Raw genomic sequence first — 115343 nt, forward strand, 5'->3', positions numbered from 1 at the left:
GGAACTCCGGCAGGCCCCAGGTCGTCGGCAGCCCGGCGACGTTGTACGACTCCTTGACGGTGAGCGGGATGCCCAGCAGCGGCCGGTCCTCCCCGCGCGCCCGGGCCAGGTCGGCCTGCCGCGCGGCCGCCCGGGCCCGCTCGAAGTCCGGCGCGCAGATCGCGTTGACCGCCCCGTCCTCCCGCTCGATCCGGGCGATCGCGCCCTCGGTCAGTTCCGCCGAGGTGACGTCCCCGGAGCGCAGGGCTGCGGTGAGTTCCTCGGCCGTCGCATAGGTCCACTTGTCCATGTGCAGGACCGTACGGCCCCCTCGGGAAGGGCACGAAACACCGCCCGGGGCAACCGGTTCGCCCACAACGACAGTGCGGTGACAGCGGGTTGAGAGCGATCTGACGGTACGGGCGGGCAGCGTGGTGGTCGACGGAGCACCACCGGTGGGAGAGGACGGGAACCATGGACGAGACGCTGGTCGCACGGATGCGGGAGTACCTGGCCGCGGGCGCGGCGATGGACGTGGAGGCGCTGGACGCGCTCTACGACGAGGAGTTCGAGAACCTGCGGATCGACGAGGCGGGCCAGGTGGTGCGGCTGACCAAGGCGCACTTCATGGCCCGGTTCCGGGCCCTGGCCGCGCAGGGGCAGGCGGTCGGCGGCGGCACCGACGACATCCGCTTCCTGGCCACCACCCGGCACGGCGACCAGGGCACCGTCGTCGTGTACCGCTGCGAGCAGGGCGTCCCCGCCCGCTACGCCTTCGTCTGGCGCCGGGTGGACGGCCGGTGGGCCACCGTGCTGCAGGAGCTCACCTTCGAACGGGACGTCACCTACCTGCTGCAGCTCATGGCCGCCGCGTCCGCTCCCGCGGCCGGGTGAGGTTCAGAGGCTGGTCTGCCCCTTGCGCAGCGGCAGCAGCCGCTCCTGCGGGCCGTTGCCGTCCTGCCAGCGCAGCCGGACGGTGAAGCGCCGCCCGCCGCGCTGCCCGTCCCCGACGGGCAGCCACGGCAGCGGGTAGCGGCCGTCGCGGTCGATCCGGGAGAGCGGGAACTCGTCCGCCCCGAGGTCGGCGAGCTGCACCGACTCCCCGTCCGCGGCGGTGAGTTCGAGCTGCACGGCGGTCGCGGGCGCGGGCCCGCGGTTCCACACCACCAGGTGGTACCCGGCCTCCCGGACCGTCCCGTCCGGGAGCTTCACCCGCGCGTACTCCGCCGTCCGGTGGAAGTACGCGGTGACCTCGGCGGCCCGCCCCTCCCGACGGCGGTTGCGGTGCTGCTGGTACGCGGTGGCGGCCGACAGGGCCAGCGCGGCCAGGGCGATCGCGGTGCCCAACCAGGCGTTCACGGTGCTCGGTTCCCCCTCCACTGCACCGCCCGACGGGCCGGGCGGTCGACCCACCCAGGGTGGGGGCCACCGGTGGCGGGCGGGGGAGCGGGTCAGCCGCTCCTGAGGCCCTCCGCGTCGAGGTCGGGCAGGCGGTCCATCCAGCGCGGGGTCCACCAGGCGGCGCCGCCGAGCAGGGTCATCGCGGCGGGGACCATCAGCAGGCGCACCACGGTGGCGTCGATCAGGACGCTGACGGCCAGGCCCAGGCCCATCATCTTGACCACCACGTCGTCGCTGACGACGAACGCCGCGAACACGCTGACCATGATCAGGGCCGCGCAACCGATCACCCGCGCGGTGGTCTCCAGCGCGTGCGCGACCGCGCCGCGGCTGTCGCCGGTCAGGCGCCAGCGCTCGTGGACGCGGGAGAGCAGGAACACCTCGTAGTCCATGCTGAGGCCGAAGACGATCGCGAACATCATCATCGGGACGTAGCTCTCGATCGGCACCTTGCCCGACACCCCGAGCGCGGGCCCGCCCCAGCCCCACTGGAACACCGCGACCAGCACCCCGTACGAGGCGGCGATCGAGACCAGGTTGAGCACGGCCGCCTTCAGCGCGACCAGCGGCGCCCGGAACACCAGCAGGATGATCAGGAACGCCAGCGCCACCACCACCGCGATGATCGGCAGCAGGCGGCCGGCGACGAGGTCCAGGAAGTCGACCTGGGCGGCGGTGGTGCCGGTGACGTACGTGGCGGCGGGCGTGCCCCTCACCGCGTCCGGCAGCACGGTGTCGGCGAGGTGGCCGACCAGGTCGGTGGTCGCCTGCTCCTGCGGGGCCTGCGCGGGCGTGACGGTGGTGAACAGCACGTCGCCGTCCGCACTGGTCTGCAGCGGCGGCACGGTGCCGGTGGTGTCCGGCACGCCGGTCAGCGCCTGCTGGACGGCGGAGGCCAGCGCCGGACGGTCGGCCACGGCGACCGCGCTCTGGTCGACCACCACCGTCAGCGGGCCGTTGGAGCCCGGGCCGAACGCCGCCGACATCAGATCGAACGCCCGCCGGTCGGTGAACGAGGTCGGGTCCGCGCCGTCCCCGATGTGCCCGAGCCGGATCGACGGCAGCGGCACCGCCAGCACCAGCACCGTCACCAGCCCCGCCGCCAGGTACCACCACGGGCGCTGCTCGACCCGCCGCGCGTACCGGTGCCACATGCCGCTCGACGACGCCCCGTCCGCCCCGTCCGCCCCCGCGCCCCCCTCGGCGACCGGCGTGCGGACGGTGTAGCGGTCCATCCGGCGGCCGATCAGGCCCATCAGCGCGGGCAGCAGCGTCAGCGCGCCGCACACCGCCGTCACCACCGTGACGCCCGCCGCCAGGCCCAGCTTCGCCATGAACGAGATGCCCGACACCGACAGGCCCGCCAGCGCGATCACCACCGTGGTGCCGGAGATCAGCACCGCCCGGCCGCTGGTCGCCACCGCGTGCCCGGCCGCCGCCCGCGGGTCCAGGCCGTCCATCAGGTCCTGCCGATGCCGGGTCAGCAGGAACAGCGCGTAGTCGATCCCGACGCCCAGCCCGATCATCGTCGCCAGCGTCGGCGCGACCGTCGCGAAGGTGGTCAGCGCCGCCAGCAGGCCCAGCAGCCCCAGGCCCACCACCACCGCCAGCAGCGCGCTCACCAGCGGCAGCCCCGCCGCGATCACACTGCCGAACCCGACCAGCAGCACCACCACCGCGACCCCGAACCCGATCAGCTCGCTCACCCGGTCGCTCGGCGCCGGCCGCGCCAACTCGCCCAGCGGGCCCCCGTACTCGACCTGCACACCCGCCTGCCGCAGCGGCGCCACCGCCGCGTCCACCTGGTCCAGGTAGTCGTCGCCGAAGGTGGCCGGCGCCCCGTCGAAACGCACCGTCACGTACGCCGTCTGCCCGTCCGCGGACAGCGGGCCGCCCGGCTGCGGCGCCTGGCCCGGCGGCGGCAGCGGGTCCTGCGCCGACAGCACGTGCGGCAGGTGCTGCAGGGAGGTCACCGCCTGGTCGACCTGCGCCTGGAACTGCGTCAGCGGCTGCCCGTCGTGCAGCACCACCTGCGCGCTCGTCCCGCCGACCGCGGGCTCGTGCGCGGCCAGCACGTCCGCGCCGTCCTGCGCCTGCGTGCCCGGCAGCGAGAAGTCGTCCGAGTACGCACCGCCGACGGCCCGGTCCGCGACCTGCACCCCCACCAGCACCACCAGCCAGCCGACGACCACCACCACCGGGTGCCGGGCGCACCACCCGCCCAACCGCCACAACCACCCGCGGCGCGGCGGCGGTCCGGACACTGACGCGGCGTCGGACGAGGACATCGACCCTCCCAGGGGCACAGCGCCACCCGTGCACGGTGACGGGACTCCGACGGTAGGCACGCCCCCGCCAGCCGCCCGTCCACCCGCCCCGCGACACGGCCGAACCCACCCGTACGCCACTGCCCGGCCGGGCCCCGGCGCCCGCCCCGGGCGCTGCTAGCATCGGCGCGTCGCGACTGGCGAGAGGTGGAGCACCACCGGGGAGCGGCGCAGCACAGCACGGGACCGGCACCGTCCGCCTGGGTGTCCTCCGAAGCCGTCACGTCGACTTCACGGAGGGGGCCACCACGATGGACCTTCGGTACGGGATCAACCCGCAGAACACCAACGCCCGCGTCGAGCCGCTGCCCGGCGCGGAGCTGCCGCTGGAACTGCTGCAGGGGCAGCCCTCGTACGTCAACCTGCTGGACGCGCTCAACGCCTGGCAGCTCGTCAGCGAGGCCGCCGCGCTCCTCGGCCGGCCCGCCGCCGCCTCGTTCAAGCACGTCTCCCCGGCCGGCGCCGCCCTCGCCGGGCCGGTCGACCCGGTCACCGCCGAGCTGTACGCCGTGGACCCGGCCGCCGTCGGCCCGCTCACCTCCGCCTACCTGCGGGCCCGCGACGCCGACCCGAAGTCCTCCTACGGCGACTTCGTCGCGGTCTCGCACGAGGTCGACCTCGAACTCGCCGACCTGCTGGCCCGGGTGGTCTCCGACGGCATCGTCGCCCCCGGCTACGCGCCCGGCGTGCTCGGCGTGCTGGCCCGCAAGAAGAACGGCCGCTACCTCGTCCTGGAGGCCCGCCCCGGGCACCGCCCGCCCGCCGTCGAGCGCCGCGAGGTGCACGGACTGCGCCTGGTCCAGGACACCGACACCGCCCCGCTCGGCGCCGACCTGCTCACCGACGTCCGGGTCGGCACCCTCGCCCTCGGCGCCGCCGAGGACCTGCTGCTCGGCCTGGCCGTGCTGCGCCGCACCCAGTCCAACTCGGTCTGCTACCTGCGCGACGGCGCCGCCCTCGGCATCGGCGCGGGCCAGCAGTCCCGGGTCGACTGCACCCGGCTGGCGGGCGCCAAGACCGACACCTGGTGGCTGCGCCGCCACCCCGCCGTCCGGGCCCTGGACTTCCGGCCCGAGGTGCGCCGACAGGACCGGGTCAACTGGCAGATCCGCTACCTGGAGGGCGACTTGACGCCCGACGAGCGCACCCGGTTCGCCGCCGCCCTGCGCGGCGGCGACGTGCCGGACGAACTCGGCCCGGCCGAGCGGGCCGCCTGGACGGCCCGCCTGGACGGCGTCGCGTTCGTCTCCGACGGCTACCTGCCGTTCCGCGACAACGTGGACCACGCCCGCCGCCACGGGGTCCGCGCGATCGCCGAACCCGGCGGCTCGGTGCGCTCCGCCGAGGTCGAGGCCGCCTGCGCCGAGCACGGCATCGCGCTGGTGCACACCGGGCTGCGGCTGTTCCACCACTGACGGCCCGGCGCCGGGACGCCCGGCGCCGGGAGGCCCGTCGGCGACCCGGCGGCCGGGGTGCCGTCACCGCGGCCGGGGCAGCAGGTCGGTCCAGGCGCGCTGTTCGGGGGTGTCCGGGACGGCCAGGCCGCGGGCCCGGGCGATCCGCTCCCAGGCGTCGTCCGGGTCGGCGCCGGAGCGGACCAGGACGGCGGCCGCCAGGAGCGAGGAGCGGCCGATCCCGGCCCGGCAGTGCACCACCAGGTGGTCGCCCGCGGCCAGCCGCCGCGCCAACCCGTCCAGCACCGGCAGGACTTCGGGCAGGGCGGGGACGGTGCGGTCCGGGATCGGCACGGCGGTGAAGCGCAGCCCGGCGGCCCGGGCGAGGGACGCCTCCGCCTCCAGCCCGAGTTCGGCCGACTCCGCCGGGGTGAGCGCGCTGACCAGTTCGCTCACCCCGAGGGCGGTCAGTGCCGCGGTCTCGTCCGCCAGCCAGTCGCCGCCGCGCGGTCGGGCCATGGTGCTGAGCCGGCCGGGGCCGGACCGGTCGACGGTGAACAGGGTGGGGCGCATGACGGGGGTCGACCTCCGGTCGGGACAGGGGTGTTCGGTCGGGCGGGGGCACCGGCCGGCGAGCGGTGAGCGGTGAGGCGCACGGCGTGGCGCGGCGCACGGGACGGCGTGGCGCGGTGCGCGGGACGGCCCGGCGGTCGGCAGGACGGCGGACCGGGGCGTCGGCGGCGGGGGAACGGCCGGACGGGCGCGCGGAGGGGCGGGCACGCGGAGGGACGGGTGCGGCGCGGCGGCGGGCGGTGTGCCGAGGTTAGCACCGCCCGCCGGGGGCGGGGGAGGCGGGTTCGACCGGACCCGGTCCGTTCAGGCCTGGGACGTGCCGAGGAAGCGCAGCACGGCCAGGACGCGGCGGTGGCCGGTGTCGGCGACCGGGAGGTCGAGCTTGGCGAAGATGTTGTTGATGTGCTTGGCGACCGCGCTCTCACCGATCGTCAGGCTCTCCGCGATACCGGTGTTGGAGTGCCCCTCCGCCATCAGGGCCAGGACGTCCCGTTCGCGCGGGGTCAGCCGTTCCAGCGGGTCGCTGCTGCGGCGCAGCAGCAGTTGGGCGACGACCTGCGGGTCCAGCGCGGTGCCGCCCGCGGCGACCCGGCGGACCGTCTCGACGAACTCCGTGACGTCGGCGACGCGCTGTTTGAGCAGGTAGCCGACGCCGCTGGTGTCGGCGGACAGCAGGTCGGCCGCGTAGCGCTCCTCGACGTACTGGGAGAGCAGGACCACTGCCGTCCCCGGTCGGCTGCGGCGGATCTCCAGGGCGGCGCGCACCCCCTCGTCGGTGAAGGCGGGCGGCATCCGGACGTCGACCAGGGCGAGTTCGGGCCGGTGCTGCTCGACCGCCGCCAGCAGGGACGGGGCGTCGCCGACCTCGGCGACGACCTGGAAGCCGCCCATCTCCAGCACCTTGACCAGGCCGACCCGGAGCAGCACCGAGTCCTCGGCGATCACCGCGCGCACGGCAGCTCCGCGGTCACGGTGGTGGGCCCGCCCACGGGGCTGGTGACGTGGAAGGAGCCGTCGACCGAGCCGACCCGTCTGGCCAGCCCGCTCAGCCCCGTCCCGGCGGAGGGGTCGGCGCCGCCGAGCCCGTTGTCCGTGACGTTCACCCGCAGCACCGGACCGACCTGCTCCACCGTCACCTCGGTGCGGGTCGCCCCGGCGTGCTTGGTCACGTTGGTCAGCGCCTCGGAGACCACGAAGTAGGCCACCGACTCCACGCCGGGCGGCACCCGCTCGTCGAGGTCGACCCGCAGGCGCACCGGCACGGGGAGCCGGGCGGCCAGGCCGGACAGCGCCGCGTCCAGCCCGCGGTCCTCCAGCACGGCGGGGTGCAGCCCCCGCACCAGGTCGTTGAGTTCGGCGATGGCGTCCTTGGCCTCCAGGTGGGCTTCGGCGAGGGCCGTGCGGGCCCCGGCGGGCAGGTCGGGGGTGGTGGCCAGGACCAGGCCGAGGTTGACGGCGAGCGAGACCAGCCGCTGCTGGGTGCCGTCGTGCAGGTCCCGTTCTATGCGGCGGCGTTCGGCGTCGACCGCCTCGATCAGGCCGGTGCGGCTCTCCGCCAGGTGCTCGACCCGCCGCTGGAGCCGCTGGGAGCGGCTGGGGCCGAGCAGGGCCGCGGCCGCGCGCGACTCGCCCCGGGCGGTCGCGCCCGCCAGCCAGGGCAGGGCGGCCAGCAGGAGCAGCCCGGCCAGCGTGTAGCACGGCAGTTGCGTCGCGTACCCGAGCCAGCCCCGGCGGCCCGGCGCGGGCACCGCCCAGGCCCAGCCGTAGGCGGTGGCGCCGGCCAGGCCCGCGACGGCGGCGGCCAGCACCAGCAGCTCCGCGGCGGCCAGCAGCGGGCCCAGCAGCAGGTGGTAGCCGACCTGGCGCCAGGTCTGCGCCGAGGACAGCCAGCGGGACACCTGCCGGGCCGCCACCGCCCACGACCACGGCCCGGGGTCGGGCTCCGGGGGTGCCACGTCCACCCCGAGGAAGGCGCGGTGGCGGACCCGCTGGACGGCCGTCAGCAGCGGGGCGCCGAGCACGACCAGGACGGCCGCCACCTGGAAGGCCGGTTTCCAGTGCCCGGTCCTGGCGGTGAACGTCGCGGCCCAGCTCCACACCGGCACCAGGGCCAGGTGCAGCGGGACGCCGACGGCCAGGAAGCCGGCGTCGCGCCGCAGCCGCCGGGCTCGGAGTGCCGGGCGCCGCGGCCCGGGTCGAATCATCACGCCTCGACGGTAGGGCACCGCCGCGCGGGCGCACCATGAAGCCCGCACCCGACTTCGTGGTGAACCCAGCACCACCCCGCCCGCTGGTTCAGGGGGCGTGCGGGGGGCGGCCGGCCAGGCCGTTCAGGAGGAGGTCGGTGAGGGTGTCGACGACCTCGGCGTCGTCGTGGGCGGGGTGGTCGGCGGTGAGCAGGGCGTAGGAGAGCAGGGAGAGCATCGCGCCCATCGCGGGGGCGAGCAGGGCGGGGTCGCCGGGCAGCGGGTGGCCCTGTTCGCGCAGGTGGTCGAGGTGGTCGCGCAGGACGTCGGTGTCCGCGGTGAGGCGCTGCCAGGCGCGGCCGGAGCGGGGCCCCTCGGCGACCATCGACTCGAAGACGGCGACGGTGACCGGCAGGTGGTCGCGCATCGCCCGCCAGGACGCGCCGACGTGCGCGTGCAGCTGGGCCCGGTCGCTGAGGTCGTGGTCGCGCGGGTGGACCTCGGCGACGACCTGCCCGCGGGCCTGGGCGCGGACGTCCTCGAGCAGGGCGCGCAGCAGCTCGTCCTTGTCGGCGAAGTGCGCGTAGAACGAGCCGGTGGCCCGGCCGGCGGCCGCGGTGATGTCGGTGATCTTGGTGTTGAGGTAGCCCCGCTCGACGAACTGCCGCCGGGCGGCCTCCAGCAGCGCCGCCCTGGTCTCCGCCGCCTGCGCCTTGCGCACGCCCATCGCGTCCGGCCTCCCTCTCCCGTTCCGGTCGGGCCTTGACCCGCCGCTCGTGCGGACATCATACTGACGGCCGGTTCAGTGAATACAGATTCATTGAATGTTGATTCAGTGAGGGGTGGGGCACATGGAGACCGTGGTGATCGGCGCGGGAGTGGCCGGTGCGGCGAGCGCGATCGCGCTGCGCCGGATCGGCGCCGAGGTGACGGTGTACGAGGCGTACCCGGACCCGGCGGGCAAGATCGGCGCCTTCCTGAGCCTGGCCGTCAACGGCCTGCGTGCGCTGGAGTCGCTGGGCTGCCTGGACGCCGTCCGGGCAGCGGGCTTCGAGGTCGACCGGCAGCGGATGTGGTCGGGCCGCGGCAAGCTGCTCGGCGACGTCCCGCGCGGCCGGAGGGCGGACGACCCGCTGCGCAGCGTGACGCTGATGCGGGCCGACCTGGTGGCCGCCCTGCGCGCCGAGGCGGTGCGGCTGGGCGCGCGGATCGTGCTCGGCGAACGGCTGACGGGCGCGGGTGCGGGGGAGGGGGCGGGCGCGGCGGCGGACGAGGCGGCGGCCCGGGCCGACCTGGTGGTCGGCGCGGACGGGCTGCGCTCGGCCGTCCGCCGGATGCTCGACCCGGACGGGCCCGAGCCCGCGTACGCCGGTCTGTACGGGCTCGCGGGCACCGCGCCGCACGTGCCGGAGGCGGGCCCGGGGCGGACGTTCAACATGACCTTCGGGCGGCGCGGCGCGTTCGCGCACCTGCCCGCGCCGGACGGCACCGTCTGGTGGTCCGCCCAGATCGCCGACCCGGTCGCACCGGCCGGGATCGGGCTCGGCGTCGAGGAGCTGGCCGACCTGTTCGCGGCCGAGCAGGTGCCCCGGCGGATCCTGGCGGGCGCGCGGATCGAGGCCACCACCCTGTTCCACGCCCTGCCGCCGGTGCCGCGCCGCCAGGACGGGCGGCGGGTGCTGGTCGGCGACGCGGCGCACCCGGTCGGTGCGGGGCAGGGCGCCTCCGTGGCGCTGGAGGACGCGGTGGCCCTGGCCCGGGCGCTGCACGGCGAACCCGACCGGGCCGCCGCGCTGGCCGCCTTCGAGCGCGGCCGGGCGGACCGCGCCGGGAGGCTCGCCCGCTCCGCCGCCGCCAACCGGGGCGCCAAGACCGCGGGTCCGTTCGCCGCCCGGGTGCGGGACGCGGTGATGCCGCTGGTGTTCGCCCGCACGTACGCCCGGAGCACGGACTGGCTGTACGACCACCGGCCGGGCGCGCTGCCGGGGTGAGACGGCCCGCGAGGGCACAAAAAGAACGGTGGTTCTGCTAGTGTCCTGAACAAGCAGAACCACCGTTCTTTTTGAAGGAGGGCGCAGTGCCCCGGCTCACCGACGCGCGCAAGGAACTGCGGCGCACGCAGATCGCCGAGGCGGCCGTCCGCTGCTTCAGCCGCAACGGACTGGAACGGACCTCGATCGCCGACATCAGCGCCGAATCGGGCCTCTCGACCGGCTCGATCTACGCGCACTACCGGAACAAGGCCGACCTGGTCCGGGGCGCCGCCCGCGAGATGCTCCACCGCCGCGGCGACACCATCGGCGAGTACGCCGCCGCCGACGTCCCGCCCGACCCCGAGGAACTGCTCGCCCGGCTGACCGCCGCGATCGACCCCGTCCACGCCCGGGTCGGCGTGCAGACCTGGAGCGAGGCGACCACCGACCCGGCCGTCCGCGCCGTCGTCGTCGACGCGACCGACCGGATGCGCGCCATGCTGCACGACTGCGTCACGGCCTGGCTGGTGAAGGTCCAGCACCACGAACCGGCCCCGGCCCGGGAGCTCGCCGCCCCGATCGCCCACCGGATCATGGCGCGCTACCAGGCCGAACTGCTCTACACCGCCCTGCGGACCCCGACCGAGGAGACCACCGCACCGTGACCGCCCTCCCGCCCGCGCCGCCCGCACCGACCGCCCCGCTGGGCGCCCGCACCGTCCGCCGCACCGGGTACGGCGCCCTGCAGCTCGAACGCCTGCACGGCCGCCGCGACGAGGCGCTCGCCCTGCTGCGCCGCGCCGTCGAACTGGGCGTCGACCACGTAGACACCGCCCAGTTCTACGGCGACGGGTTCGCCAACGACGTGATCCGCGAGGCGCTGCGCCCCGAGGACGGCGTCCTGGTCGTCACCAAGGTCGGGGCCGACCCCGCCCCCGGCGGACACCCGCCGCTGCGGCTGGCGCAACGCCCCGAACAACTGCGCGCCAGCGTCGAGGCCAACCTGCGCAGCCTGGGCACCGACCGGCTCGACGTCGTCAACCTGCGCCGCCTCGACACCGGGCCCGGACTGCGCGTCGAGGGCGACCAGGTGGTCGACCTCGACGACCAGCTCGCCGTGCTGACCGCCCTGCGCGACGAGGGCAGCATCGGCGCGATCGGCCTGAGCAGCGTCAGCCACGACGTCCTGCGGCGCGCCCTGCCGGCCGGCGTCGTCTGCGTCCAGAACGCCTACAGCCTGGTCGCCCGGGACGACGAGGAGATGCTGCGGCTGTGCGCGGCCGAGGGCATCGCCTGGGTGCCGTTCTTCCCGCTCGGCGGCGCCTTCCCCGGCCTGCCCAAGGCGACCGACGAACCCGCGGTGCGCGTCGCGGCGACCGCCCTGGGCGTCACGCCCGCCCAGATCGGCCTGGCCTGGCTGCTGCACCGCGCCCCGAACGTGCTGCTCATCCCCGGCACCGCCGACGCCACCCACCTGGAGGCCAACGTCGCAGTCGGCGAGATCGCCCTCGACCCCGCGACCCTCGCCACCCTCGACGCCGTCGAGTCCCGCCCCAACGACGCCACGCTCGACTGACCGGCCCACCCCGGGAGGCTCTGGCCGACGGGAGCCCCTCCCTCACCGAGGCCCCGTCCTGCCGCCGGCTCCCGCTTCGTCGGAAGGCCCTGTCCGGTCGGAGGGTCCGTCCCGCCGGGAGGGTTCCGCCTTGCCGGACGGTTCTGCCGTGAGGCTCCGGGCTTCTGCTCCGCCGGGAGGCTTTGGCCGGTGGGAGACCTTGTCCCGCCGGGGGTCCTGTCCTGCCGGGGGCTCCTGCCGCGCCGGGAAGCGCCATCCCGCCGGGGCCCTGTCTCGCCGGGAGTCCTGTCCTGCCGGGGGTTTGCCCCGCCGGAGGCTTCCGCTTCGCAGGGAGGTCCTGTTCCGCCGGGAGGGCCTTGCCCTGCCGGCGGCTCCGTCCCATCCGGGGGCCCGTCCCCCCGTACCGAGGAGGATCATGAAAGCCATCGTCCACCACGACCACGGCACCCCCGACGTCCTCCGGCTCGTCGACCGCGATCCGCCCGAGCCCGGGCCGGGCGAGGTGCGGGTCCGGATCGCGGTGTCGGGCGTCAATCCGACCGACTGGCAGGCGCGTTCCGGTGCGGGGCATCCCCGGCCGTTTCCCGAGGTCGTGCCGCACCACGACGGCGCCGGTACGGTCGACGCCGTCGGGGAGGGGGTCGAGCGGAGCCGGGTCGGTGAGCGCGTCTGGGTGTTCATGGCCGCGGCCGGGCGCCCCACCGGCACCGCCGCCGAGTACACCGTGGTGCCCGCCGACCAGGCCGTGCCGCTGCCCGACGCGGCCGGGTTCGACCTCGGCGCCTCGCTCGGCGTCCCCGCGCTGACCGCGCACCGGGCGCTCACCGTCGCCGAGGACGGGCCGCGCCGACTGCACCCCGGCGCGCTCGACGGGAGGACGGTGCTCGCCGCGGGCGGGGCCGGAGCCGTCGGGCACGCGGTGGTCCAGCTCGCCCGCTGGGCCGGCGCCACCGTGATCAGCACGGTCAGCGGCCCGGAGAAGGCCCGGCTGGCCACCGCCGCCGGGGCCCACCACGTGGTCGACTACCGCCGCGGCGACCCGGCCGCCGCGATCCGCGCGCTGGCCCCGGAAGGGGTGGACCTGGTCGCCGAGGTCGCCCTCGGCGCGAACCTCGCCCTGGACCTCGCCGTCCTGCGCACCCGCGGCACGATCTCGACCTACGCCAACGACGGCGGCGCCCCGGTCGAACTGGACGTGCTGCGGAGCATGGTGCTCAACGCGCGCTTCCAGTTCCTGGTCCTCTACCTGGCCGGTCCGGAGGCGCGCGCCGCGGCCGTCCACGACGTCGCCGCCGCGGTGCGCGCCGGGGCGCTGCCGGTCGGCGAGGAGCACGGCCTGCCGCTGCACCGCTTCCCCCTCGACCGCACCGCCGACGCGCACCGCGCGGTCGAGGGCCGCGCGGTCGGCAAGGTCCTGGTGGACGTCACGGCCTGAGGCCCCCGGCAGGCCCCGGCAGGCGGTCGGGCAATCGAGCGGTCGGGCAGCCGGGCCGGTCGGGCAACCGCGCGGGCGGCGCCGGACGCGGCACCGGCCGGCCCCCTGTGCGGGGGCCGGCCGGTGGGCGTGGCGGATGCGGGTCAGCGGGCGCCGAGCAGGTGCTCGATGGCCAGCTGGTCGAGGCGCTCGAAGGCCATGCCGCGCTCGGCGGCGGCGGTGACGTCGAAGTCCTCGAACGCGGAGCGGTCGGCGAGCAGCGCGGCCAGGCCGTCGGCGGCGGTCGGCTGGGCGAGCTGGTCGAGGCGGGCGGCGCGCAGCGCGTCCTGGACCTCGGCGTCGGCGCGGAAGGCCAGCGCACGCTCCTTGAGCAGCAGGTAGTTGCGCATGTTCCCGGCCGCGGACTCCCAGACGCCGTCGAAGTCCTCGGTGCGCGGCGGCTTGAAGTCGAAGTGGCGCGGGCCCTGGTAGTCGGAGGACTCCAGCAGGTCGACCAGCCAGAACGCCTGCCGCAGGTCGCCCGCGCCGAAGCGGAAGTCCTGGTCGTACTTGATGCCGGACTGGCCGTTCAGGTCGATGTGGAACAGTTTGCCCGACCACAGCGCCTGGGCGATGCCGTGCGGGAAGTTCAGGCCCGCCATCTGCTCGTGGCCGACCTCCGGGTTGAGGCCGACCAGCTCCGGGCGCTCCAGGCGGTCGATGAACGCCAGCGCGTGGCCGATGGTCGGCAGCAGGATGTCGCCGCGGGGCTCGTTCGGCTTCGGCTCGATCGCGAAGCGCAGGTCGTAGCCCTGCTCCGTGACGTAGTCGCCGAGCAGGTCGAAGGCCTCCTTCAGGCGGTCGAGGGCGACCCGGACGTCCTTGGAGGCGCCGTGCTCGGCGCCCTCGCGGCCGCCCCAGGCCACGTACACGCTCGCGCCCAGCTCGACCGCCAGGTCGATGTTGCGGATGGTCTTGCGCAGCGCGTAGCGGCGCACGTCACGGTCGTTGGCGGTGAACGCGCCGTCCTTGAACACCGGGTGGGTGAACAGGTTGGTGGTGGCCATCGGCACCTTCAGACCGGTGGCCTCCAGGGCCCCGCGGAAGCGCTTGACGATCGCCTCGCGCTCCGCGTCCGAGGAGCCGAACGGGACGAGGTCGTCGTCGTGGAAGGTCACGCCGTACGCGCCGAGGGCGGCGAGCTTCTCCACGGTCTCGACCGGGTCCAGGGCCGGGCGGGTGGCGTCGCCGAACGGGTCGCGGCCCTGCCAGCCGACCGTCCACAGGCCGAAGGTGAACTTGTCGGCAGGGGTGGGGCTGAGCTGGCTCATCAGGTACTCCAAAGGCTGGTGATCGACCGGGTGGATCGACCGAGGGATCGACCGGTGACCCGACACGGGTCGGGGCCGGAACCGACGGTAACCCAGACCGGGGGCTATTCGTCAGGCCGGAAGACAAATTAATATGAGCCAGCCCGCGAGGGAAGCCCCCGCGCGGAACAGACCGCATCCACCCTTCCGGAGAGCGCTTCCCGCAGGGCCCGGACGACCGCAGACAGGAGCTCCCATGGCACACCCGCAGGTGGTGATCGGCGTCGACAGCTCGACCCAGTCCACCAAGGCACTGGCCGTCGACGCCGACACCGGCCGCATCCTCGGCGAGGGCCGCGCCCCCCACCGGGTCGACTCCCGGCACGGCCAGGAGAGCGACCCGAACCAGTGGTGGGACGCCCTCACCACCGCCGTCGCCGCCACCGGCTGGGCCGACCGCGCCCAGGCGCTGGCCATCGGCGGCCAGCAGCACGGACTCGTCACCCTCGACGCCGACGGCGCCCCCGTCCGCCCCGCCCTGCTCTGGAACGACGTCCGCTCCGCGCCCCAAGCCGCGGACCTGGTCCGGAAGTTCGGCGCCGACTGGTGGGCCGCCGAACTCGGCAGCGTCCCCGGCGCCTCCTTCACCGCCGCCAAGTGGGCCTGGCTGCGCGCCACCGAACCCGAGAACGCCGACCGCACCGCCGCCGTCCGCCTCCCGCACGACTACCTCACCGGGCGCCTCACCGGCACCGCCACCACCGACCGCGGCGACGCCTCCGGCACCGGCTGGTGGACCCCCGAGGGCTACCACGCCACCGTCCTCGACCACATCGGGCTCGACCCCGCCCTGCTCCCCGCCGTCGCCCCCGCCGGAACCGCCGCCGGACACGCCCTCCCCGGCGGCCCGCTGCGCCCCGGCACCCCGATCGCCACCGGCACCGGCGACAACATGGCCGCCGCCCTCGGCCTCGGCCTCGCCCCCGGCACCCCCGTGCTCAGCCTCGGCACCTCCGGCACCGTCTACACCGTCACCCGCAACCGCCCCGCCGACCCCACCGGCACCGTCGCGGGCTTCGCCGACGCCCTCGACGGCTGGCTCCCGCTCGCCTGCACCCTCAACTGCACCCTCGCCGTCGACCGGATCGCCACCCTGCTCGGCCGCGACCGACAGGACGTCGAACCCGGCGGCAGCGCCGTCCTGCTGCCCTACCTCGACGGCGAGCGCACCCCCGCCCTCCCGCACGCCAGCGGCCTGCTGCACGGCCTGCGCCACGACACCACCCCCGGCCAGCTCCTCCAGGCTGCCTACGACGGCGCCGCGTACTCGCTGCTCGCCGCCCTCGACGACGTCCTCTCCGCCGACGGCCCCGGCGCCGTCGACCCCGCGCAGCCGATCCTGCTGATCGGCGGCGGCGCCCAGGGCCGGGCCTGGCAGGACACCGTCCGCCGCCTCTCCGGCCGCCCCGTCCAGCTGCCCGCCGCCCGCGAACTGGTCGCCCTCGGCGCCGCCGCCCAGGCCGCCGCGCTGCTCACCGGCGAGCGCGCCGACGCCGTCGCCCGCCGCTGGGGCACCGCCGACGGCCCCGTGCTGCCCGCCCTCACCCGGGACGACGCCGCACTCGAACGGATCGCGACTACCATTTCGCAGACGGCCGCCCTGCAGGGGGACGGCACGCACTGACGCCGCACCGGGCCGCCCCGCACCCAGGGGCGGCCCGGACGGGCACTCGGCGGCAGACGGACCGGACGGGACCACGCGGACCGGACGGGTCGGACGGACCAGAGCGACGGACAGCCGGACAGCGGCACGGAGGGACGGGGCAGACGTGACAGAGGACGGGCAGCAGCCGCCCGACGGCGACCTCGCCACCAGGCGCGGCCCCGCCTCCCAGCAGGACATGCGGCGGCAGAACCTCGCCCTGGTGATGCGCACCGTCGCCGCCGCCCACCCGCTCTCCCGCGCCGACGTGGCCGGCCGCACCGGGCTGACCCGCACCGCCGTCTCCAGCCTGGTCGACGAACTCATCGGCGGCGGCCTCCTGCTGGAGGGCGAACTCGAACGCAGCGGCCGGGTCGGCCGCCCCGGCCGGGCCCTCGTCCTGAACGGCAACGGGCCCGCCGGGCTGGGCCTGGAGATCGGCGTCGAACACCTCAGCGCCTGCGTCCTCGACCTGCGCGGCGAGGTCCGGGTCGAACTGCACCGCCCCGCCGCCAACGCGGGCCGCCCCGCCGGGCAGACCCTCGCCGAACTCGCCGAACTCGCCGAACAGGCCGAGCAGGAGGCCGTCGCGCTCGGCCTGCGAGTGGTCGGCCGGGTGCTCGCCGTTCCCGGCAGCGTCCCGCTCGGCAGCCCCGGCGGCCGGATCGAGCACGCCCCCAACCTCGGCTGGCACCAGGTCGACGTCGCCGCCTCCTGGCCCGGCCCCGGCACCGCCCCCGCCGTCGACAACGAGGCCAACCTCGGCGCCCTCGCCGAACTCTGGCAGGGCACCGCCAGCGGCACCTTCGTGCACGTCTCGGCCGGTGAGGGCATCGGCGCCGCGCTCGTCCTGGACGGCCGCCTGTTCCGGGGCGTCCAGGGCTTCTCCGGCGAGCTCGGCCACCTCACCGTCCGCCCCGACGGACGCACCTGCTCCTGCGGCGCCCGCGGCTGCCTCGAACCGTACGCGGCCCTGGCCGCCGTGCTCCGCTCCGCCGGGCTCGCCGAGGAACTGGACGAACTCGGCCGGGAGAACGGCTCGGCGTACCTGGCGGACCGTCAAGAGGCCGACCCCATCGCGGAGTTGGTGCGCCGGGCGGAGGCCGGGCACGCCGGGACCCGGCGTGCGCTGCAGCACGCGGGCACCGCGCTCGGCACCGCACTGGCCGCCGCGGTCAACCTGGTCGACCCCGCCACGCTCGTCCTCGGCGGCGCCTACGCCGACCTCGCGCAGTGGCTGCTGCCCGCGATGCGGGCCGAGCTGACCGCCCTGGTCCGGGTCCGCCCCTGGCCCGAAGAGGCCCTGCGCGCCTCGATGTTGGGCCGCCGCGGTCCCGTCCTGGGCGCGGCCCTGGTCACCGTCCGCAGCCTGCACACCGACCCGGCCGGCCTCTGGCTGCCCGAGGCCGCCTGACCGGTCGCCGACGCGCAACGGCGGGGTCCCGTACGGGGCCCCGCCGTCTTCGTGCACCGCTGTCGGGAGCCGTCAACCCGCCCGGCGTTCAGGGGAGTCGGCGGACCGCCCGGTTCAGCGGTGGGCGCCCTTGCGGCGGCGCGCCACCAGCACGCCACCCACGCCGAGCAGGGCGAGGCCCGCCACGGTGGTGCCGATCACGCTGGCGCCGGTGAACGCCAGGCTGTCGCCCGCCGGACCGGTCGAGGCCGAGGCGCTCGGCGAGACCGCCGCACCGGAGGTGCTCGACGAGGCGCTCGGCGACGGCGACCCGGAGGTGCCCGCCGACGGGCTCGGCGACGCGGAGCCCCGCGGGCTGCCGGACGGGCTGCCGGACGGGGACGCGGAGACCGACGCGGAGGCCGAGGCGGAGGGCTTGGGGCTCTCCAGCGGCGACTCCGAGGGCTTCGGCGACGGGCTGGTCTCCGTCGCGCCGGCCGGGCAGGTGTGCGACAGGTTGAACTTGGTCTGGTTGCCGCCCTGGACCTCGGCGACGGCCGAGACGAGCGTGGCCCCCTTCTCCGAGGCCACGTAGGCGTGCTTGCCGGCCGGATTGCCGGGGAAGCTGGTGACGACCTGCTGGCCGCCCGGCTGGAAGGTCACGGTGAGCTTGACGAAGTCGGCGTCGTTGCCCGGGAGGACGAAGTGCCAGCCGTCCTGGGAGGCCGGGACGCCGGTGCAGGTCTTCTCCTGCTCCCCGTACGCGGCGGCGGTGATCGGGACCGACTGGCGCAGTTGCGAGGTGTACGTGCTGCTGCTGGCGAACGCCGAACCGACGACCGGCGCGGACATCAGCCCGGCGGCGACCACGACGGTGGTCGCGCGGAGGGCTATGGATCGGTGCATGTGCTACCTGTCCACTCTTCGATGCTGGGATGGTTTTCAGCCGCGGGGGGACCCGGGCGGCTCAAATCTCTCCACCGGTCGAGGCCTGGTCAAGCCCTCGGGCGGAGACCGGTGACGGAAGAACGCCAGGCTACGGCGCCGGAACCGGGAGCGAGCCGCGGGGGTCCGGGCGGCTCACACTGTCCCCGCAAGGTAATGGATCGGTCAAGTCCGTTGACGGCGCATCTGGTGCGCGATGCGGCGTATGTCCGCATGTGGCGGTGGCAACGATCGGATCAACCCGGGCGGGAGCGCGGCGGACGAGGGGGGCGTGGTGGGACGCGGCGGGGCGTGGTTCCACCGGTGGCCGGACGCGTGGTGCTGGGCGGGTGCGTCCGGCCACCGGGGTCTGGGGGAGGGGGCGGAGGTCAGTGGGGGAGGGCGGCCGAGCGCAGCCCGCGGGCGGTGAGCGCGGCGAGGACGGCGGGCAGCGCGGTGACGGTGTTGCGGTTCCCGTGGTCGTGCAGCAGGACGGTGTCGCCCGGGCGCGCCGTCGCGAGGACGGCGACGATCTCGGCGGGCGCGGTGCCGTCCCAGTCCCGGGGGTCGACGTCCCAGAGCGTCTCGGTCAGGCCGGCCTCCGCGGCGACCCGGGCGACGGTCGGGTCGGTGGCGCCGTACGGCGGGCGGAACAGCACCGGCGGGCGGCCGGTGAGTTCGGTCAGGACGCGGTTGGTGCGGTGGATCTCGTCGTGCACGGCGGGGAGCGGCATGCCCGGCAGCGAGGGGTGCGACCAGCTGTGGTTGGCGATCGCCATGCCGGCCCGGTCCAGGGCGCGGACCAGGTCGGGGTGGCGTTCGGCCTGGGCGCCGCAGAGGAAGAAGGTCGCACGGTGGCCGGCGGCGGTGAGGGCGTCGAGCAGCTCGGGCGTGGAGTCGGGGTGCGGGCCGTCGTCGAAGGTCAGGGCGACGGTGGCGGAGACGGGCGCGGGGGTGGGGGCGAGCTCGTGATCGGCCATGGTGCGGGTGCTTTCCTCCGTGATCGACCGGGTCGGTCCGGACGGTGGGGCGGCCGGGACGAGCGGTGCGAAAGTTTCGAATCCTGGCCGAATGTTACGGCGTGACCCGGACGACGGTAAGGGAGCCCGCCGGGGGCGTCAACCACTCTGCGCGGCCCGGAACGTCCGGACCGCGCAGGAGAGTTGGCGGGTGGTGTGCGGTTGTGGTTCAGCCGTCGGTCGGCGGAGGGGCGGTGCTGGCCCGGACGACCAGGCTGGTGGCGAGGTCGACCCTGGTCGCGGTGGGCTGCTCGCCGCGACCGAGCCCGATGGCCAGCCGGGCCGCCGTCTCGGCCATCTCCACCAGCGGCTGGCGGACGGTGGTGAGCGGCGGGCCGACCCAGCGGGCCAGCGGCAGGTCGTCGAAGCCGACCACCGAGAGGTCCTCCGGCACCCGCAGGCCGAGTTCGCGGGCGGCCTCGTACACGCCCAGGGCCTGCAGGTCGTTGCCCGCGAAGATCGCGGTCGGCCGGTTGGGGCGGGTGAGCAGGGTGCGGGCGGCCGCGTACCCGACCTCGTGGTGGAAGTTGCCCTCGATGATCAGCTCGGGGTCGACCGGCAGCCGGGCCGTGCCCAGCGCGGTGCGGTAGCCGTCCACCCGGGCGCGGCTGCACATCATCCCGGACGGGCCGGAGATCATCCCGATCCGGCGGTGGCCGAGGTCGAGCAGGTGGCGGGTGGCGGCCAGGCCGCCCTGCCAGTTGCCGGTGCCGACGGCCGGCACCCCCTCGGCCGGGTCGCCCGCCGGGTCGAGCACCACGAACGGGATGTCGCGGCTGGTGAGTTGGTCGCGCTGGGCGGCGTCCAGCTCGGACAGCACCAGGACCACGCCGGCCGGGCGGCGGGCCAGCACCCCGTCCACCCAGGTCTGCCCGGGGGTCAGCCGCCCGGCGGACTCGGAGAGCACCACGCTCAGGTCCTCGGCCCGGGCGACGTTCTCCACCCCGCGGATCACCTCCATCGCCCAGGCGCTGTCGAGCTGGTGGAACACCAGGTCGAGCAGCCGGGACGGCGGTGCGGCGGTGCGGCGGCGCTGGTAGCCCGTGCGGCGCAGGATCTCCTCGACCTTGGCGCGGGTCGCGGGCGCGACGTCGGCCCGGCCGTTCAGCACCTTCGAAACTGTCGGCGCCGAGACGCCGGCCGCCCGGGCGATCTCCGACAGGGTCGGTGCGGGGTCGGGTTCGAGTTCTGCAGCGCTCATGGCTCGGATAGTAGCGCCCCCGGCCATCGCGGGTGGGCCGGTGGACGGCCTTGTTCCACGCGGATGCCGATCTTGACGTCGCAGAAACATTCGTCGATCATTCGAAATGTTCGGCCCGGGCGGCGAGTTGGCCGATCGGGCGGACGGCCACCGGGCGGTCGCCGGACGGCCACCGGGCGGTCGTCGAGCGGTCAGGCGGCCGGGAAGCCGTACGCCGCCCAGTCGTTCAGCACCCGCTGTTGCAGCTCCGCCGGGAACGAGCCGGTGAAGGACGCCGTGCGGCCCCGGAAGTCCTGCGGCAGCAGGCAGTTGGTGACCGACTTGCCGCCGCGGCCCGCCTTCGCCTCGGCGGCGGTCAGGTACGGGACCATCGGGATGCCCGGGGTGTCCGGGTGGAGCCGGGTGCCGGTCTGCGGGTGGTGGCGGGTGGCCAGCGCCCAGACCACCTGGGAGACGTCGGTGACGTCGATGTCGTCGTCCACCACGATCACCTTCGGTACCAGCCACCCCGCGTGCGAGGCAAACAGCGTCTCGGCGATCAGCTCCGCCAATTTGTGGTCCGACATTGCGAATTCGCTCCGCCGGGCGCGCTCCACCGACACCACGATCCAGCAGGTCGCCGCCTCGTACGAGCACCACGCGAAGTCCACCGGCAGGCCCGCCCGGCGCAGCACGTCCAGCGCCGCCGCCGAGATCATCGTCCCCCAGACCGTGTGGTTCTCCTCCGGCGGCAGACCGGCCGCGCACACCGGGAGGATCGGCTCGTCCCGGAAGGTCACCGCCTCGACGTGGAAGACCGGCTGCAACCTGCCCTCCGGGAAGGCGTACCCGTGGTACTCGCCCATCGGGCCCTCCGGGGCGAGCTCCCCGGCCTCCACCCAGCCCTCCAGCACGATCTCCGAGTCGGCGGGCACCAGCAGGTCGTTGGTCTCCGCCCGCACCACCTCCACCGGCACCCCGGTCAGCGCCCCCACGTACCCGTCCTCGCTCACCCCCTCCGGCAGCGGCATCCCCGCCGCGGCCAGTGCGGCGGGCGGCGCGCCCAGCACCATCGCCCACGGCATCCGCTCCCCGCGCCGCAGCCACTGCTCGCGGACCACGCCGAGGTGCTGCTGCGGCATGGCCGGGCCGACCAGGCTGGTGGCGTCCCGCAGCATCGTCCGGGCCACCGACCAACTGGTCCAACTGCCGTCCGGGGTGCGGACGACGTGGAAGCCGTAGGTGCCGAAGTAGCGACCGCCGTCCTCCTGGTGCAGCAGCGGCACCGGGAAGCGCTCCAGGTCGACCCGGGCGCCCGTCAGCACGTTCTGCTTGCACGGCCCCGTCGCCACCACCCGCGGTGGCACCGGCTCCGCGTGCATCGCCGACACCAGCCGCTCCACGATCTCCCGCGCCCCCGCCCGGCGGCCCAGGCCGACGTGCGCGGCGAGCCGCCCGTAGCGGCCCGCGGCGTCGCGGTTCAGGCCCGCGGGCGCGCCGAGGATCCGGCAGCCCGGCGCGCCGGAGGTCAGCGAGGTGAACAGCGGTGCGGGCGCGGCGGTTTCGTACACCCGGCGGGTGACGGCGCCGACCTCCAGGTGCGGGTCGACCGGGCGGTCGACGGCGATCGCGTCGCCGTCGGCGAGCAGGCGGGCGACGAAGGCCCGGAAGTCGAGGGCGGGGGAGGGGGAGGCGGGGACAGGGACGGGGACGGACATCAGGTCTCCAAGGGGTGGGAAACAAGGGGAAAGGGGTCGAGGGCGCTGCTGCTCCTGCTCCTGCTCCTGCTCCTGCTCCTGCTCCTGTTCCTGCTGCTGCGCGGTGCGGGCCGCACGCATGCCCGACCAGCGGCGGGCGTCCGGGGCGGGCAGGTCGAGCTGGTCGAGGATGCGGGCCACCAGGTGGTCGACCAACTCCGCGACGGTGGAGGGGCGGTGGTAGAACGCGGGCATCGGCGGAACGATCCGGACGCCCATCCGGGCCAGCGCCAGCATGTTCTCCAGGTGGATCTCGCTGAGCGGCGTCTCCCGCGGCACCAGCACCAGCGGACGGCGCTCCTTCAGCACCACGTCCGCGGCCCGTCCGACCAGGCCCTCCGCCCAGCCCGCGCGGATGCCCGCCAGGGTCTTCATGCTGCACGGCACCACCACCATGCCGTCCGTCCGGAACGAGCCGGAGGAGATCGCCGCCCCCTGGTCGTCCGGCCCGTGCACCACCTCGGCCAGCGCGGACAGTTCGCGCACCGTCCGGCCGGTCTCCAGCTCGACGGTGGCCCGGGCCCAGCGGCTCAGCACCAGGTGGGTCTCCACCTCCGGGTTCGCCGCCAGGTGCTCCAGCAGTCGCACCCCGAGGACGGCGCCGGTCGCGCCGGTCATCCCGACGATCAATCGCATGGGGCAGCCTCTCGCTGTGCAGTTTCGGTCAGCACCGGCGCCGGGGGTCGGCGACCGGTGGCGACCACGCTAGGTGCCGGAAGACCGGTCGGGGTGGCTAGACTCGGGCAGGAGATGAGCAGAAACGGACAGCTTGGCGGCCGCGCGCCCCTGGTCACCGACTTCCCGTTCCCCACCACCCCCGGCGGCCCGCCCGGCGTCGAGGTCACCGACCCGCCCGGCTGGGCCGCCCGGCTGGCCCGCCTCGGCGTCCCGACCGCCGACACCCCCGTCCGCCCGTCCTTCCACCTGCTGATCACCGTCCGGGACGGCGCCCTCCGCTGCGTCGTCGACCTCACGGAGTGCCGGATCGACCCCGGCCACTGGCTCTGGGTCCGCCCCGGTCAGGTCCTGCGCCTCCTGGACGGGCCCTGCTCCGGGGCGGTGTTCGTGCTGTTCCAGGCGAGCTTCCTCGATCCGGCGACGGTCGCCGCCGCCCGCCTCGACCGCCGGGCCTGGCGCCTGCCGCTGCTGCCCGCCCCCTCGGCCCGCCCCGCGGTCGAACGGACGCTGGAGCTGCTGGTGGACGAGTACCGCCGACTCCGCGACCTCCCCTTGGAGGTGCACGTGGAAGTGGTCCGCCACCTGCTCGCCGTCCTGGTCCTGCGGCTCTCCCACCTCCCCGGCGGCGAACGCCGACGGACCGCCGGTGACGACGCCTTCCGCCGCTTCCAGCAGGCCGTCGAGACCGACCACCCCCGCACCCACCGCGTCGAGGACTACGCCACCCGCCTCGGCTACAGCGTCCGCACCCTCACCCGCGCCACCCGTGCGGCCACCGGCCAGGGCGCGAAGACCTTCATCGACGAACGCCTCGTCCTGGAGGCCAAACGCCTCCTCCTGCACAGCGACTCGACCACCGCCGCCATCGGCGACCGTCTCGGCTTCCCGTCCACCACCGTCTTCGCCCGCTTCTTCCGCCACCGCACCGGCGAGACCCCGACCGGCTTCCGCGCCCGGGCCCGGATCACCCCGGAGGCGGGGTAGGCCCGGAGGCGGGGGGCAGGCCCGGGGCGGGGCAGGCCCCGGCGGAACGGCAAAGCGTCGGCAATGCCCGGGCGAACTCCCGGCCCCGCGGAAACGGGAGCCGTGTCCGGCCCGGAAAGCGGCCCGCATTAACAAGGGAGAACTTCGCGGCGAACAGCGGCGCCGTGGAGGGGAATCCGCTTCCGTGCTTCCTCCGTGCACACATAGCGTTCGCCGCGTGACGATGTGCGTCCGGTTCGCGGTCCACGCGGGTCGGCAGGTGTCCGGTGGCGCGGCCGGGGAACGGGCGCGCCACCGGCGGACAATCCGGGGGTAGGGGCGGTGCGCGGGGAGGGCCTGTTCACGGAGCGGGCGCCGAACGGGCGGTTCCAGTGGCAGCTCAAAGCGATGAACGGGCGGGTGGTGGCGGTGTCCTCCTCCGTCCACGAGTCGTCCGGTGACGCCGAGCGGGCGTTCGCCGAGCTGGTCGCCCTGGGGCCTGCGCTGGTGGCGCGGATCACCCACGTCCGCGACGGACTGGGCTGGACCTGGGTGGTGCCCGGGCCGCGGGGCAATCCGCTGGTCAAGTCGAGCCGGGCGTACGAGCGTTACGCGACCTGTCAGAACGCGTTCCGGCGGTTCATGGCGCTGCTGGCCCGGATGTCCGAGGCGAAGGAGGCGGCGGAGACGGTGGAGACGGTGGCTGCGGCGGCGGCCACGGTGGCCGGTGGCGCCGGTGGCGGCGGCCGGTCCGGGGCCGGGTCGTGAGCACGGTGGAGACCGGCCGCGGCCCCCGGCTGGTGCCGGTGCGCGGGGCGGACGGGCGGGTCGGCTGGTCGCTGGTGGCCGCGAACGGCAGGCGGCTCGCCTCGGCCGTCCGCGCCTACCGCAGCGACCGCGAACTGGCCGCGGGAATAGGGGAGTTGCTGGCGGAACGGGCCGTCCTGCGGTTCGTCCTCAGTCAGCGCGAGGACCGCCTCTGGGTCTGGACGGCGCACCTCCCCGCCCGCACCACCCGGGCCGGGGCGGGCGGCGGCGAGGCGGTCGCCCGCAGCGCCCGCGGCTACCTGCGCCGCGACCAGTGCCGCCAGAGCGTCACCGCCTTCCTGCAGGGCGCCGACCACGTCCAGCGACTGCGCCGCCTGGGCGGCGGCCCCGCCCTGCCGCCCGCCTGGTAGCCCGGACCCCCGCTCCGACGGGCGCCCGGGCCCGTACGCGCCCCGCCGAGTCGTTGCGGCGGGGCGCTTCGGCGTTGGGCGGGGTGAGGAGCGAGGGTGCGGGTTGCGCGGGAACGGTGCAGCAGGAGTGAAGCGGAGGTGGCCGGGGTGACCCCGTGGGCCCACCTGGAGAAGAACGCACCACGGCCGGGTCGGCCGGGCGGTGAGCGGTCGACTCCTGTACTGACCAGGGGAATCGAAGGGGCGGACGGACCGGTGCAGCCGGGGCGGGGGAGGCGGCCGGTGCTTCCGGGGGACAGGTGGACGCGGCGAGGATCGCACCGCCGGGAAGCCGCGGAGCTCTCCGGTACCGGGCCCCGCCAGGCTCCGGTCCAGCTAGGACTTTCCCCTACGGAGGAACAGGACCATGCGTCACACCGCCGCCAAGGCGTTCGCCGCCGTTGCGATGACCGCCGCCCTCACCGCCGTCGCCGTCCCCGCGATGGCGGACCCGGCCACCGGCACCGTCCCGGCGAGCACGGACATCGTCGGTGCGGGTTCGGACACCACGCAGGCTCTGCTCAACCAGTTCTCCACCGACTACAACGCCACCGTGTCCGGCACCCCGAAGCTGTACAGCTGGGACGCGACCGGCTCGGCCACCATCGTCCCGAAGAGCGGCGCGGCCTCGATCACCCGCCCGAACGGCTCCGGCGCCGGCATCGCCGCCCTGAACGCGGCCGGCAGCTCCCTGGACTTCGCGCGCTCCTCCCGGGGCCCGCAGACCGGTGACCCGGCCTCCGACCTGTTCGTCGCGTTCGCCAAGGACGCGGTGACCTGGTCGGCGAAGTCCGGCGGCCACGCCCCGGCCAACCTGACCACCCAGGACCTGTTCGACATCTACTCCTGCACCGCGGGCAAGACCGACTGGTCGAACTTCGGCGGCACCGCGGGCACCATCAAGCCGTACCTGCCGCAGATCAACTCCGGCACCCGCTCCTTCTTCCTGAAGGCGATCGGCAACCCGGTCCTGGGCTCCTGCGTGGTCACCGGCCCCGAGGAGAACGAGGGCACCGACCCGGCGCTGCAGAACGACGACAACCTGATCTTCCCGTACTCGGTGGGCCACTGGGTCGGGCAGGCCAACGGCCACACCACCGCCACCGACGACAAGGGCAACCTGACCCTGCGCAGCATCAACGGCGTCGCGCCGCTGACCGCCTCCGGCACCCTGAACCCGACCTTCGCCAACCCGACCTACGGCCGGGTGCTCTACAACGTGGTCCGGGACAGCGACTGGAACGCCAGCCCGGCCACCACCAAGAGCACCGCGCTGCGCGCGATCTTCGGCCCCTCCGGCTACCTCTGCTCCACCGCGGGCAAGGCGTCCACCACCAGCTACGGCTACCTGACCCTGGCGGCCGCCGCCTGCGGTTCCACCACCCACATCTGACGGTCCCGCCCCGCGGCACCACTCAGCACCCGCCGCCCGTCCCGCGCCCCGGCCGGGACGGGCGGCGGCCCGTGACGCCACCGCCCGCAGCGCTCGCAGCGAGCAGCGCGAGCGAGCAGCAGGCAGCACGGGCGCGCACCGGTCAGCACGGGTGCGCAGAGCGCAGCACGAGCAAGCAGCACACCACCCACGCGCCGCCACGCATCACGCGCCGGGTGCCGCCGGGCACCCCGTCCGAAGGAGCCACGATGTCCCGTCACGCCGTCCGGATCGCCGCCGCGGTCGCCGGTCTCGCCCTCGCCGCCACCGCCGCGTCCGCCACCTCCGCCTCCGCCGCCCCGGCGACCGGCAGCGCGGTGATCCACGAGAGCAACGACTTCTTCCAGAAGGCCGCCCAGGCCGGCATCGTGGCCGTTCCGCTGCCCACCGCCACCGCGGGCTACGACCCGGCCAGCGGACTGTCGGCGAGCTTCCCGGTGACCGGCGGCGAGGGCAGGATGAACAACTTCTTCGGCGGGGTCGACCTCGGCGGCGGCCTGCTGTTCGTCGACGCGCGGACCGGCAGCGCGGTCTCCTTCCACCAGCTGGGCTTCGCCTTCGACACCTGGGCCGTCACCGCCGTCCCGGACGGCTCCACCACCCCGGTCGCGCTGTTCGACCCGGCGGGCAACAACTCGATCACCAGCAGCGGCAGCACGCAGAACCTGACCGCCGACGCACTGGTCCTGGACGCCGAGGGCGCCCAGTACCTGGACGGCAGGCTGCACACCACCTTCTTCACCGCGGGCCAGACCGTCGGCTCCTTCACGCTCTCCTACACGCCCGCCGCCTGACCGGCACCCGCGCCCGCACCGCCCGTACCGCCCGACCGGCCACCGGTCGGGCGGTACGCGTACACGGGGTGTCCACGGGGTGCCCGGGGCCGGGCGGTGTCGGTTGCTGATCCTGCGTCAGTTCCCTTGATTCGAGCACCAATTGGGGCCTCGTACACCTGGAGGACAGTGGGCGGCCAGACGCGACTGGCCGAATACCGTCGGAGCCGCCGAACGGCTGCTCCGCTCCCTGTCATCCGTGCGTGCCCGGTTCGGCGCGCCGTCGCCCGGAGGTGCTGCACCGATGAGAACCCGCCCGTGGGGGCCGAGAGCCGGATCGCCTCCGTCGAAGGCGTACCTGGCGGCCGTGCTGGCCTGGACGGTGGCCGCCGCCGTCGTGTTCCTGCCGCTCGGCGGCCTGGGCGTCCAGCCCGCCTCGGCGGCCTCCGGGACGACGGTGGAGGGCCCGGCCCGGTTCGACCCCGGCACCTGGACGGACGGGCCGAAGGGCACCGTCACGGTCTCGCAGGTCAACGACCTCAGGAACCAGGTGGTGCACGTCAGTTGGACGGGCTTCACGCCGACCGTCGACGTCATGGGCAACCCCGTCGACGTGGTCGAGGTGCACGACGGCGCCGCCAACTACGCGGTGCGGATCTACCAGTGCCGCGGCGAGAACCCCGACGTCACCGACTGCTACGGCTCCACCCTGTACGGCGGGGACGCCTCCAAGGGCTTCCTGCAGCCCACGCCGGCGGCCGGGACGTCCCCGGAGTTCCCGTCGAACATGGTCATCGCGGCGACCCGCCCCGACGGCACGGGCGAGGCGGACATCGAGCTGTGGACCGCGCAGCAGAGCCAGGGCCTCAACTGCGACCCGACCCACAAGTGCTCCCTGGTGGTGGAGCCGAACTACGGCGGGGACTCGCTCGGCGCCAACAGCTACCCGGACGTGGTGATCAACTGCGACGACCACTCGCTGGACCTGGACGACTTCTTCCACACCGCCACCGACGGCTCGTTCCTGCGCAACCCGAGCGACACCACCTGGAGCTCCGGTGAGTCGTGCGCCTGGAAGCGGCACGTCACCATCCCGCTGAACTTCGCCCAGACCCCCGACTCCTGCGCCGCCGGGAACACCGACTTCTCCGTGATCGGCCTGGAGATGGCCGACCGCGCCGTCCAGCAGTGGCGCACCGGCAGCTGCCTGGAGAGCGAGCCGCTGCGGGTGCAGTACTCCGTCGGCAACGGCGAGCCGCAGGCCCGCTCGGCCTTCCTGCGCCGCTCCGGTGCGGACGTCGCCCTGACCTCCGTCCCGGACCGCAACGCGCCGACCCGGCCCTACGTGTACGCGCCGCTCGCCAACGGCGCGGTCTCGGTGGTCTTCGTCGTCGACGACGGCGCCACCCGCCGGCAGGTCCACCGGCTCCGGCTCAACCAGCGGCTGCTGGCGAAGATGCTCACCCAGACGTACCGCTACTACAACACGGACGACACCGAGACCGTCCGGGGCAACCCGCTCTGCCTGTTCGACGACCCGGAGTTCCGCCGGCTCAACGCCGACACCGCCACCGGCGTGACCTGGCCCAGCTGCGGCAACACCGCGAACACCGCGCCGGTGGTCGTCGGCGGCACCACCGACCTGGTGTACCGGCTGACCGAGTGGATCGCCGCCGACCCGGACGCCGCCCAGTTCCTCCAGGGCGCCCCCGACCCGTGGGGCACCCACGTCAACGCCGAGTTCCTGCCGTCGACGTACGGCGGCTACCCGACCGACGTGTTCCGGACGCTGGACTACTCCGGCCTCAACAACCACAAGCAGTACGAGTGGAACCCCGTGCTGGGCGGCCTCGGCCAGGTGCTGCGGATGACGCTGCAGAACCAGCTGTCCTGCCAGTTCCCCTACCCCAACGCCGCCGGCCAGCACGACAAGTGCCTCGCCATGGTGCCCGGCAAGCGCTCGCTGTTCGCCGTCATGGACAGCGGAGACGCCCAGGCGATGAGCCTGCCCGAGGCCGAACTCCCGAACCCGGCAGGTGAGTTCACCACGCCGACGATCACCTCGATGCAGGCCGCCGCGAAGGACATGCCCTTCGACGAGGCCACCGGCACCCAGCAACTCCCGTACGACGACGAGAACTCCGCCTACGCGAAGGACCCGAAGGCGTACCCGCTGACCATGGTGCAGTACGCCATGCTGCCGACCGAGGGGCTCGGCCAGGCCAAGGCCGCCGCGGTCAGCAGGTTCGTGCGCACCGTCACCGACCCCGGCAAGGGGCAGGTCTACGGCCGGGCGCCGGGCCAACTCGCGGTCGGGTACGCGGCCCTGACCAAGGCCCAGGCCGCCCAGGCGAAGGCCGCCGCCGACCACGTCGCCGCGCAGGACGGCGGCACCCCCAGCAGGCCCGCCGACACCGGCGGCGACGGCGGCGGATCGGGCTCCGGCTCCAACGGCACCGGCAGCGGCGGGAGTTCCGGCGGCAGCGGAGGCTCCGTCGGCGGTACGGACGGCGGTACGGACGGCGGCGCCGGGACGGCCGGGGGCGGCAACGCCGTCCAGGCCGGGGCCGCGGCCTCCGGCAAGCCCAGCGGCAGCGCCTCGCCCGGCCTCGCCGCCGCCCCGGTCGGGGAGGCCGCGGCCGACCGGGCCGGGATGGCCCGGCTGCTGCTGCCGGTGATCCTCGCCACCGGCGCCGTCCTGCTGGTCGGCGGCCCCGCCGCGCTGTTCCTCGGCGGCACCCCCGCCGGGGCGAACCTCCGCCGCGGTGCCGGACGGCTCTGGTCCCGGCTGCTCCGCCGCGGCTGACGCCGCGCCCCGTCCTGTTGCGATCCGCCCCGCCGGGCGGGTGCCCAGAGCGCCCGCCCGGCCGCCACCGGCCGCCACCGGTCCGACCCGAACACCCCAGGAACCCTCACCGCGCGGAGAGTTGAGCCCATGACAGCCGCCGTCCAGCCGACGGACACCCGCGTCCCGCCGCCGACGCCCGACCCCGACCGGCCCCGCCGGATCAGCGCCCCCGCCTCGCCCGCCGACCGGGCCTTCCGCGGCGTGCTGCGCGCCGCCGGGCTGTCGGTGTTCGTGCTGATGGGGCTGATCGCCTTCTTCCTGCTGCTGCGCGGCACCGAGGCGCTGCGCGCCGTCGGCTGGTCCTTCCTCACCGAGCAGAACTGGCGCACCGCCGCCCACACCTTCGGCATCGCCGCCGTCCTGCCCAACGGCATCCTGATCGCCCTGATCGCGCTGTGCATCGCCGTCCCGGTCTCGCTCACCGCCGCGCTGTTCATCTCCGAGTACGCGCCCGTCCGGCTGCGCCCGGCGCTGGTCTCGCTGGTCGACCTGATGGCCGCGATCCCGAGCATCGTGTACGGGCTGTGGGGCCTGTTCTTCCTGCAGCCGCGCTTCGTCGGGCTGTGCCGCTGGCTGGCCAACCACCTCGGCGGGCCGCTGCCCTTCCTGCGGGTGCGCGGCGGCGACACCCCGACCTCGTACACCTCCTCGACGTTCATCGCGGGCACCGTGGTCTCGCTGATGATCATCCCGATCATCACCTCGCTCAGCCGCGAGGTGTTCTCGCAGGCCCCGGCGGGCGAGCGGGAGGGCGCCTACGCGCTCGGCTCCACCCGCTGGGGCATGGTGCGCACCGTGGTGCTGCCGTTCGGGCGCGGCGGCGTGATCGGCGCCGTGATGCTCGGCTTCGGCCGCGCGATGGGCGAGACCATCGCCGTCGCGCTGATCATCTCCCCGGTGTTCCGGGTCTCCTGGCACGTGCTGGAGAACGGCGGCGGGTCGATCTCCGCGCTGATCGCGCTGCGCTTCAGCGAGTCCGACGGCCTGTCGCTGTCCGCGCTGATGGCCGCCGGTCTGGTGCTGTTCTCCCTCACCCTGCTGGTCAACGTGGCCGCCGGGTTCGTCATCAGCCGGTCCCGGTCCGGCGCCTCGACCTCGGACTGACCGGAGGACACCGATGCACTCCACGCTCCCGCAGACCCCGCAGACCCCGCAGCGCCCCGCGGCCCCCGAGCCCCCCGACCCGCCCGAGCAGCGGCGGATCAAGCTCGGCGGCACCACCCGCGAGGAGGTCCTCACCATGCTCGGCGCGGGCGCCGGCTCGCTCGCCCTGGACTGGCTGCTGTACGAGCGGGTGCTGCCGCTCAGCGGCGCGTTCGGCTTCCTGCTCTGCTGGTACCTGCTCTTCCTGGCGCTGTACACCCTGGTCGGACGGCTCCAGTGGGACGCCCTGACCGTCCGTGAGCGGCTCGCCACCGCGCTCGCCTGGAGCTCCGGCCTGCTGGTGCTCGCCGTCATCGCCGAACAGATCGGCTACGTCGCGGTCCGCGGCCTGGACGCCGCCCGGCACTGGAACTTCTTCACCGAGACCATGCGCACCACCGCCCCGCTGTCGCCGATCACCTCCGGCGGCTGCCTGCACGCCGTGGTCGGCTCGCTCGAACAGCTCGGCCTGGCCACCCTGTTCTCGGTGCCGCTGGGCGTGGTCACCGCGGTCTTCCTGGTCGAGGCGGGCACCAGCCGGCGCAGCGCCCGCTTCGTCACCCCCGTCCGGGTGCTGGTCGAGGCGATGACCGCGCTGCCGTCCATCGTGGCGGGCCTGTTCGTGCTCGGCGTGGTCATCCTCACCCTGGGCGCCGAGAAGAGCGGCCTGGCCGCCTCGCTCGCCCTGACCGTGATGATGACGCCGATCGTCACCCGCGCCGCCGAGGTGGTCGTCCGCCTCGTCCCCGGCACCCTCAAGGAGGCCTCCTACGCGCTCGGCGCCGGCCAGTGGCGCACGGTCTGGCACGTGGTGCTGCCCACCGCCCGGCCCGGCCTGACCACCGCCGTGGTGCTCGGCATGGCCCGCGGCGTCGGCGAGACCTCCCCGGTGCTGCTCACCGCGGGCTTCACCGCCCGGATGAACCTCGACCCGCTGCACGGCAACCAGGCCAGCCTGCCGCTGTACGTCTGGAACTACGTCAAGCAGCCCTACCCCGACATGGTGGCCCGGGCGTTCGCCGGGGCGCTGACCCTGATGGCCGTGGTGCTGGTGCTGTTCGTCACCGCCCGCGTCCTGGGCCGCCACCGCGCGCCCACCGAGCGGCGGGCCCGCCGCCCGCTGCGCCGGGCCCGCACCACGGCGACCGCAGCCGTACCCGCGCCCGCCCCCACACCCGCAGCCGTACCCGCGCCCGTCCTGGCGGTGGAGAGCCGATGAACCGTCCCAGCCCCGACCGTCCCGGCCGTCCGCAGAGAAGGAAGACCCGTCCCGTGCGACTCCGCCACCTGGCCCCGGCGCTGCTGGCCGCCGCGCTGGCCCTGCCCACCGTGCTGCTCGGCGCGGCCCCCGCCCACGCGGCGACCTCGCTGAGTGCGGACGGCTCCAGCTGGGCCGGTCCGGCGATCGACCAGTGGCGGCGCGACGTCGGCCCGATGGGCATCGAGATCGACTTCAACCCGGTCGGCTCGGCGGCCGGCCGCGTGCAGTGGGCCAACGGCCAGGACGACTTCACCGCCTCCGACGTGCCGTTCCGCAGCAAGGCCGACAGCGGCGTCGACCCGAGCCAGGCGGGCAGCTACCTGGGCCACGCGGAGAACCCGCAGTACGGCTACTCGTACGTGCCGGTCACGGCGGGCGGCACCGCGCTGATGTACCACCTGGAGCTCGGCGGCAAGAAGGTCACCGACCTGCGGCTGTCCCCGGACACCATCGTCGGCATCTTCACCAACCGGATCACCTCCTGGGACGACCCGAAGATCACTGCCGACTACGGCAGGGCGCTGCCGAAGGTCCCGATCACCCCGGTGGTGCGCTCCGACGGCTCCGGCGCCACCGCCCAGTTCACCCGCTGGATGCAGCACACCCACAAGGGCGAGTGGGAGGCGTACTGCACCAAGGTCAACGGCGTCACCTGCGGCGACTACACCGAGTTCTTCCCGCCCTCCGGCCGGATGACCGCGCAGAACGGCTCCGACGTGGTCGCGGGCTACATCCAGTCGCCCACCGGCATCGGCGCGATCGGCTACGACGAGTACGCCTTCGCCAAGCGCAGCAACTGGCCCGTCGTCAAGGTGCTCAACCCGGCCGGGTACTACACCCTGCCGACCGCCTCCAACGTCGCGGTGGCGCTCACCGCCGCGAAGATCCGCGGCGTCGACGACAGCACCTCCCCGAACGACCCGGACTACCTGCAGCAGAACCTCGACGGCGTCTACACCAACAACGACCCCCGCTCCTACCCGATCTCCTCCTACAGCTACCTGATCGTGCCGCGCGCCGGGGCCGCCCTGCCCGTGCCGCCGCGCTTCAACGAGGCCAAGGGCAACGCGCTCAGCCGCTACCTCGCCTACGTGCTGTGCGCCGGGCAGGGCGAGGCCGACGACCTCGGCTACTCGCCGATCCCGCGCAACCTGGTGCGCGGCGGCCTGCTGCAGACCCAGCACATCCCCGGCAACGCCAGCCCGGTCAACCCCGACACGCTCGCCAACTGCCCCAATCCGACCTTCAACTCGGCCGGTGAGCTGACCGTGCTGAAGAACGCGCCGCAGCCCTCCCCGTGCGACAAGGCGGGCAGCCCGCTGAACTGCACCGTGCAGAACGGCCAGGCCGTCAAGGCGGGTTCCGGCTCCGGTTCCGGCGGCGGTGCCGCGGGTGGTGCCAACCCGGGTTCCGGTGGCGGGAGTTCAGGCGGCGCCAACTCCGGTTCCGGCGGCGGCGGTTCGGGGGGCTCCGACCCCGGCTCCGGTGACGGCGCGGCCGCGGCGGTGGTCGACCCGCAGACCGGCGAGCTGCTCGACTCCGGTTCCGGGGGCGGTGGTTCGGGCTCCGGCGCCGCCCCCGCCCAGGTGGTCGCGCTCGGCGGACGGCCGCAGGACTGGCTGCTGTCCTCGCTCACCGCGCTCGAACTGCTCGGCGTGGTCACCGTCCCCCCGCTGCTGGCCGCCTGGTGGCGCCGCCGCGACCGGACGGCGGGCAGCCGGTGAACCCCGCCCCGAGCGTCCCGACCCCCCCGACCGCAGGCGCCGCACCCGAGGAGAGCAGCAGATGACCGCGCCCGCCCTGGAACGGCCCCCCGCCGACCCGTCCGCCGCGTCCGCGCCGTCCGCGCCGGGGTCCGCCGCACCCGGCCCGGCCGCCGCCGGGCCGCGCCGGGGCCCGCTGCTGGTCGCCGCCCGGGCCGTGACCCTGGCCGCCGGGCTGCTGCTCGGCTTCGCCGGGTACCTGCTCGGCCTGTCCGACCTGCAGGAGGCCCACCACCAGTCCACCGCGTACGCCACCCTGCGCGACCGGCTCGCCACCGCCACCGCCCCGACCGGCCCCACCGAGGACGGCGCGCCGCTGGCCGTCCTCGACATCCCGGCGATCGGCCTGCACCGGGCCGTCGTGGTCGAGGGCACCAGCGGACGCGACCTGATGCGCGGCCCCGGCCACCGGCGCGACACCGTCCTGCCCGGACAGCCCGGCGTGGCCGTCCTGTTCGGCCGCTCCACCGCGTTCGGCGCCCCGTTCGCCGACCTCGGCAGGCTCGCGGTCGGCGACCGGATCGACGTCACCACCGGCCAGGGCACCTTCCACTACACCGTCAACACCCGCGGCGACGGGGACCACCCGATCAAGGACCCCGCCCGCAACCGGCTGGTCCTGGTCACCGGCGACTCCGACTGGATCCCCACCAGCACCGTCCTGGTCGGCGCCCGGCTCGACGGCGACCCCGAACCGGCCGGCGCGAAGCGGCCCGCCGCCACCGCCACCGACAAGGTGCTGGCCGCCGACAAGGGCGCCCTGCCCGCGCTCCAACTCTGGTCGCTGGCCCTGCTGCTGGCCGTCGCCGCGGCCGCCGTCACCGCCCGCCGCTGGCAGCGCACCGCCGCCTACCTGTGCTTCGCGCCGGTGGTCGCCGCGCTGCTCTGGTCGGTGTACGAGAACGCCGCCGCGCTGCTCCCCAACGTCTACTGAGCCCCTCCGGCACCCCGGGAAAGGACCGCCCCCCGATGACCGAGACCGCCCACCCCGCCTTCCCCGTCCAGACGTCCGGCGGGGACCGGGAGGACCCGCCCACGGTGCCGCTGCCGCCCGTCCCGGGCGGTCCGCAGGCCGACCCGGCCCCCCGCGCCCTGTCCGGGCTGGAGACCCGCGAGGTCACCGCCTGGTTCGGGCCGCGCAAGGTCCTCGAACGGGTCTCCTTCACCATGCGGGCCGGGGAGATCACCGCCCTGATCGGCCCGTCCGGCTGCGGCAAGTCCACCTACCTGCGGATCCTCAACCGGATGCACGAGATGGTCCGCGGCGCCGCCCTCGCCGGAGAGGTCCTGCTGGAGGGCGAGGACGTCTACGCCCCCGGCCGCCGCCCCGCCGAGGTGCGCCGCCGGATCGGCATGGTCTTCCAGCGCCCCAACCCGTTCCCCGCCATGTCGCTGTACGACAACGTGGTCAGCGGGCTCAAGCTCTCCGGCATCAGGGCGAGCCGCGAGGAACGCGACCACCTGGTCGAGACCAGCCTGCGCCGGGCCGGCCTGTGGGACGAGGTCAGCAACCGGCTCGGCACCCCCGGCGGCGCGCTCTCCGGCGGCCAGCAGCAGCGCCTGTGCATCGCCCGCTCGCTCGCGGTCTCCCCGGAGATCCTGCTGATGGACGAGCCCTGCTCCGCCCTCGACCCCACCTCCACCCGCCGCATCGAGGAGACCATCGCCGAACTGCGCCACCGGGTCACCATCGTCATCGTCACCCACAACATGCAGCAGGCCCAACGCGTCTCCCAGTCCTGCGCGTTCTTCCTCGCCACCCACGACACCCCCGGCCGGATCGTCGAATCCGGCCCCACCGAACGCCTCTTCACCGACCCCGCCGACCCGCGCACCGCCGACTACGTCAACGGCCGCTTCGGCTGACCCTCCGGACCGCGTGTCACGTCGGGCGCGCGGCGGCGCAGCGCCTAGCGTGTGCGGGGGAGCGGCCGCCCCGGCCCCCGCACCCGTACCGTGCCGCCACGAGGAGAGAGCGCAGACCATGACCGTCAGCCTGCCCGAGCTCACCGGGGACTACGTCCTCGACCCGACCCACACCCGGATCGGGTTCGTCGCCCGCCACGCCATGGTCACCAAGGTGCGCGGCGCCTTCCACCAGTTCGAGGGCACCGCCCACCTGGACGGTGCCGACCCGGCGAAGTCCAGCGGCCAGGTCGTCATCAAGACCGAGAGCATCGACACCGGCGTCGAGCAGCGCGACCAGCACCTGCGCACCAACGACTTCCTGGACGCGCCGAACTTCCCCGACATCACCTTCCGCACCACCGGGGTCGAGCGGAAGTCCGACACCGACTACCGGGTCACCGGCGACCTCACCATCAAGGACACCACCAAGCCCGTCAGCATCGACTTCGAGTACACCGGCAACGCCGTCGACCCCTACGGCAACCTCCGGGTCGGCCTGGAGGGCTCGGTCACCATCAGCCGCAAGGAGTTCGGCGTCACCTGGAACGCCGCCCTGGAGGGCGGCGGCGTGCTGGTCGGCGACAAGGTGGTGCTGGAGTTCGACGTCTCGGCGATCAAGCAGAGCTGAGCGCAGGCACGGAGGCCGCCCCCGACCGCATCCGGCCGGGGGCGGCCTCCGTACGGCTCAGCCTAGTTCGCTGCTACCGGCGGAGGCGGTGGGAGCGGTGCTGGAAGTGGTGGACGGGAGGGCGTCGAGCTGCGGGAAGCCCGTCTGCTCGGACGCCGTGACGAACTCCTCCTCGCTCACCACCGGCTCCGCTTCGGTGTCCCGGTAGAGCTCGAACAGTGCCACCTGGCGGCCGTCCGGGAAGACCCGGACCCCCTGCAGCGAGTACCCGTTCACGGGCGCGTCCTGCCGCACGGCCACGTTCTTGAGCGGACCCCGGACGACGACCGCCACCGAGCCGTCGGGCTGCACGGAGCGTTTGCAGGTCAGGCCCCGGAGTTCGTCCGGGGTGGGGCAGAGCAGCTGCTCGGGCCGCCCGGCGGTCTGCCCGACGTGGAGCGTGACGCTGTACGAGTCGCTCCGCCAGGTGCGGTCCTGCTGAACTCCCCGGTCCGGCGCCGCGTCGTCGGACGGCAGCGCCAACTCGAAGACGATCGCGTGCGTGGGCGTCGGGGAGCCGGGCCACTGCGCCGTCACGATGACGGAGGACCGACGCTCCGCCTCGGCCGTGGCCGGGCCGAAGTCCCCCTCCTGCACCGTCGCCGGGCCCCCCGGCCCGGACGGGAGGTGCCCGACGACCGCGCCCGTCGCGCCCAGCGCCAGCACCGTCAGCGCACCGGTCAGCGCGAGGCGGTGGCGCCGGTGGCGGCGGCCGGAGCGGCGGGCGGCGGCGGCGAGGCGGCCGTCCGTGCCGGTGGGGGCGAGTGCGGCCGCGTCGTCCAGGGCGAGGGCCAGGGCCGCGGTGAGTTCGTCGTCAGTGGGCATGGTGCAGTACCGCCTTGTCGGAATCGTGGGTGGACGGGAGGGGGGCGGACCGGCCGGTCAGGGCGTCCAGGTCGGTGCCGAGCACCGTCCGCAGCCGGACCAGCGCCCGCTTGGTGCGGGTGCGCACCGCACTGTCGCCGATCCGCAGCACACCGGCGGTCTCCTCGACGCTGCGGTCCTCCCAGAACCGCAGCACCAGCACCGCCCGGTCCGCCGGGGACAGCGCCGCCAGCGCCCGCAGCAGCGTCAGCCGCAGCGCCGGGTCCGGGTCGTCGACCCCGGTCTCCGGCAGCACGTCGGTGACCCGCTCGGTGCTGGAGCGCCGCCGCCGGTGCGACAGGAAGGTGTTGACCAGGACGGTCTGGGCGTACCCGCTCGGGTTCTCCAGCCGGGAGATCTTCCGCCACTTCAGGAAGACCCGGCCCAGCGCCTCCTGCACCAGGTCCTCCGCGAGGTGCGCGTCCCCGCCGGTCAGCAGGAACGCCGTCCGCAGCAGGTGCCGCTCCCGGAAGGCGACGAACTCCTCGAACCCCGTTGCCCGCGGCTGCCCCTGACCCTCCGGCCCGGCCCGCTTCGATGAGTGATCCATGCCCTGGTAACGCATCGGCCCCGACGCTACGTGACACCCCGCCCGGCCGGGGACCCCGGGCCGACGGCGGCCGTGCGGCAGGATGGGGGTGACGGGCCGTCACCGGGCGGCGGGGCGAACGGAGAGGGCGGTGGACGCGATGGGCGCCGAGGACGGCAGCTACGACCTGGTGGTGATCGGCGGCGGCCCCACCGGGGAGAACCTCGCCGACCGGGCGCACGCCGGTGGGCTGAGCGTGGCCCTGGTGGAGGGCGAACTCGTCGGCGGCGAGTGCTCGTACTGGGCGTGCATGCCCAGCAAGGCGCTGCTGCGCCCGGGCGCCGCGCTCGCCGCGGCCCGCCGGGTGGCGGGCAGCCGGGAGGCCGTCACCGGGACGCTGGACGCGGCCGCCGTGCTGGCGCGCCGGGACGCCTTCGCCTCGCACTGGCACGACGACGGGCAGGAGCGGTGGCTGGCCTCGGCCGGCATCGACCTGGTCCGCGGGCACGGGCGGCTGGACGGCGAGCGGAGGGTCACCGTCGACACCCCCGGCGGCGGGCGGCGCACCCTCACCGCCCGGCACGCCGTCGCCGTCTGCACCGGCACCCGCGCCGCCCTCCCCGACCTGCCCGGCCTGGCCGGGGCCCGGGTGTGGACCAGCCGCGAGGCCACCTCCGCGAAGTCCGTCCCCGGGCGGCTCGCCGTGGTCGGCGGCGGCGTCGTCGCGGTCGAGATGGCCACCGCCTGGCGGTCCCTGGGCAGCGAGGTCACCCTGCTGGTGCGCGGCGACCGACTGCTGGAGCGCACCGAGGAGTTCGCCGGACAGCTCGTCTCGGACGGCCTGCGCGCCGCCGGGGTCGACGTCCGGCTCGGGGCGTCGGTGACCGGGCTGCGGCGCGAACCGGACGGCACCGTCCTGCTCGACCTGGGCGACGGCACCCGGCTGCCCGCCGACGAGGTCCTGTTCGCCACCGGCCGGCGCCCCGCCACCGCCGACCTCGGCCTGGAGACCGTCGGACTCGAACCCGGCAGCTGGATCGAGACCGACGACACCGGCCGCGCCACCGCCGTCCCCGGCGGCTGGCTGTACGCCGCGGGCGACGTCAACCACCGCGCCCTGCTCACCCACCAGGGCAAGTACCAGGGCCGGGTCTTCGGCGCCGTCATCGCCGACCGCGCCGCCGACCGCCCCCTCGACCTCGCCCCCTGGGGCCGCTCGGTGGCCACCGCCGACCACGCCGCCGTCCCGCAGGTCGTCTTCGCCGACCCCGAGGTCGCCGCCGTCGGCCGCACCCTGCGCGAGGCCGAGGACGCCGGACTGCGGGTGCGCGCCGTCGACTACGAGCTCGGCGACGTCTCCGGCGCCGCCCTGCACGCCGACGGCCACCGCGGCCGGGCCCGCGCCGTCGTCGACCTCGACCGGGAGGTGCTGGTCGGCGTCACCTTCGTCGGGCCCGACGTCGCGGAACTGCTGCACTCCGCGACCGTCGCCGTGGTCGGCGAGGTGCCGATCGCCCGGCTCTGGCACGCCGTCCCCGCCTACCCCACCGTCAGCGAGGTCTGGCTGCGGCTGCTGGAGGCGTACCGCGGCTGAGGCGGCATCAGGAACCGGAGGGGGCGCGGGCGGGCGGGCCACTCGGTCGGCCCGGCGGCGGGCGGGTCGGCGGGGGAACGGGTCGACGGGTCGACGGGGGAACGGGCGGGCGGAAAATCCGTTGCGCGGTGATCGGGCCGGGTCCTACCCTGGCGGCGCCGGTCCGCCGACCGGCGTCCCGATCGGGTCCGCGCGGTTGCGCGCGGCCCAGCGCAGAGAGGAGGCCGCGATGTCCACCCCGCACCCGGCGCTCCCGATCACCCCTGCCCCCCAGGCCGCCCCCGCGCAGTAGGGCGGTCCGCCCGATCGGGCTGCGCCTCCGGTTCCCGTTCCGCCCCTTCCCGGAGGCACCGTGCTGTTCCGTCCCACCGTCGCGGCCGACCGCGACGGCTTCCTCCCGCTGCTCGTCACCGACCCCGCCAGCACCCTGACGGCCGACACCTACCTGGCCCGGCTCGCCACCGGCGAGTACCACCCGGGGCGGACGTGGATCGCCGAACCGGCCCCCGGCGCCGCGCCGCTGGCGGTCGCCGTCTGGTGGTCCGGCCCCGCGGACGCCGGGCCCGCCGCGCTCGACGCCGTGCTGGTCCACCCCTCCGTCCGGTCGTCGGCCGAACGCACCGCGCTGGCCGCCGAGTTGCTCACCGCCGCGCATGCGGCGTACGGGCACGCCCCCGCCTACCACCTCTTCCTGCCCGGAGACTGGCACGACCGCCCCGACGCGGTGGCCGCCACGGCCTGGCGGCAGGAGGCCGCCCGGCGGGCCGGGCTCCCGGCGAGCCTGGAGCGGCTGCGCTACGAGTGGACGGCGGGCGCGGGCCTGCCCGCCCCGAGCGGGCGGCTGCTGTTCCGCGCCGAACCGGACGACGAGGTCTTCGTCGACCTGTTCCGCCGCACCCTGACCGGCACCCGCGACGCCACCTCCCGCACCGCCGCCGCCCACCGCGGCGCCGAGGCCCAGGCCCGGGCCGACGTCGCCCTCTACCGGGACGGCATGCTCGGCGACCGCGGCTGGTGGCGCACCGCCCACACCCCCGACGGCGAGACGGTCGGCTTCGCCGTCCCCTCCCGCAACTCCGCCGCCCCCGTGGTCGGCTACCTGGGCGTCCTGCCCGAGCACCGCGGCCGCGGCCACGTCGACGACCTGCTCGCCGAGACCACCCGCCTGCTGGCCGTCGAGACCGGCGCCGCGCACGTCCGCGCCGACACCGACCTGGCCAACGCCCCGATGGCCGCCGCCTTCGAGCGCCTCGGCTACCGCACCACCGCCCGCCGCCTGGTCCTCTCCGCCGCCCTGGAGTGACACCGGACCGGGCCGCGGTGCCGGGCCGCGGCCCGGCGGCGGGCCCGTGTTGCGGGAGCATGACGCCGCGTCACAATCCCGGCCGCCGGTTGATCACCCCGCCCCCGGTGTGTGAGCGTGGCGGCGTACCACGGAACGAACGGACCGAGGAGGAACCCGGTGCCCACCCCCGACCGGCCGCTGCGCTCGCTGGGATTCCTGACCATCGGCCTGTTCGACGAACACGACCCGGCGGGCGGCCACGAGGCCACCCTGCGGCTGATCGAGCTCGGCGAGCAGCTCGGCTTCGACACCGCCTGGCTGCGCCACCGGCACCTGCAGTACGGGATCTCCTCCCCGCTGACGGTGCTCGCCGCGGCCAGCCAGCGCACCCGCCGGATCGGCCTCGGCACCGCCGTCACCCCGCTCGGCTGGGAGAACCCGCTGCGCTACGCGGAGGACCTCGCCACCGTCGACGTGCTCTCCGGCGGGCGGCTCAACCCCGGCGTCAGCGTCGGCGTGCCGATCCACTACGAGGACGTGAAGCGCGCCCTGTACCCGGACACCGCCGACCGGGAGGACTTCGGCTACGGCCGGGTCGAGCGCCTGCTCGGCCTGCTGCGCGGCCAGCGGGCCAGCAGCTTCCGGGGCACCGAGGGCATCGAGGCGTACTCCGAGCGCGTCCAGCCGCACGTGCCCGGCCTGGCCGCCCGGGTCTGGTACGGCGGCGGCAGCCTGCGTTCGGTGCGCTGGGCCGGGGAGCACGGGCTGAACCTGCTCACCAGCAGCGTGGTGCGGGCCGAGGAGAGCGAGAGCTTCGAGGCCAACCAGCTGGCCCTGATCCGGGCCTTCCGGGCCGCCCACCCCGCGGGCGAACGGGCCCGGGTCTCGCACGGACTGGTGGTCGTCCCCACCGACGGCGCCACCCCGGAGCAGCGCGCCAAGTACCAGGCGTACGCCGAGTCCCGGTACGCCCGCACGCTCGCCCCGCAGGGCCCCGGCCGACTGCTGTTCGCCCCCGACCTGGTCGGCACCAGCGAGGAGCTCGCCGAGCGGCTGTACGCGCACGCCGGGTTCCGGGAGGCCGACGAGGTGGCCTTCGCCCTCCCGTTCACCTTCGCGCCGGAGGACTACGCACAGATCCTCACCGACCTGGCCACCCGCCTCGGCCCGCTGCTCGGCTGGCGCCCCGCCGGGTGACGCCCCGGGGCCCGAGCCCCGGCCCCGGGTCCGGCCCTCCGGTCCCGCTCCTCAGTCCGCCAGGTGCTCGCGGAGCGCCTGCTGGAAGGCGACCAGGTGCGGGTCGGCCGAGTTCCGCCCCCGCCAGGTCATGGTGACGGCCGTCCGCAGCTCGCTGCCGCCGACCTCGACCAGGGCGACCTCGCCCCGGTCGACCCGGCCGCGGACCGCCACCAGCGGCAGCAGCGCGCAGCCCGTCCCGGCCGCCACGCAGGCGGCCAGGGTGTCGATGCTGTCCACCTCGGCGACCGGCTCCCCGCCGGGCAGCGACCCGAGGACGCCGTCGTACATCTCCCGGAACCCGCAGCCCCGCTGGGTGGCCAGGAAGGGCTCCGCGGCGAGCTCCGCCAGGTCGGCCCGGCCGCGGGCGGCCAGCGGGTGCCCCGGCGGTGCGATGACCACCAGCGGCTCCTCGGCCAGCGTCTCCGCGCACAGGCCCGGGTCGGCGGGCGGGGCTCCGAAGGTCAGGCAGAGGTCCAGGTCGCCGCGGAGCACCGACCGGTACAGCTCGCCGCGGTTGTGCTGCGAGACCCGCACCTTCGTCCCCGGCTGCAGCGCCCGGTAGCGGGCGAGCCCCCCGGGCAGCAGGTGGCGGCTCAGCGTCTCCAGGGCGCCGACGGCCAGCTCCGCGGCCGGCCGGGAGACCGCGGAACGGGCCTCCGCCAGCAGGCCGAGGATCCGCCCGGTGTACGAGGAGAGCACCTCGCCCTGGGCGGTCAGCCGGATCCGGCGCTGCGAGCGGTCCACCAGCTCGACGCCCAACTCCCGCTCCAGGGCCTGCACCTGGTCGCTGACGCTGGACTGCGCGTAGTGCAGCTCGCGGGCCGCCTGCGTCATGCTGAGCGTCCGGGCGACCGCCTCGAAGGTGCGCAGGTGCCGTAGCTCCACGTGCTGCCACCCCCCGGCGATCCATCGGCCAGGCCGATTGTACCCATCGGACGTTCCCGTGCCCGGCACGGCCAACTCCCGCCCCGGGCACGGGAGAATGGGATCTCCACCCCCCAGCCCGAACCGATGGCCCCCCATCGGCACGTCCGCACGTCCACATGTCCACATGTCGACGCTCGGGCGGCCCGGGAGCCGGGGGCAGCACGCCGTTTCCCGAACGAGGAGCACGCCCATGGCCACCCAGGCCGACCCCCGAGCCGCCGCCACCACCCCGGCCGGGTCCGCAGGACCCCCGCGCACCCTGCTGGTCGGGCTCTCGCTCGGCTACTTCATGGTGCTGCTGGACACGACCGTCGTCTCGGTCGCCCTCCCCGCCATCGCCGAGCACCTCGGCGTCGGCCTCAGCGGCCTGCAGTGGGTCACCAACGGCTACACCGTCACCTTCGCCGCCCTGCTGCTCACCGCGGGCTGGCTCGCGGACCGCTTCGGCGGCCGCCGGGTCTTCCTCTGCGGCCTGGTCGCGTTCGGCGCGCTGTCCGGCCTCTCCGCGCTGGCGACCACCCTGCCCGCGCTGGTCGCGCTGCGGCTGGCCCTGGGCGCGGCGGGGGCACTGCTGCTGCCCTCCTCGCTCGCGGTGGTCACCCACGCGTACCCCGAACCGGCGGCCCGGGCCCGGGCGGTGGGCTCCTGGGCGGCGATCACGGGCGCGGCCCTGGCGGCCGGGCCGGTGGTCGGCGGCGTGCTGACCGACACCGTCGGCTGGCGCGCGATCTTCCTGGTCAACGTGCCGCTGGCGGCGGCCGGCCTGCTGCTCACCGCCCGGCTGGCCCCGGAGACCGCCCGCAAGCCGCGCGGCGGGCTCGACCTGACCGGCCAGGTCAGCTCGGTGGTCGCGCTGGCCGCCCTGGTGTACGCCCTGATCGAGGGCCCGGACGCGGGCTGGGGCTCCGCCCGGGTGCTGGCCGCCGCCGCGCTCACGGTGCTCGCCGCAGCCGTCTTCGCCGCGGCCGAACTGCGGGCCGGGGACGCGGCGATGGTCCCGCTGCGGATGTTCCGCAGCCCCGGCTTCTCCGCCGCGGTCGGGGCGGGCCTGCTGGCCAACTTCGGGCTCTCCGGGCTGCTGTTCGTGCTCTCGCTGTTCTTCCAGGACGGCCGCGGCTACTCGCCCGCCGTGGCGGGCCTGGTCTTCCTGCCGCTGACCCTGCCGACCGCCTTCAACCCGATCTACACCGGCCGCCTGGTCGGCCGGATCGGGCCGCGCCGTCCCGCCACCCTCGGCTTCGTGCTGATGGGCGTCGGCGCACTGGTGCAGGCCCCGTTCACCGGCGACTCGGCGACCGCCCTGGCCGCCACCGTGCTCGGCCTGCTGGCCTTCGGCTCCGGCGTCTCCTTCGCCCTGCCCGCCCTGGTCGCCGGCATGGCCAGCACCGTCCCCGCCGAGTTCGCGGGCACCGGCGCGGGCGTCCTCAACTCGGCCCGCCAGGTCGGCGCCTCACTCGGCGTCGCCGTCCTCGGCGTCGTCCTCGGCCTGTCCCCCTCCGGCCCCGACGGCACCCGCTGGGCGCTGGCCGCGGCCGGTGCGCTCCTGCTGCTCGGCGCCGCCGTCACCGCCACCGGCCTGCCCGGCAGGACCCCCGCGGCCAGGTCCTGACCCCGGCCCGTCCGGCCCCGTCCCCGGGCGTCGGCATCCGGGCGCCGGCCCGGCCCGGCTCGGTGCCGCGTCCGGGCTCCGGTGTCCGGCCAGGGCCCCGGGGCGGTCGAGGACTGCGGCCCCCCGGTGCGGTCCGGGGCGCCGTGCCCGCCGCCGCTCCGGCCGGGCCCCGCGGAGCGGAATCGTCGCGTCCGGATATCCTGCCGCGATGGACCGACCGCCCCCACGCAGCGAGACCCGCCCGGAGCGCTGGTACCGGCAGGTGGGCCGACGCGGCTGGACGGCCTTCGCCGCCGCCTGGGGCGGCTACGTCCTGGACGGCTTCGACTTCGTCCTGATCACCCTCGTCCTCACCGAGGTCCGGGCCGAGTTCGGACTCGACGCCGTACAGGCCGCCTCGCTGGTCTCGGCCGCGTTCGTCAGCCGCTGGCTCGGCGGGATGCTGCTGGGCGCGCTCGGCGACCGCCGCGGACGGCGGGCCGCGATGACCGCCAGCATCCTGCTGTTCTCCCTCGGCACCCTGGCCTGCGGCCTCGCCCAGGGCTACGGGACGCTGTACGCCGCCCGGCTGGTGGTCGGGCTCGGCATGGCGGGGGAGTACAGCGCCAGCGCCACCTACGTGATGGAGAGCTGGCCGGAACGGGTGCGCGGGCGGGCCAGCGGCTTCCTGATCTCCGGCTACTCGATCGGCACCGTCCTCGCCGCCCAGGTCTACAGCCAGGTGGTGCCCGCGCTCGGCTGGCGCTGGATGTTCTACCTCGGCGTGCTGCCCGCCCTGTTCGCGCTGTGGATGCGCCGCGCCCTGCCCGAGGCCGAGGACTGGGAGGAGGCGATCGCCGACACCGCGACCCGCCCCAACCCGTTCCGCCCGCTGTTCACCCGGCCCGACGGCACCCCCTCGCCGCGCCGCGCCGCTCTCCACCTCACCCTCGCCGCCTGCGCCTCCGCCGCCCTGCTGGCCCTGTTCACCGGCCGCGCCCCGTCCACCGCCACCGCCTGGCTGCTCGCCCTGCTGGCCGCCACCGCCCTAGGCACCCTGGCCGTCCGGCTCGGCAGCCCCGGCCACCGGGTGCTGTACCTCGCGCTGACCGTCACCGTCTTCGCCGGGTTCCTGTACACCTGGCCCGTCCAGGCGCTGCTGCCCACCTACCTCAAGACCGAACTGCACTACGGCGCCGACCAGGTCCGCGACGTGCTGTTCTGGGCCGGGTTCGGCACCGCCGCGGGGTGCGTGCTGGCCGGGTTCACCGGTGACCGCCTCGGCCCCGCCAAGGCGTACGCGCTGACCCTCGCCGCCTCCCTCGCCTTCGTGTTCCCGGTCTTCGCCGTCCGGGACGACCTGCTGCTGCTCGGCGTCCTGCTGTTCCTGCTGCAGGCCACCAGCTTCGGCATCTCCGGACTGCTGCCCCGCTACCTCGGCGGCCACCTGCCGGTCGAACGCCGCGCCTCCGGCCTCGGCTTCGTCTACAACGTCGGCGCGCTCGGCGGCGCCGTCGCCCCGCTGCTCGGCGCCCGCCTCGCCGAGGGGCGCCCGCTCGGCCAGTCGCTGGCCGTGCTCACCTTCGGCCTCAGCCTGCTCGTCATCCTGCTGATCGGCCTGGACGTCCCCGGCCGCCTGCACCGCCTCGCCGACCGCCCCGCCCCCTGACCTTCCGCCCGCTGGTCAGACATCGGATGTCCGGGCACCGGGCTGGTACGCTGACAGCCCCCGTGGCCCGACGCCACGCGGTCGAACGCCCGGCGGGACGCGCCGGGCGGCGGAGAAGGGGACAGCACCGGTGGCCGAGACCATCCGCACCAAGGGCGCCGCGTCGCCGCGGCCACTGCGCCGGCACGAGGTGGCCGAGCGGATCAAGCGCTACATCATCGACAACCGGCTGCGCCCCGGCGACCTGCTGCCCAGCGAGGGCGAACTGTGCGAGGCGCTCGGCGCCAGCCGCTCCAGCGTCCGCGAGGCCGTCAAGACGCTCGACGCCCTGGACATCGTCGAGGTCCGGCACGGCCACGGCACCTACGTCGGACGACTCAGCATGTCCGCCCTGGTCGAGGGCCTCACCTTCCGCGGACTGCTCAGCCCCGACGACGACTTCAAGGTGCTGGAGGAACTCGTCGACGTCCGCGAGGTGCTGGAGCGCGGCATGGCCCAGCGCATCCTGGACACCCTGCACGCCGACCACATCACCGCCCTGGAGGAACTGGTCGACGAGATGGAGGCCGGACTGGCCGCCGGCCAGGAGGTCATCGCGATCGACCGCCGCTTCCACGCCCTGCTGGTCGAACCGCTCAAGAACGAGATCATCAGCCAGTTCTCCTCCGCCTGCTGGGACGTGTACGGCATCGTCGCCCCCCACCTGCACGTCATCACCAAGCAGGACGAACTCGACACCGTCAACGCCCACCGCGCCGTGGTCGCCGCCGTCCGCGCCGGAGACCCCACCGCCTTCGACCGCGCCGTCGAGGCCCACTACCGCCCGGCCCGCCGCCGGATCGCCGCCGCCCGCGAACGCAACGCCAAGGCTGCCGCGCAGAACGGCAGTTGACCGCCCGACGGGCAAGAGGTGGCAGGACGACCCGGCCACGGCCGTCCCGTTCCTGCTCCGCACCGCGGCCGACCCGAACGGTTGCCACCGCCGCCACGCGCTGCGCGTGACCGCAGGGCCGGATCTCCCTGGAGGCCCTGCTCCACCCCGGGCGTGCGCAGCCGGAACGGATCGGGACCGAGGAGCCCCCGTTCCAGCTCCCCGGTCCCACGGCTGGCGCTCCGTCAGGAGGAACTCACCCAGGCGGTGGTGAAGTCGGTGTACACGATGCCTCCGGTGCTCCCGATCTCGTACAGGTCGGCCACCGTGCCGTCGTTGAGCACCGCCGCGCTGGAGTAGCCGCTCGGGCCGGCCTTGAGCAGGGCGCGGTGCGGCCAGCTGGCGCCGTCGTCCTGGCTGATCCGGACGGTGAGGTCCCGGCGGGTGGCGTTGTCGGAGGTGGCGGCGTTGGAGAGGACCGCGGTGGAGCTGAGCAGCGGGTGCCCGGCCGGGTCGACGTCGGTGGGGCGCAGGTAGGAGATCTCGTCGCCGTTGCACCCCGGATCCAGCAGGCCGGAGTTCCACGCGGTGCCGAACGTCCCGGCGACGTCGGTGCCGCCCGTGGTGGTGGCGTACCAGCGGTTGCCGCCCGCGTTGGAGCGCATGTTCTGGACGACCTTGCCGGTGCCGCGCTGGACCGCCTTGGACTCGTTCACGCCGGTGGCCGCCGAGCCGCCGGAGTGCCAGCTCGCGCCGTGGTCGTCGGAGTAGAGGTTCGCCGCGTGGTCGCCCGCCGCGTCGTGGTAGACCATCGGCTGCACCAGGCGGCCCGAGGCGAGTTGCACGCCGTGGCCGGAGGAGGCGAACATGCCCGCCCAACTCGCGTCCCGGACGGACGGGTTGAGGTCGACGGGGGAGCTCCAGGTGGCGCCGTCGTCGTCCGAGGTGACGTACATGACGTGGGTGTTGGTGGTGGAGGCGGCCGAGGTGTCCCCGGCCGTGGAGCCGTAGTAGCCGACGCCGACCTTCGGCGCGTAGGTGAAGAAGCAGAACACCCGACCGGTGGTCCGGTCCACCAGCAGGCTGGAGTCGCCGTAGCCCTCCGCGGTGGTCGCCGGGTGCGCGATGATCCGCGGCGCCGAGAAGGTCACCCCGCCGTCGGTCGAACGGACCATCACCACCTGGATGTTGTTCGTCCCCCCGCCGAGGTCCGCCCCGCCGTCGATCCGGGCGTCCGCGGTCGCGATCACCGTGCCGGACGCGGTCTGGGCCAGCGCCGGGATCCGCACCGACTTCGCGGTGGTGGTCGTGGTGGTGTAGGAGAGCCCGTCCGCGGAGCGGGTGTTGACGCCGCTGATCGGGGTGGCGGTGGTGAGCACGGTCTGCGCGTTCATGCCCGGGGTGCCCGGCGCCAGGCCGCAGTTCGCGGTGCCGGACTCGCTGTCGGTCCAACTGCTCCCGGCCGCCGAGAGGTTGAAGGCGTACGGGGTGCCGTTCGGGACGGTCCAGTACAGCGAGGAGTCGCCGGACATCGCCGGGACGGTCACCGTCCAGGGCGAGTTGGTCCGACCCGGCCAGGCCACGGTGAAGGTCTGCGCGGCGGCGGTGCGGTTGTCCAGCGTCACCCGCAGGCGGTGGCTCGCGGGCAGCGAGCCGTCGGCGTTCCGCGGGCACTCCAGGCTGACGGTGGCGGCCAGCGCGTCCGTGCAGTCCAGGGTGCCGCTGACGGTGCTGTCGTAACCCTGCGGGGTGGTGGTGCGGAAGGTGTAGGCGGTGCCGGACGGCTTGGTGAAGTAGAAGTGGCCGGAGTCGAAGGCGGCGACGGTCGCCGTCCACGTGCCGTTGCCCGGCCAGGTCAGGGTGAAGGTGGTCGGGGCGGCGGTGTTGTTCACCACCGTCTGCTGGATCCGGCCGCCCGAGGCGCAGTCCTGGCTGACCACGGCCGACTGGCCGACGGGGGAGGCGGCCGCCGCGGTGGCGGCGCCGAGCGGGAGGGCGGTGGCGGCCAGGGAGGCCAGGGCTGTTGCGCCGAGCAGGGTGCGGGCGCGCGGGGAGGACAGGGTCACGAAGTACTCGCAATCGTCCGATGGGGGGGTGACGAGGGATCAGAGCAAGGACATCTGATGTCTGGTCAGCGACCCTAGGGAGGTCGGGAGGTGGCGGTCAAGGTATCTGACGTAAGACATCAGATGTCCTGGGAGGGATGCTGCGCGTCGAGCCCCCGAGGGTGTGCGAACATGCCGACCGAGGGGGCCGCCGCGACCGGTGGGGCCGTACCAGGAAGAGGGCGGGGACGGATCATGACGGACTTCGGGGCAGCACCACAGGGCGGCCCGCAGCACGGACCGCCCGCGGACGACTTCAGCAGGCTCGCCGACCCCGACCAGTGGATGGGCTGGCTCGGCGACGACCCCGCCCGGGCCGTCCGCGACTCCCTCACCGACTGCCTGGCCCAGCAGGCCCCCGGCGCGGTGGTGGAGTGGGTCGAGGTCACCGACCGGACCAGCAACCGGATGAGCGCCCGGCGCGACCCGGACGACGAGGAGATGGTCGTCATCACCCGGATCGGCCTGCTCGTCCCCTTCGCCCTCGCCGTCACGGCACCCGGACGCGCCCGCGAGACGCTCACCGGAATCCTCACCTGGGTGGCCGCCGGGCTCGACCGGCCCGGCGCCCGCAAGGACCAGGTCTGGATGGACCTCCGGGCCACCATGCCCTGGGCGGAGGACGAACTCGAGAAGCGGATGTTCCTGGTCGGCGACCCCGCTCTCCGGGGCTGAGCACCGGACCGTCCGTCACGCCGGAGCGTCCGTCACGCCGGACCGCCCGTCGCACCCGGCCGCCCGTCACGCCGGGGCCGCCCCGCGGTGCGCGGCGTCGAGCTCCGTCGCGAACCAGCGGGTCAGCGAGGTCGGGTGGGTGATGGCGGTGCCCACCACGACCGCGAAGGCACCGGCCTCCAGGGCGGCCCGGGCCTGGGTGGGGGTGTGGATCCGGCCCTCGGCGACCACCGGGACGTCCAGCGCCGCGGACAGGCGGGCGACCAGGTCGAGGTCCGGGCCGGGCAGGCGGGGGGAGTCGTCGGTGTAGCCGGACAGCGTGGTGCCCACCAGGTCGGCCCCCGCCCCGGCGGCGCGCAGGCCCTCCTCGAAGGTCGCGACGTCCGCCATCACCAGCGCGCCCGCCCCGTGCGCGGCAGCGAACGACTCCACCACCGGACGCCCGTCCGGCCGGGGCCGGGAGGTCGCGTCCAGGGCCACTACCTCCGCCCCGGTCGCCGCGACCTGCCGGACGTGCTCGGCGGTCGGCGTGATCACCACCCCCGACGCACCGTCCTTCCACAACCCGATCAGCGGCACGTCCGTGGCCGCCCGGATCGCCCGCAGGTCCGCCAGCCCCTGCGCCCGCACCCCCGCCGCGCCGCCCTCCACCACCGCGAGCGCCATCCGCCGCATCGCCTCCGGATCGCGCAGCGGCTCACCCGGGTACGCCTGACAGGAGACGATCAGCTGCCCGCGCAAGCGGTCGAGGACGGAGGGGAGTTGCCGGGACGTCATGGGTGTGCTCCGTTGAGGTGAAGGAGGGTGGAGGGAACTCTTCGCAGCCGAAGGGGAACGAACCAGGGGTGCGGGGAACGGCGGGCCCGTGCTGCCGGCGGCCGGAGCCCGTCGAGGGGCCCGTGCTGCTCCGGGCCGTGGGAACAGCACCCGAAGCCGACGGCACGCACCGGCAGCGAACCCGCAGCAGCCCCGGGCCCCTGGTCGCGCCTCTTCCTCAGCGCAGCCCGTGCCAGGCCAGCCCCGCCGCGCCGACGAGTGCGGCCGTGGTGCCCAGGGCACAAGGCGTGAGCGGGAGTTCGGCGAGCGGGGGGAGGAGCTCGGCGGCGAAGGCGGCGCGCAGCGGCTCCCACCAGGGCGGGCCGCAGTGGCTGACACCGCCGCCGATCAGGACCAGGTCCGGATCGAGGACGTTGGCGAGGCCGCCGACCGCCCGGCCCAGGGCGCGGGCGCCGGTGGCCAGGACGGCCGAGGCGAGCGCGTCCCCGTCCGCGGCGAGGGCGGCGACGGCCCGCAGGTCGGCGACGTCCGGGGAGCCGCCCGCGCGGCGGTACGCGGCGTGCAGGGCGGGCCCGGCGGCGACCGCCTCGACGTGGCCGGTGCCACCGCAGGTGCAGGGCAGGCCGGTGGCCTCGGGGACGGCGAGGTGGCCGAGGTGCCCCGCGACCCGCCGGGCACCGTGGTGGACGCGGCCCTCGATCAGCAGTGACCCGCCGACGCCCGTCCCGACCGCGACCAGCAGCACGCAGCGGGCGCCGCGGGCCGCACCCGTCCACGCCTCGCCCAGGGCGTGCGCGTGCACGTCGTTGTCGACGGCGACCGGCACCCCGAGCAACTGCTCCAGGCCCGAACGGAGTTCGGTGCCCGCCCAGCCCGGCATCGCCTCGGTCGCCGAGACCACGGCGCCGCGCACCGGGTCGATCACCCCCGCGCTGCCGACCCCGACCGCGGCCGGCTCGCCGCCCAGCGCCCGCACCGCCCCGGCGACCGCCGCCAGCACCGCGGCCGGGCCCCCGGAGACGGGCGTGGGCACCGTGACGACCGGCCCGACCGCACCGTCCGGCCCGACCAGCGCGGCGGAGGTCTTCGTCCCGCCGACGTCCACCCCGGCCACGAGGACCGGCCGGGGACGACCGGACCCGCCCGCGGCGAGGACCGACCGTGGGGCGTGAACCGGAGCGACCGCGGTGCGGACGAGGCCGCGGGCCGCGGGGCCGGGGTCCGCGCCGACGGCCGGGCCCGGCACCGGACCGCCGTCGGGCGGCGCGCCACCGCCCGGGCCCGCCGGGCCGTCGGACGGGCCCGCCGGGAAGCCGCTCGGCGTCGGGGCGGCACCGGCTCGGTCTGCTGCTCCGCGGTCGGCCCGGTCCGCATCGCGCGGCCTGCTGCCGGAGCCTGCCGGGCGGCCGCCCGGGCCCGTCGGGCTTGCCGGTTCGCTGTCCGGAGCCGTCGGACCGTCCGGGCTTCCTGTCCTGCTCGCCGTCCTGCTGTCTGTGCCTGCCGGACCTGCCGGGCCTGCCGTCCTGCTGTCTGTGCCTACCGGACCTGCCGGGCCTGCCGTCCTGCCGTCCGCGCCGTCCAGGCCGTCGGCCCGGTGCGGTGCGCTCCCGAGCGGTGCGGGAGTCATCGCAGTCCGGCCCGGTCGAGGAGGGCGGCGACGGCGGCGGTCTGGGCGGCGTCGTACGCGGCCATCGGGGTGCTCATCGCGTTGGTGGTGATGATGCCGCGCAGCATCAGGGCGGTCTTGAAGGCGCCCAGGCCCGCGGCGGTGCCGGAGGTGTCCCGCGCGACGGTGACGATCTCGAACAGGCGGGCCAGGCGGTCCTGCTCGGCCGCGGCGGCGGCCCAGTCGCCCGCGGCGGCGTGGTCGGCGAGGCGGCGGTAGCCGTGCGGGTCGACGTTGCCGAGGCCGGGGACGACGCCGTCGGCGCCGCCGAGCAGGGCGCCGTCGACCACCACCTCGTGACCGGTGAGGACCGCGAAGTCGGGCAACTCCCGTGCGCCCAGGCACAGGTAGCGGAAGGCGACGTCGTCGCCGGAGGAGTCCTTGACCCCGGCCAGCACCCCGTCCGCGGCCAGTCGCAGCAGCATGCCGGTGTCCAGCTTGGTGTGCACGCACACCGGGATGTCGTAGGCGAACAGCGGGAGTTCGGCGGCCGCGGCGATCTCGCGGAAGTGCCGCTCGATCTCCACGGGGTGGGTGCGGGTGTAGAAGGGCGCGGTGGCGACCACCGCGTCCGCGCCCGACTCCCGTGCGATCGTGGCTCGTTCGACGACCCGGTTGGTGGTGGTCTCGATGCATCCGGCGATCACCGGCACCTGGCCGGCGTTCGCACCGATCACGACCTCCAGGGCGCGGGTGCGCTGGGCCTCGGTGAGGTAGGCGGTCTCGCTGGAGCTGCCGAGCGCGAACAGGCCGTCCACGCCGCCCTCCAGCAGGAAGCCGACCAGGCGTTCCAGCGAGGGGGCGTCGATCTCGCCGTCGGCGGTCAGCGGGGTGACGACGGGCGGGACGACACCGGCGAAGGCGGGGCGGCGGGCGGTCATGACGTGCTCCTGGGCAGAAGGATCTCGGGGTGGACGCAGTGCCAGCGCCGCGCGTCGTCGCCGTCGGCGGCGGGGAACGCGGTGGCGCAGGCGTCGTCGGCCTTCCAGCAGCGGGTGCGGAACGGGCAGCCGGAGGGCGGGTTGGTGGCGGAGGGGACGGGCCCGTGCAGGACGATCCGCGCGGTGTCCTCCAGCAGGCTGGGGGTGGCGGAGAGCAGGGCCCGGGTGTACGGGTGGGCGGGCGCGGTGGTGACCTGTTCGGCGCGGCCCTCCTCGACCACCCGGCCGAGGTAGAGCACGGCCAGCCGGTCGGCCAGGTAGCGCACGGTCTGGATGTCGTGCGAGATGAACACCATGCCCAGGCCCAGGCGTTCGCGCAGGTCGACCAGCAGGTTGAGGACCTGGGCGCGCACCGAGACGTCCAGTGCGCTGGTCGGCTCGTCGGCGACCACGATCTCCGGTTCCAGCGCCAGCGCCCGTGCGATGGCGACGCGTTGGCGCTGTCCGCCGGAGAGCTGGCCGGGCAGGTTGCGCACCACGTGGCCGGGCAGGCCGACCAGGTCGAGCAACTCCTCGACGCGGGCCTCGCGTTCGGCGGGGGTGCCGCGTCGGTGGACGTCCAGCGGGTCGCGCAGGATCCGGCCGATCGGCAGCCGCGGGTTGAGCGCGGTGGAGGCGTCCTGGAACACCATGCCGACGCTGGAGCCGAACTCGCGGCGGCGCCGGTCGCCGGGCAGCGCCCACAGGTCCTCGCCCCGGAAGGAGACGGTGCCCTCGGTGGGCCGCTGCAGTCCGGTCAACACCCGGGCCAGGGTGGACTTCCCGCAGCCGGACTCGCCCACCAGGCCGAGGATCTCGCCCTTGCCGACCGTGAGGTCGGTGTCGGTCAGGGCGTGCACCGCGTCCCGCTTGAACAGCCCGCCGCTACGGGCCCGGTGGCGGACGTGCACACCCTCCAGGCTGAGTACCGGAGTGGTCATCGCAGGCTCCCTTCGAGCCGGGCGGCCGCCGGGTGGTGGCAGGCGAAGGCGTGGCCGGTGGCGCGGTCGACGGCCTGCGGCGGGGTGGTGCGGCACAGTTCGGTGGCGGCGGCGCAGCGGGTGGCGAACCGGCAGCCGGAGTTGAAGCGCTGCGGGGCGGGCACCACGCCGCGGATCTGGTGCAGGCGTGCGGAACCGGCCTCCAGCGAGACCACCGAGCCGAGCAGGCCGCGGGTGTAGTGGTGTGCCGGGTCGGTCAACAGGGCGTCGGTGTCGCCGAGTTCGGCGAGCTGACCGGCGTACATGACGGCCACCCGGTGGGCCAGGTCGCCGACCAGGGCGAGGTCGTGGGAGACCAGCACCATGGCGAAGCCGAGCTCCTCGCGCAGCCGGACCAGCAGTTCGACGACCTGGGCCTGCACGGTGACGTCCAGCGCGGTGGTCGGCTCGTCGGCGATCAGCAGCTTCGGGTCGCGGGAGAGCGCCATGGCGATCAGGACGCGCTGGCGCTGGCCGCCGGACAGCTCGTGCGGGTAGGAGCGCAGGGTGCGGGCGGGGGAGAGGCCGACCAGTTCGAGCAGTTCGGCGGGGGTCCTGGTCCCGCCGCGCGAGGTGAGCTGGCGCAGCTGCCTGCCGACCAGCACGGACGGGTTGAGCGAGGAGAGCGCGTCCTGGTAGACCATGGCGATCTCGGGGCCGGCCAGGGCGCGGCGTGCTCCGGCGTCCAGGGTGAGCAGGTCCTGCCCGCGGTACTCGATCCGGCCGGAGACCTCGGCGTTGCGGGCCAGCAGGCCCGTCACGGCCAGCGAGGTGATCGACTTGCCGCAGCCCGACTCGCCGACCAGGCCCAGGGTCTCGCCCTGCCGGACGGTGAAGGACAGGCCGTCGACGACGGCGACCTCGCCGTACCGGTCGGGGAAGCGGATCGACAGGTCGCGCACCGCGAGCAGGACGGGCGCGTCCGCCGGGACGGGCGTCACCGGGGCGGGCCGCGCGGCGATCCGCTCGGCGAGCACCTCCAGCGCGGCCGGAACCCGCTCGTCCTCGGGCGTCACCGCTGTGGCGGCGGGCTCCGGAGCACGGTCCGCGGCGTTCTCCCGGCCGCTGTCCGCGGCGGGCTCCGAACCGCCCTCCGCAGCAGGGGACTCGGCGGCGGAGGAGGGCGCGGCGGTGGCGTCGGTCAGGCCCTCGGCGAGCACGTTCAGCGCCAGCACGGTGACCAGGATCGCCAGGCCGGGGAAGAGCGTCGCCCACCAGCCGCCGGCCAGCAGGATCTGCTGCCCGTACGCCAGCACGTTGCCCCAGCTCGGATTGGGCTGCTGCACGCCCGCGCCCAGGAAGGACAGGCTGGCCTCGAAGATGATCGCCTCGGCGACCAGCACGGTGGCGAACACCGCGACGGGTGCGGCGCAGTTGACGGCGACGTGCCGCAGCACGATCCAGCCGCGCCGGGCGCCGATCACCTGCTCGGCGGCCACGTAGTCCTCGCCGTACTGCGACTGGACGTTGGCGCGCACCACCCGGGTCAGCATCGGCACGTACACGAAGGCGATGGTGCACACCAGGATCGGCACGCTGGTGCCGAAGATGGTCACCAGCACGGCGGCCAGCGCGATCGGCGGGAAGGCCATCACCACGTCGAGGGTGCGCATCACGCCCTCGTCCCCGGCCTTGCGGGAGGTCGCGGCGAACGCGCCCAGCACGCTGCCGAGCAGCAGCGCGACCAGGGTCGCGCCGAGGCCGATCACCAGCGAGTAGCGGGCGCCGCCGACCACCCGGGCGAACACGTCGCGCCCGGCCCGGTCTGTGCCGAACCAGTGCGCGCCGCTGGGGGGTTGGACCGGCAGACCGGTGGTCAGCGGGTCCTGGGTGAACAGCGGCCCGAGGACGGCCGCGAACAGCACCACCAGCAGCACGCCGAGCGCGATCCGGGAGGCGAGCGGCAGCCGCCGGAAGGCGATGCCGGGGCGGGCCAGCGAGCGCAGGAGTCCGATACGCATGATCACACCGTCCTGACACGGGGGTTGACGAGCAGGACGAGCAGGTCCACGAGGACGTTCACGGCCAGGAAGACCACCGCGATGGTCAGCACCGTGCCCTGCACCAGGGCCACGTCGCCGCCGGTGACGCCCTCCAGGATCAGCTTGCCCATGCCGGGGAGGTCGAAGATGGTCTCGATCACCACGGCGCCGGACAGCAGGTAGCCGACCCGCAGCCCCAGCACCGTCAGCGGGGTCACCAGCGCGTTGCGCAGCACGCCGCGGATCACCACGGCCCGCGGCAGGCCGTTGCCGGTGGCGGTGCGCACGTAGTCGCGGTCGAGTTCGGCGACCATCGAGGTGCGCACCAGCCGGGCCAGCCCGGCCGCCACCGGGACCGCCAGCGAGACCGCGGGCAGGATCATCGTCCGCAGCCAACCGCCCACCGAGTCGGCCGGGTTGACGTACCCGCCGGTCGGCAGGATCGAGCGGTTCAGGGCGAGTTCCTGGATCAGCACGATGCCGAGCCAGAACGACGGGACCGCGACGCCGGAGATCGACAGCACCCGGGTCAGCTGGTCGGGCCAGCGGTCGCGGTACAGCGCGCCGGTGATGCCGAGCACGAGGGCGAGCACGATCGCGATCGCCAGCCCCAGCAGGGTCAGTTGGAGGGTCAGCGGGAACGCGGTGGCGATCCGGTCCGCGACCGGCGCGCTGGGCGGCACGGTCAGCCCGAGGTCGCCGTGCAGCAGGTCGCCGAGGAAGCGGACGTAGCGCACCGGCAGCGGGTCGTCGAGGCCGTTGGCGGCGGCGAACGCCTGCCGGGCCTGCTCCGAGGCGCCGTCGCCGAGGGCGTTGTACGCCGGGTCGGCGGGCGAGAACTGCAGCACCACGAAGACCAGCAGGGTCACGCCGAGGACCATCACCGGCAGCATCGCGAGCCGCCGCAGCGCGAGCCGGAGGAATACGAGCATGAGGAGTCCTAGGGAGGAGGGGAGACGCCGGGGACCGGCCCGGTGCGGCGGGCCCGGCCCCCGGCGCCGGTCGAGCGGGCGCGGGCGCCCGTCGAGCGAGCGCGGGCGCCTACGCCGCGGAGACGCCGAGGAAGGACAGGCCGGTGGTGGGCAGCGGCTTGAAGCCGGCCAGCTTCCCGCCGTTCCACGCGGTGGGCAGCTTGCGGTGCACCACCGGGTACAGCACCGCCTGCTCGGCGATCAGGTCGATGGTCCGGTTCCACAGCGCCGAGCGGGCCGCTGGGTCGGCCGTCCGCGCGGCCTGGTCGAGCAGGTCGCGGACCTGCCGGTCCTCCGGCGAGCCGTCCCAGCGGAAGCGCTTGGTGGTCCACACGCCCGCGCCGTAGAACCAGCGCAGCAGCAGGTCGACGTCGTTGCCGAACACCGACGGGTCGCCGGGCGCCGCCATCACGCCGAAGTCGCCCGCGTCCACCTTCTTGTACTGGCCGGAGGAGTCGCCGATGTCCAGCGTGGTCCGCACGCCGATCGCGTCCCAGCTCTCCTTGATCAGCGGCGCGATGTCGTTCACCCACCCGGTGTTGGTGGTCAGCAGCGTCACCGACAGCCCGCTCGCCCCGGCCTCCGTCAGCAGCGCCTTCGCCTTCTCCGGATCGTGCCCGTAGACGGTGGCCGCCCGGTGGTAGTCGGGGTGGCTGGGCTGCAGGTAGCTGGTGGAGGCGGTGCCGTTGCCGTACATCGCGGTGGCGACGATCTTGTCCACGTCCAGCGCGTAGTGCAGGGCCTGCCGCACCCGCTTGTCGTCGAACGGCTTGCGGGCGAAGTTGAACATCAGGAACAGGTTGCCGAAGCTCTCCACCGACTCGGTGGTGGCCTTGCCCTTCAGCCCGGCCACGTCCACGTACGGCACGTCCTCGATCGCCCGCACCCGGCCCGACACCAGCGAGGAGACCCGCGCGGTCGGGTCCGAGGTCAGCCGCCACACCATGGAGGCGGCCCTGGCCGGGCGCGGGCCGTTGTAGGCGTCGTGCCGCCGGAAGACGATCTTGTCCTGCCGGGTCGCCTCGACCACCTGGTACGGGCCCGAGCCGGTCGGCTTGGCGTCGAACGCCTTCTGGTCGGCCTCGACGACCTTCTTCGGGACGACCTTGACCACCGAGATCCGGGTCGCGAACAGCGGGAAGGCGTACTTCAGCCTGAACTCCACGGTGCTCGCGTCCACCGCCGTGACCTGCTCCAGGAACGGCAGGAACTGCACGATCAGCGAGGAGTTGGCCGGGTCCAGGACGCGGGTGAAGGAGAACACCACGTCCTCGGCGGTGACCGGCGAACCGTCGTGGAAGGTCGCGCCGGAGCGCAGCTGCGCCCGCCAGGTGGTGTCGTCGACCTGCTGCGGCATCGCGGTGGCCAGCGCCGGGTACGGCTCGCGGGTGGCCGGGTCGAGGTCGACCAGGCCCTCGAAGACGTGCAGGTTGGCGGCGACCGGGGTGGCGCCCGAGGAGGTCATCGGGTCGAAGCCGGTGGACAGGGCGTACGAGATGCCGGCCTCGATGGTGCCGTCGCTGCCGCCCTTGGCGCCGCCGTCGGAGGCGGAGCCCGCGGCCGTGGACGACGGGCCGCCGCAGGCGGCGACCGAACCGGCGATCGCGGTGGCGGTGGTGAGGGCGCCGACCAGGCGCAGGAAGCCGCGGCGGTCGACTTCCTTGGACGTCCGTTCCAGCACGGGAGCTCCTTGTGGGGGAAGGCGGAGTGAGGGGGTGTCACCTCGGGGTCCGGCAGGGGCCGCGAGGGGGGTGCCGGGTCGGAAGCCCGGGCGGTGCGGTGCAGAAGGAGGACAGCTCCTCTGTCATCAGACATCTGATGTCTGAGCTGTTAGGGTGTGAACGTAGCCGCCGCCACAGGGGAGGGTCAAGGGATGACGACCGCCGCAGGTTCACGATTCGGCAACGGCGCGCAGGGGCGGGCCGACCCGCCGACCTGGGCGTTCCGTCCCGGGCCCGGCCCGGCGAGGCCCTCGGTGGTCGACCGGATCAAGGGCTACATCCTGCAGAGCCGGCTCAAGCCGGGCGACGCGCTGCCCAGCGAGAACGAGCTCTGCGAGCTGCTCGGCGCCGGGCGCTCCACCGTCCGCGAGGCGATCAAGGTGCTGGACGCGCTCGACATCGTCGAGGTCCGGCACGGGCACGGCACCTTCGTCGGCCGGCTCGGCCTCTCCGCCCTGGTGGAGAGCCTCAGCTTCCGCGGACTGCTCAGCCCCGACGACGACTTCCGGGTGCTCGCCGACCTGGTCGACGTCCGCGAGCTGTTCGAACGTGCCATGGCGGGGCGGATCATCGACGCCCTGCTGCCCGTCCACCTGGAGCAACTCGCCGAGCTGGTCGGCGAGATGGAGGACCGGCTGCGGAGCGGGCGGGACATCGTGGCGGCCGACCGCAGCTTCCACGCGCTGCTGCTGCAACCCCTGGCCAACGAGCTGGTCGCCCAGCTCTCCTCGGCCTGCTGGGAGGTGCACGCCGTGGTCGCCCCGCACCTGAACATCGTCACCGCGCAGGACGAGGCCGACACCGTCGAGGCGCACCGCGCCATGGTCGAGGCGCTGCGGACCGGTGACGCCCGCCGGTTCACCGAGGCCGTCCGGCGGCACTACGTCCCGGTCCGCCGCCGGATCGCCGCCGCCCGTGCGGAGGCCGCCGCCCGGGTCCGAGTCCGGCCGTCAGGTCGACAGACGTCTGATGTCTGACCTACGATCCGGGTGCTCCCAGCTCCTCCTGCCTCCGGAGACACCCGTGCCGCTCACCGACCTCACCCTCGACGAGTGCCTCGCCTACCGCCCCCAACTCCCCGAACCCGCCGACCTGGACGCCTTCTGGCAGCGCACCCTCGCCGAAGCCGGCCCGGCCGTCGAGCGCCCCGCGCTCACCCCCGCCCCCAACGGCCTCGCCCTGGTCGACAGCTACGACCTCACCGTCCCCGGCTTCGGCGGCCACCCCGTCCACGGCCGGCTGCACCTCCCCGCCGAGGCGAGCGGCCCGCTCGGCTGCGTGGTCGAGTACCTCGGCTACGGCCGCGGCGCCGGGCTCCCGCACGAGAACCTCACCTACGCCTGCGCCGGCTACGCCCACCTGATCATGGACACCCGCGGCCAGGGCTGGTCCGCCGCCCCCGGTCGCACCGACGACCCGGCCGCCCAACCCGCGGGCGCCGTCCCCGGGTTCCTCACCCGCGGCCTCGACCGTCCCGACGACTACTACTACCGCCGGGTCTACACCGACGCCGTCCGCTTCCTGGCCGCCGCCCGCACCCTCCCGCAGGTCGACCCCGACCGGATCGCCGTCACCGGCACCAGCCAGGGCGGCGGCATCTCCCTCGCGGCGGCCGCGCTCACGGACGCCCCCCTCGCCGGGGTCCTGCCCGACGTCCCCTTCCTCTGCGACTTCCCGCGCGGCGTGCGCACCGCCGCCCGACCCCCGTACACCGAGATCGCCGAGTACCTGCGCCTGCACCGCGACCGCACCACCCGCACCTTCGCCACCCTCGCCTACTTCGACGCGGCCCTGCTCGCCACCCGCATCCAGGCCCCCGCCCTGTTCTCCATCGCCATGATGGACCCGATCTGCCCGCCCTCCGGCTGCTTCGCCGCCTACCACGCCCATCCCGGCGAGAAGGCGCTGCGTGTCTACGAGTTCAACGGCCACGAGGGCGGCGGCGAGGTCCACCTGGCCGCCAAGCTCGCCTGGCTGCGCGGGCGCATCGGCTGACCCGAGGTCACTCCTCGGGGTCGCGCAGCTGCTCGGCCGCCTCCCGGTACGCCTCGGTGGCGCGGGCGAAGTAGTCGAAGAGCACCGCCCGCTGCTCGGGCGGGTAGCTGCCGAGCAGCTCTCCGAGCCGCCGCCTGGCCGGGGCCAGCACCCGGTCCAACTCCGCGGGCCTGCCCACGGGTTCGACGATCACCTTGCGGCGGTCGTCCGGCGACGGGACGCGGCGCACGTAGCCCGCGGCTTCGAGCCGGTCGACCAGCCGGGTGGTGGGCCCGGTGGTCAGCCCGGTCCGGGCGCCCAGCTCGCCCGGGGTCATCGGCCCCCCCAGGTCGAGCACGTTCAGCGCGTACAGGTCGGTGGCGCCGAGGCCGCACGCCTTGGCACCGGCGTGGCCGTGCAGCAGGACGGCGCTGAGGTAGCGGCGGTAGGTCGCACTCTCCTGCGACGGGTCGGCGTGCGGCTGCGGCTGCGCCTGCGACTGTGCGTGCGTTGACACGGGCTCCCTCACTCCCTAATCTCTTCTCTAAAGAAGAGGAATCCTCGAGGAAGGAAAATCCTGGAGGAAGCTTCTTCGTTGTCGAAGCTACCACGAGGGGGAGTCATGCACACCGACCGCACCGAGGACACCGCCGCCGTCCGCGCCCTGCTGGAGCGCAGCGCCACCGCCTGGGCGTCCGGCGACGGCGCCGCCTACGGCGCCTGCTTCACCGCCGACGCCACCGACCTCACCTACGTCGGCACCCTCTACCGGGGCGGCGCCGAGATCGGGCGGGCCCACCAGGCCCTGTTCGACAGCTTCCTGAAGGGCACCCGCCTCGACCTCGACCTGGTCGACCTGCGCTTCTACGGTCCCGACACCGCCGTCGCCGTCACCCGCGGCGACGTCCGCAAGCAGGGTGCCCGGCCCGGCCGCCTCGGCAAGCTCGCCACCTACACCCTGGTTCGCACCGACGGCGCGTGGCTGATCGCCGCCGTCCAGAAGACCCGCCACCGCCCCCTGCTGGAGTCCTTCTCCTTCCGCGCCCAGCCCGCCACCCGCCCCGCCGCGGCCTGACCGCAGGGCACCCGGCGCGCGAACGCCCGCTCCCCGGCGGCCCGTTCGGCCGGGGCCGCCCCGCTCCGGTCCGCGACCGGGTCCGCCTGACCTCCCGCGCCGCCGCGGTCCCGCCGCGCGAGCGCCTTCAGGCGCCGGACGTGCGCCGTCGCTGCCAGTGGGCCCGGTGGAAGATCGGGTCGGCGGCGACCACGCACAGGGCGTGCATCGGGTCGTCGGTGCGCTCCGGGTCGAAGAAGCCCGCCCAGTCGTCCCGGTGGCTCTCGCCGCGGCGGTGGACCTCGCGGTCGGTGGCGACGGCCTCCCCGGCGGCGGTCAGCGAGTCGCCCATCCAGAACAGGAGTTCGGGGTGGGCCAGGACGAAGGACGCCCCGGCGTGTTCGGCGAAGCGGGCCGGGTGGCGGTCGGCCAGGCGGCGGACGTCGTCCGGCCGGTCGGCGGGGCGCGGCGCCGGGGCGGTCACCGTCAGGGGGGTGCCGTCGCGGCGCAGGACGCGGCGCAGGACGGGCCAGTCGGACGGGCGCAGGCCGGTGTCCTCGCGGGCCACCAGCAGGGCGGTCCTCCGGGCGTCCACCGGGCCGGGGCCCGGCGGGGCCGGGACGTGCAGCGCGCTGTGCGGGCTGGTCGCGGCGAGCCGGAACAGGGCGCCCAGGCGCAGCAGGTCGGCGCGGCTCGCGTACAGGAACGCCACGGTGGGGTCGGGCGGGTGGAAGGAGGTGCCGCGGAGCATCGGCCCGGTGTCCAGCAGCCGGCCGAGGTGCGCCCCGGAACCGGTGGCCACCGGCCGGCCGGTCACCCGCAGCCGCATCCGCCCGCCCCCGCTGCTGTCGACCACCCGCCGAGTACAGCACGCACCCCGCCGAGCGGCCACCGGTTTTGGAGACGGACGCGACGGGGCCGGAACGCGACGGGCCGGGGTGCGACGGGGCCGGAACGCGACGGGGCCCGGGTCGCCTCCCCACGAGAACATGGGCGACCCGGGCTCCGCCGTGGTGCCGCCGCCCCGGCCCGGCCCCGGACGATCCCGGGCGGGGGCGACGTGCCTGTCACCGTGTCAGCCGGACTTCACGCTGCACGCGGTGCCGTTCAGGGTGAACGCGGTCGGAGCGGTGTTCGCGCCGCTCCAGCTGGCGTTGAAGCCGAAGGAGGTCGAACTCCCGGGCGCGATCGTCCTGTTGTAGCCCGCGTCGGTGACGGTCACCTGGGCGCCGCTCTGGCTGACGCTGCCGTTCCACAGCGAGGTGACGGTCTGTCCGCTCGGGAAGGCCCACTTCACCGTCCAGCCGTTGACCGCGGTGGTGCCCTTGTTGGCGACCGTCACGTTGGCGCCGAAGCCGCCGCCCCACTGGCTGGACACCGCGTAGGTGATCTCGCAGGAGGAGGTGCCACCGGTGGGCGAGGAGGACGCGGACGGCGAGGCCGAGGCGGAGGCCGACGGGGACGGCGAGGCCGAGGCCGAGGCGCTGGCGGAGACCGAGGCCGAGGCGGAGGGCGAGGGCGAGGACGAGGTGCCGCCCGCCGTGTCGCCGTACACGATGCCGCGGCCGTTGGTGCCGACGTAGACCCGGCCGTAGATCCGCGGGTCGCCGGTGATCGCGCCGCCGGTCCAGGCCCACTGGTGGGCGTCGTCGTTGATCCGCACCCAGCTGGCGCCCGCGTCGTCGGAGCGGTACAGGCCGCGCACCCCGCCGATCTTCGCCGAGGTGTACATCGCGGGGTAGCTCTTCCCGGGGGCGGCCTTGCCGAAGCCGATGTTGTCGGCCTGGTCGACGCCCGCCTGCTTGGTGAAGGACGCGCCGCCGTCGGTGGAGTGCCACAGGCCGTAACTGGTGGTGGCGGTGCCGCCGGCCAGCCAGACGTCGCCCTTCGCGCCCGGGACGGCCTTGAAGCGCACCGACTCGGTGGGCAGGCCGCTCGCCTTGGCGGTGAAGGTGGCGCCCGCGTCGGTGGAGACGTAGAAGGTGCCGCCGGACCAGCCGTAGAAGGTCTTCGGGTCGACCCGGTCGGCCTGGACGCCCGCGCCCGCCGGGAGGCCGGTGACGGCCGTCCAGGAGCTGCCCGTCCCGGAGGTGCGGTACACGCCGGCGCCCTTCGGGCTCCACACGGTGGTCGCGCCGTCCGCCGCGATCGCCACCTGCCCGCCGCCGGTCACGCCGCCCGGCTCGGCGGAGGCCGCGAACCAGTTGGCGCCGCCGTCCGTCGAGAAGCCGATGTGCTTCTCGGTCGAGCCGGACGCGGTGTCACCGACCCGCACCATGACCGACGGGGAGGACTCGGCGAAGTCCATCGAGGTGCCGGAGGCCAGGTTCGGCTGCGAGAACATCTTCGCCGGGGCCTTCGTCAGGTCGTCGTGCCTGAACCCGCCGAGGTCGCCCAGCGAGCTGAGCAGCGGCGCACCGGTGGGCGGCGAGACCAGGTCGTTGACCGCGGTCTCCTCCAGGCCCTTGACCACCGGGGCGATGGTCGGCTTGGTGCCCTTGTCGAAGTTGGTCAGGTTCGAGGAGCCGTACAGCGTCGCGCCGGTGCCGTACATCATCCGGTCCGAGTCGAACGGGTCGATCTCCAGCGACTCGGTCATCCAGCCGAGCTTCGGCGACTCCTCCGGCGCGGAGACGTTCGCGTTGAAGGTCAGCCACGGCGCCGAGGAGATGTCGATGGAGTACTGGTCGACCCGGGTCGGGTACCCGTTGTACGACCAGAACGGCTTCCAGGTCGCGCCCGAGTCGGTCGAGCGCCAGATCTGGGTGTCCGGCCACCACGCGCTGTAGCCCGTCACCATCAGCACGTTCGGGTGCTGGCGGTCGACGGTCAGTCCCGAGTACCCGAAGAAGTTGTTGCTGCTGTCCGAGGACGGCACCGGGCTGACGTTCGTCCAGGTGCCCGCGCCGGTCGCGTACTTCCACACGTCGCCGTGCCCGCCGTCGTACGGGCCGCCGGTGTCCGAGTAGGCGACGAACAGGTTGCCGGACGCGTCCAGCACCGCCTTGTGCGGGACGAAACCGGTGGGCTGGCCGCCGATCCTGGTCCAGGTCGTGCCGCCGTCGTTCGAGCGGTAGACGCTGTTCTGCTTGTCCGCGACGCCGACGTACATCGTCCTCGTCACGCCGTTGACGGTGCCGCTGCCCTGGTCGAAGACCTCCCACAGCACGCCCAGCGGGTCGCTCTGGTAGCCCGAGGAGTCGGACGGGTCCGGCGCGTACGTGCCGGTGACCGGGAACGCCGTCACCTGCGACCAGGTCACGCCGTAGTCGGCGCTGCGCCACAGGCCCTTGCCGCTCGGCGCGCCGAACCACAGCACCGCGCTGTTGTTGGGGTCGACGGTCAGGCGCTCGCCCATGCCGCGGCCCGGCATGTTGCCGCCGACCTTGAACGGCAGGGTGGTGCGCTGCCAGGTCCTCCCCTGGTCGGCGGAGCGCAGGATCGCGCCGTTCGCCGGGTCCCAGCTGTTGGTGTAGGTGCCCGCCGCGAGGTAGACCCGGTTCGGGTCCTTGGCGTCGGTGGCGATGCTGGCCACGCCGGTCAGGCCCCAGTCGTCCCAGCCCAGCGAGTCCAGCAGCGGGATCCACTGCTTGGTGGTCGGGTCCTGCCGGTACGCGCCGCCGATGTCGGTGCGGGCGTACACCAGGCCCTTCTGCCCCTGGTTGAAGACGATGCCCGGGATGAACCCGCCACCGCCGATCTGCACGTTGTTCCAGGTGTACGGCTGGCTCGCCGCGGTCACCGACTCGGCGGCGCTGGCCGACAGTTGGGGCAGTGCCGCGGTCGCCGCGCAGGCGGCGAGGGCGGCTGCGGCGGCCACCGTCGCCAGCACCGGCCGGCGTCCGCGCGCCGGGGGCCGCGCGGCGGCCCGGCGCTCCAGGGGCACAGGGGTCATGGGGGATCTCCTCGGTCACGGGTGGGGGACCAGAAAACCGGCCCGGTCCACCCGCCCGACAACGACCCCGATTCGGGCGGCCGTAACATCGCAGGTCAGTGACGCGCCCGCGGTGAAAGTTACGGCGCGCGAACCCTCGAGACCCCTTCGGCGCCAGCGGGTTGACGCCCCGTCGGGATCTTCCGCGGGCCCGTGTTCGACGGATATTCGACAGGTCTTTCGCCTGCGTGCGACCTCCGCGGCGGTCCGGCCCGGCACCCCGGCCGGGCGCGTTCGACAGTCGTTCGACAGTCTTGTACCAGTGCCCGCCGCCCGGTGAACAGCCGGGCGGCCCCGGCGCCGAACACGCCCGTCCGGGCGGGGCGGGCCGTCAGCAGGACTGGCGCACCACCAGGTGGGTCGGCAGCACCACCGAACGGCCCGGCGCCGGGTCCTGGAGCAGCTCCACCGCCCGGGCGCCCAGGTCCTCGACCGGCTGGCGGACGGTGGTCAGGCCCGGCCGGGCCGTCGCGGCGGCGGGGGAGTCGTCGAAGCCGATCACCGCCACGTCGTCCGGCACCCGCCGCCCGAGCCGGTGCAGCGCCCGCAGCGCGCCCATCGCCATCGCGTCCGAGGCGGCGAACACCGCGTCCACGTCCGGGTACTGGTCGAGCAGCCGGAGCATCGCGTGCTCGCCGGAGCGCGACCCGAAGTCGCCGTACGCCACCGCGGAGCGGGTCGGGTCGCCCTGGTCGGCCAGCGCCCGGCGGTAACCGGCCAACCGGTCGGCGCCCGCGGCGGTGTCCGGCGGCCCGGCGATGGTGGCGATCCGCCGCCGCCCGGCCCGGTGCAGCAGGTGGACGGCGGCGCGGGCGCCGCTCAGGTTGTCGGCGTCCACGTGCGCCAGCCGCTGCGACTGCGGCGGCCGGCCCAGCGACACCACCGGCACGCCCGCGGCCTGCAGCAGCCCCGGGAGCGCGGGGTCGCCCCACCGTCCGACCAGCAGCACGCCGTCCACGTGCCCGCCGCACAGGTAGCGCACCAGCGAGGGCCGGGCCGGGCCCGGACCCGCTGTCAGCACCACCAACTCCCGGTCCGGGACGACCCGCTGCGCTCCCGCGAGCAGCCGCACCGGGAACGGGTCGGCGTGGAAGCGCAGCACGTCCGCGAACGCCACCACGGCGATCGCCCCGGTGTCCCGGGCCGTCGCGGCGGGCGCCCGGCGGCGGACGTAGCTCAACTCGCGGGCCGCGCACTCCACGCGCGCCGCGATCTCGGCGGACACCGGCGCGGACCGGTTCAGCACCCGGGAGGCGGTGGCGCTCGACACGCCCGCCCGGGCCGCGACCTGAGCCAGCGTGGGCCCGGGCGACGAACACGTCCGGTCCGTCGCGCCCGCTGCGTCCGTCGCGCCCGCTGCGTCCGGCGCGTTCGGTGCGGGCGTCGCGCCCGGAGCGCCGTCCGGTCCGGGGGTCGGGAACGGGAGGGTGCCGCCCGGCTGGCGGGTGGCGGTGGTCGGGTGGGGGAGCGGGTGCACGCGCAACGCGGTCGCCCTTCCTTGCGCGGGGTGGGGGGAGCCGGTGGCCACCCGCCCGGGGCCATCGGTGACCGCACCGTAGGTGCCTGGTCGGTGGACCGTCAAGGCTTGTGACACGACCATCTCGCCCGCGCCGCCCCCGGCGTCACCCCGCCCCCGCCGACCATGATCGCCACCACCCCGCCGCCCGGCGGGAGTTGGCGCGTCCGCCACTTGACGCGACGTCAGCGACCTGCCCGCCGTCGGACGCCCCGCCCGCCCCGACCGGTCCGGCCCGCCCCCGACCGTCCCGCGCGCCCCGCGGCGTCAGATGCGCGCCTTCCGCACCGAGTGCACCGTCGCCCCGGCCAGGGCCAGCGTCGACCGGAGCAGCGGGAGCCGCTCGTGGCGGCGGTACAGCGCCCAGTTGTGCTTGACCAGCGACAGCTTGTTCGAGGAGAGCGAGCCCGCCCGGCCGGAGCGGTAGATCGCCAGCGGCTCCTGCAGGCCCCGGGCCGGGTGCCCGTCCCGCATGATCGACAGCCACAGCGCGTAGTCCTGCCGCTTCGGCATGTCCGGCATCAGCCTGGTGCCCAGCGCCGCGCGGTCGTACATGGCGGTCAGCGCCCCGATGTGGTCCTGCACCAGCATGTCCCGGTACGTCACGCGCGCCCGCGCCGCGACCACCCGCCCGTTCGGCACGAAGTCGCACGCCTCGCCCGCGTGGTCGCCGTCGACCTTGTAGTAGGAGGTGAACGTCAGCGGAGCGTCACCGTCGGCGGCGAACGCCAACTGCCGCTCCAGCTTCTCCGCCAGCCACATGTCGTCGCTGTCCAGGAACGCCACGTACTGCCCCCGCGCCCGGGCCATCGCCAGGTTGCGGGCCCGCGCCGCACCGCCCTGCTCGGGCGCCGCCTGCGGCAGCACCCGCCCGTCCTGCCGGGCGAGTTCCTGCAGCAGCTCCATGGAGCCGTCGGTGGAGGCGTCGTCGGTGACCAGCAGCTCCACGTCCGCGTGCGTCTGCGCGAGCACGGAGCGCACCGACGCACCCAGGGTGGCAACCGAATTGTGGACCGGCATCACCACGGAGACCAGGGGCACGGCAGTGTTCCTCACCAGGATCGAAATCGTCACGGACCCCGCCGCGGCCCGCCGCACGCGCCGCCCGGGGGCAGCCGCGTCACCGGCCGCGACGTGGAACTGCACCGTACCAAGCGATCCGCCACCGCCCCGCACGAGCCGGTCGCGCGGACCGTCCCGACCGCCCCGCGGCGGGTGAGCCGGGCGGAGCGGTAACGGGTGCCGTCGCCGACCTGCCACGCGGCGCCCTGCGGCCCGCGCCCGGCCCGGCCGTCCGGGGTCAGTCCTCGTAGTAGTTGTTGACGACCACGTCCGGCGTGTCGTCGTCGAGGGCCTCGTACAGCAGCGCGCCGCCGACCAGGCCCGCCGCGCCCGCGCCGATCATGGCGCCGGTGCCGAAGCGGCGGCCGCCGCCGTCGTGCCGGTGCTCCGGGGGGTGGGCGTCGTAGCCGTGGGGGTGGACCGGGTGGGCGGCGGGTACGGGGTCGACGTAGTACGGCGGCGGGGTGGTGCGGACGCGCTGGGCGCAGGCCGGGCAGGACGGGACCGGGCGCGCTACGCCCCACTGCGGGGACCACAGGACCTCGGCGGCCGCCGGTCCGTGCGCCGGGTCGAAGAAGCAGCCCGCCGGGGCGGCCGGCGCGGGCGCCGCGACCGGCACGGCGGCCACGGCCGGTGCGGGGAGCACGGGCGCGGCGACGACCGGCGGCGCGCTCGGCGGGGGCGGGGGCGCCACCGGCGGCGTCGTGACGGCAGCGGGGGCCGCGGGCGTCGGGGCGAGCGCGGCGACGCCGAAGTCCGCCGCGATGCCCGCCAGGCCGGAGCGGTAGCCCTGGCCGACGGCGCGGAACTTCCAGCCGCCGCCGTGCCGGTACAGCTCGCCGAAGACCACCGCGGTCTCCGCGTCCAGCTCCGGGCCCAGCTCGTAGCGGGCCAGCTCGACGCCCGCCGGGTCGGTGAGGCGCACGTACGCCCCGGCGACCGAGCCGAAGGACTGGCGGCGCTCGTCGGCCTGGTAGATCGCCACGGCGAACACGATCCGCCGCACCGCCTCCTCGACGCCGAGCAGGTCGACGGCGAGCCGTTCGCGGTCGGTGCCGTCGCCGGGGGCGCCGAGGTGGGTGACCGCGCCGTCGGGGCTGGTCAGGTTGTTGAAGAAGACGAAGTGCCGGTCGGAGAGCGCCTTGCCGTCGTCGTCGCAGAGCAGCGCGTTCGCGTCCAGGTCGTAGGCGTCCGCGGCCCGCCACCCGAGGCCGACCAGTACGCTCGCCGGACCCTTGCCGTCCCTGATCACCGGGACGTTCCCGCCCTTGGCCAAGGCCGTCGACATTGCTGCTCCTCCAGTTCGGACGATGATCGTTCCGCGTGGTCAACGGGCCGTCCGGACGGTGGGTTCCCGCTCGGACGGCCGCCGCTCACCCGTCCGGTCCGCCGGGGTCGCCACCGCCGCGGGCGGCCGGAAAAGTGGCGGAGGACCCCCGGGGAGAGGGCCGGGGGAGAGGGCCGGGCGGGAACGCCGAGCGGAGGGAGAGGGCGGCCGTGTACGGGCGACCGGAGCAGGCCGATCGGGGCGAGGCCCTGCGCCGCACCGTGCAGCGGCTGCGCCGGGAGCACCGCCGCACCCGCCCCGTCGAGCCGCCCGCGCCGCCGCTCGTCCCGGAGACCGCGCTCGACCCGGAGCTGGCCCGGCCGCCGGACCTCGACCTGCACCACCTGCTGGACGCCGTCCCGCAGGCCGCGGTGCTGGCCGAGCCGGTGTTCGACGACAGCGGCGGCGTCCGTGACCTGGCCGCGGTGATCGTCAACGAGGCCGCCGTCCGCAGCCCGCACCACCTCGGCCGGGCGCACCGGGACGCCGCCGGGGGCCCGGACGCCGCCGACGGCCGCGGCGTCTCGCTGCGCCAGGCGTACCCGGGCCTGTGGACCGCGGTGTTCGCGGAGACCGTCGCCGAGGTGCTGCGCACCGGGTGCGCGGCCCGCGGGGTGCCGGTGAGCTGGCGCGGCACGGGGCCCGACGGCAGCACCCGCACCCGCCGCGAGCAGCTGACCGCGCACCGGCTGGGACGGCGGCTGCTGCTGGTATGGCCCGAGGCCCGCGCCGAGGAGATCGCCCGCGCCGCGCAGCGCATCGCCCGGGTCGGCTGGGCCGAGTGGAGCCTGCACGAGGACCGGCTCGACGTCTCGCCCGGCCTCGCCGCCCTGCTCGGCTTCGCCCCCGGGACGGAGAGCGTCCCGCCGGGCCGGGCGCTGCGCCGGGTCACCGAGACCGCCCGCCCGGCCCTGTACCGCGAACTCGACCGGCTGCTGTCCACCGGCGAGGACATCGACGTGCTGACCGAGCTGTACGGGGTCGGCCGCCCGCGCCGGGTCCGGGTGGTCGCCGAGGTGCTGCGCGAGGACGGCGGCCCGGTCGAGGGGCTGCGGGTGGTGCTGCAGGACGTCACCGAGCTGTGGGAGAGCAGGCGGCGGCTGCGCGAGCAGGAGGAGGAGACCGAGCGGCAGGCCCGCCGCGCCGACGCCGAGCACCACGTCGTCCAGCGGCTGCAGGACGCCCTGCAGCCGCGCTCGGCCGCCCTCACCGGCCTCGGCGTCAGCACCGCCGTCGCCTACCGCCCGGCCGAGGGGCGGGTCGGCGGCGACTGGTTCAAGGTCCGCCAACTCCCGGACGGGCCACTGCTGTTCGCGGTCGGCGACGCGCGCGGGCACGGGCTGGACGCGGTCGCCCTGATGTCGATGCTGCGGCACGCGCTGGCCGGACTGGCGTTCACCGGCGCGCTGGTCGAGTCGCTCGGCGGCTGGCTCAACCGGATCGCCTGCGACGAGGGCGACGAGGCCACCGCCACCGCGGTCGTCTCCCGGTACTACCCCGACCGGCGCCTGCTGCGCTGGATCTGCGCGGGTCACCCCCCGCCGGTGCTGCTGCGCGCGGGCCGGGTCACCCTGCTGGAGCCCGAGACCGGCCCCCCGTTCGGCGTGCTGCCCGACACCGCCTACCGGGCGGTGGAGACGCCCGTCCGCCCCGGCGACACCGTGCTGCTGTACACCGACGGCCTGGTCGAGCGCCGCGACCAGGACCTCGACGTCCGCCTGGAGGCCCTGTGCGGGGCCGTCCGGACGCACGCCGTCACGGACCGCGCGACCGGCCCCGAGCTGCAGGGACTGGTGGACGCCGTGGTGCGCGAGATGTCCGGCCCGCTCTCCGAGGACGACGCCACGCTGCTGGCCCTCCGCTTCGAGGCGTGAGCCCGCAGCGGCTCCGAAGGCCGGGCCCGCGACGACCGACCGCCCCGCCCCGCCGAGGAGGCGGCGGGACGGGGCGGCCGGAACCGGGGGAGGTCAGTCGTGCGGGACGACGGCGACCGGGGACTGCGCGTGGTGGATCACCGCGTGCGCGACCGAGCCGAGCTTGCTGCCCAGACCCAGGGCGCGCCGACGGCGGCCGACCACCACCAGGTCGGCCTGCCCGGACGCCTCCACCAGCGCGGCCGCGCCGCCGCCGGTGCGCACGTCCTCCAGCACCAGGGTGCGCGGGTACTTCTCCCGCCACGGGGCGACCGCCTCGGCGACCATCCCGGCGGCCAGCGCGCCCAGCTCCTGCTGCTCGGTCTCCACCGGGATCCACCCGGCGTACCCGTACGCGGGCGGCAGCTCCCAGCCGTGCACCACCCGCACCCGGGCGCCGCGCAGCCGGGCCGCCTCGAAGGCGAACTCCAGCACCCCGGCGTCGGGTTCGAGCGCGTCCAGGCCGACCGCGACCTCCGGCTCGTGCGCGACCGGCTCCGGCCGCCCCTCGCGGACCAGCACCACCGGCGTCGCCGAACGGCCCGCCACGCCGAGGCTGACCGAGCCGACCAGCAGCCCGCGGAAGCCGCCCAGCCCGCGGGTGCCGATCACCAGCAGCTCCCCCTGCTCGGCGGCGGCCGTCAGCCCGTCGATCGCGGCGTCCGGCACCAGCTCGCCGGAGACGTCGAGGCCGGGGTAGGCGGCGGCCAGCTCCCCGGCGACGTCGTCGAGCATCGACCGGGCGCCGCCCTCCAGGTCGTCGGCCCTCACCAGGTCGTTCGCCTTCCGGCCCAGGTACGGCCAGGCGTGCAGCAGCCGCAGCGGCGCCCCCCGTCGGCCGGCCTCCTGGGCGGCCCAGTGCGCGGCGGCCCGGCTGCGGACGGACGCGTCTACGGCGGCGAGAACGGGACGAGTCATGGCAGTGCCTTCCCTGTGCGGATCCCTGCGGGCCCCCGAGGCCCGGCATCGGGTTCACCGCCCACCCTGCCCCCGCCCGCGCGGGCCCGCCAGGGCCGACGGCCCCGGCGCCCGGGGCCGTTGGTCCCGGCTCCGGCCCCGAGCGCGGGCGCGGCGCGCAGGAGAAGGGTCCAAGGCCCCTGCCGGAACGGGCCCGAGGTCGCGCACCATGAAGGCGAGACCGGACGAACCGGGAGGAACCGCCCCCGGACCGACCGGACCGCCGACCCGGGAGGTGACCGGAGTGACCACCGAACACGCCCCCGCGACCACGACCGTGATCGCCCGCCGCTTCGCCGACCGCCTCGCCGACCTCGGGCTCGGCGAGGCGCAGGCGGCGGCCAGGGCGGGCATGTCGACCACCTACCTGCGCCGCGTCCTGGAACTCGGGCCCGACTTCGACCCGCCCGCCCTGCTGCGGCTGGCCGCCGTCCTCGGCCTGGAGTACGAGGAACTGGTGGCCGGCCGACCCGCCGAGCGCGCCGCGGCCGCCCGCCCCGACGGCCCCGCCCCGGCCGGGCCGCCCGTCCTCGGCGAACTCGGCGTCGCCGAGTGCTGGCAGCGCCTGGGGGCCCACGGCCTCGGCCGGATCGCCCGCACCGGCCCGGACGGCCCCGTGGTGCGCCCCGTCGGCTACCTGGTGCACGAGCACACCGTCCTCTACCGCACCGCCGGCGACGGCGCGCTGGCCCCCGGCCCGGGCGGCGACGCCGCGTTCGAGGTGGACCGCGCCGACCGGGACCTGCGCGAGGGCTGGAGCGTGCTGATGATCGGCCCGCTGGAGTACGTCACCGAACCGGCCCTGCTGGCCGAACTGCCCGCGCCGCCCGCGCACGGGCGCTGGGTGCGGCTGACCCCGACCACCGTCACCGGACGCAGCATCCGGACCGCGCGCCGGGAGTGACCGTCCGGCGCGAGCGACCGGCCGGGGGGGCGACCGTGCGGGGCCGGCCCGGGCAGCAACTCTGGGGAAGCGCTGCCCGGGCCGGCGACCCGCTCGTGCGGGCGGAGCACGAAGGCCCGCCCGCGACACGCACCGCGCCCCGCCACCGGGTCCTCGCCCCCGCCACATCGGGAGGGACCCGCTGTCGGATCCTGCCCCCGCCACATCGGGAGGGATCCGCCGCCGGATCCTGCCCCCGCCACATCGGGAGGGACCCGGCCCCCCGCGGAGCGCGGGGTTTCCCTGAACGACGTCCACCGTAGCCGCGACCCGGCGCACCGGATCGGCACCGCGTCCACAGTCACTTGGCGCTCCGTCCACCACTGGCCCAGGCTGGGAGGAACGATCCGCCGACGGGGGCGGCACCGAAGACCGGGCGGGGGGCCGGACGGGAACGAACGGGAGGTGGCGACGTGCGCTGTCTGGTGACCGGGGCGACCGGGTACCTCGGCGGGCGACTGGTGCCCGAACTGCTGGCCGACGGGGCGAAGGTGCGCTGCCTGGTGCGCGACCCGGCCCGGCTGCGCGACCACCCGTGGCGGTCCGCCGTGGAGACCGCCACCGGCGACGTGACCCGGCCGCCCACCCTGGACGGGGCCTTCGACGGCGTCGACGTCGCCTACTACCTGGTGCACTCGCTCGGCAGCGGCCCCGACTTCGAACGCACCGACCGGGACGCCGCCCGCGCCTTCGGCCTGGCCGCCGCCCGGGCCGGCGTGCGGCGGATCGTCTACCTGGGCGGCCTCGTCCCGCCCGACCTGCCCGAGGGGCAGCTCTCCCCGCACCTGCGCTCCCGGGTCGCCACCGGCCGCGCCCTGCGCGAGGGCGGCGTACCCGTCACCGAACTGCGCGCCGCCGTGGTGATCGGCTCCGGCTCGGCCTCCTTCGAGATGCTCCGCCACCTCACCGAGCGCCTGCCCGTGATGGTCACCCCGCGCTGGGTGGACACCCGGATCCAGCCGATCGCCGTCCGCGACGTGCTGCGCCTGCTGCTGGCCGCCGCCCACCTGCCCGACGACCCGGCCACCGACCGGGCCTTCGACATCGGCGGCCCCGAGGTGCTCACCTACCGCGCGATGATGCAGCGCTACGCCCGCATCGCGGGCCTGCGGCGGCGGCTGATCGTCTCGCTGCCCGTCCTCACCCCGAGCCTGTCCTCGCACTGGGTCGGCCTGGTCACCCCCGTCCCCGGCGGCCTGGCCCGCCCGCTGGTCGAGTCGCTGCGGCACGAGGTGGTCCGCTCCGAACGGGACCTGGACCGCTGGATCCCCGACCCGCCCGGCGGCCCGATCGGCTTCGACCGCGCCGTCGAACTCGCGCTGCGCCGCATCCGCGACGACGAGGTGGACACCCGCTGGTCCTCCGCCTCGCTGCCCGGCGCCCCCAGCGACCCGCTGCCCACCGACCCCGGCTGGGCGGGCGGCAGCCTCTACCAGGACGTCCGCGAGCGGCAGGTGGCCGCGCCGCCCGAGGCGCTGTGGCGGGTGGTCGAGGGCATCGGCGGCGAGCACGGCTGGTACTCCTTCCCGCTCGCCTGGGCGGTGCGCGGCGCGCTCGACCGGCTGGCCGGCGGCGTCGGGCTGCGCCGCGGACGGCGCTCGCCCGGACGGCTGCGGGTCGGCGACTCGCTCGACTTCTGGCGGGTCGAGGAGATCGAACCCGGACGGCTGCTGCGCCTGCGCGCCGAGATGCGGCTGCCCGGCCTGGCCTGGCTGGAACTCACCGTCACCCCCGACGGGGACGGCGCCCGCTACCGCCAGCGCGCCCTGTTCCACCCGCACGGCCTGGCCGGGCAGGCCTACTGGTGGTCGGTCGCCCCGTTCCACGCCGTGGTCTTCGGCGGCATGGCCCGCAACATCGCCGCCCGCGCGGAGTCCGGCTGACCGTCCTCCGGGGGGTTGGTTGCGGAGATCCCCCCGCGACGAGATATCTTGACGTCAAGACGTTGCAGACGTGGAAGCTGGAGCTACGGTGACTGACTCGACCATCATCTACACCCACACGGACGAGGCCCCCGCCCTCGCCACGTACTCGTTCCTGCCGGTCGTCCAGGCGTACGCCGCCACCGCCGGCGTGAGCGTGGAGACCCGCGACATCTCGCTGGCCGGTCGGATCATCGCCGTCTTCCCGGAGTACCTCCAGGAGGACCAGCGCATCGCGGACGCCCTCGCCGAGCTCGGCGAGCTCGCCAAGACCCCCGGCGCCAACATCATCAAGCTGCCGAACATCTCGGCCTCCATCCCGCAGCTCAAGGCCGCCATCGCCGAGCTGCAGGCCCAGGGCTACGCCCTCCCGGACTACCCGGACGACCCGCAGACCGACGAGGAGCGCGACGTCCGCGCCCGCTACGACAAGGTCAAGGGCTCCGCCGTCAACCCGGTGCTGCGCGAGGGCAACTCCGACCGCCGCGCCCCGCTGTCGGTCAAGAACTACGCCAAGACCCACCCGCACCGGATGGGCGCCTGGTCGGCCGACTCCAAGACCAACGTCGCCACCATGGGCGCGAACGACTTCCGCTCCACCGAGAAGTCCACCGTCATCGCCGAGGACGGCACGCTGCGCATCGAGCTGGTCGCCGAGGACGGCACCGTCACCGTGCTGCGCGAGAAGGTCCCGGTGCTGGCCGGCGAGGTCGTCGACGCCTCCGTGATGCGCGCCGCCGCCCTGAACGAGTTCCTGGCCGCGCAGGTCGCCCGCGCCAAGGCCGAGGGCGTGCTGTTCTCGGTGCACCTCAAGGCCACCATGATGAAGGTCTCCGACCCGATCCTGTTCGGCCACGTCGTGCGCGCCTTCTTCCCGAAGACCTTCGCCGCGTTCGGCGCCGACCTGGCCGCCGCCGGTCTCAACCCGAACAACGGCCTCGGCGGCATCCTGGCCGGCCTGGACAAGCTCCCCAACGGCGCCGAGATCAAGGCGTCCTTCGACGCCGAGCTCGCCGACGGCCCGGCCCTGGCCATGGTCGACTCCGACAAGGGCATCACCAACCTGCACGTCCCCAGCGACGTCATCGTCGACGCCTCGATGCCGGCCATGATCCGCACCTCCGGCCACATGTGGGGCCCGGACGGCCAGGAGGCCGACACCCTCGCCGTCCTGCCGGACAGCTCCTACGCGGGCGTCTACCAGGCCACCATCGACGACTGCCGCGCCAACGGCGCCCTCGACCCGGCCACCATCGGCTCCGTCCCGAACGTCGGCCTGATGGCCCAGGCCGCCGAGGAGTACGGCAGCCACGACAAGACCTTCGAGATCGCCGCCGCGGGCACCGTCCGCCTGGTCGACGCCAACGGAGAGACCGTCCTGGAGCAGGCCGTCGCCCCCGGCGACGTCTTCCGCGCCTGCCAGACCAAGGACCTGCCGATCCAGGACTGGGTCAAGCTCGCCGTCACCCGCGCCCGCGCCACCGGCGACCCGGCCGTCTTCTGGCTGGACGAGACCCGCGCCCACGACGCCGTCCTGATCGAGAAGGTCAAGACGTACCTGCCCGAGCACGACACCGAGGGCCTGGACATCCAGATCCTCTCCCCGGTCGAGGCCACCAAGCTCTCCCTGGAGCGCATCCGCCGCGGCGAGAACACCATCTCCGTCACCGGCAACGTGCTGCGCGACTACCTGACCGACCTGTTCCCGATCCTGGAGCTGGGCACCAGCGCCAAGATGCTGTCGGTCGTCCCGCTGATGGCGGGCGGCGGCCTGTTCGAGACCGGCGCGGGCGGCTCCGCCCCCAAGCACGTCCAGCAGCTCGTCAAGGAGAACTACCTGCGCTGGGACTCCCTCGGCGAGTTCTTCGCGCTGGCCGCCTCCTTCGAGCACCTGGCCACCACCACCGGCAACGCCCGCGCCAAGGTCCTCGCCGACACCCTGGACCGCGCCACCGGCACCTTCCTCAACGAGGACAAGTCGCCCTCGCGCCGCCTCGGCGGCATCGACAACCGCGGCAGCCACTTCTACCTGGCCCTCTACTGGGCCCAGGAACTGGCCGCCCAGACCGAGGACGCCGCCCTCGCCGCCGCGTTCGCCCCGCTCGCCGCGACCCTGGCCGAGCAGGAGCAGACCATCGTCGACGAGCTGATCGCCGTCCAGGGCCAGCCCGCCGACCTCGGCGGCTACTACCAGCCCGACCCGGCCAAGGCCGCCGCCGTGATGCGCCCGTCGAAGACCCTCAACGACGCGCTCGCCTCGCTGGCCTGACGCCCCGTCACCGCCCGACGCCGCCGCGGCCGCCCCTTCCGGGGGGCGGCCGCGGTTGCGCCGGGAACGGGCGGGTGCGCACTACAGTGCACGGTATGCCCACGCCGCAATTCATCCTGGACCTGCGCGAACACATCGGCCACGACCCGCTGTGGCTGTCCGGCGTCACCGCCGTGGTGGTCGAGGACGGCCGCATCCTGCTCAACCGCCGCTCCGACAACGGCCGTTGGGCCCTGCTGCACGGGATCGTGGAGCCCGGCGAGCAGCCCGCCGACACCGTGGTCCGGGAGGTGCGGGAGGAGACCGGCGTCACCGTCCTGCCCGAGCGGATCACCAGCGTCCACACCCTGCCCGCCTTCGCCTGCACCAACGGCGACCAGGTGCAGTACCTGGACGTCGCCTTCCGCTGCCGCCCGCTGTCCGGCGAAGCCGTGGTCAACGACGAGGAGTCGCTCGCGGTCGCCTGGTTCCCGCTGGACGACCTCCCGCCGCTGGGCCGGGGCGACGCCATGCTGCTGGAGAAGGCGCTCGAGGACCGCCCCTCGCCCTGGTTCGCCCTGAGCTGACGCCCTGCCGGAACTCCCTTCCGGCGCACGGCCGTTGGAACGTCCAGGAGGCGATCATGGACTATCCACCGACCCGGCTGCCCGGGCGCGGCCCCGGCTGGTACCGCGGCGACCTGCACGTGCACTCGGTGCACTCCGACGGCGAACTCACCCCCGCCGAACTGGCCGCCGCCGCCCGCGCCGCCGGGCTCGACTTCCTCGCCACCACCGAGCACGACGCCCCCACCGCGCCCGGGAGTTGGGGCGAGGTGGGCGGCGACGACCTGCTGGTGATCCTGGGGGAGGAGGTCACCACCGGCACCGGCCACTGGCTGGCGCTCGGCCTCGCCCCCGGTCGACTCGTCGACCACCGGCACCGGGCGGGCGAGGCGGCCTTCGAGCGGGAGCTGCGCGGGGTGCGCGCGGCGGGCGGGACGTGCGTCGCCGCGCACCCCCACGCGCCGTACCCGGGAGGGGAGTTGATGTACCCGCTGGGGGCCTTCGACGCCGTCGAGGTGTGGAACGGGCAGTGGTCCGCCGACCTGCCGTGGAACGCCGACAACGAGGCCGCGCTCGCCGAGTGGGGCCGCCGCCTCGGCGCGGGCGCCCGCACCGGCCGCTGGCAGCCCGCCGTCGGCAGCAGCGACGCCCACCTGCCCGGCCAGCTCGGCACCCCGCAGACCGTGGTGCACGCCGAGGAGTTGAGCACCCCCGCGATCCTCGCCGCCGTCCGGGCCGGGCGCAGCTGGATCGCCGGATCGGCCGCCGTGCAGCTGGAGTTCACCGCCGAGGCGGCCGGGCGCACGGCCGGGATCGGCGAGCGGCTGGCCACCGCGGGCCGACCGGTCGACCTGGCGGTGCGGCTCTCCGGCCTCCCCGGGGGCTGCACGGTGCACTTCCGCACCGAACGCGGCAAGGAGCACCGGGCCCCCGCGGCGGCGGAGCTGCACTGGCGCACCGACGCCGCGGCGACAGCCTTCGTCCGGGTCGAGGTGCGCCGCCCGGACGGGTGGCCGGTGGCGCTCACCAACCCGGTCCTGCTGGCCTGAGCGTCAGCCCGGCAGGCGGACGCCGAGCCACTGCCGGGCGCCGTACTGCTCGAAGCGGGCGACCTCGGTGAAGCCGAGGCGTTCGGCGACCCGCAGCGAGGCGGCGTTGGCGGTCCGGGTGGTCAGGGCGACGGGCGTGCCGGGCCGGGCGGCGGCGAGCCACTCCAGGGCGGCGGCGCAGGCCTCGGTGGCGTAGCCGTGGCCCCAGGCGTGCGGCAGGAACAGGTAGCCGAGCTCGCGCGCCCCGCCGCCGGGGTGCAGGTGCGCCACCCGGTCGGAGTCGTGCGGGTCGAGCGTGACGACGCCGATCATCGCCCCGTCCAGCTCGACCACCAGCAGCCCCGGGCGGCCCCGCGGCACCTCGGGCAACTGCTGCTCGAACTCCTCGCGCGGGCGGGCGCCGCCGATGTACGTGCCGACCTCCGGGGAGGTGAACAGCTCGACGATCGCCGCCCGGTCGCGGGCCTCCGGCTCGCGCAGCAGCAGCCGGGCGGTCCGGATCGGGGCCGGGGGCCAGGGCAGGGGCTCGGTCGAGGAGTCGATCACGCCGTCAACGTACCGTGCACGTTCGACGGGTCGTCAAGAGGTCTCCAGGTCGCGGCACCAGGCGACCTCGTCGACCAGCGAGCCGTCCGCGAGGTACTGGCGGACCTGCGGGGCCCCGGCCAGCGCGTCGGCGGCCTCCGGGACGGGGACCTCGCGGAAGCCGAGGCGCTGCCAGAACGCGCCCGCGTCGGTGGAGAAGAGGTAGACCCGGCGGATGCCGCCCGCGGCCGCCTCGGCCAGCACGTCCTCGACCAGGCGGCGGGCGGTGCCGTTGCCGCGCTGGTCCGGCCGGACGGCGACGCTGCGCAGCAGGGCGGTCGGCCCGGCGAGCTCCAGGGCGGCGCTGGCGGTCGGGCCGCTGGCGTCCCGGGTGGTCCACAGCAGGGTGCCGGGCTCGTCCAGGCCGTGCGGGTCGAGGCCCTGGGCCTGCAGGAAGTCGGCGAGGTCGTCGGTGGTGGTGGACATCGGGCGGGCGGTCCTTCCTGGGACGGGAGCGGCAGACGGAACGGTACCCGGCAGCTGTTACGCGGGACGGCACGGCGCCGTGTCGGACGGGTGAACCGGTCGTCCCGGCCCGGCGGCCCGGCCGTCCGCACGGGCACGATCCCGCGGAGCGCCGCTCGGGCGCGCCCGCCGCCGGGGTCTTCCGGCCCGGCCACCGGCTCGCCGTCGACGTCGAGCCGGTGGCCGCGGCCAGCGGCCGGAGCAGCGCCGCCGGTCCGCGCAGTCGGTGCGGGTCACCGCCCCGCCGGTGGCGCGGAGGGCGGGTCGACCTCGGCCCACAGGCGTTCCTGCTGCCGCCTGTCGCGGTGCCCGAACCGGTCGGCCGCGCCGAGCACCCGGAGCACCGCCGTCGCCACGGCGGCGTCCGGGTGCGCCACGGTCCGGAGGGTGACCCGGTGGCTGCCGCCGGGCAGGTGTTCGAGCAGGGGCCGGCGGCCGGTCGGCTCGTGCAGGGCGTCGGCGATCCACCGGGCCCGGTCGGCGGGGCCCGGTTCGGTGCGGGTGTCGTCGTGGTCCACGGGATGGTCATCCCGTTCCGGGGCCGGGCGCGGGGGCGCACCGGGCCCGGACGGACGGCGGCGGAGGGCTTCCGCTCCGGTCCGGGTCCGTCCGGTCCGGACCGGAGCCGTCGCGTCCGGTGGCCGGAACCGACGGCGCGCCCGCACGGGGCGGTGGGGGCTCAGGACGGGCCGAGGACGATCCGCTCGGTGACCTGCCCGGGCTGGGCGGGCTCGCCGTACAGGGTCGCGGGCAGTAGGTGACCGGCCCGGTCGAGGGTGAACAGCAGGTCGTGGCCGGGCGGGAGTTCGCCGTCGGCGGGGCGGCGCAGGATGCGGGCGCCCGCGGCGTGGCGGCGGGCCAGCTCGGGGCCGGTCAGGGCGGCGGGGAGGACCATCGCCGCGGGGGCGTCGCCCACCACGCCGGGGCCGGGCGCGGCGGCGGGCAGCCGGAACACCGGCAGCTCGGACCCGTCGTGCAGCACGGCCGCCGCGAGCGCGTTGAACTCGTCCTCGGCGGTCAGCAGGTACACCGCGGTGACGCCCTCCTGCTCGGCGCCCTCGCCGCTCGCGGCGGCCAGCAGCTCCCCGTCGGCGAGTTCGAGCCCGGCCGCGGAGATCCGGGCCCGCTGCTCGTCGCGCCCGGCCCACAGCAGCACGTCCAGCCCGGCCGAGCGCAGCACGGTGGCCAGCTCGACCGTCCAGGGCTCGCCGCCGACCAGCAGCGGGCGCGAGCGGGCCGGGCGGGTGACCCGCAGCAGCCGGGCCACCGGGACGGCGGTCAGGCCGTACAGGGTGACGGTCAGGACGATCACCAGGAAGGTGGCCGGGAGGATCTTCTCCGCGCCGCCGACGCCCGCCGCGGCCAGGCCGGTGGAGAAGGTCGCGGCGGTGGACGCGGCGACGATGCCGCGCGGCGCCATCCAGCCCAGGAACGCCCGTTCGCCCTCGGCGAGGTCCGTCCCGACGGTGGACAGCGACGCCACCACCGGCCGCACCACCAGCACCAGCACCGCGACCAGCGCCAGCGAGGGCAGCAGCACCGGCCGCACCGAGGCCCAGGTGACGGTCGAGGAGATCGACACGAACAGCACGCCGACGACCAGCGACACCAGGGTCTCGAAGAAGGTCCGCCGGGCGGGCAGGTCGAACGCAGGCACCGTCGCCACCACCACGCCCATCACGATCGCGGCGATCAGCCCGGTGTCCTCGCGCAGCGCGTCGCACAGCGCCGCGACGCCCACCACCGCCGCCAACTGGGCGCTGGTGGCCAGCACTTCGCCCAGCCGCACGCGCACCAGCAGCCACCACAGCAGCGCCGCGCCGAGCAGCCCGCCCAGCAGGCCCAGGCCCATGCTCGCGGCGAACTCCAGCAGCCCGGAGCCGAACTTCCGGTGCTGCTCGCTCAGCAGCGCGTGGTAGACCAGTGCGCCGAGGATGCCGCCGACCGGATCGATCAGCGAGCCCTCCCACACCAGGATCCGCTGCACCCGCTCGGTCGGGCGGACGAAGTTCAGCAGCGGCCCCACCACCGTCGGCCCCGACACCACCAGCACCGCGCCCAGCATCGCCGCCGCCTGCCCCGAGACGCCCAGCAGCGGCGCGGCCGCCAGCGCGGCGGCCGGGGCGGTCAGCACGGTGCCGATCCACACCAGCCGCACCACCGCGTGCCGGGTGTGGCCGGTCAGCTTGCGCAGGTCCAGGCCGAGCCCGGCGTCGTACAGGATGACCGCGACGGCGAGCGAGACCAGCGGGGAGAAGGCCGGGCCGAGCAGCTGGTCCGGGTGGACGTCGTCGGTCACCGCCCCGGCGGCGAAGCCCACCGGCAGCAGCACGATGATGGCCGGGACGTGCAGCCGGGCGGCCAGCAGTTGGGAGGCGACGGCGAGCACCACCGTCAGCCCGGACCCGATCAGGATCTGCTCAGAGGTCATCCCGCCATCCCATGCCGCCCGCCCGTTCCCCCGCGCGCCACGCGCCCGGCAGGTCCCCCGTCCGGCCCAACGCGGCGGCCGGGCCCGGGAGCGGCCGCCGACGGTGCCCGGCCGCCCGCCGCGGGTCGGCCGGTCGGTCCGGGCAACTGGGGCGGTACCGGTCGGAAACGGTGAAATCCGCCTCCGGGTAGGGCAGTTGCCCGTGCAGGAACGGCGAACGGACTGCGGACTTCCGGTGACCGTACGCGCCGCATCCCTTACTGTACGGACATGAGTTCCAGGGGGAGCGCGGTCGGTGACCGCGGTACGGCAGTGGTGATCGGCGGCGGCCTGGCCGGGTGCCTGGCGGCCTGGGCGCTGCACGGCGTCGCCGAACGGGTCGTGGTGGTCGAACGCGACCGCTACCCGGACGGGACGGACTTCCGCCCCGGCGTCCCGCAGGCCAAGCACGGCCACCTGCTGCTGGAGGCGGGCCAGCGCACCCTCGACGAGCTGCTGCCCGGCGTCCTCGGCGAACTCCTCGCGGCGGGCGCCACCCGGGTCGGGCTCTCCGGCGGCCTGCGCTGGCTCACCGCCGCGGGCTGGCTCGCCCCGTACGAGAGCGACCTCGCGGTGCTCACCTGCAGCCGCCCGCTGATCGACCGGCTGGTGCTGGACCGCGTCCGCACCGCCCCGAACGTCGAGTTCCGCACCGCCACCGAGGTGACCGGGCTGCTCGGCGACGGAACCGCCGTCACCGGCGTGCGGGTCAGCGGCCGCGGGCTCGGCGGGGAGGAGGACGAGATATCCGCCGAACTGGTCGTCGACGCCGCCGGACGCGCCACCCACGCCGCCAAGTGGCTCTCGGTGATCGGCGCCCCCGCCGCCCCCCGCGAACGGGTCGACGCCGGGGTCTCCTACGCGACCCGCTTCTACCACCGGCCCGCCGACGCCGACCCCGGAGCCGCGCTCTACCTGCAGAGCCACGCCCCCGAGCAGGGCCGCTTCGGCGTCCTGCTGCCGGTGGAGGACGACCGCTGGATCGTCGGCATGGGCGGCATGCGCGGCTTCGAACCCTCGATGCAGGCCGAGGAGTTCGAGAAGCAGCTCGGCCTGCTCCGCGACCCCGGCATCGCCGAGGCGATCGCCGGGGCCAAGCCCACCGGCCCCGCCCGCGGCTTCGTCCCCGGCCCCAGCGTCTGGCGGCACTACGAACGCGCCGCCCCGCACGGCTTCCTCGCCCTCGGCGACGCCTCCTGCACCTTCAACCCGGTCTACGGCCAGGGCATGACCGTCGCCGCGCTCGGCGCCCGCGCCCTGCGCGACGCCGTCCGCAAGCACGGCGACCTCGGCCACGCCGCCGTCCGCGAGACCCGTGGCGCCATCGCGGCGGTCACCAAGAACCCCTGGCAGATGGCGGCGGGCGAGGACGTCCGCTTCCCCGGCACCATCGGCGGGCCCTCCGGCCTCCAGGTCCGCGTCCAGCAGCGGATGCTGGACCGGGTGCTGGCCCGCGCCGTCACCGACGCCCAGGTCGCCGCCGCGTTCCACCAGGTCGCCGCCATGGTGGAACCGCCCACCCTGCTGTTCCGCCCCTCGGTGCTGAAGCCGGTCCTGTTCGGCGGCTGACCGCTCCGCCCGGGTCGGGCCGGGCCGCCGGACGCGGACGGCCCGGCCCGGGGGTCGACCCCGCCCGGCGGGGTCAGATCCCGTGGGTGGGCAGCAGCAGGATCCGCTCGGGGTCGTAGCGCCGCCAGGCGGGGGCGGCGGAGGCGCCGATCAGGCGCAGGCGGCACCAGGGCGTGCCCTCGGGGGAGTTCCACCAGGCGTTGATCCGGCCCAGGGCCCAGCTCTCGGAGTCGTCGAGCAGGACCTCGACGGGCTGGTACGCGGGGCGCACGTCCTGTTCGGGCGGGGACCAGGCGGGGTCGGTCTGCAGCTGCGGAGGGAGCACTGCGGGCCTCCTTCGAGTCCGGTCGGCGGGTGTGACGGGTGCGGGGTGCCCGAACGGCCCGGCTGGTGGCGGTCGGGAACACTCTACAGAGGTGTAGAAACGGATGGCGGGCAATCCGGGCACCGTGGCGCAACGGCGCCGCCCCGGTGGCGCGTTCACGGCGGGGCGGGAGTCCTCCGGCTGCTGCTCCGGCCGGGCCCGCGGGGGTGCGGCCGGGCCGGTCATAGACTCGACGGATGACAGCTGAGGACTCCTCGATCGAGGCGCTGGGCGCCCTCGCCGACCCGGTGCGGCGGGCCCTGTACCGGCACGTGGCCGAGGCGCCGGAGGAGGTCGGCCGGGACGCGGCGGCCGAGGCCGCGGGCGTCTCCCGCTCGCTGGCGGCCTTCCACCTGGACAAGCTGGTCGACGCGGGCCTGCTGGCCGCCTCCTACCGCCGCCCGGCCGGGCGCGGCGGCCCCGGCGCCGGGCGCCCCGCCAAGGTGTACCGCCGGGCGGACGCCGAGTTCGCCGTGGCACTGCCGCCGCGGGAGTACGGCGCGGCCGGGCGGCTGCTCGCCGAGGTGGTCGAACGGGCGGGCCTGGACCGCGAGTTGCAGGCCGCGGCGCGTGCGGCGGGCGAGCAAGAGCAGGCCCCGGACCTGCCGGAGGCGCTGCGCGGGCGCGGCTACGCGCCGTTCCTGGACGGGGAGGTGCTGCGGCTGCGCAACTGCCCGTTCCACGCGCTGGCGGACGAGTTCCCGGCGCTGGTGTGCGGGATGAACCTGGCGCTGCTGGCGGGGCTGGCGGGGGAGGGGTGGACGGCCGCGATGGACCCGTGCGCGGGCGGCTGCTGCGTCTCCCTCTCTAAAAACAACAAAGATTGACGATAGAAGCCGGGACGGGCCATGCTTACCGCATGACCACCCCCCAGTTCGCCGTGCCCCCGTCCGGCCACCACCTCGCCCAGGTCAACGTCGGCCGCACCGTCGCCCCGCTGGACAGCCCCGAACTCGCCGACTTCGTCGCCCAGTTGGCCGAGGTCAACGCACTCGCCGAACGCAGCCCGGGCTTCGTCTGGCGGATGGTCGACGAGGCCGGGGCGGACGCGACCGGACTCCACCCCGACGAGGACGACCACCTGCTGCAGATCAACTGCTCGGTCTGGGAGTCCGTTGCGGCGCTCCGCGACTTCACCTACCGCAGCGGCCACCTGCGGGTGCTGGCCCGCCGCCGCGAGTGGTTCCAGCGATCCGACGGGGCGCACCAGGCGATGTGGTGGGTGCCGATCGGCCACCGGCCGAGCGTCGCCGAGGCGATGGCGCGGATCGCCGCGATCCGCGCCCACGGCCCCGGCCCCGAGGCGTTCACCTTCCGCGAGGCCGGGGCGACCGCCCTCCGCGAGGCCGGTCCGGTGCCGGGCGGGGCGGGCTGAGCGGTCCGCCCGGTGCGCCCCTGGCGCGATGACTAAGCGCTTGCTTAGACTCGGGGAGCGGGCCGCCGGTCCACCCCCCGAGCACCGGCGTCCCGCTCCCTCCCCGACCCCCGCCCGCCGCAGGAGTGCACCGTGCCGGTCGCCAACCGTCAGATCCGACTCGCCCGCCGCCCCGTCGGCCCGGTCCGCCCCGAGGACTGGGCGCTGACCGAGGAGCCGGTCGCCGCCCCGGAGGAGGGCTGGTTCCTCGGCCGCACCCGCTACCTCTCCCTCGACCCCGCGATGCGCGGCTGGCTCGACGACCGCCCCTCCTACCTGCCGCCGGTCGGCCTCGGCGAGGTGATGCGGGCCGGGTCGATCGTCGAGGTGGTCGAGTCCGCCCACCCCCGCTACCGGGTCGGCGAGTTCGTCACCGGCACCTTCGGCGTCCAGGAGTACGTCCGCTCCGACGGCAGCGGCACCCACCGGGTCGACCCGGCGCTGGCCCCGCTCCCCACCCACCTCGGCGCCCTCGGCATGCCCGGCATGACCGCCTACTTCGGCCTGCTGGAGGTCGGCGCCCTGAAGGAGGGCGAGACCGTCGTGGTCTCCGGCGCGGCGGGCGCGGTCGGCAGCCTGGTCGGCCAGATCGCGAAGGTGAAGGGCTGCCGGGTGGTCGGCATCGCCGGAGGCCCCGCCAAGTGCGCCTGGCTGACCGGGGAACTGGGCTTCGACGCGGCCGTCGACTACCAGAACGAGGACGTCCGCCGCGCGCTGCGCACCCACGCCCCCGACGGCATCGACGTCTACTTCGACAACGTCGGCGGCCCTATCCTGGACGCCGCGCTCACCCGGCTGGCGATGCACGCCCGGGTGGTGGTCTGCGGCGCGATCAGCCAGTACAACAACGAGCAGGCCGTCCAGGGCCCCGCCAACTACCTCTCCCTGCTGGTCCGCCGGGCCCGGATGGAGGGCTTCGTCGTCTTCGACCACGCCGCCCGCTACCGCGAGGCCGCCCGGGAGATCGCGGGCTGGATCGCCGACGGCCGCCTCACCGCCCGCGAACACGTGGTCAAGGGCGGCGTCGACGCCTTCCCGGAGACCTTCCAGATGCTGTTCCGCGGCGCCAACACGGGCAAACTGGTCCTCGAACTCGCCTGAGCCCGGATCCCTCCGGCCCCCGGCCGCGCGTCAGTTGATCGGGCGCAGACGGGCGCCGGAGGCGGTGACCGCCTCGACCGTGGTGGGACCGCTGCCCGGGTTGTCCAGGGCCAGGGTGCGGGTGGGCCCGGCGGGCTGGTCGAGCCGGCGGGACGGGGTGGTGACGACCAGGCGGGAGACCCGGCGGCTGGCGGCGACCAGGAGGTACGGGGTGCCGTTGGGAGCGCGCCAGCGGTACTGGGCGACGGTGTCCTGCTCGTAGCGGCTGCAGGCCCGGCCGTCCGCGTGGGCGAGGCGCTCGGCGCGGCCGCCGTTCGGCGGGAGGACCGCGGCCGCGGCGCTGCCGGAGCCGTCCCAGTGGTCGGCGCGCAGGCAGGCCCAGGCCAACTCCCCGGCGTTCTGCGGGAGTTTCTGGTCGGCGAACTCCCAGAGGTTCAACTGCCGCACCTCCGGCCCGGCTTCGGGCACCGCGCAGGCGCCCGCCGCCCACCGGTGCAGCGCCTGGGCGCCGACGGCCTCCCGCGGCGGGCGGGCCTGGGAGGCGGCGTCCGGGGGCGGCGTGTAGGTCAGGTGGGCCGGGGTGAGGCCGCCCAGGTCGGCGAGCAGGAAGGCGTGTTGCTCGGCGACCACCGGGTCCGAGCGCAGCTGCAGGACCGGCCCCGGGCACCCCTGGGCGGCGGTGCCCGGCACCGGGTCGGTCACCCCGCCCGGGAAGGGCAGCGGGCGTTCGGCCTCGTCCGGCCGGTCCAGGCGGCGGGTCGCCGCGGCGGCGACCCACGGGGCCAGCAGGTAGCGGGCGCCGCGGTCGTCCCGGTGCAGGACCACCGCCGCTCCCGCCGTCACGTCGCTGTCCCCGGCGGGGGAGAGCGCCAGGGCCGGGTCCGCGTCCGGGGCCTCGGTGTAGCGGGCCAGGCTGCGGCCGTCCGTCAGCAGCACCACCGTAGTGCCGTCCAGCCGCCCCGCGTACAGGAGTTGGGGGACGGCGGCGGGCGGGGCGGCCCGCTGCCAGGCGGTGGTGGCGCGGCCGATCAGGGCGCTGTCGTCGAGCAGGTCGCCGCGGGCGGGCCAGACGGTGAGGCCCGGTTTCGCGGTGTGCCGCCACAGGTCGTCGGCGCGGCGCTCGGGGGCGGCGGACGGGGCGGCGGCCGAACTGCCGCCGCCCGACGGGGAGGAGACCAGGACCGGCACGACCGCGGCGGTCAGCGCCACCGCCACCGCCGGGGCCAGCACGGCCAGTCGGCGGCGGCGCAGCAGGTCGCCCGGCTGGAGGTGGACGGTGCAGGCGTCGTAGCCGGGCGGCAGCTCGGACCAGCGCGGGCTGCCCAGCGAGCGCAGCAACTCGGCGCCCGCACGGGCCGATTCGGCGGGCTCCTCCACCCCGGCCCAGGCCAGCACCTCGGCGGCCTCGGCCCGGTCCAGGCCGTCCAGCGCCTGCAGGGCGAAACCGGCCCGGGCCGGGGGCGGCAACTCGGCCAGCCGGGCGTCCAGTTCGGCGTCCGCGTCGTCCGGCGGGGTGAACAGCCGCACGCCCCACACCCGGGGGAACCCGGCCGACGCCCAGCGCCGCCGACGCAGCGCCCCCCGCAGCACCCGGACCCGGGCCGCCGGGTACCCGTCCGCCCCGCACGTCCGTCCGCCCACCACCGGCAGGGCCCGCTGCACCACCGCGTGCGCCGCCACCACCCGCGCGTGCCGCCCCCGGTCGGCGGGCAGCGTCACGTACGCCAGGCACACCAGCCGCCGGTAGTGCCGCACCAACACGGCCTCCGCGGAACCGAGTTGCCCGCCGGGGGCGGCCACCCCGGGCCGCGGCAGCGTCTTGAGATCCATCGGCCCTCCGAGGTGTCGGGGCAGCAGCCCGGTGACGTCGGACGGACCAACGAGTGGATCATCGGATAGTTGCGCCAGGGCCCGCCGTGCCCGGCTCCGGTGCGCCGCCGACCGGGTGAACGCGGATGCGCTGAGTAGTCATCCGGTTACTGCTTGCTGCTATCAATGGCGGTGCACTCGACTCCGAGTCGTACACCCCAACCGTCGTCCGTGGGCGAATCATGTCAGCGCGCCCGCCGGACGGCCGCCAGCAGAACGGAACCCCGCCCATGGCCACCGCACTCCGCCGCACACTCACCCTGGCCGCCCTCGCCCTGACGGCCTCCTTCCTGCCCGCCGGGCAGGCGGGCGCGGCCGACCCGGCCCCGCACCCCGGCGTCTACTGCCTCGCCAACGCCTGGGGCACCGCGGGCATCGGGACGAAGCCCTGCGACGCCAACGACCAGGGGCAGCACTTCACCGTCTCGGGACAGCGGATCTCCCTCAGCAAGGCGCCCGCGTACTGCCTCGCCGACGCCTGGGGCACCCCGAACGTGTCCACCAAGCCGTGCGACCCGCAGGACCTCGGCCAGTACTGGACCGTCTCCGGCCAGCAGATCTCGCTGACCTACGCTCCCGCGTACTGCCTCGCCGACGCCTGGGGCACCCCGAACGTGTCCACCAAGCCGTGCGACCCGAAGGACCCCGGCCAGCACTGGGTGGTCTTCGGCGAGCAGGTCAGCCTGGCGTACGTCTGATCCGCGACGTCCGCCGGGGCAGGTCGGGCCCCGGCGGACCGCCCGTCAGACCGGCCCGTCGTGGCGGGCGCTGGAGCGCCAGTCGGCGGTGCGCACCAGGCACTCCAGGTGGGCGAGGCGGAACGGGCCCAGCGCGGGGTCGGCCAGCAGGGCGGCGACCAGGGCGGGCCAGCGGCCGTCCGGGCGGAACGGGGCGGCCGGGGAGAGCCGGCGGGCCGGGAAGTGCTCGCCGGACGAGACGGCCACCGACGGGGTGCGGTCGCCCTCGCGCACGCCCAGCAGGGTGCCCGCCTCCTCGCCGGGCTCGGGGCGGACCGAGACCCGGACCTGCCCGTGGTGCGTCGCGACCAGGTAGGTGACCAGCGACGGGTCGAGGCCGGGCCGGTGCCAGTGGTCGCCGTCCAGCAGCAGCAGCGCGCTGACCAGCTCGTGCCGGAAGTGCGGGCGGGCCGAGACCCCGTTGTTCCAGGGGGCCCTGGACTTGGCGAGCAGCCCCTCGGGCGGGTCGCCGCCGCCGTCGCGCAGCTTGGCCTGGAACACCCCGTGGCACTTGCCGAGGTCGTGCAGCCGGGCGGCCACCGCCACCGCCTCCTGCTGCGCCCCGCGCGGGCCGGGCAGGACGGCGGTGAGCGCCCGGGCCTCCTCCTCGGTCTCCCGCAGGTGCTGGTCCAGGCCCACCCAGGCGGGTGCACCCGGTGGCGTGGGGCGTGCGCCCGGTGAACAGCGAGGGCACCGGGGTCCGGCTGCCGGGGGACCAGCCCGCCCCCGGGAGGTGGCCGCCGCGGGCGGAGTCGAGGAGCAGCACGGTGCCGGAGCGCAGGTCCCCGGCCGCGGCCCGCCGCCACCGCCCGTCGACGCGGTCCCGCAGCCACGCCCCGCCGCTCGCCCCGCCGTCGGCCCCGCCGCCCCCGCCCCGGTCGGCCCGCAGCAGGGCCCGGACCTCGGCGAGCGGCGCCTCGCACAGCTCGACCGGCCCGGGCTCCGGTTCGTCCGGCGCCGGTTCGCCCGCCGCCCCCCAGTCGCGCCAGGCGACCAGGACCGTCCGCTCCGCCTCCGCGCACACCCACGGGCTCGCGTCCGCCGGTTCGGCCTCCCGCCCGGTGTCGAACAGCGCCGCCAGCTCGGCCGCGCCCAACGCGGGGGAGCGCGGCGCGCCGGGCCCGGCGACCCGGGCGCGGAACAGGTCGGCGGTGGTGACGGCCGCCCCCTCGTGCGCCGCCAGCCACTGCCCCGCCCCCGCCACCGATCCGTCCGGCCCGTCCGGCCCGTCCGGCGGGACGCACCACAGCAGGTCGCCGCCCTCCGGGTGCTCGCCGTGCCGGTTGCAGCGCCCGGCCCGCTGGACGAGGGCGCTCCACGGGGCGAGCTCGACCAGCACCGTGCGGCCGGACAGGTCGGACCCGGCGTCCAGCGCCCGGCTCGCCACCACGAAGCCGTCCGTCGGCGTCTCGGCCGACTCCCGCACCAGGGACCGCCGTTCGGCGGAGCGCAGGTACGGGTGCAGCAGCACCGCGGGCAGGTCGGGGCGGGCGGCGCGCAGCGCGGCGTGCAGGTCGCGGGCCCGCTGCGGGGAGGCCAGCAGGGCGAGGGTGCGGGTGCCGGGCCGGTGCGCGGCGCCCAGGGCCGCGGCCAGCTCGGCCACGTACCGGTCGGGGTGCGGGCGCAGTCGGCGGATCCGGCGCAGCGGGGCGGAGCCGGACGCGAGGTCGGGATCGGGCCCGGTCGGGGGAGCGGTGCCGTCGCCGACCGCGGACATCCAGGTGCTGCCGGTCGGCGCCGTGGTGCCCAACTCCTCGCGCAGCGCCTGCAGCCGCTCGCCGGTGGCCAGGCCGGGGCCCAGCAGCGGCGCCTCGTCGAACACCCAGTGGGTGTCGTTGTTGAGCAGCGCGAAGGACACCGGCGCCATCGTCCGGCTGTCGGCGAACCCGCGCATCAGCGCCCGGCTCAGCAGCACGTCGTGGGTGCCGACCACGACCGCGGTCCGCTCCGGGTGGCGCCGCCAGGCGCCGTGCTGCCCGTCCGGGCCGGTCAGCAGGTGCAGGTCGACCTGCTGCGCGAGGCCCAGGCGCGCCAGCCACTCGCCGATCCGGGCGTGCGTCCAGTCCGCGAGGCTGCCCTGCGGCAGCACGTACACCAGCCGCCGCGGGGTCGCCCCCGGCGCCGACACCGTCCGCCGGTACAGCCAGGCCAGCACCGCGCCCGCGGTCTTCCCGCCCCCCGACGGCACCCGCACCCACCGCGGCAACCCGCCCGCCGCGAGCGCCCGCTGGTGGGCGTACGGCCGGTGGCCGGTCGCCGCGCGGAAGAACTCCCCGTACCCCGGCGGCTCCTCGAACTCCTGCGCCATCCACGCCCCTCCGTCACTGTGGCCCCCGACTCTAGGGCGCGGCACGGACGGCCGGGGAGGGCCGACGCGTCGTCAGATCCGCGCGAGGACGGCCCGCAGGGCCCGCTCGGTCGGGTCGCCCCGTTGCAGCCGGTGCGCGGTGGTGCGGCGCAGACCCGTTCCCGGCGCGGCGGGGCGGTGGAGGCCGACGGTGCCGCCGTCCGGGAGGACGAGTTCCGCGTACGCGTCCTCCCGTCCGGTCCGGGGCAGGTGCGGGGCGGTCGGCTCCGGGATGCGCGCGGCGTCGGGTTCCGCGGCCGCGCCGTCCGCGAACCGCGGCAGGTGGGGGCCGCAGCTCACGCGTCCGGCCCGGTCAGGGTGCCGGGGTCGGTGTTGGCGCCGCACAGCACGACGCACACCCGCTCGTCCGGCTCCGGGCGGTAGGCGCCGGTGGCCAGGGCGGCCAGGGCGGTGGACGCGGCGTGCTCGACGGCGATCCGGTGCTCCTCCCACAGGGCGCGGCGGGCCCGGACGATCGCCGCGTCCGGGACGAGCACGGTGCGCACGCCCGCGTCGCGGGCCGCCGCCAGGGCGGTCGCGGAGGCGCGGCGGGCACCCAGCGAGTCCGCGGCGACCGAGTCGACGGGGACGTCCACCGGCTCGCCCGCCGCCAGCGCGGCGTGCAGCGCCCGGCAGTTCTCCGGCTCCACCGCGACGGTGCGCACCCCGTGCGCGCGGGCCGCGGCGGCCACGCCCGCGAACAGGCCGCCCCCGCCGACCGACACCACCACCGTGTCCAGGCCCGGCACCTGGCGGCGGACCTCCTCCAGCAGGGTGCCCGCCCCGGCCGCCACCAGCGGGTGGTCGTACGCGTGCGAGGCCAGCGCGCCGCTGGCCGCCGCGAACTCCTCGCAGGCGGCCAGCGCCTGCGCGTACTCGCGGCCCACCAGCCGGACGTCCGCGCCGTAGCCGCGCAGCCGCTCCACCTTCACCGCGGGCGCGTTCTCCGGCAGGAACACCGTCGCCCGCACGCCCTCCCGCCGCGCCGCCCACGCGCAGGCCAGCCCGGCGTTGCCGCCCGAGGCGATGGTCACGCCCGCCTCCGGCAGGGCGCCCGCCTCCCGGTGCGCCCGCAGGAAGTTGACCGCGCCGCGGGCCTTGAACGAGCCGGTGTGCTGCATGTACTCCAGCGCCAGCCACGTCCCGTCCGGCCCGCCCGGGCTGACCGCGACGGGGCGGACCAGCCCGGCGATCCGCTCGGCGGCGGCCCGGACGTCGGAGTGGTCGAGCTGGTGCACGGTGCGGCTCCCGGGGTCGGTGGGACGAGGGGGACGCGGCCGACACTACTCCGTCCGGGGGCCGGGCCCGTCCGTTCCGGCGACCGCTCCGAAGAAACGGCGGGGGACACCCGTCCCCCGGGCGTCGGCCGGCCGTCCGTCGGAACATCGACAGGTCGCCGTGTCGACACCGCCAGGCACCCGTACGGAAACCAGCGCCCATGACACTCGCCGTCGTCCTGTTCACCCAGGACCTGCGCCTGCACGACAACCCCGCCCTGCACGCTGCCTGCGCCGGGGCCGACCGGGTCGTCCCGCTGTTCGTCAGCGACCCGGCCGTCACCGCCGCCGGGTTCGCCGCCCCCAACCGGGCCGCGTTCCTGGCCGGCTGCCTCGCCGACCTCGACGCCGGGCTGCGCCGGACCGGCGGACGGCTGCTGGTGCGCGAGGGCGACACCGCCGAGCAGACCGCGCGGCTCGCCGCCGAGACCGGTGCGACGAGCGTCCACCTTGCCGCCGGGGTCAGCGGCTACGCCCGGCGCCGCGAGCAGCGGCTGCGCCGGGCGCTGGGCGACCGGCTCCGGGTGCACGAGGGCTCGCTGACGGTCGTCCCGCCCGGCGCCGTGCTGCCCACCGGGCGCGACCACTACGCCGTGTTCACCCCGTACCACCGGGCCTGGCAGCGGGCCGCCCGCCGCACCCCGCTGCCCCCGCCGCGCGACCTGGGCACCCCCGAGGATCTCACCGGCGCGCCCCTGCCCACCGCGACGCCCACCGCCCGCAGCCTGCCCGAGCCCGGCGAGAGCGCGGCCCGCCGCGCCTGGCAGCACTGGCGCACCGAGCACTACGCCGACCTGCACGACGACCTCGCCGCCGACGGCACCTCCCACCTCTCCCCGTACCTGCACTTCGGCTGCCTGTCCGCCAACGAACTCGTCCACCGCGCCGAACGCCGCGGCGGCCCCGGCGCCGAGGCCTTCGTCCGGCAGCTCGTCTGGCGCGACTTCCACCACCAGGTGCTGGCCGCCCGGCCCGACGCCGCCCGCGCCGACTACCGCCCGCGCGAGGACCGCTGGCGCACCGACCCGGAGGAGTTCGCGGCCTGGTGCGAGGGCCGCACCGGCTTCCCGATCGTCGACGCGGGCCTGCGGCAGCTCGCCGAGACCGGCTGGATGCACAACCGGGCCCGGCTGCTGACCGCCAGCTTCCTCGCCAAGTCGCTCTACCACGACTGGCGGACCGGCGCCGCGCACTTCCTGCACCACCTCGTCGACGGCGACCTCGCCAACAACCAGCTCAACTGGCAGTGGGTCGCCGGGACGGGCACCGACACCCGCCCCAACCGGGTCCTCAACCCGCTCACCCAGGCCGACCGCTACGACCCCGACGGCGCCTACGTCCGCCGCTGGGTGCCCGAACTCGCCCACCTCCCCGGCCGCGAGGTCCACCGCCCCTGGCAGTCCCGCCGCCGCCCCGCCGACTACCCCGCCCCGCTGATCGCCCCCGACACCACCGGCCACCGCCTGCGCACCGCCCGGATCGACCAGGACCCGCTCCCGGGCGTCTAGCGCTCCGTGCGACTTCGTGATCCGTCCGGTCCCGGGGACGGTCGGGTCGGTCGGGTCGGTGGTGCGACCCGGCCCGCCGGTTCAGTCCGCCCAGCCCCGCCGGTGCGCCTGCCAGCCGAGCTGGATCCGGGTGTCGGCGCGGGCCAGTGACATCAGTCGGCTGATCCGGCGCTGCACGGTGCGCAGTCCGAGGCCGAGCTGCTTGGCGACGGCCGGGTCGGTGGCACCGGAGAGCAGCAGGGCGAGGATGCGCCGGTCGGTCTCGTCGGGCTCCCCGGCCGGGACGGGCCCGACGGCCAGGTCCGGGCCGGTGCGGCCGAGCGGGTGCGCCCACTCCCAGGTCTGTTCGAACAGCACGGTGAGCACGGTGACCAGGGCGGGGGCCCGGATCACCAGCGCCACCGGGTCGGTGGTGGAGGCGGTGAGCGGGACCAGAGCCAGCGAGCGGTCCGCGACGATCAGCTTGGTCGGCACGTTCTCCACCACCCGGACCTGCTGCTGCCGGTCCAGTGCCTCGAACAGCGGCCGGGCCGCGCCGGGTTCGTCCAACGAACGGCGCTCCAGCACCACCCGGTAGGTGACGCCGCGGGCCACCGCCGCGGTCTCCGCGCCGGTCTCGTCGGCGGCCACCACCTGGTGACGCCCGGTCACGAGGGCCAGCAGTTCGTGTTCGGCGCCCGCCTGGAGCTGGGCGACCCGGTGGCTGATCGCGGCCCGCCCGGCCACCACCTCGATCAGGTCCCGGTGGGCCCGGTCGTTCCCGGCGGCCGCGCTGCGGTACGCCTCGGTGAGTTTGGAGGCGGTCAACTCGGCCTCCTGGAGGGCGTGTCGCTGCCCGGTGAGCAGCGCCTCCAGGGCGACGGCCGGGGGAGCGGCGGTGAAGCGGCGGGCGGCGTCGGGGGCGACCAGGCCGCTGGCCTGGAGGAGTTCGAGCGCGCCGGTGGGCAACGGGCCGCAGCGGGCGGCCAGTTCGGCCCGGGTCGCCGGGCCGTGGGCCACCAGGTGGGTGTAGACCCGCTCGGCGTGCTCGTCCAGTCCTATCGCCGCCAGCACCCGCACTCCGTTCGCCGTACCGAGAGCCACCCTTGCCCGGCCGCGGCCTCCCACCGCCCCTCCCGGCGCCCGTGGCGCCCCGTCGGCCGGACCCGAACCCCCGTCAGGGGCCCGTCCCGCAGCGTCGGTTCGCACCGGGCGCACCCGGTGGCGGGTTGCCGCCGGGCGGTGATCCGCCAGCGCCCATCATGACCGGTCAGCCGGGTTTTCTGCCAGGCTCACCGGCCATAAACCGACTCCTGGAGGCGTTCATGACACTGCCTGCGCGCATACGCGGCGCGATGGCACTGGCGGTGGCGGGCATCCTCGCCACCGGCGCGCTCAGCACCACCGGTCAGGCGCACGCGGCTGCCCCCGCCGGACCGGCGGCCCCCGCGAGCACCCTGACCGGCCGCCAGTCCACCGCCCCGCGCACCGTCACCCTGGTCACCGGCGACCGGGTGCAGGTCGCCACCACCCCCGACGGCCGCACCAGTGTCACCGTCCTGCCCGACGAGCACGGCAACGTCCCGCTCACCTTCACCCAGCAGGAGAACGGCGACCAGTACGTCCTCCCGCAGCGCGCCTCCGCCGCCCTTGCCGCCGGCACCGTCGACCGCGCCCTGTTCAACGTCAGCTCGCTGCTGCGTCAGGGCTACGACGACCAGGGCACCGGGACCCTCCCGCTGATCGCCGTCTACCGGGACGCCCGGGCTGCCGACGCCAGCCCGCAACTGCGCGCCCGCACCGCCGGGACCAAGCAGCTCAAGGCCGTCGACGGCGTCGCCTTCGCCCCCGCCAAGGACAGCGCCGCCCGCACCTGGGACCAGCTCGTCGGCCCGGACGGCAAGGGCCGCGACGGCCTGTCCAAGCTCTGGCTGGACCGCAAGGTCAAGACCGCGGGCGACACCGAGACCCGGCAGATCGGCGCTCCCGCCGCCTGGGCGGCCGGCCTCGGCGGCGACGGCGTCAAGGTCGCCGTCCTGGACACCGGCATCGACGACCAGCACCCCGACCTGGCCGGACAGGTCGACGCCCGCCGCAACTTCACCGCCGAGACACCCGACGAGGACGTGCACGACGCCGTCGGCCACGGCACCTTCGTCGCCTCCGAGATCGCCGGCACTGGCGCCGCCTCCGGCGGCAAGGAGCGCGGTGTCGCCGACCGGGCCCGGCTGCTGGTCGGCAAGGTCCTCGACGACGGCGGCTCCGGCACGGACTCGCAGATCATCGCCGGCATGCAGTGGGCCGCCGACTCCGGCGCCGACGTCGTCTCGATGTCGCTGGGCAGCCAGGAGCCCAGCGACTGCACCGACCCGATGTCGGTGGCCGCCCAGAAGATCGCCCAGCAGTCCAGGGCGCTGTTCGTGGTCGCCGCCGGAAACCTCGGCAGCTACCAGTCCGTCAGCTCCCCGGGCTGCGCGCCCGCCGTGCTCACCGTCGGCGCCGTCGACGGCAAGGACGCCACCGCGAACTTCTCCAGCCACGGCTCGGTCACCGGCACCCACACCCTCAAGCCCGAGATCGCCGCCCCCGGCGTCGACGTCAGGGGCGCCGCCGCCGGCGGCCGCGGCGTGTACGCCTACACCGCGATGTCCGGCACCTCGATGGCCACCCCGCTGGTCGCCGGTGCCGCAGCCCTGGTCAAGCAGCGCCACCCCGACTGGGACGCCGCCCGGATCAAGGCCGCCCTGGTCTCCGCCGCGCTCGCCATCGTCCCCGGCGACGTCCAGCAGGTCGGCGCGGGCCGGCTGCGCGCCGACGCCGCCACCACCCAGCGCGTGCTCGGCGCCCCCGCCGTCGGCTTCGGCGACTTCGCCCACCCGCAGCAGAAGTCCGACACCCGCACCGTCCGCCTCCCCTACACCAACACCGGCGACCGGCCCGTCACGCTCCGGCTCGCCGTCCAGCGCACCGACGGCGACGACGACTCCCCGGTCAGGGCCAAGGCCGTCAAGCTCGGCACCGACAAGGTCACCGTCCCCGCCGGCGCCACCGTCGAGGTACCGCTGACCCTCGACCCGAGCGCCGAACTGGCCGGCGGCCAGTACGGCGACCTCACCGGCCGGGTGCTGGCCACCGCCGCGGACGGCACCACCGTCTCCACCCCGTTCAACGCCTACGTCGAACCCGACGCCTTCGCCGTCCGGGTCAGACTGATCGACCGCGACGGCAGGCCCGCCGCCCCCGACGCCGGCAGCAGCATCACCATGGTCGACCTCGGCCAGGCCACCGGCACCCGCCGGGCCCCCGACGCCAACGGCGAGATCGTCTACCGGCTGCGCCCCGGCAGCTACTCGCTCAGCGGCTACGTGGTCACCCCCGACCGGCGCGACACCACCGGCGAAGCCTCCCCCAAGGGCGTCACCGCGCTCGCCTTGCCCGAACTCCGGCTGGACAAGGACACCGTCCTCACCCTCGACGCCCGCAAGGCCGACAAGATCGAGGTCAAGGCCGACCGGGACACCCGGGTCCGCAGCGCGGTGCTCGAACTCGGCCGCTGGTGGGGCGACAAGTGGGTCGACTCCACCGGCGTCCGCACCGGCCTGCTGCCCGTCGAACTCTCCGCCTGGGGCTCCGGCAAGGCCCGCACCGGCGGCTTCGAGTTCGGCAGCTACCTGCGCCTGGCCGCCCCCGAGGTGGTGCTGCGCGGCGCCGGACTCACCCTGGAGCCGCACTACGCCCAGTACGCCGACGAGGCCCACCTGCCCGCCACCGGCAGCGCCGCCCTGACCGCCGTCGCCAGCCCCGCCGACCTGGCCGGCGCCGACCTCAGGGGCCGCCTCGCCCTCGTCCCCGACGACGGCACCTCCCAGCGCACCGTCTCCGCCGACGCCAAGAAGGCCGGCGCGGTCGGCGTCCTGACCTACCGCCCGACTCCCGGCGTCTTCGCCAAGAACGACATCAGCCTCGACGTCCCCGTCCTGCCCGTCACCGCCGACCAGGCCGCCGCCCTGCGCACCGCCCTCGGCACGGGCACCACCACCCTCACCTGGACCTCCACCCCCGACAGCCCCCACGTCTACAACCTGGCCTTCCACGACACCGGCTCCATCGCGGGCCAGCAGGACCACACCGTCCGCGACCGCGACCTCGCCACCGTCACCGAGGACTGGCACGCCCTCGGCACTCCCGTTCGGATGACCGACTACACCAGCGTCGAGCGCCCCTGGAACCCGTACGCGGCCCAGGCCGTCGCCCAGGGCCTGGTCGCCACCCCGTCCGTCCGCACCGCCCACTACACCGCCGACGACACCACCTGGCTGCACGACGCCCAGAGCAGCTGGCCGTTCAACGAGTTCATGCAGGACCTGCCGCGCCGCTACCAGGCCGGACAGCAGCGCACCGAGCAGTGGTACCGCGGCGTGCTGCGCCCCACCGCCGGACGCGACACCGACGGCTCCCCGCTCCTGGTCGGCGAACGCCAGGCCGACCTGATCGGCGTCGACTTCACCCGCTCGCTGTGGGGCGACGGCAACGCCGACCACACCGGCTCGATGGCCTACTTCGGTGACGGTGCGGCCGTCGAACTGTTCAGCGGCGGCGAATCGCTCGGCCGCTCCTGGTTCGGCCCCTCCAACGTCTGGGAGGTCCCGGCCGGGGCCCGCGACTACACCCTGGTCCTCGAACAGCAGCGGTTCTACCACCGCGACCTGTGGCAGCGCTCCACCGCCGTCCGCACCGAGTTCGGCTTCCGCTCGGCCGGCGACCCCGCCGCCTACTCGCAGTCCCTGCCGCTGCTCCTCCCCGACTACCGGCTCGACCTGGACGGCGACAACACCGTCCCCGCCGCCCCGGTCCGGATCACCCTCACCGCCACCGGCCAGCACGGCTACACCCCCGCCCCGCTGACCGGCGCCCGGCTCTCCTACTCCTACGACGGCGGCACCACCTGGACCGACGCCCCCGTCGGCCCCGACCGCACCGCCACCCTCGACCACACCGGCGCCACCGGGAAGACCGTCACCCTGCGCAGCACCCTGACCGCGGCCGACGGCGCCACCGTGACCCAGACCGTCACCGACGCGTACGCCGTGCGCTGACGCACCGACACCGGCGGGCGGATGCGCAGCGCGCTGACGCACCGTCACCCCGCAGACCCGGGCGGGTCGCCAGGAGGGACATCTCCCGGCGGCCCGCCCCGCGCCGTTCCGCCCCGCTCCGCGCCGGGCCCGGTCGGGCGGCCCGGGCGAACGGGGGGCCCTCCAGCGCGGGCGGGCTGCACCACGAGGCGGGTTCAGCCGGGGTGAACCCGGTCGGCGGGGCCGTCGAGGGAGGCGAGGAGCGCCAGGACCTCGGGCCAGCCCGCGGCCTGGGCGGCGGCGTTGCCCGCGCGGGTGCCGCCGAGCTCGCTCGGTCGGCCGGTCACCGGATGGGTGGGCCGGGTGCCCGCGGCGAGGTAGGGGTAGGTGCCGACCCCGTGCCCGGCGTCCGGGTAGACCAGGGCCCGGTGCGGGTACGGGTCGTGGGCGGCGTCGAGTTCCTGGACGATCTGCCGGGCCGACCGGGGCGAGGGCCACAGCAGGTCGTCGGCGCCCGCGACGGCCAGCACGGGCCCGCTGACGCGGTCCAGCGGGATGGGGCCCTGGGCGACGGCCTTGCCGTCCTCGGTCCAGGCGGTGGTGCCGCGGTCCGGGAAACCGCCGTTGACCTGGGACGAGGGGGAGTACACGATCGCGCCGTGGACGCGCTCGGGGTGGTGGTCGGCCAGCAGCAGGGCGGCCTCGCTGCCGCGCGAGTAGCCCAGCGCCAGGAGGTGGGCGGGGTCGGTCCCCGGCTGCCCGGCCAGCAGGTCGGCGGCGCGGACGAAGTACTCCAGCGGGACGTCCTCCAGCCGGTCGGGCAGGCCGGGGAGGCCGAAGTAGCCCAGCGCCAGGGCCGGGTAGCCGTGCGAGGCGAGCAGGGAGGCGGTGCGCGTCCCGCCGTTGCCCCCCTCCGAGCCGCCGAACACCAGGACGGCCGGGTGGCGCGGGGTGCCCGGGGCCGGGAGGAACAGCTCCCCGGCGATCCCGTCGGCGGCCGGGGTGAGCTCCCGGCTCGTCACGCCGTCCGCGCACCACGCGCGGGTCAGCGTCCGGGACGCCGACCGGTGCCCGGGCACGTCGGCGGTCAGCGTGACCTCGTAGCCGTGCTGCGGCGAGGGCGCCGGGAAGAAGGAGGACTGCTCGGGATCGCCGTCCTGGGGGGCCATCGACCAGAACAGGCCCATGCCGTCCGCCCCCTGGTAGGTGCCGGAGCGGGGGACGGCCGTGTCCAGCAGCACCCGGCCGTCGGCGTCCGCCCGGAAGACCGCCCGCCCGCTCCACGCCCGGCCCCGCAGGTCGGTGGCCCGGGAACCGACGGTGACCTCCGCGCCGGGCGGCAGCCCGGTGATCCGCACGTGCACCGCCCGGTCCGCCAGCGCCGCGGGCGCGTCCACCTCGATCACGGCGGGCCCGTCCGGGCCGGGCGAGCAGCCCGCCGTCCCCGCACCGAGCAGGGCGAGCGCCACCCAGACGCCCACCCGTTGCCGTCCCCGTTCCCGTCCCCCCATGGTTCCGCCCCTCGCCCCGTCGACCGTCGCTTGCTGCAAGTTTCAGCAACGGCATTCAATACCCCGCCCCGCCCGGCCGACAAGATCCGGAACGGGGACGGGCGCCCGGACCTCAGCTCCTGACCGGCGTCATCAGGACGAAGTCCGCACCGGACGGGTCCACGCAGACGGACATCCGGCCGATCCCCGGGGCGTCCTCGGGGCCCATGGCCACGGCGCCGCCGCCGTCGCGGACGGTGGTGGTGGCCGCGTCGCAGTCGGCGACGGTGAAGACCGGGTGCCAGGCGGGGACGCCGCGGGAGAGCGCCAGTTCGGCCGCACCGACCTGCAGGACGCCGCCGTGCATCCGCTCGGGCGGCTGCCCGGCCGGGGTGACGATGGTGTAGCTGCGGCCGCCCGGCATCGGGGTGTCCGCCCGCTGCCAGCCGAACACCGCCTCGTAGAACGCCAGCGCCCCCGCCGCGTCCGTGGTGTAGAGCTCCGTCCAGCACAGCCCGCCCGGGTCGTCGACCGCGGCCAGCCCGCCGGCCCGCCCCGGCGTCCAGACCGCGAACTGCCCGCCCTGCGGGTCGCTGAACTGGGCCATCGACGCCCACCCGGCCACGTCCCGCGGCTCGACCCGGACGGTGCCGCCCGCCCGCAGCACGGACGCGGCGGTCTCGTGGACGTCCGGGGTGAAGAAGTACGGCATCCAGGCCGAGCGGGCGCCCCGTTCGGTCAGCAGGCCGATCCCGCCCGCGGTCCGGCCGTCGCGGCTGGCGAGCAGGAAGTCCTCCGAGCCCTCCGGCCGCTCGAACTCCCATCCCAGCACCGGACCGTAGAACGCGGCCGCGGCGGACACGTCGGGTGCGCCCAGGTCCAGCCAGCACGGTGAGCCGGGCACGAAATCGGTGGTGATCACGGCGTTCTCCCTTCGCCAGGCGCCCTCGGGTCGCTCCTCCTCCCAGCCTGTCACCGGCCCGCACCGGCCGCGTTCCGAGGAGTCGGTCCCGGAGCCGGGCCGGAGCCGGGCCAGGGCGGGGGCGAGGGCGGGGGGCGGGTCGAGCGGTACCGCCAACCGGAGGAAATCCTGTGCAGATCGTCGGATCGGGCAGCGAATTCGGCCGTCCAACGGACCACTTCCATGACATTTCGCGGAAATTACTCCGTGCGACCGCTAAATCGTCACCTGGAACAGGGTTGCCGCGGGAGGAAACGGGCAGGGGCCGCATACCCCCAGCGATCCCAGAGAAAGGCAACAGAGTGGCACTGAGCGTGAGCTACGGGGAGCGATACGGCTGGACAGTGGTCCAGGTGGCCGGGGAGGTGGACATCAGCGGAGTCGCCGCCCTGCGCGAGCGCCTCCAACGACTGGTCACCGACGGCTGCCTGCGGATGGTGGTCGACATCAGCCGGGTCGACTTCTGCGACTCCACCGGCTTCGCCGTCCTGGTCGCCACCCGCCGCATGCTGTCCTCCCGCGACGGGCAGCTGCGACTGGTCCTGCCCGGACCCGACGTCCACACCCGCAAGATCCTCCAGCTCTTCGGGATCGAGCGGATCTTCGACGTCCACGACTCCGTGGACGAGGCCCTCGCCGACCTGCGCGAGGCCGTCCTGACCGGGGACGCCGCCGACGCCGTCCCCCGCCCACGCGAAGGGACCCGCGCCACCACCGACTGACCGCACCACCCACCCGGAGCGGGCGGGGGCGGCGTCGGCGGGGACGGAGGTCAGCGCGGCGTACCGAAGTCCTGCGTCCACCAGGGCCCACCACTGCCCAGGTGGACACCCACCCCCAGCTCGGTGAACTTGCAGTTGAGGATGTTCGCCCGGTGGCCGGAGCTGTTCATCCAACTGTCCATCACCGCGGCCGCGTCCTTCTGACCGCGCGCGATGTTCTCGCCCCACCCGCTCCACGCGTACCCGACGGCGTCGATCCGCTGCTGCGGACCGGCGCCGTCCGGGTTGGTGTGGTCGAAGAAGTTGCGCGCCGCCATGTCCTCGGAGTGCCGCAGCGCCGCCGTCGCCAACTTCGCGTTCGCCGCCACCGGCCCGCAACCCGCCTTCGCCCGTTCCGAGTTGACCAGCTCCAGCACCTGCTGCGCCAGGTCGGCGGAACGCTGCTGGGCCGAGGCCGAGGAGGGCGCGGCCGACGGCGGCGCGGCGGGCGGGGCGGGCGAGGACGGTGCCGGGGCGGGCGGGGCGCTCGCCGCCCGGGTGTCCGGCGCGGGGGAGGGGGAGGCGGGAGGCGCGGCGGAGGACGGCGAGAGGGACGGGGACGCGGACGGGGCGGCGGCGGACGCCGGGTCGACCAGCGTCGCCGCGGGCGCCGGACCCTGCTCGGCCGCACCCGCCGCGGGCGGCGCGTCCGACCCGCCGACCACTACCAGCAGCCCGGCCACCACCGCCACCGCGGCCACCACCCCGCCGCCCACCAGCACCCGGCCCGGCCCGCGCCGCGGCGCCCGCCGGTGCCCGCGCCGCGCCGCCCCCGCCCGGTGCGAGCCGCCCCGCGCGTTCCCCCGCCGCTGCGCGGCCCGCCCCGGCGACGCGTGCCCGGCGCCGTGCGCACCGCCCGGGTCGGAGCCGAGGTCGGAGCCCGAGCCGTAGCCCGAGCCGAGGTCGGAGCCCGAGCCGAGGTCAGGGCCGTAGCCGTAGTCGTCACCGGAGCCGTAGCCGGAACCGGAGGAGGGGCCGAAGCCGGGTCCGGGCCCGGGCCCGTACGCGTACCCCGCCCCGAACCCGGCGCCGTCCGGCAGCGGCACCATCGCCAGCCCCGCCAGCAGCCCTTCCGCGGGCACCAGGCCGCGGCCCTGCTCCCCGCAGACGGCGCACTCCCGGGCGTGCCGCCCGATCCGCTTGCGCCACAGCGCCCCCGGCACGCCGTTCCACCCGGCCGTCAGCTCCGCCAGCCACGGGCAGCCCGGTACGGCGGCCAGCGCCCGGACGACCACCCGGGCCGCCTGCAGTTGGCCCTTCATCCGCTGCACCCGCACCGCCGCGTGCTGCGGCGTCACCTCCAGCGCCGCCGCCAGCTCCGCCCGGGACAGTTCGCCCGCCGCTTCCAGCCACCACAGCGCCAGCAGCTCGCGGTCCGTGCCGTCCAGCCAGCGGGTCGCCTCCGCGACCTCGCGGCGCTGCTCGGACAGGCCCAGCCGGACGATCGTCAGGCCGACGAAGTCCGCCGCCGGGTCGGCCACCGTCGTCGGGTCCGGCACCACGTCCGGTGCGCCCGCGTCCCGGAAGCGGCGCCGGACCTGGTTCAGCGCGATCGCCACCAGCCAGCTGCGGAAGCCCGCCGGGTCGCGCAGCGAGCCCAGGCCGTCCACGGCCCGCAGCATCGTCTCCTGCACCACGTCGTCGGTGTCCGGGTGCCCCGACAGCGCCCGGCCCACCACGTTGTAGACCAGCGGCAGGTGCCCGCCGAACAGCTCCGCCACCGCCTGTCGGTCACCGCGCTGTGCCCGCCCGACCAGCGCCGCCGCCCGCTCACTGTCCACAGCCCGGCCCGTCCTCGTGTTCTCGCGTCCTGCCCTCACACCCTCGGAGATCCACCGGGGAGCGGCGGATAACGCAAAAGCGGGAAGGACTCCTCGGCAGACGCGAAGCATAGTGAGCGGCCCGGAGCGCGGGGAGCCGCCCCGGGCGCGGTGCGCTGCGCCCGGGGCGGTCTCAGCCGGTGGAACCGGTGGCCGGGGTGGTGGGGGAGGCGGGGTGCGGGCGGACGGTGCTGCAGCTCCCGTCCGGGCAGTCCGCCGTCCCGTCGAGGGAGGCGAGCAGCTCGTCGGGCCGGGGCCGCCCCGCGCCGGTGGCGGCCCGGTACCTGGCGGCGGCGAACGCGGCGGCCCGGGCCAGCGGCAGGCCCGCCGGGGTGGCGAGGCGGTGCGCCAGCGGACGGTGTTCGGCCAGCGCCCACAGGCAGGTGACGAAGGCCTGCGGGCCGCGCCAGACCTCGCCGGTGTCGGCGACCACGGTGATCTCGCCGAGCGAGGCCTCGTGGTCGACGCCCGGGAAGCGGCGCCGGGCCTCGGGCGAGGCCACCGCGACGAACTCCAGCGGCACCAGCTGGGCCTGCCCGCGCAGCCAGCGGGTCAGTTGGCGGCACAGCCCGCAGTCGGGGTCGTGCAGCACGGCCAGCCCGGTGACCGGCGGCGGGGCGCCGTGGGGCGGAGGGGTCGTCACCGCGGCCGCGCTCAGGCGTGCGACGGGGGCGTCGGCCAGGCCCGTCCCTGGGGGGCGACCGGCGGGCGCTGCCCGCGGTCCATCGTCCCGCGGCGGCGGATCCGGTTCAGCACGTAGACGTTGGCCAGGTGCATCACGCCGATCACCAGCAGCACCGAGCCGAGCTTGACCGAGAGCGCGTCGAAGACGCCCTGGACGCTGCCGACCTCGGCGTCGGTCTTCATCCACAGCACCACGAAGCCGAGGTTCAGCAGGTAGAAGCCGACCACCAGCAGGTGGTTCACGGCGTCCGCCAGCTTGTCGTCGCCGGGGAAGACGGCGCTCAGGAACAGCCGCCCGTTGCGGCTGAGGGTCCGGCCCACCCAGACCGTCACCCCGAGGGCGAAGGGCAGGTAGGCGGCATAGCTGACCACCGTGTAGTCCACGGCACACTCCTTTTTCGAACGTGTTCAAAACCCGTTGGTCAGGACAGTAGACCTATATTTGAACGCGTTCAAGTCTCCTGGTGGGGGTGCCCGCCGGGCCCGGGAACGACGGAGCCCGCGCACCCTCACGGGATGCGCGGGCCCAGGGCTCGCGGGGAGCGGCGACGACGGCCGCGGACGGTCAGAACAACTGCAGCGAGGCCCACAGCGCCAGCACCGACGCGGCCAGCGTCGCCGGGACGGTCAGCACCCCCAGCGCCGTGAAGGTCCGCACCCCGCCGTCGTCCACCGACCGCTCCTGGACGATCCGGCGCCACAGCAGCGTCGCCAGCGACCCCGCGTACGTCAGGTTCGGGCCGATGTTCACGCCCAGCAGCACCGCCAGCACCGGGCCGGGCCCGGCCGGGGCCGCCAGCGGCACCAGCAGCAGCGTCGCCGGGAGGTTGTTCACCAGGTTGGCCAGCACCGCCGCCAGCCCCGCCAGCGCGAACAGCACCCCCAGCCCGTCACCGGACGGCACCACCGCCGCCAGCTGCCCGGCCAGGCCGTTGTCCACCACCGCCTTCACCACCACGCCCAGCGCCAGCACGAACGCCAGGAACGGCACCGCCGCCGAGGACAGGATCCGCCGCGGCGTGCTGCGCCCGCCCGCCAGCGCCCGCACCGCCAGCACCAGCGCACCCGCCGCCGCGGCCCACGCCGGGGAGACGCCCACCGCCGAGGCCACCGCGAAACCCGCCAGCGTCCCGGCCACCGTGAACAGCGCGAACCGCGGCAGCCGCACCCCGCCCGACGGCACCGGCCGCTCGGCCGGGACCGCCAGCTCCCCCGCGAAGAAGCGCCGCAGCAGCAGGTACTCCACGCCCACCGCGGCCAGCCAGGGCAGCGCCATCAGCGCCGTGAAGCGGCCGAACCCCAGCCCGCTGGCCGCGAACGCCAGCAGGTTCGTCAGGTTGGAGACCGGCAGCAGCAGCGAGGCGGTGTTCGCCAGGTGCCCGCACGCGTACACGTGCGGCCGCGGCCGCACCCCCAGCGTCCCGGCCGTGGCCAGCACCACCGGCGTCAGCAGCACCACCGTCGCGTCCAGGCTCAGCACCGCCGTCACCAGCGCCGCCACCCCGAACACCTGCCCCAGCAGCCGCACCGGCCGCCCGCCCGACGCCCCCGCCATCCAGCGGCCGCACGCCTCGAACAGGCCCTCGTCGTCGCACAGCTGCGCCAGCACCAGCACCGCCGCCAGGAACCCCACCACCGGCGCCAGCCGCCCCACCTCGGCCCAGGCCGCGGACGGCGACACCGCCCCCACCGCCACCAGCAGCCCCGCCGCGGGCACCGCCACCACCGCCTCCGGCCACCCGAACGGCCGCCGCACCGCGCTCCACAGCACCGCCGCCAGCAGCAGCAGCGACAGCACCTCCGCGGACACCCCACTCACCCGAACCGCTCCTCCCGCCGAACCACCGACCACCGGACGACCGCCGTCCGCGCGAACCTCCCATCCAAGCAGGCCCGCCCGCACCGGCTACCCGCCGGGCCCGCGACCACTGCCTTTGCGCGGACCGCGGCCCACCGCGAGGCTGGGACGGCACGCACCGCACCGGCCCGGGCCCGTCCGGCCGGGGACGGGAACACCCGGACGGGAGCACCTGGACGGGAACACCTGGAGGGGACATGACCACGCGATCCAGCCGAGGCGCCCGACTGCGCGGGGCGGCGGCGAACGGGTTCTCGATCGGCTCGACCGGCTCGTTCCTGTCCATCGGCTCGGTCGGCTCGTTCCTGTCGATCGGCTCGGTCGGCTCGGCGTTCTCGATCGGGTCGGTCGGCTCGGCGCTGTCCGTCCTGTCGGTCGCCTCCTGGCGCAGCGCCGCCGCCGTGCTCTCCGCCGACTCCGCCCTCGCCCTGCTCTCCTACCGCTCCGTCCGGGCCGTCCGCGCGGCCCACCGGCGGCGCGGCGGGGGCGGCTGAGGCGCTCCCGCCCCTGTCGGTGGCGGATGGGAAGGTGTGCGGATGAACGACCCGCTCACCCCGCCCTCCCCGTCGGACCCGCTCCCCGCCGTCGCCGCGTACTGGGACGCCGCCGCCCCCGCGTTCGACCGCGAACCCGACCACGGCCTGCTCGACGCCGCCACCCGGCGGGCCTGGCAGCGGCGCCTGGCCGACTGGCTGCCCGGCGAGGGGCTCGACGTCCTCGACGTCGGCTGCGGCACCGGCTCGCTCGCCCTGCTCCTCGCCGAGGCCGGGCACCGGGTGACCGGCGTCGACCTCGCCCCCGCGATGGTCGACCGGGCCCGGCAGAAGTTCGCCGCCGCCGGGCTGGCGGGCCGCTTCCTGGTCGGCGACGCGAGCAACCCCCCGACCGGCGCCGACCGCTACGACGCGGTCCTCTCCCGCCACCTGGTCTGGACGCTCCCCGACCCGCCCGCCGCCCTCCGCGCCTGGTCCGACCTGCTGCGCCCCGGCGGCCGCCTGCTGCTCGTCGAAGGCCGCTGGGGCGAGGCCGACGCCCCCGTCGAGCCCTACGCCCCCGGCACCGAAGCCCTCCCCTGGGCCGGCGGCGTCCCCGCCTCCGCCCTCACCGCGGCCCTCCGCCCCCTGGTCCACGACCTGCACGTCCACCCCCTCGAGTCCGACACCGCCCTCTGGGGCGGCCCGGTCCACGACGAGCGGTACGCGGTCCTGGCCTGCCGCTAGCGCCCGGGCGGTGGTCACGTCCGGCGGGTGCGCGGGGCGGCGGGCCGCTGCTCGGTGACGGGCCCGGCCCAGGTGGTTCCGGGGGAGCCGTCGACGGTGGCCGCCCGGAGGGCGGGGTGCTCCGTCCTAGCGCACTCCCGCGCCCGCGGTGCCCGCCGCGCCCGCCGTGCCACGGGCCTCCGGCGGGGTGCGCGGGGCCGGGTCCGCGCCGAGCCAGACGCCGGCGGCGGTGTCGAGGGGGAGGCCCAGGGCGGCGCAGAGGCCGACGACGGTGCCGAAGCCGGGGCTGGGGAGGCGGCCCATCTCGATCTTGCGGAGGGTCTCGGGGGAGATCCCGGCGCTGTGGGCGACGGTGGCGGGGTCGCGGCCGGCCCGGGTCTCGCGGAACAGCGCGCCCAGGCGGCGGCCGGCCTCGATCTGCTCGGGGGTCAGGGGGACTCGCACCATGCGGACACGCTACTGAACCGTCCCGGCGCTCGCCCAAGCCCCCAGCTCAGTGCAGCGGCAGTTCCTCCGTCCCGCCGGGCTCCCCGGCGGGACGGGGGCCGTGGATGCGGCGCTGCGCGGCGTCGATCCGGACGTCGTCGATGCTGGCCTCGCGCCGCCGCATCAGGCCGTGCGCGTCGAACTCCCACAGCTCGTTGCCGTAACTGCGCCACCACTGGCCGTCCGCGTCGTGCCACTCGTACTGGAAGCGGACGGCGATCCGGTCGTCCCCGAAGGCCCAGAGCTCCTTGCGCAGGGCGTACTCGTGCTCGCGCTGCCACTTGGCGGTGAGGAAGGCGGTGACCTCGGCGCGGCCGGTGAGGAAGGTGTCGCGGTTGCGCCAGCGGGTGTCGGGCGTGTAGGCGAGGGCGACGCGTTCGGGGTCGCGGGTGTTCCAGGCGTCCTCGGCGGCCCGGACCTTGGCCAGGGCGGTGGCGCGGGTGAACGGGGGGCGGGGCGGGCGGTCCTCGGACATGGCGGCCTCCAGGGTGTGGCAGGTGGAGAACGGTCGTTCTCCATCGTGGCGGGGCCTACGCTAGGGAACGACCGTTCTCCACGTCAAGGGCCGCCCCGCGGGCCCGAACCGGAACCGGAGCCGCCGATGCCCGCCCCGCTCACCGAGCAGCAGACCCGCCGGGACGGCGAGGCGCTGCTCGACGCCGCCGAAGCGCTGTTCTACGAGAAGGGCGTCCGCGCCGTCGGCATGGACGAGGTCCGGGCCGCCTCCGGCCTCCCGCTCAAGCGGATCTACCGCCTGCACCCGACCAAGGACGACCTGGTGGTGGCCGTGCTGCGCCGCCGCGACCGGCGCTGGCGGGCCGAGCTGTCCGCCGCCGTCGAGGAGGCGGGCGCGAAGCAGGGGGTGGACGGGGGCGGGGCGCGGGCCCGGCTGCTGGCCGCGTTCGACTGGCTGGGCCGCTGGTTCGCCGAACCCGGCTACCGCGGCTGCGCCTGGATCAACGCCTTCGGCGAACTCGGCCCCGCCTCCCCGGCGGTCCTCGCCGAGGTGCGCGCCCACAAGGAGGCCTTCCACGCCCAGCTCGCCGACTGGGCGCACGCCGCCGGTCTGCCCGACCCCTCCGCCGTCCAGCTCCTCGCCGAGGGGGCCATCGTCACCGCCGCGATCACCGCCGATCCGGCCCCGGCCCGTCGCGCCCGCGCCGCCGTGGAGGTGCTGCTCGACGCCGCCCGCTGAGCGGCCGCCCGTCCCGCCCCCGGGGTGCGCGCTCCGCGGCCCGGCGCACCCGCTACTGTCGCGGCAGGCAGGCAGGCAGGCAGGCAGGCAGGCAGGCAGGGCGGGGCTGTCTGGGCGGCCCGAGCGGCCCGGTCCCGGGCGTCAGGAGAGGGGTGCCGCTTCGATGGGGGTGTGCCAGCAGGTCGGCGGGGACTGGTACGACGACCGCGGCTACGCGGCCGAGGTCGAGCGCGGCGAGCGCGTGGCGCGGTGGGGGCTGGCGGTGAGCGCCGGGGTCGCCGCGCTGGTCGTCGGTGCGCTGCTGCTGGCGTTCCTGCTGGTCCTCGCGGTGGTGGCCGGTTCGGTCCTGCTCCTCGCGGACCGGTAGCCGCCTCCGGCCGAGGTGCGGACCCGGGGCGGGCGGTATTTGAATACCGGGACTGCTAGCGTGTCGCTGTCCGCTGCCGGTATTCAAATACCGGTGGTTCTTTCGACCGGGCGGCCGGGCGGCCGTCGTGCAGGGAGCTGTGCCGTGATCGAGCTGAAGACTCCGCAGGCGATCGAGAAGATGGCCGTCACCGGCCGGTTCGTCGCCGAGACGCTGGCCGAGCTGTCGGGGCTGGCCGAGGTGGGGCGGGACGTGATGGACCTGGAGCTGCGGGCCAGGAAGCTGGTCGCGGAGCGCGGGGCCGAGTCCTGCTACTGGGACTACGCGCCGTCGTTCGGGCGCGGCCCGTTCCGGAACGTGATCTGCCTGTCGGTGAACGACGCGGTGCTGCACGGGCAGCCGCACCCCTACGTGCTGCAGGACGGGGACGTGCTGAGCCTGGACTTCGCGGTGTCGATCGACGGCTGGGTGGCCGACTCGGCGGTCACCGTCATCGTGGGCACCCCGGACGAGCGGGACGTCCGGCTGGCGGAGTCGACCCGGACCGCGCTGGACGCGGCGATCGCGGCCGCGGTGCCCGGCAACCGGATCGGGGACGTCTCGGCGGCGATCGCGGCGGTCGGGCAGGGCGCCGGCTACCGGATCAACACCGACTTCGGCGGGCACGGCCTGGGCCGCACCATGCACGAGGACCCGCACGTGCCGAACGTCGGACGGCCCGGGCGCGGGCTGGAGCTGAAGCCCGGGCTGACGCTGGCGCTGGAGCCCTGGTGGTGCACCGGCACGGCGCGGCTGCGGGTGGACGCGGACGGCTGGACGCTGCGCTCGGCGGACGGCTCGCGCGGGGCCCACTCCGAGCACACGGTGGCGATCACCGAGGACGGCCCCCGGGTGCTGACCGCCCTCTCCTGAGGCGCGGCCCGGGCGGGGGAGCGGGTGGGACGCGGCCCGAGCGGGGCCGCGGCCCGAACGGACCGGCCGGGAGGGCGAGTTCGGCCACGGCGGGTGACGGGCCGGTGGACGGTGGGTGGTCGTTGTGGCCCGTCCCATAGGCGGATCGCTGGACAGTCGGCGCGCCGTCAGCGGGGGGCCACGGAGGGTGTGCGGTTCCCCGGCCGGAGGCGGCCAAAACCGGTGAGCCCGGTCACAGCCGTCGGCGGCCGGGCCCGGGAAATCGCGGTCGAGGTGGCCGCCGAGGGCCCCTGTACCGGCGGTAACAAGCCCCTGACCTGCGTAAACCTTGGAATGCTTGGAGTTCGAGCGGATCGCCCGTAGCTTCGTAACCAGTGCAGGGCGCACTACCCGGGATCACCCGAAACCAACGCCCCGGAGCGGCAACCGAGCCGCCCGACGGGCAGGGTGACCGCGACGGAGAGCAGGTCGGACCTCGACCGCGCCGTCCGATCCACAAGCGCGAGAGACCGCAGGCCCTTCCGGGCCCCTGGTTCCGCCTTGCCTGCCCGGGGCATCCGAAAGGAATCGCATGATCTTCCGTAACGAGACTGCCGCCACCAAGACCGCCACCACCGCCGAGCAGGGCAACCGGAAGCGCAACCGCGTCCGGGCCGCCGTCGTTGCGGGCAGCGCGGTGGCCGTCCTCCCGGTGGCCGGCCTCGTGACGGCGACCTCGGCCTCGGCCGCGGACGTGTCCACCTGGGACAAGGTCGCCCAGTGCGAGTCGACCGGCAACTGGTCGATCGACACCGGCAACGGCTTCTACGGTGGCCTGCAGTTCACCTCCTCCACCTGGGCCGCGTACGGCGGCACCGCCTACGCCCCGCAGGCCAACCTGGCCACCAAGGCGCAGCAGATCGCGGTCGCCGAGAAGGTCCTGGCCGACCAGGGCCCGGGCGCCTGGCCGGTGTGCTCCGTGCAGGCGGGTCTGACCAAGGGCGGTGCCGCCGCCCAGGTCGACACCTCCTCGTCCACCGCGAGCACCAGCACCTCCAGCTCCAGCAGCAACGGCTCCGCGAGCACCAGCACCAAGTCCGCGAAGTCGGCCACCACCGACTCCGCCCCGGCCGCCACCAACACCACGGACAGCGGCACGTCCTCCCACCAGGGCCACCAGTCCTGGAAGAAGGGCGGCAACACCGGCGGCGGCACCTACACCGTCAAGTCCGGCGACACCCTGAGCGCCATCGCGGCCGCCAACGGCACCACCGTGGACGCGCTGTTCAGCGCCAACGCCCAGACCATCGGCGGCTCCGCCGACGTCATCTACCCGGGCCAGGTCCTGTCGGTCTGATCCGTCCCCGGACCGGACTCCGCCAGGAGACCGCACCCAGCACGCCGACGGCCACCCCTCATGTCGGGAGGGGTGGCCGTCGGCGTTCCCGCGCGCCCGGGGGCGGGGCGGTCAGTCGAACCAGTCGGGCTCGGCGGCGTCGATCAGCTCGCGCAGCGCCGGACGGTCGCGGAACGCGCCCGAGAGCAGCGCGCCGAGCTCGCGCAAGGCCGCCGCGTCCTCCCCGTAGGCGACGAACATGCCGGCCTCCGGGTCGTACCCGAACCGCCCCTCCAGGTGCGGTGCCCGCGAGCGGACGGCGGAGCGCGCCACCGCCTCCCAGCCGTAGCCGCCGTTCTGCTGCCCCGCGGCCTCGAACACCTCGTCCACCTCGACCATCCGGTCGTCCGTCAGCATCAGGCCGTACGAACCGGGCCTGTGGTCGTACTCGATGAACACCAGCGGGGCGTAGGTCTCACGATCAGTCATGGCCCGGACGCTACCGGCGGCCGCCGACAACGCCGTTCGGTCCGGGGGCCCGGCGGTCAGTGCGGGAGGACCTCCTCGACGGCGCTGGTGCCCGCACCGGGGCGGGACTCCCACCGCCAGGTCTCGTCCAGGCGCAGCCGGCCGTCGGGGAGGCGGGACAGGACGCTGGTGCAGTGGCCGGAGTTGGTCTCCCCGGCCCGGTTGAGCTGCACGTAGCGGAAGTCGACGGTGTCGCCGGTGCGGGTGCCGACCAGGTGTCCGTGCACCACCTCGCCGCCGCGGTAGTCGGCCCACACCAGGCCGTCGTCCTCGTGGTAGGCGAACCGGGTGCCCGGGTCGACCTCGCCCTGCTCCGGGCGGGAGACCGGGGCGAACTCCAGTCCGTCGAGCGAGGGCAGCGCGGGCAGCATGGCGGACTCCTTGGGGCCGGAGGGCGGTGGGCGCAGGACGGGCGCGGTCCAGTCGACCACGCCGGGCCGCCCGCTGACCGGGGTATCCGCATCATGGACAGGCGGGGCGCCCGGCCGGGGCCAACTGCCCTGCCGGAGAAGGCGGGTGACCGGACCTCACGCCCCGGTGCGGGCCGTTGGCGCAGGTCCGGCGGGGCGCTACGCTGCGCCCGTGACCGAACCCGTGAGCGAACGCACCGCGCCCAACGACGCCCTCGCCGCACTCCTCGACCGCTGGGGCCGGGGCGACGAGCCCGAACCGGTGGAGGTGCTCACCGCACTCTTCGCGGGCGGGGCGTTCGTGCCCGTCACCGCGGCGGGCAAGGTGATGTTCCTGCCCGACGACGAGCAGCCGCCCACCCTGCTCGCCTTCACCGGCGCGGAGGTCGGCGCGGACCTGCTGCCCTCGGCCGCCGCGATGGTGCACTGCGACGCGGCCCGGCTGCGCGACATCCTGCAGCGGACCGGCGTCGGCGTGCTCGGCATCCGTTCCGCGGACGGCCAGGGCGTCTTCTCCGCCCGGACGCTGGAGGAGTGGGCGGCGTACGGGCCCGGCGCCGCCATGCGGCTCTCCCGGTCCACCGACCCGCTCGCGGTCGCGCTGCGCGACGCGCTGGCGCGCCGGATCCGCGAGTTCCCGGCCGTCCGCTCGGCCTGGGTGTCCCTGGTGCGCTGGGAGGCCACCGGCGAGGAGCACCTGATGCTGCACGTCGCCGTCGACGAGGACCTCCCCTCCGCCTCCGCCGACCTGCTGATGCGCACCTTGCTCGGCGAGGAGGTCGAGCGCGGCCCGCAGCACCCGAAGATCGGCATGCTCCCGCTGCACACCACCCGGCACGCCGACACCGTCGCCGAGCTCGACCGGCTGGGCCTCGACACCGTCCGCCACGACCCCGCCACCGGCCGGGTGCAGGTGCTCTCCCGCGCGTACGACACCCCGCCGGACCGGAGCTAGTGCCGCATCGGACGACGATTGCCCGGTTCGTG

101 protein-coding genes, 2 pseudogenes and 1 riboswitch (1 of these 104 only partly in view) are annotated in these 115343 nt (G+C 75.6%); of the genes and pseudogenes, 51 read left to right on the plus strand and 52 right to left on the minus strand.

What is annotated here, in order from left to right; genetic code table 11:
- Nucleotides 1–289, minus strand: partial view of an amidase gene (locus QSK52_RS15360; RefSeq protein ID WP_285736604.1) — the start only. It extends 1178 nt beyond the left edge of the window; the window shows 289 of its 1467 coding nt (coding positions 1–289); its start codon is at nt 287–289; its stop codon lies beyond the left edge, outside the window.
- Nucleotides 290–453: 164 nt separating this feature from the next.
- Between QSK52_RS15360 and QSK52_RS15365 the strand changes: the two genes are divergently transcribed.
- Nucleotides 454–873 carry a nuclear transport factor 2 family protein gene (locus tag QSK52_RS15365; protein WP_285736605.1) on the plus strand — a complete coding sequence of 140 codons (420 nt, stop codon included), beginning with the start codon at nt 454–456 and terminating at the stop codon, nt 871–873.
- 3 nt (nt 874–876) lie between these two features.
- Here QSK52_RS15365 and QSK52_RS15370 read toward each other — a convergent pair whose 3' ends face one another.
- A complete protein-coding gene (locus QSK52_RS15370; RefSeq protein ID WP_285736606.1) occupies nt 877–1338 on the minus strand; it encodes a hypothetical protein in 462 nt (153 codons plus the stop codon).
- A 92-nt stretch (nt 1339–1430) separates the two neighbouring features.
- The gene (locus QSK52_RS15375) at nt 1431–3668 is read right to left on the minus strand and encodes an MMPL family transporter (RefSeq protein ID WP_285736607.1); all 2238 of its coding nucleotides are present in this window, start codon (nt 3666–3668) and stop codon (nt 1431–1433) included.
- Between the two features lie 162 nt (nt 3669–3830).
- Nucleotides 3831–3920: riboswitch (ZMP/ZTP riboswitch) on the plus strand.
- A gap of 38 nt (nt 3921–3958) precedes the next feature.
- On the opposite strand from QSK52_RS15375, the gene QSK52_RS15380 reads away from it, so the two are divergent.
- Nucleotides 3959–5122, plus strand: coding sequence for a phosphoribosylaminoimidazolecarboxamide formyltransferase (locus QSK52_RS15380; RefSeq protein ID WP_285736608.1), 1164 nt, complete (start codon nt 3959–3961; stop codon nt 5120–5122).
- 63 nt (nt 5123–5185) lie between these two features.
- On the opposite strand, the gene QSK52_RS15385 is transcribed toward QSK52_RS15380, so the two are convergent.
- The 4 genes from QSK52_RS15385 to QSK52_RS15400 all read right to left on the minus strand — a co-directional run bounded on the left by QSK52_RS15385 (nt 5186) and on the right by QSK52_RS15400 (nt 8587).
- Complete coding sequence (locus tag QSK52_RS15385; protein WP_285736609.1) at nt 5186–5674, minus strand: protein-tyrosine phosphatase family protein; 489 nt, start codon at nt 5672–5674, stop codon at nt 5186–5188.
- Between the two features lie 303 nt (nt 5675–5977).
- A complete protein-coding gene (locus QSK52_RS15390; RefSeq protein WP_285736610.1) occupies nt 5978–6628 on the minus strand; it encodes a response regulator transcription factor in 651 nt (216 codons plus the stop codon).
- A complete protein-coding gene (locus QSK52_RS15395) occupies nt 6616–7878 on the minus strand; it encodes a sensor histidine kinase (RefSeq protein ID WP_285736782.1) in 1263 nt (420 codons plus the stop codon). Before QSK52_RS15395 ends, QSK52_RS15390 begins: the two co-directional genes overlap by 13 nt.
- A gap of 91 nt (nt 7879–7969) precedes the next feature.
- Complete coding sequence (locus QSK52_RS15400; RefSeq protein ID WP_285736611.1) at nt 7970–8587, minus strand: TetR/AcrR family transcriptional regulator; 618 nt, start codon at nt 8585–8587, stop codon at nt 7970–7972.
- 124 nt (nt 8588–8711) lie between these two features.
- Here QSK52_RS15400 and QSK52_RS15405 point away from each other — a divergent pair, with 124 nt between their 5' ends.
- The 4 genes from QSK52_RS15405 (at nt 8712) to QSK52_RS15420 (ending at nt 12844) form a co-directional block, all read left to right on the plus strand.
- Nucleotides 8712–9851: an FAD-dependent oxidoreductase gene (locus QSK52_RS15405; RefSeq protein ID WP_285736612.1), complete on the plus strand. Its 1140-nt coding sequence runs from the start codon at nt 8712–8714 to the stop codon at nt 9849–9851.
- An 86-nt stretch (nt 9852–9937) separates the two neighbouring features.
- Nucleotides 9938–10498 (plus strand): TetR/AcrR family transcriptional regulator, encoded by a 561-nt coding sequence (locus tag QSK52_RS15410; protein ID WP_285736613.1) that lies wholly within the window; start codon nt 9938–9940, stop codon nt 10496–10498.
- Nucleotides 10495–11409, plus strand: coding sequence for an aldo/keto reductase (locus QSK52_RS15415; protein WP_285736614.1), 915 nt, complete (start codon nt 10495–10497; stop codon nt 11407–11409). Before QSK52_RS15410 ends, QSK52_RS15415 begins: the two co-directional genes overlap by 4 nt.
- 415 nt (nt 11410–11824) lie before the next feature.
- The gene (locus tag QSK52_RS15420; protein ID WP_285736615.1) at nt 11825–12844 is read left to right on the plus strand and encodes an NADPH:quinone reductase; all 1020 of its coding nucleotides are present in this window, start codon (nt 11825–11827) and stop codon (nt 12842–12844) included.
- A 143-nt stretch (nt 12845–12987) separates the two neighbouring features.
- Here the strand turns inward: QSK52_RS15420 and xylA are convergent, their stop codons facing one another.
- Nucleotides 12988–14154: a xylose isomerase gene (gene xylA, locus QSK52_RS15425; protein ID WP_285736616.1), complete on the minus strand. Its 1167-nt coding sequence runs from the start codon at nt 14152–14154 to the stop codon at nt 12988–12990.
- Between the two features lie 235 nt (nt 14155–14389).
- Here xylA and xylB point away from each other — a divergent pair, with 235 nt between their 5' ends.
- On the plus strand, nt 14390–15817 hold the full coding sequence (gene xylB, locus QSK52_RS15430; protein ID WP_285736617.1) for a xylulokinase: 1428 nt from the start codon (nt 14390–14392) through the stop codon (nt 15815–15817).
- Nucleotides 15818–15962: 145 nt separating this feature from the next.
- Entirely contained in the window at nt 15963–17249 is a 1287-nt protein-coding gene (locus tag QSK52_RS15435; protein WP_285736618.1) for an ROK family protein, read from the plus strand.
- Between the two features lie 114 nt (nt 17250–17363).
- On the opposite strand, the gene QSK52_RS15440 is transcribed toward QSK52_RS15435, so the two are convergent.
- The 5 genes and pseudogenes from QSK52_RS15440 to QSK52_RS15460 all read right to left on the minus strand — a co-directional run.
- Entirely contained in the window at nt 17364–18134 is a 771-nt protein-coding gene (locus QSK52_RS15440) for a hypothetical protein (protein WP_285736619.1), read from the minus strand.
- 407 nt (nt 18135–18541) lie between these two features.
- A complete protein-coding gene (locus QSK52_RS15445) occupies nt 18542–19132 on the minus strand; it encodes a polysaccharide deacetylase family protein (protein ID WP_285736620.1) in 591 nt (196 codons plus the stop codon).
- 208 nt (nt 19133–19340) lie between these two features.
- Nucleotides 19341–20372, minus strand: coding sequence for a LacI family DNA-binding transcriptional regulator (locus QSK52_RS15450; protein ID WP_285736621.1), 1032 nt, complete (start codon nt 20370–20372; stop codon nt 19341–19343).
- A gap of 191 nt (nt 20373–20563) precedes the next feature.
- Nucleotides 20564–22189: a UbiD family decarboxylase gene (locus tag QSK52_RS15455; RefSeq protein WP_352230287.1), complete on the minus strand. Its 1626-nt coding sequence runs from the start codon at nt 22187–22189 to the stop codon at nt 20564–20566.
- A pseudogene (locus QSK52_RS15460) lies at nt 22169–22744 on the minus strand (non-oxidative hydroxyarylic acid decarboxylases subunit B); the annotation flags it as partial. The pseudogene QSK52_RS15460 and the gene QSK52_RS15455, both read right to left, overlap by 21 nt.
- A 114-nt stretch (nt 22745–22858) precedes the next feature.
- Between QSK52_RS15460 and QSK52_RS15465 the strand changes: the two are divergent.
- The 12 genes from QSK52_RS15465 to QSK52_RS15520 all read left to right on the plus strand — a co-directional run bounded on the left by QSK52_RS15465 (nt 22859) and on the right by QSK52_RS15520 (nt 36722).
- Complete coding sequence (locus QSK52_RS15465; protein ID WP_285736622.1) at nt 22859–23770, plus strand: helix-turn-helix domain-containing protein; 912 nt, start codon at nt 22859–22861, stop codon at nt 23768–23770.
- Between the two features lie 321 nt (nt 23771–24091).
- Nucleotides 24092–24517: a DUF1508 domain-containing protein gene (locus QSK52_RS15470; protein WP_285736623.1), complete on the plus strand. Its 426-nt coding sequence runs from the start codon at nt 24092–24094 to the stop codon at nt 24515–24517.
- Nucleotides 24514–24927: a hypothetical protein gene (locus QSK52_RS15475; protein WP_285736624.1), complete on the plus strand. Its 414-nt coding sequence runs from the start codon at nt 24514–24516 to the stop codon at nt 24925–24927. The genes QSK52_RS15470 and QSK52_RS15475 overlap by 4 nt, the downstream gene beginning before the upstream one ends.
- A 406-nt stretch (nt 24928–25333) precedes the next feature.
- Nucleotides 25334–26359, plus strand: coding sequence for a substrate-binding domain-containing protein (locus tag QSK52_RS15480; protein WP_285736625.1), 1026 nt, complete (start codon nt 25334–25336; stop codon nt 26357–26359).
- A 248-nt stretch (nt 26360–26607) separates the two neighbouring features.
- Nucleotides 26608–27192: a hypothetical protein gene (locus QSK52_RS15485; protein ID WP_285736626.1), complete on the plus strand. Its 585-nt coding sequence runs from the start codon at nt 26608–26610 to the stop codon at nt 27190–27192.
- A gap of 283 nt (nt 27193–27475) precedes the next feature.
- Complete coding sequence (locus QSK52_RS15490; protein ID WP_285736627.1) at nt 27476–29977, plus strand: hypothetical protein; 2502 nt, start codon at nt 27476–27478, stop codon at nt 29975–29977.
- 129 nt (nt 29978–30106) lie between these two features.
- Nucleotides 30107–31123 carry a phosphate ABC transporter permease subunit PstC gene (pstC, locus tag QSK52_RS15495; RefSeq protein ID WP_285736628.1) on the plus strand — a complete coding sequence of 339 codons (1017 nt, stop codon included), beginning with the start codon at nt 30107–30109 and terminating at the stop codon, nt 31121–31123.
- Between the two features lie 13 nt (nt 31124–31136).
- The gene (pstA, locus tag QSK52_RS15500; RefSeq protein ID WP_285736629.1) at nt 31137–32381 is read left to right on the plus strand and encodes a phosphate ABC transporter permease PstA; all 1245 of its coding nucleotides are present in this window, start codon (nt 31137–31139) and stop codon (nt 32379–32381) included.
- 53 nt (nt 32382–32434) lie between these two features.
- Complete coding sequence (locus tag QSK52_RS15505; protein WP_285736630.1) at nt 32435–34147, plus strand: substrate-binding domain-containing protein; 1713 nt, start codon at nt 32435–32437, stop codon at nt 34145–34147.
- A 61-nt stretch (nt 34148–34208) separates the two neighbouring features.
- Nucleotides 34209–35120 carry a sortase gene (locus QSK52_RS15510; RefSeq protein ID WP_285736631.1) on the plus strand — a complete coding sequence of 304 codons (912 nt, stop codon included), beginning with the start codon at nt 34209–34211 and terminating at the stop codon, nt 35118–35120.
- Nucleotides 35121–35155: 35 nt separating this feature from the next.
- Nucleotides 35156–36052, plus strand: coding sequence for a phosphate ABC transporter ATP-binding protein (locus QSK52_RS15515; protein ID WP_285736632.1), 897 nt, complete (start codon nt 35156–35158; stop codon nt 36050–36052).
- A 118-nt stretch (nt 36053–36170) separates the two neighbouring features.
- The gene (locus QSK52_RS15520) at nt 36171–36722 is read left to right on the plus strand and encodes a YceI family protein (protein ID WP_285736633.1); all 552 of its coding nucleotides are present in this window, start codon (nt 36171–36173) and stop codon (nt 36720–36722) included.
- Between the two features lie 57 nt (nt 36723–36779).
- Here the strand turns inward: QSK52_RS15520 and QSK52_RS15525 are convergent, their stop codons facing one another.
- Together QSK52_RS15525 and QSK52_RS15530 are read right to left on the minus strand one after the other, a co-directional pair.
- Nucleotides 36780–37586, minus strand: coding sequence for a hypothetical protein (locus QSK52_RS15525; protein ID WP_285736634.1), 807 nt, complete (start codon nt 37584–37586; stop codon nt 36780–36782).
- A complete protein-coding gene (locus QSK52_RS15530; protein WP_285736635.1) occupies nt 37576–38175 on the minus strand; it encodes a SigE family RNA polymerase sigma factor in 600 nt (199 codons plus the stop codon). Before QSK52_RS15530 ends, QSK52_RS15525 begins: the two co-directional genes overlap by 11 nt.
- Before the next feature lie 139 nt (nt 38176–38314).
- Between QSK52_RS15530 and QSK52_RS15535 the strand changes: the two genes are divergently transcribed.
- The 3 genes from QSK52_RS15535 (at nt 38315) to QSK52_RS15545 (ending at nt 42230) form a co-directional block, all read left to right on the plus strand.
- Nucleotides 38315–39748 carry a dihydrolipoyl dehydrogenase family protein gene (locus tag QSK52_RS15535; RefSeq protein WP_285736784.1) on the plus strand — a complete coding sequence of 478 codons (1434 nt, stop codon included), beginning with the start codon at nt 38315–38317 and terminating at the stop codon, nt 39746–39748.
- Between the two features lie 352 nt (nt 39749–40100).
- Nucleotides 40101–41051: a GNAT family N-acetyltransferase gene (locus QSK52_RS15540; protein WP_285736636.1), complete on the plus strand. Its 951-nt coding sequence runs from the start codon at nt 40101–40103 to the stop codon at nt 41049–41051.
- 159 nt (nt 41052–41210) lie between these two features.
- On the plus strand, nt 41211–42230 hold the full coding sequence (locus tag QSK52_RS15545; protein WP_285736637.1) for an LLM class flavin-dependent oxidoreductase: 1020 nt from the start codon (nt 41211–41213) through the stop codon (nt 42228–42230).
- A 51-nt stretch (nt 42231–42281) separates the two neighbouring features.
- Here QSK52_RS15545 and QSK52_RS15550 read toward each other — a convergent pair whose 3' ends face one another.
- Nucleotides 42282–43157, minus strand: a complete 876-nt coding sequence (locus tag QSK52_RS15550) for a LysR family transcriptional regulator (RefSeq protein WP_285736638.1) — start codon at nt 43155–43157, stop codon at nt 42282–42284.
- A gap of 232 nt (nt 43158–43389) precedes the next feature.
- Between QSK52_RS15550 and QSK52_RS15555 the strand changes: the two genes are divergently transcribed.
- From QSK52_RS15555 to QSK52_RS15565, 3 genes are all read left to right on the plus strand, one after another.
- Nucleotides 43390–44808, plus strand: a complete 1419-nt coding sequence (locus QSK52_RS15555; RefSeq protein ID WP_285736639.1) for an MFS transporter — start codon at nt 43390–43392, stop codon at nt 44806–44808.
- A gap of 208 nt (nt 44809–45016) precedes the next feature.
- Nucleotides 45017–46456, plus strand: a complete 1440-nt coding sequence (locus tag QSK52_RS15560; protein ID WP_285736640.1) for a sialate:H+ symport family MFS transporter — start codon at nt 45017–45019, stop codon at nt 46454–46456.
- 130 nt (nt 46457–46586) lie between these two features.
- The gene (locus QSK52_RS15565; protein WP_285736641.1) at nt 46587–47348 is read left to right on the plus strand and encodes a FadR/GntR family transcriptional regulator; all 762 of its coding nucleotides are present in this window, start codon (nt 46587–46589) and stop codon (nt 47346–47348) included.
- Nucleotides 47349–47572: 224 nt separating this feature from the next.
- On the opposite strand, the gene QSK52_RS15570 is transcribed toward QSK52_RS15565, so the two are convergent.
- The gene (locus QSK52_RS15570) at nt 47573–49393 is read right to left on the minus strand and encodes a sialidase family protein (protein WP_285736642.1); all 1821 of its coding nucleotides are present in this window, start codon (nt 49391–49393) and stop codon (nt 47573–47575) included.
- Between the two features lie 234 nt (nt 49394–49627).
- On the opposite strand from QSK52_RS15570, the gene QSK52_RS15575 reads away from it, so the two are divergent.
- The gene (locus QSK52_RS15575) at nt 49628–50107 is read left to right on the plus strand and encodes a hypothetical protein (protein ID WP_285736643.1); all 480 of its coding nucleotides are present in this window, start codon (nt 49628–49630) and stop codon (nt 50105–50107) included.
- Nucleotides 50108–50173: 66 nt separating this feature from the next.
- Here QSK52_RS15575 and QSK52_RS15580 read toward each other — a convergent pair whose 3' ends face one another.
- The 7 genes from QSK52_RS15580 to QSK52_RS15610 all read right to left on the minus strand — a co-directional run bounded on the left by QSK52_RS15580 (nt 50174) and on the right by QSK52_RS15610 (nt 59084).
- Nucleotides 50174–50884, minus strand: a complete 711-nt coding sequence (locus tag QSK52_RS15580) for an N-acetylmannosamine-6-phosphate 2-epimerase (protein ID WP_285736644.1) — start codon at nt 50882–50884, stop codon at nt 50174–50176.
- 217 nt (nt 50885–51101) lie between these two features.
- Nucleotides 51102–51989 carry an ROK family protein gene (locus QSK52_RS15585; RefSeq protein ID WP_435053269.1) on the minus strand — a complete coding sequence of 296 codons (888 nt, stop codon included), beginning with the start codon at nt 51987–51989 and terminating at the stop codon, nt 51102–51104.
- Between the two features lie 518 nt (nt 51990–52507).
- On the minus strand, nt 52508–53431 hold the full coding sequence (locus QSK52_RS15590) for a dihydrodipicolinate synthase family protein (protein WP_285736646.1): 924 nt from the start codon (nt 53429–53431) through the stop codon (nt 52508–52510).
- Complete coding sequence (locus tag QSK52_RS15595) at nt 53428–54411, minus strand: oligopeptide/dipeptide ABC transporter ATP-binding protein (protein WP_285736647.1); 984 nt, start codon at nt 54409–54411, stop codon at nt 53428–53430. The genes QSK52_RS15590 and QSK52_RS15595 overlap by 4 nt, the downstream gene beginning before the upstream one ends.
- Entirely contained in the window at nt 54408–56411 is a 2004-nt protein-coding gene (locus QSK52_RS15600; RefSeq protein WP_285736648.1) for a dipeptide/oligopeptide/nickel ABC transporter permease/ATP-binding protein, read from the minus strand. The genes QSK52_RS15595 and QSK52_RS15600 overlap by 4 nt, the downstream gene beginning before the upstream one ends.
- 2 nt (nt 56412–56413) lie before the next feature.
- A complete protein-coding gene (locus QSK52_RS15605) occupies nt 56414–57364 on the minus strand; it encodes an ABC transporter permease (protein WP_285736649.1) in 951 nt (316 codons plus the stop codon).
- Nucleotides 57365–57473: 109 nt separating this feature from the next.
- Nucleotides 57474–59084, minus strand: coding sequence for an ABC transporter substrate-binding protein (locus QSK52_RS15610; RefSeq protein WP_285736650.1), 1611 nt, complete (start codon nt 59082–59084; stop codon nt 57474–57476).
- 192 nt (nt 59085–59276) lie between these two features.
- On the opposite strand from QSK52_RS15610, the gene QSK52_RS15615 reads away from it, so the two are divergent.
- Nucleotides 59277–60101, plus strand: coding sequence for a FadR/GntR family transcriptional regulator (locus QSK52_RS15615; protein ID WP_285736651.1), 825 nt, complete (start codon nt 59277–59279; stop codon nt 60099–60101).
- Nucleotides 60102–60147: 46 nt separating this feature from the next.
- Nucleotides 60148–61119, plus strand: coding sequence for an acetylxylan esterase (locus QSK52_RS15620; RefSeq protein WP_285736652.1), 972 nt, complete (start codon nt 60148–60150; stop codon nt 61117–61119).
- A gap of 7 nt (nt 61120–61126) precedes the next feature.
- Here the strand turns inward: QSK52_RS15620 and QSK52_RS15625 are convergent, their stop codons facing one another.
- On the minus strand, nt 61127–61615 hold the full coding sequence (locus QSK52_RS15625) for a MarR family winged helix-turn-helix transcriptional regulator (protein ID WP_285736653.1): 489 nt from the start codon (nt 61613–61615) through the stop codon (nt 61127–61129).
- A gap of 105 nt (nt 61616–61720) precedes the next feature.
- Here QSK52_RS15625 and QSK52_RS15630 point away from each other — a divergent pair, with 105 nt between their 5' ends.
- Nucleotides 61721–62173: an SgcJ/EcaC family oxidoreductase gene (locus QSK52_RS15630; RefSeq protein ID WP_285736654.1), complete on the plus strand. Its 453-nt coding sequence runs from the start codon at nt 61721–61723 to the stop codon at nt 62171–62173.
- 127 nt (nt 62174–62300) lie between these two features.
- Here QSK52_RS15630 and QSK52_RS15635 read toward each other — a convergent pair whose 3' ends face one another.
- The 5 genes from QSK52_RS15635 to QSK52_RS15655 all read right to left on the minus strand — a co-directional run bounded on the left by QSK52_RS15635 (nt 62301) and on the right by QSK52_RS15655 (nt 69952).
- A complete protein-coding gene (locus QSK52_RS15635) occupies nt 62301–63008 on the minus strand; it encodes a hypothetical protein (protein ID WP_285736655.1) in 708 nt (235 codons plus the stop codon).
- A 219-nt stretch (nt 63009–63227) separates the two neighbouring features.
- Nucleotides 63228–66047, minus strand: coding sequence for a cellulose binding domain-containing protein (locus tag QSK52_RS15640; RefSeq protein ID WP_285736656.1), 2820 nt, complete (start codon nt 66045–66047; stop codon nt 63228–63230).
- A gap of 370 nt (nt 66048–66417) precedes the next feature.
- Complete coding sequence (locus tag QSK52_RS15645; protein WP_285736785.1) at nt 66418–67563, minus strand: LacI family DNA-binding transcriptional regulator; 1146 nt, start codon at nt 67561–67563, stop codon at nt 66418–66420.
- 306 nt (nt 67564–67869) lie between these two features.
- Entirely contained in the window at nt 67870–68643 is a 774-nt protein-coding gene (locus tag QSK52_RS15650; protein WP_285736657.1) for a glycosyltransferase family 2 protein, read from the minus strand.
- A gap of 259 nt (nt 68644–68902) precedes the next feature.
- Nucleotides 68903–69952 (minus strand): TerD family protein, encoded by a 1050-nt coding sequence (locus QSK52_RS15655; RefSeq protein ID WP_285736658.1) that lies wholly within the window; start codon nt 69950–69952, stop codon nt 68903–68905.
- A 209-nt stretch (nt 69953–70161) separates the two neighbouring features.
- On the opposite strand from QSK52_RS15655, the gene QSK52_RS15660 reads away from it, so the two are divergent.
- Entirely contained in the window at nt 70162–71865 is a 1704-nt protein-coding gene (locus QSK52_RS15660; RefSeq protein ID WP_285736659.1) for a PP2C family protein-serine/threonine phosphatase, read from the plus strand.
- Nucleotides 71866–71958: 93 nt separating this feature from the next.
- Here QSK52_RS15660 and QSK52_RS15665 read toward each other — a convergent pair whose 3' ends face one another.
- On the minus strand, nt 71959–72822 hold the full coding sequence (locus tag QSK52_RS15665; protein WP_285736660.1) for a universal stress protein: 864 nt from the start codon (nt 72820–72822) through the stop codon (nt 71959–71961).
- Nucleotides 72823–73105: 283 nt separating this feature from the next.
- On the opposite strand from QSK52_RS15665, the gene QSK52_RS15670 reads away from it, so the two are divergent.
- The 5 genes from QSK52_RS15670 to QSK52_RS15690 all read left to right on the plus strand — a co-directional run bounded on the left by QSK52_RS15670 (nt 73106) and on the right by QSK52_RS15690 (nt 79589).
- Entirely contained in the window at nt 73106–73765 is a 660-nt protein-coding gene (locus QSK52_RS15670; protein WP_285736661.1) for a pyridoxamine 5'-phosphate oxidase family protein, read from the plus strand.
- 452 nt (nt 73766–74217) lie between these two features.
- Nucleotides 74218–75687 (plus strand): SDR family oxidoreductase, encoded by a 1470-nt coding sequence (locus QSK52_RS15675; protein WP_285736662.1) that lies wholly within the window; start codon nt 74218–74220, stop codon nt 75685–75687.
- An 88-nt stretch (nt 75688–75775) separates the two neighbouring features.
- A complete protein-coding gene (locus tag QSK52_RS15680; protein WP_285736663.1) occupies nt 75776–77995 on the plus strand; it encodes an NADP-dependent isocitrate dehydrogenase in 2220 nt (739 codons plus the stop codon).
- Nucleotides 77996–78090: 95 nt separating this feature from the next.
- Nucleotides 78091–78561, plus strand: coding sequence for an NUDIX hydrolase (locus QSK52_RS15685; protein ID WP_285736664.1), 471 nt, complete (start codon nt 78091–78093; stop codon nt 78559–78561).
- Nucleotides 78562–78617: 56 nt separating this feature from the next.
- A complete protein-coding gene (locus tag QSK52_RS15690; protein WP_285736665.1) occupies nt 78618–79589 on the plus strand; it encodes a CehA/McbA family metallohydrolase in 972 nt (323 codons plus the stop codon).
- A gap of 3 nt (nt 79590–79592) precedes the next feature.
- On the opposite strand, the gene QSK52_RS15695 is transcribed toward QSK52_RS15690, so the two are convergent.
- The 4 genes from QSK52_RS15695 to QSK52_RS15710 all read right to left on the minus strand — a co-directional run bounded on the left by QSK52_RS15695 (nt 79593) and on the right by QSK52_RS15710 (nt 83070).
- The gene (locus QSK52_RS15695) at nt 79593–80135 is read right to left on the minus strand and encodes a GNAT family N-acetyltransferase (protein WP_285736666.1); all 543 of its coding nucleotides are present in this window, start codon (nt 80133–80135) and stop codon (nt 79593–79595) included.
- 33 nt (nt 80136–80168) lie between these two features.
- A complete protein-coding gene (locus tag QSK52_RS15700; protein WP_285736667.1) occupies nt 80169–80600 on the minus strand; it encodes a GNAT family N-acetyltransferase in 432 nt (143 codons plus the stop codon).
- Between the two features lie 272 nt (nt 80601–80872).
- Entirely contained in the window at nt 80873–81157 is a 285-nt protein-coding gene (locus QSK52_RS15705; protein ID WP_285736668.1) for a hypothetical protein, read from the minus strand.
- Nucleotides 81158–81318: 161 nt separating this feature from the next.
- Complete coding sequence (locus tag QSK52_RS15710) at nt 81319–83070, minus strand: cation:proton antiporter (protein WP_285736669.1); 1752 nt, start codon at nt 83068–83070, stop codon at nt 81319–81321.
- Nucleotides 83071–83340: 270 nt separating this feature from the next.
- Between QSK52_RS15710 and QSK52_RS15715 the strand changes: the two genes are divergently transcribed.
- The gene (locus QSK52_RS15715; protein WP_285736670.1) at nt 83341–84678 is read left to right on the plus strand and encodes an NAD(P)/FAD-dependent oxidoreductase; all 1338 of its coding nucleotides are present in this window, start codon (nt 83341–83343) and stop codon (nt 84676–84678) included.
- A 73-nt stretch (nt 84679–84751) separates the two neighbouring features.
- Here the strand turns inward: QSK52_RS15715 and QSK52_RS15720 are convergent, their stop codons facing one another.
- Nucleotides 84752–85003, minus strand: a complete 252-nt coding sequence (locus QSK52_RS15720; protein WP_285736671.1) for a hypothetical protein — start codon at nt 85001–85003, stop codon at nt 84752–84754.
- A gap of 236 nt (nt 85004–85239) precedes the next feature.
- On the opposite strand from QSK52_RS15720, the gene QSK52_RS15725 reads away from it, so the two are divergent.
- The 3 genes from QSK52_RS15725 (at nt 85240) to QSK52_RS15735 (ending at nt 87557) form a co-directional block, all read left to right on the plus strand.
- On the plus strand, nt 85240–85869 hold the full coding sequence (locus QSK52_RS15725) for a helix-turn-helix transcriptional regulator (RefSeq protein ID WP_285736672.1): 630 nt from the start codon (nt 85240–85242) through the stop codon (nt 85867–85869).
- A gap of 32 nt (nt 85870–85901) precedes the next feature.
- Nucleotides 85902–86417 carry a DUF3291 domain-containing protein gene (locus QSK52_RS15730; RefSeq protein ID WP_285736673.1) on the plus strand — a complete coding sequence of 172 codons (516 nt, stop codon included), beginning with the start codon at nt 85902–85904 and terminating at the stop codon, nt 86415–86417.
- 132 nt (nt 86418–86549) lie between these two features.
- Nucleotides 86550–87557 (plus strand): NADP-dependent oxidoreductase, encoded by a 1008-nt coding sequence (locus QSK52_RS15735; RefSeq protein WP_285736674.1) that lies wholly within the window; start codon nt 86550–86552, stop codon nt 87555–87557.
- Between the two features lie 30 nt (nt 87558–87587).
- Here the strand turns inward: QSK52_RS15735 and QSK52_RS15740 are convergent, their stop codons facing one another.
- A complete protein-coding gene (locus QSK52_RS15740; RefSeq protein WP_285736675.1) occupies nt 87588–89387 on the minus strand; it encodes a hypothetical protein in 1800 nt (599 codons plus the stop codon).
- A gap of 269 nt (nt 89388–89656) precedes the next feature.
- Between QSK52_RS15740 and QSK52_RS15745 the strand changes: the two genes are divergently transcribed.
- On the plus strand, nt 89657–90124 hold the full coding sequence (locus QSK52_RS15745; protein ID WP_285736676.1) for a ricin-type beta-trefoil lectin domain protein: 468 nt from the start codon (nt 89657–89659) through the stop codon (nt 90122–90124).
- A 45-nt stretch (nt 90125–90169) separates the two neighbouring features.
- Here the strand turns inward: QSK52_RS15745 and QSK52_RS15750 are convergent, their stop codons facing one another.
- From QSK52_RS15750 to QSK52_RS15760, 4 genes and pseudogenes are all read right to left on the minus strand, one after another.
- Complete coding sequence (locus tag QSK52_RS15750) at nt 90170–90802, minus strand: CRISPR-associated endonuclease Cas3'' (protein ID WP_285736677.1); 633 nt, start codon at nt 90800–90802, stop codon at nt 90170–90172.
- 646 nt (nt 90803–91448) lie between these two features.
- Nucleotides 91449–92471, minus strand: a pseudogene (locus QSK52_RS39675) (DEAD/DEAH box helicase); the annotation flags it as partial.
- Between the two features lie 72 nt (nt 92472–92543).
- Complete coding sequence (locus QSK52_RS15755) at nt 92544–92810, minus strand: hypothetical protein (protein ID WP_285736678.1); 267 nt, start codon at nt 92808–92810, stop codon at nt 92544–92546.
- The gene (locus QSK52_RS15760; protein WP_285736679.1) at nt 92807–93748 is read right to left on the minus strand and encodes a serine/threonine dehydratase; all 942 of its coding nucleotides are present in this window, start codon (nt 93746–93748) and stop codon (nt 92807–92809) included. The genes QSK52_RS15755 and QSK52_RS15760 overlap by 4 nt, the downstream gene beginning before the upstream one ends.
- A 200-nt stretch (nt 93749–93948) precedes the next feature.
- On the opposite strand from QSK52_RS15760, the gene QSK52_RS15765 reads away from it, so the two are divergent.
- A complete protein-coding gene (locus tag QSK52_RS15765; protein ID WP_285736680.1) occupies nt 93949–95295 on the plus strand; it encodes a cryptochrome/photolyase family protein in 1347 nt (448 codons plus the stop codon).
- Between the two features lie 81 nt (nt 95296–95376).
- Here QSK52_RS15765 and QSK52_RS15770 read toward each other — a convergent pair whose 3' ends face one another.
- Nucleotides 95377–96348: a winged helix-turn-helix transcriptional regulator gene (locus QSK52_RS15770; protein WP_285736681.1), complete on the minus strand. Its 972-nt coding sequence runs from the start codon at nt 96346–96348 to the stop codon at nt 95377–95379.
- Between the two features lie 251 nt (nt 96349–96599).
- Here QSK52_RS15770 and QSK52_RS15775 point away from each other — a divergent pair, with 251 nt between their 5' ends.
- A complete protein-coding gene (locus QSK52_RS15775; protein WP_285736682.1) occupies nt 96600–100370 on the plus strand; it encodes a S8 family serine peptidase in 3771 nt (1256 codons plus the stop codon).
- Between the two features lie 194 nt (nt 100371–100564).
- On the opposite strand, the gene QSK52_RS15780 is transcribed toward QSK52_RS15775, so the two are convergent.
- Both QSK52_RS15780 and QSK52_RS15785 read right to left on the minus strand, forming a co-directional pair.
- Nucleotides 100565–101830, minus strand: coding sequence for an acyl-CoA thioesterase/bile acid-CoA:amino acid N-acyltransferase family protein (locus QSK52_RS15780; protein WP_285736683.1), 1266 nt, complete (start codon nt 101828–101830; stop codon nt 100565–100567).
- Between the two features lie 142 nt (nt 101831–101972).
- Nucleotides 101973–102761 (minus strand): VOC family protein, encoded by a 789-nt coding sequence (locus QSK52_RS15785; protein WP_285736684.1) that lies wholly within the window; start codon nt 102759–102761, stop codon nt 101973–101975.
- A 341-nt stretch (nt 102762–103102) separates the two neighbouring features.
- On the opposite strand from QSK52_RS15785, the gene QSK52_RS15790 reads away from it, so the two are divergent.
- Nucleotides 103103–103522, plus strand: a complete 420-nt coding sequence (locus QSK52_RS15790) for an STAS domain-containing protein (protein ID WP_285736685.1) — start codon at nt 103103–103105, stop codon at nt 103520–103522.
- 50 nt (nt 103523–103572) lie between these two features.
- Here QSK52_RS15790 and QSK52_RS15795 read toward each other — a convergent pair whose 3' ends face one another.
- The 4 genes from QSK52_RS15795 to QSK52_RS15810 all read right to left on the minus strand — a co-directional run bounded on the left by QSK52_RS15795 (nt 103573) and on the right by QSK52_RS15810 (nt 107884).
- Entirely contained in the window at nt 103573–105342 is a 1770-nt protein-coding gene (locus tag QSK52_RS15795) for a sigma-70 family RNA polymerase sigma factor (RefSeq protein ID WP_285736686.1), read from the minus strand.
- A gap of 172 nt (nt 105343–105514) precedes the next feature.
- A complete protein-coding gene (locus QSK52_RS15800; RefSeq protein WP_285736687.1) occupies nt 105515–106024 on the minus strand; it encodes a thiol-disulfide oxidoreductase DCC family protein in 510 nt (169 codons plus the stop codon).
- An 11-nt stretch (nt 106025–106035) separates the two neighbouring features.
- Nucleotides 106036–106449, minus strand: coding sequence for a hypothetical protein (locus QSK52_RS15805; protein WP_285736688.1), 414 nt, complete (start codon nt 106447–106449; stop codon nt 106036–106038).
- Nucleotides 106450–106630: 181 nt separating this feature from the next.
- Entirely contained in the window at nt 106631–107884 is a 1254-nt protein-coding gene (locus tag QSK52_RS15810) for an SLC13 family permease (protein WP_285736689.1), read from the minus strand.
- 236 nt (nt 107885–108120) lie between these two features.
- On the opposite strand from QSK52_RS15810, the gene QSK52_RS15815 reads away from it, so the two are divergent.
- Together QSK52_RS15815 and QSK52_RS15820 are read left to right on the plus strand one after the other, a co-directional pair.
- Nucleotides 108121–108417, plus strand: a complete 297-nt coding sequence (locus QSK52_RS15815) for a hypothetical protein (protein ID WP_285736690.1) — start codon at nt 108121–108123, stop codon at nt 108415–108417.
- A 42-nt stretch (nt 108418–108459) separates the two neighbouring features.
- Complete coding sequence (locus tag QSK52_RS15820; protein ID WP_285736691.1) at nt 108460–109143, plus strand: class I SAM-dependent methyltransferase; 684 nt, start codon at nt 108460–108462, stop codon at nt 109141–109143.
- A gap of 126 nt (nt 109144–109269) precedes the next feature.
- Here QSK52_RS15820 and QSK52_RS15825 read toward each other — a convergent pair whose 3' ends face one another.
- Both QSK52_RS15825 and QSK52_RS15830 read right to left on the minus strand, forming a co-directional pair.
- Complete coding sequence (locus QSK52_RS15825) at nt 109270–109590, minus strand: helix-turn-helix domain-containing protein (protein WP_285736692.1); 321 nt, start codon at nt 109588–109590, stop codon at nt 109270–109272.
- 46 nt (nt 109591–109636) lie between these two features.
- Nucleotides 109637–110104, minus strand: coding sequence for a nuclear transport factor 2 family protein (locus tag QSK52_RS15830; RefSeq protein WP_285736693.1), 468 nt, complete (start codon nt 110102–110104; stop codon nt 109637–109639).
- Between the two features lie 126 nt (nt 110105–110230).
- Here QSK52_RS15830 and QSK52_RS15835 point away from each other — a divergent pair, with 126 nt between their 5' ends.
- From QSK52_RS15835 to QSK52_RS15850, 4 genes are all read left to right on the plus strand, one after another.
- The gene (locus QSK52_RS15835) at nt 110231–110824 is read left to right on the plus strand and encodes a TetR/AcrR family transcriptional regulator (protein WP_285736694.1); all 594 of its coding nucleotides are present in this window, start codon (nt 110231–110233) and stop codon (nt 110822–110824) included.
- Nucleotides 110825–110987: 163 nt separating this feature from the next.
- Nucleotides 110988–111191, plus strand: coding sequence for a hypothetical protein (locus tag QSK52_RS15840; protein WP_285736695.1), 204 nt, complete (start codon nt 110988–110990; stop codon nt 111189–111191).
- Between the two features lie 144 nt (nt 111192–111335).
- Nucleotides 111336–112103 carry a type I methionyl aminopeptidase gene (map, locus tag QSK52_RS15845; RefSeq protein WP_285736696.1) on the plus strand — a complete coding sequence of 256 codons (768 nt, stop codon included), beginning with the start codon at nt 111336–111338 and terminating at the stop codon, nt 112101–112103.
- Nucleotides 112104–112674: 571 nt separating this feature from the next.
- The gene (locus QSK52_RS15850; RefSeq protein WP_285736697.1) at nt 112675–113439 is read left to right on the plus strand and encodes a transglycosylase family protein; all 765 of its coding nucleotides are present in this window, start codon (nt 112675–112677) and stop codon (nt 113437–113439) included.
- A 111-nt stretch (nt 113440–113550) separates the two neighbouring features.
- Here QSK52_RS15850 and QSK52_RS15855 read toward each other — a convergent pair whose 3' ends face one another.
- Together QSK52_RS15855 and QSK52_RS15860 are read right to left on the minus strand one after the other, a co-directional pair.
- On the minus strand, nt 113551–113907 hold the full coding sequence (locus QSK52_RS15855; RefSeq protein ID WP_285736698.1) for an immunity 51 family protein: 357 nt from the start codon (nt 113905–113907) through the stop codon (nt 113551–113553).
- 56 nt (nt 113908–113963) lie between these two features.
- On the minus strand, nt 113964–114377 hold the full coding sequence (locus QSK52_RS15860) for a hypothetical protein (protein ID WP_435053263.1): 414 nt from the start codon (nt 114375–114377) through the stop codon (nt 113964–113966).
- Between the two features lie 151 nt (nt 114378–114528).
- Between QSK52_RS15860 and QSK52_RS15865 the strand changes: the two genes are divergently transcribed.
- On the plus strand, nt 114529–115311 hold the full coding sequence (locus QSK52_RS15865; protein WP_285736699.1) for a hypothetical protein: 783 nt from the start codon (nt 114529–114531) through the stop codon (nt 115309–115311).
- Nucleotides 115312–115343: the final 32 nt, after the last annotated feature.

Origin of the sequence: Kitasatospora phosalacinea, assembly GCF_030268885.1 — a bacterium.
Taxonomy (GTDB): domain Bacteria; phylum Actinomycetota; class Actinomycetes; order Streptomycetales; family Streptomycetaceae; genus Kitasatospora; species Kitasatospora phosalacinea_C.

Coding starts and splice junctions, on each gene's coding strand:
- QSK52_RS15365 (WP_285736605.1), top strand. CDS start 454: ATGGACGAGACGCTGGTCGCACGGATGCGGGAGTACCTGGCCGCGGGC.
- QSK52_RS15375 (WP_285736607.1), bottom strand. CDS start 3,668: ATGTCCTCGTCCGACGCCGCGTCAGTGTCCGGACCGCCGCCGCGCCGC.
- QSK52_RS15380 (WP_285736608.1), top strand. CDS start 3,959: ATGGACCTTCGGTACGGGATCAACCCGCAGAACACCAACGCCCGCGTC.
- QSK52_RS15385 (WP_285736609.1), bottom strand. CDS start 5,674: ATGCGCCCCACCCTGTTCACCGTCGACCGGTCCGGCCCCGGCCGGCTC.
- QSK52_RS15395 (WP_285736782.1), bottom strand. CDS start 7,878: ATGATTCGACCCGGGCCGCGGCGCCCGGCACTCCGAGCCCGGCGGCTG.
- QSK52_RS15400 (WP_285736611.1), bottom strand. CDS start 8,587: ATGGGCGTGCGCAAGGCGCAGGCGGCGGAGACCAGGGCGGCGCTGCTG.
- QSK52_RS15405 (WP_285736612.1), top strand. CDS start 8,712: ATGGAGACCGTGGTGATCGGCGCGGGAGTGGCCGGTGCGGCGAGCGCG.
- QSK52_RS15420 (WP_285736615.1), top strand. CDS start 11,825: ATGAAAGCCATCGTCCACCACGACCACGGCACCCCCGACGTCCTCCGG.
- xylA (WP_285736616.1), bottom strand. CDS start 14,154: ATGAGCCAGCTCAGCCCCACCCCTGCCGACAAGTTCACCTTCGGCCTG.
- xylB (WP_285736617.1), top strand. CDS start 14,390: ATGGCACACCCGCAGGTGGTGATCGGCGTCGACAGCTCGACCCAGTCC.
- QSK52_RS15440 (WP_285736619.1), bottom strand. CDS start 18,134: ATGCACCGATCCATAGCCCTCCGCGCGACCACCGTCGTGGTCGCCGCC.
- QSK52_RS15445 (WP_285736620.1), bottom strand. CDS start 19,132: ATGGCCGATCACGAGCTCGCCCCCACCCCCGCGCCCGTCTCCGCCACC.
- QSK52_RS15450 (WP_285736621.1), bottom strand. CDS start 20,372: ATGAGCGCTGCAGAACTCGAACCCGACCCCGCACCGACCCTGTCGGAG.
- QSK52_RS15455 (WP_352230287.1), bottom strand. CDS start 22,189: ATGCGTGCGGCCCGCACCGCGCAGCAGCAGGAACAGGAGCAGGAGCAG.
- QSK52_RS15465 (WP_285736622.1), top strand. CDS start 22,859: ATGAGCAGAAACGGACAGCTTGGCGGCCGCGCGCCCCTGGTCACCGAC.
- QSK52_RS15480 (WP_285736625.1), top strand. CDS start 25,334: ATGCGTCACACCGCCGCCAAGGCGTTCGCCGCCGTTGCGATGACCGCC.
- QSK52_RS15485 (WP_285736626.1), top strand. CDS start 26,608: ATGTCCCGTCACGCCGTCCGGATCGCCGCCGCGGTCGCCGGTCTCGCC.
- QSK52_RS15490 (WP_285736627.1), top strand. CDS start 27,476: ATGAGAACCCGCCCGTGGGGGCCGAGAGCCGGATCGCCTCCGTCGAAG.
- pstC (WP_285736628.1), top strand. CDS start 30,107: ATGACAGCCGCCGTCCAGCCGACGGACACCCGCGTCCCGCCGCCGACG.
- pstA (WP_285736629.1), top strand. CDS start 31,137: ATGCACTCCACGCTCCCGCAGACCCCGCAGACCCCGCAGCGCCCCGCG.
- QSK52_RS15510 (WP_285736631.1), top strand. CDS start 34,209: ATGACCGCGCCCGCCCTGGAACGGCCCCCCGCCGACCCGTCCGCCGCG.
- QSK52_RS15515 (WP_285736632.1), top strand. CDS start 35,156: ATGACCGAGACCGCCCACCCCGCCTTCCCCGTCCAGACGTCCGGCGGG.
- QSK52_RS15520 (WP_285736633.1), top strand. CDS start 36,171: ATGACCGTCAGCCTGCCCGAGCTCACCGGGGACTACGTCCTCGACCCG.
- QSK52_RS15525 (WP_285736634.1), bottom strand. CDS start 37,586: ATGCCCACTGACGACGAACTCACCGCGGCCCTGGCCCTCGCCCTGGAC.
- QSK52_RS15530 (WP_285736635.1), bottom strand. CDS start 38,175: ATGGATCACTCATCGAAGCGGGCCGGGCCGGAGGGTCAGGGGCAGCCG.
- QSK52_RS15535 (WP_285736784.1), top strand. CDS start 38,315: ATGGGCGCCGAGGACGGCAGCTACGACCTGGTGGTGATCGGCGGCGGC.
- QSK52_RS15555 (WP_285736639.1), top strand. CDS start 43,390: ATGGCCACCCAGGCCGACCCCCGAGCCGCCGCCACCACCCCGGCCGGG.
- QSK52_RS15560 (WP_285736640.1), top strand. CDS start 45,017: ATGGACCGACCGCCCCCACGCAGCGAGACCCGCCCGGAGCGCTGGTAC.
- QSK52_RS15575 (WP_285736643.1), top strand. CDS start 49,628: ATGACGGACTTCGGGGCAGCACCACAGGGCGGCCCGCAGCACGGACCG.
- QSK52_RS15580 (WP_285736644.1), bottom strand. CDS start 50,884: ATGACGTCCCGGCAACTCCCCTCCGTCCTCGACCGCTTGCGCGGGCAG.
- QSK52_RS15590 (WP_285736646.1), bottom strand. CDS start 53,431: ATGACCGCCCGCCGCCCCGCCTTCGCCGGTGTCGTCCCGCCCGTCGTC.
- QSK52_RS15595 (WP_285736647.1), bottom strand. CDS start 54,411: ATGACCACTCCGGTACTCAGCCTGGAGGGTGTGCACGTCCGCCACCGG.
- QSK52_RS15600 (WP_285736648.1), bottom strand. CDS start 56,411: ATGCGTATCGGACTCCTGCGCTCGCTGGCCCGCCCCGGCATCGCCTTC.
- QSK52_RS15605 (WP_285736649.1), bottom strand. CDS start 57,364: ATGCTCGTATTCCTCCGGCTCGCGCTGCGGCGGCTCGCGATGCTGCCG.
- QSK52_RS15615 (WP_285736651.1), top strand. CDS start 59,277: ATGACGACCGCCGCAGGTTCACGATTCGGCAACGGCGCGCAGGGGCGG.
- QSK52_RS15630 (WP_285736654.1), top strand. CDS start 61,721: ATGCACACCGACCGCACCGAGGACACCGCCGCCGTCCGCGCCCTGCTG.
- QSK52_RS15640 (WP_285736656.1), bottom strand. CDS start 66,047: ATGACCCCTGTGCCCCTGGAGCGCCGGGCCGCCGCGCGGCCCCCGGCG.
- QSK52_RS15655 (WP_285736658.1), bottom strand. CDS start 69,952: ATGTCGACGGCCTTGGCCAAGGGCGGGAACGTCCCGGTGATCAGGGAC.
- QSK52_RS15665 (WP_285736660.1), bottom strand. CDS start 72,822: ATGACTCGTCCCGTTCTCGCCGCCGTAGACGCGTCCGTCCGCAGCCGG.
- QSK52_RS15685 (WP_285736664.1), top strand. CDS start 78,091: ATGCCCACGCCGCAATTCATCCTGGACCTGCGCGAACACATCGGCCAC.
- QSK52_RS15690 (WP_285736665.1), top strand. CDS start 78,618: ATGGACTATCCACCGACCCGGCTGCCCGGGCGCGGCCCCGGCTGGTAC.
- QSK52_RS15700 (WP_285736667.1), bottom strand. CDS start 80,600: ATGTCCACCACCACCGACGACCTCGCCGACTTCCTGCAGGCCCAGGGC.
- QSK52_RS15710 (WP_285736669.1), bottom strand. CDS start 83,070: ATGACCTCTGAGCAGATCCTGATCGGGTCCGGGCTGACGGTGGTGCTC.
- QSK52_RS15715 (WP_285736670.1), top strand. CDS start 83,341: ATGAGTTCCAGGGGGAGCGCGGTCGGTGACCGCGGTACGGCAGTGGTG.
- QSK52_RS15725 (WP_285736672.1), top strand. CDS start 85,240: ATGACAGCTGAGGACTCCTCGATCGAGGCGCTGGGCGCCCTCGCCGAC.
- QSK52_RS15730 (WP_285736673.1), top strand. CDS start 85,902: ATGACCACCCCCCAGTTCGCCGTGCCCCCGTCCGGCCACCACCTCGCC.
- QSK52_RS15740 (WP_285736675.1), bottom strand. CDS start 89,387: ATGGATCTCAAGACGCTGCCGCGGCCCGGGGTGGCCGCCCCCGGCGGG.
- QSK52_RS15745 (WP_285736676.1), top strand. CDS start 89,657: ATGGCCACCGCACTCCGCCGCACACTCACCCTGGCCGCCCTCGCCCTG.
- QSK52_RS15765 (WP_285736680.1), top strand. CDS start 93,949: ATGACACTCGCCGTCGTCCTGTTCACCCAGGACCTGCGCCTGCACGAC.
- QSK52_RS15775 (WP_285736682.1), top strand. CDS start 96,600: ATGACACTGCCTGCGCGCATACGCGGCGCGATGGCACTGGCGGTGGCG.
- QSK52_RS15815 (WP_285736690.1), top strand. CDS start 108,121: ATGACCACGCGATCCAGCCGAGGCGCCCGACTGCGCGGGGCGGCGGCG.
- QSK52_RS15820 (WP_285736691.1), top strand. CDS start 108,460: ATGAACGACCCGCTCACCCCGCCCTCCCCGTCGGACCCGCTCCCCGCC.
- QSK52_RS15825 (WP_285736692.1), bottom strand. CDS start 109,590: ATGGTGCGAGTCCCCCTGACCCCCGAGCAGATCGAGGCCGGCCGCCGC.
- QSK52_RS15830 (WP_285736693.1), bottom strand. CDS start 110,104: ATGTCCGAGGACCGCCCGCCCCGCCCCCCGTTCACCCGCGCCACCGCC.
- QSK52_RS15835 (WP_285736694.1), top strand. CDS start 110,231: ATGCCCGCCCCGCTCACCGAGCAGCAGACCCGCCGGGACGGCGAGGCG.
- QSK52_RS15840 (WP_285736695.1), top strand. CDS start 110,988: ATGGGGGTGTGCCAGCAGGTCGGCGGGGACTGGTACGACGACCGCGGC.
- QSK52_RS15850 (WP_285736697.1), top strand. CDS start 112,675: ATGATCTTCCGTAACGAGACTGCCGCCACCAAGACCGCCACCACCGCC.
- QSK52_RS15855 (WP_285736698.1), bottom strand. CDS start 113,907: ATGACTGATCGTGAGACCTACGCCCCGCTGGTGTTCATCGAGTACGAC.